Origin of the sequence: Shouchella xiaoxiensis, assembly GCF_016907895.1 — a bacterium.
Lineage (GTDB): Bacteria > Bacillota > Bacilli > Bacillales > Bacillaceae_D > Shouchella > Shouchella xiaoxiensis.
On the sequence record NZ_JAFBCV010000001.1, the window covers coordinates 171,894 to 284,597 of the forward strand.

The following is a 112,704-nucleotide window of genomic DNA, read 5'->3' on the forward strand; positions in this document are numbered from 1 at the left end:
TTTCTTAATGAATGGGAGAATAAAAAGTCCAAAAACGGTGCTCTTATTTTGTGTTAGTCTGTTTGTTTCATTATTAATGGTTCTATTAGATCCAATTGCGATGGCAACAAATGAGTTTGTTACAATGCCGATGATTTTGCTTATTGTTGTTGGTGCAGTCTTATCGGTTATCCTTGCATGTATTGTGTTAAATGCTAAAGAGAGTAGTACGATTCTCGCATTATTAGGTTTCCTTCTCACAATCGGAAATGCCTCAATTATTGCTTTCTTTATCTACTTCGGCGCGAATTTTGCATAACTATGGTAAGGTTTCCTCTACTATCCAGAAGAGCGAACCTTTTTTTATTAAAGCATTTGAAACATGACAGACGTCGCAAACGTAACTGAAGAAAGGAGGGAGAGAAGGATGAAACCGTTTGTCGTATTTATTCTAGCCTTTTGCTTGTTGTATCCCGTAGCGATGATCGCATCTGGCTGGTTACTAACCGTTTTACATGTTCCGAATCTAGAACAATCTGCAGGACAGGGGATTGTTACAGAACAGTATTATCTAATTCCGTTTATTCTCATCGTACTATGTGCGAGTCTTGCTTATTTCGTCTCACGGGTGTTTTTTGCGCGAAAAGAAGCAAGTCGATGAAGGGGTGAGGAGGGGTGCTGGAATTTTTTAATCAACAGACTGTTATCATCCTCTATTTATTTGTTATCTTATATGTGAATGTCGGTTATTTAAAGGATTATCGATAAATTCAAGCGGATTTAAAGGACGCATCAAGCGAGGATACATTGTTTAATACAGAAGGGTGGATAATTACGCTATTATTAATCGGTTTCACAGCGATGAGAAGCTGGATTATTTATTATATTGCCTATCAGTCAACAGATGCACGTATTCTTTTTCTGATGATGCTCGTTTTTATCGTTATTGATTGTTACCATGTCCTGTTTAATTCTCGTGTCGAGAGGCTTGGGAAGACGCGAATTCCTCTCATGCGAAATGTTATTGATACGAATTTTATCGTGGGGTTTTTATTTTATCTTATCTTTATAAACTAGAAAGAATAGGGTGCTGGGATGATCATTAAGCAAATTGCTTGCGACGTAATGGAAGCAAAAAAAGAGCTCTTTTCATCTGGGCAGCGAAAATGGAACGCGCTCGAACAGGTAGACGGGTTTATTGGGCAGTTCGGTGGCTGGAGTGATAAGGAGAAAAATCTAGCTCATTTGTTTTCTTTTTGGGAGAACGAAGCAGCTTATCAATCCTTTATGAAAAGCGAACACGATCGGATAGCTGATTTTGCAAAGCAATCGGAGAGTATAACGGCGATTGATGTTACGATAGTTAAGAACATTTATAACATTAAATCTGTGATTGGTTTTAAGAAAGCAGATGTAGGAGCTACATACATACGCTTTACAAACCCTGTTGTGAAGGAGTGCCGCGCTACACATTTTGAACAAATGCAGGCAGATGTATGGAATACGGGAATGGCACAGCAACAAGGAATGAAAGCAGGTTCTTTTGCCAAAAGCGCATCGGTCACCGGTTCCTATCTAATTTTAACGCAGTGGGACAGCAAAGCAGCTCATCACGATTACACGATGAGTAAACTCAATTTTCTAAAAGAAGCAAGTAACGTTAACGTCGATGTTTCAGCGATTGGTGGAGACGTTTTTACAGTAGAACCATCTTGGTGCTTGTCAAAATGGAAAAGAAAAGATGAAGCTTTTGCAGATCATTCATTTAGGAAAAGTAACATTTGAGCTGAAAGAGTCGCATCGGTTTGATTGGCTGATCCCTATGGGCGAGGTCTTTACCGTATTCGATCAGCAAGATTCAGGCAATCTGAGCTTTGGCGTTGAAAGAGATGGAGTCAGGACATTCGTCAAATATGCTGGCGCAAAACCAACAGAATTCACTGGGAAACCAGAGAAGGCAGTGGCACAACTAAAGCAGACAGCGCTTATTTATGAGGAGTTACAGCACCCCAATCTCATTCGTATGCTTGATCATTTTCAAACGGAGCAAGGCTACGTGCTTGTTTTTGAATGGTTTGATGGGGAGTGTCTGCACTCGCATTGGTCATTCTCTCCACCGCTTAAGTATACGGATCCTAAATCGCCAACCTATCGCTATAAGCAGCTTCCAATTGAGCAACGGCTGACATCCTTTGATGCGATCGTCGAATTTTGTCAACATGTGGAGAGAAATAATTATGTTGCGGTCGATATTTATGATGGAAGTATTTTATATGATTTTTCAAACGATCGAACAAAAATTTGCGATATTGATTACTTCCAGAAGAAACCTTTTGTGAACACGATGGGTCGGTTATGGGGCTCCAGCCGATTTATGGCACCAGAAGAGTTTGAGTTAGGGGCAGCAATTGATGGACGAACGAATGTCTACAATCTTGGCGCCACCGCATTCGCGCTACTAGGTGGGGAAACGGATCGTTCCTTTTCCAAATGGGCAGCAGGAGAGGCGTTGTATCAAGTGGCGATGAAGGCCGTTCAAGCAGGTCGTATGGAGCGATATGAATCCATTGCTGAGTTTCAACAAGCTTGGAAGGAAGCGGCGGGTTAAGTTTTTACTACACCGTAAAAAAAGGAAACGAATACTCGTTTCCTTTTCGACGTTCTAGCCAATTGTGTCTTCCATACTTCCATCAACAACCTCAATATCATCAGGGGCTTGGAATTGGGATAGATCCGGCTCGATGTTTAATTCATATTCAACGACGGTGTTCATGCCGCCACCTTCTGTTTGGAATTCACCATCTTGGCTCTCGGATTCAGAGTTTAACGTGCTTTGAATTTCAAAGAATGTTTCTGTATCAAACCAAAGCTCCGTTACCTCGCCATCTTCTTCAACGGAGATGTGATAGGTTTGAAACCCATTAATTTCTTCTTCTCCAAGAAATTCAACTTCGCCATTTTCAAGCATTTGTTCATATGGATAAGCGTACTCAGAGAACGAGAAGTCGCTGATGTCTGGACCTTCATATCGAATCGCTTCCGTATCGCCTTCATCATAAGAAATAAGGTAATTGGGGTCTTCTGCGTCAGTAAAAGAAATCGTTGTACCCATATTTTGCTCTTCTGGGTCTTGACCTTCTTCATTTACAATGGACGTGATAGAGTTTTCATTTCTCTGATAAAAATCGCCATCTTGAATCACTTGTAGCTGTGTTTCGGTGATGTTCATTTCAATTTCAGCATCACCAGCTTCTTCATCATCCGGCATGCTGATGTTTTGATCAAGCGTACCTTCGCGAACAACGTACAAACTAGTAACATCATCATAAAGGGCAATCGCCTCGTTTAAAACATCTTCACCCGTCATTGAGTTTTCGCCATTCGTATCGCTTTCATTTTCTTCAGTTGCGTTCTCTTCTGTAGCTGTTTCTTGATCATTGCTGTCCGCGTCTCCGTTGGCATCGTCTGAACCGCATGCTGTGAGAAGAACGGTAGAACTAAGAATAGAAGTAAATAAAATCTTTTTCATGTTGGAATCCCTCGCAATCTGTGATTACTTCTTGTCTTCCCGCTCATTAAAATTGTAAACGATTAGGATGAAAGTTATATAATTCAAAAAAAGGGAATGGAAATGCTAGAGCTAATTTAGAGGGGATGTAGTTTGATCTTTACTTAGTAGAAGCTTTCACAAATAAAAGATCTCTTGTGAAATTTATCGTTTATCGATAAAATGTTAAGAGAGTCTTTTTAAAACGTGGAGGTGTTTTTATGACAAGAAAAAGAATGATTGTAGCATTAATTCCTATCCTCGGTATTCTGATCGTAGCCGCTATTTTTTTCTACCCAGCTTATCCGTTTTTAACGTCATCAACTGACTTAAGCGAAGAGTCTATTGGACCATTCCATTTAAATGAACAGCTTGACGAGGCTGAGTTTGCTTCTTTTGGAAACTATAAAAAGAGTGATCAGCAAGGTGGTTACGGCTACTTAGTAGAAGGAAGCCATTATGTGAAAACGAATGAGTCAGGTGAAATCGTATCCATCTCAATAGGCCGAGGGTTTTCGACTAGCTCTGGAATTGAAATCGATGATCCAGTTGAAAAAGTGATTGATGTCTATGGCGATCACTATTACACGTACCGTGAGATGGGATTAGGTGATGCGATTGTATACATTGATCGTGACAATGCACGGGAGCTCACGGTGTGGACCATGGATGACCATGTAACGGGTGTTTGGTTGAATGAGAGATAACGCGGAATAATTCTCTCAACGGCTTTTTTAGCCACTTTTATAATTTACAATCGTGGGTTTAGGGATGACCAACGAATAGGAGTTTGCTTAATCAAGGATAGATATGTAGAATTAATAGTGAGAGATTACGAGAAAGACCGTTACTTCAAGTTTAAGTTGTAAAACCTTGGAGGTGGAGATGTGAATGGATTAAGTGATAATGAGAAGCAGCACATGATTGAAGTCATGATGGCAAGGAGAAAAGAATTAGGTATTACTAGGGCAGAATTGGCTTTGAAGACAGGTATAAGCCAACAGCATATTCGAAAGCTTGAAAAGAAGATTAATACGGCTTATATGAATGATTATTTAATGATGGCTGATGTTGTAGCACTGGAAATAATGAAAAGAGATCTAAAATTAAATGATTGAAGCTGTCATAAGAAGGAAGGCTGTTTCAGTATAGACCTTCTTGTTTTACGCAATGAATAAATAATTACCGAAAAAAATCTCAAAACTCAAGATTGTTTGAGTTTTGAGATATGAAAGAAATTATTCTCATCCGTAGTCTGTTTTACTTTTTGTTTCAAGGATTGAATTGTCATTTAAATCTGCATGCATTTCCGTTGAGATCGGTGTCACAGCTAACAAAGTAATCGCAATAAGTGCAAACAAATACTTCTTCATCCTTGACCATCTCCAATCGTTTCTGGTTTTAGTTTACATACTTCAGACAATTTTACATTTTGGAGCGTACTTATTCTGATAGGAATCTAATAATAGGTGCAATAATTCGTCAGTTCTGAAACAATAAATATTGATTTATTATACGTAGCCAGTTTTACTTCTAGTTTCAATAGATGGTTCATCACTTCCACTTAAATCAAATGAGATCGGTGTCGCTGTTAATAAAGTAATCGTTATTAAAGCAATCAAGTATTTCTTCATTCTTGACCATCTCCAATCGTCTCAGGATTTAATTTTGCTTGATAAGCAATTTTTAAATATTTTATTACCTTTTCATTATCGCCTTTTTTATCGAATATTTCAATTAATTCTTCAGCAAGTTCACAAACTTCAAAGAATAAACGCGCTTCATATAACTCATCAATTGCCTCATCCACCATACTGAAGTTGTTTTCTATGTATAATCCTTCAATATATTTGCATCTTGTTTTGAACTCAAAGTCGTCAAAATATTGGACGCTTGCTTTTGCTTTCCTAAAAGTTATATTTGCTTCTTCATTGATATTAAGTTTAAATTGTGCATGAGATAGCTCAGTTAGTGTACACATCCCATAATATGAATTACGATGCTCATCAATCTCTAGAGACTCATAGAAATAGGTTGTAGCTGATTTATAATCAGCCTGGGCAAATTTACTTAAACCAATAGCTCTTAGTATTACGCCCGTCATTAGCGAGTGTGTGCTCTCATTTAAGCACTCTTGTAAAATTCGTTCACCCTTCTCATATTGCCTTAATTCTACATAGATAGCACCAATAACTTGTTTATTGTTAACAGCATTATTAATAACTCCTAAACGTCTAAATGCTGTTTCTGCCTGCTCAAGATAGGATAAAGCAAGTAAATATTGATCAATACGGTAGTATGCATAACCCATGTAACCTAAAAAATCTGCCTCTTCCGCATCATCTTTAACATGTTCTAATAATCTCTCGGCTTTGCGGAACATTTTTATAGAAGTCCTAAATTTTTGATTGTTAAACTCATCTTGACCACTGACAAAGTAGTAGAGATACTTTAAGTAATGATCCAATTCAGTCTCAACAAATTTAAACTGGTCTTCCAGGGGTTCAGTTTTGCTACTCTTATCAAGAATGTTATTGTGCCTATATTCTACCAAAGAGTAATAAGCTAACATTTTGTCGTCTTCTTCCATTCTTTTTAGCATTTGCTGTACTTCGTTCTTCAGAAGCGTAGCTTCCTTATAAGAATTTGATAAGATGCAACTATACCACTGGACTATCTTTGCTCCAACTTCTGATGAAGAGAATTTGTCATTCAAAAAATCACCCACCTTGCATCTATTTTTTACCAACCAGGATAACTTTACCATATTTACAAAAGAATATGTCGAATTTTTTGTATTTCCCAACATTTAGAAAGATATTGGGAAAATTTTAAAATGAAACTAATGCATTATATGTTACTTTTTAATCAACAAATGGAGGACCGAACATGTTCAAGTCAAATTCCCTTATCCCAGAACTATCAGTCGCAAATCTAAGCAAGAGCCTGAATTTCTATCTCAACCTTCTTTCATTTAACATCGAGTACGAACGAAAGGAAGACCTATTTGCGATGGTCTCGCTGCAAGGCTCTCAGCTGATGCTTGAACAAATAAACGGGCACTGGCAAACGGCAGAGTTGGCGTATCCATTCGGCCGAGGAATTAATTTTCAGATGGCGGTTGACTCTATTGAGGAGATTTATCGAACTCTACTATTAAATAAATATCCGATAAAGGTAGAAATACAGGAGAACTGGTATCGGGCTGGTGAACGTTCCATCGGACAGAAAGAATTTTTAGTGATGGACCCTGATGGCTATTTATTAAGATTTGTGCAACCGCTAGGAGAAAAGGAAGAGGTTTATTTAAATGACTAAAGCGCCTTTTGTTGTAGCCCAACGCCCAATTGTGGAACGGTATACGGAGGCTCTGCTCAGGATGAATCGCTGTGAGTTATTAATTCCGCTGCTTTCTAGCAATTGTTAACTAGAAAGCAGCTAGAATCTAGAATTGAATCGTATGCAAGGCATTCGCCGCCTTCTGGGCAAACTGAATGGGCGGCTCAACCGCTTGAAAATGAACGTAGAGCAAATTTGGCTCAGAAAAAATCCAGTGATTGTGGATGGCACTAATGAGGATGCCTTGTTGCATTAGCGCTTGCGTAAACGGATGCAGTTCCTTTTCTGTTACGACAAATTCACCTAGGTTAAGTGCATTGCCTTGGGCATCAATCGATTCAAACGTAATGCCCGCATGAATGGCACCCTTTGTCGGGCGTCCTTGAATTGTTGCCGTTAGCTGTCGTGGAATGCTAATCGAGCAGACGCCATGCATGATGGACGCTGTTCCATTAACGATTTGTGCGCACTGCTCACATAATGATCTACTGTTCACCTAAATCACCTCATGTATGGCTTCTTAGTGATAGCATACTGAGAGAGAGGGATTTGGGTGACTGTTGTTAAATTTACGTATAGATAGGGAGCCTTTACTATGAATATCCGTTATCCAATTGGTCCATTTCAACTTGAAGGTGAGCCCTCCACGAAAACAGTCGAAAAGTGGATTGGTGAAATCGAAAAGCTGCCAGCTCAACTTGAAGAAGCAGTAAGAGGGTTAAACGATGAGCAACTTGATACAGCGTATCGAAACGAGGGCTGGACGGTGCGTCAAGTGGTCCATCACCTTGCCGACAGCCATTTGAATAGCTATACGCGCTTTAAGTTAGCGCTAACGGAAACCAATCCGCTTATTAAACCATACGAAGAAGGAGAATGGGCTCAGCTTCCTGATTCCACTATGCCGGTGGATGTCTCTTTACGATTAATTGCGTCGTTACATAGCAGATGGGTGTATCTCTTACGAAGCATGAAGCAGGAGGATTTTGAGCGTCGTTTTCAACATCCGGAGTCAGGAGAGGTTACATTAAAAGAAAATGTCGGTATCTATGCTTGGCACGGGCGCCATCACTTGGCGCATATTACGTCTCTTTGTTCCCGTGAAGGCTGGTAATTGAAAAGGCTTGCTTCTCTCTAGAGAGAAGCAAGCCTGTTTTTATTCACCAATAATCGCTTCGTAAACGGAATCAATCGTTTGCGTATTGGCTTGATAGCCATTGTAGAGCCAGCTGCTCGTGCCTGAGCGGTTGTAAATATGACCTTGCTCAACCGCTGGGATGTTCGACCAGATCGATTCGTTTTCTAGGTTTTCAATTGTTTCCGGATCACTGTCAATTAAAAATAAGTAGTCCGCATCGAGTTCAGCGATTGCTTCAAGCGAAACGGGATTCCAGTGAGCGCCCGTATTTTCAGGTAGCTCGGCAATCAGATTTGCTGGCGTCAGCTCTAAATCTTCAAACAAAACCGCACCGCTTGCTACATCAGGTGCAACAACGAAAAACTTTCCACCAATAACCCAGAGCGCAGCAACTTTGCTGTCTCCAATCTCTTCATTTAATTGATTCTTTATTTCGGCAACATGGGCATCATATTCGTTAATAGCAGCTTCTGCTTCTGTATCTTTACCGAGTACTTCTCCCATTAGTGTTAATGTTGCCCGCCAATCATCTTTTGTTTCGTTATCAATGACGTACGTTGGGGCAATTTTGCTGTATTGATCATAGCTTCCGCTCGCCATGGAATCTTCACCAGAAGCGAAGACAAGGTCAGGTTCAGCTTCCATTAACGCTTCAAGTGGTAAATTAAAATCAATGGGTTCAATGCCTGCTAATTGCTCTTCCAAATAAACTTGCGTGCTTGAACGTTCCAAAACAGACCACTGCCGCACCGGCGTAATGCCGAGCGTTACAAGTGGATCTTCTAAGTAAGACGCAACAATACGAGAAGGATCTTCGGGTATCGTTACCTCGTTCCCGGCTTGATCGGTTACTGTAACGGGACCTGAGTCAGCGGGTTCTTCTCCTTCAGTTGTAGACGGATCGTCAGAACAGGCTGATAACAGGGCGAGTCCCATTGTCGAGAGCAGTATGTATTTTTTCATCTTAATCTCCTTAAGTGAGGTATAGATTTATAATATTGATAATGATTTTCATTGTCAATACAATTTTAGTGTAAAAAACCAGAGTTGTATCGATTAATCGATACTAGCTCTGGCACAATTAAACGTATTTACTTGAATAGTTCACCAAGAGGGAGTTCCTGTTTTTTCGGCGTGTGGCGCTTCTTTAGGTCGTTTTTCAATGACTAGCACGCTGTCGTAAAAGCTCATTGACCACGTGGAAGTAGTAAACGAGTTAACGCCTAATTGGGCATCGCGGGAGTACCACGCATTTAGCTGATCAATTAATGTCTTTGAGTATTCAATGAAGCTATTTGGTTCCTTGTAGCCGCCACCAAACTCAGCTTCGTAGCTCGTATGCATGTCTTCAATTAAATAGACTCCTTGTTCTGATAAGAGAGGAAACATTTCCTCGTAGGAAATTTTCTGCTGGTGCATATGGTGTCCGCCATCATCGATAATGATATCAAATGTTGGCAGGGCGGATTTCTGTGTGCGCCAAAAAATTCGATCACCCTGATCTCCAATGAGAATGGAAACTTGTTCTTCCTCAAACGATTTACATCGAGGATCAATATCAATGCCAACAATCGTCGCTTTATCGCCGAAATACTGCTTCCACATTTGCAGCGAACCACCGTGCGACACGCCGATCTCTAAAATATTGACCTCCTGCCCAACAAATCGTTCAAAATGGCGTTCATAAATCGCGAAATAGTGCATCCATTTATGAATTAGCCGACCGTTATTTGTTTCAAAGTAATGCTGCAATGTATCCAACTGCTCACGTCCTCTCATCAATGGATCCCCATTTTTTCATCTTACGCTTAACCGTGCACGTCTAATGCCAGAAAAAAACGAAAGAGCCTTTGTTTTAAAGAGATCAATGCGCTAAACTAGAAAGAAAAGGGTGCGTGACTCGTGAAAAAAGTAAATATGGAATTCATTGAATCCTTCTTGAGCGAAAAACTAAATCCCTCGTTTATTGTCTTGTTTGGGTCAATGGCGAATGAAACAAGCCGGCCGGACAGTGATATTGATTTGGCTTTTTATCCAAACGAAAAACACGCAGCTACGTCAGCCTATGAGCTCTTTTTAATCGCGCAAGAGCTTGCCGATCATCTGAAACGTGAGGTAGATCTCATCAATATTCGTACCGCTTCGACCGTATTTCAAGCGCAAATTTACGGTACAGGAATCTTGCTTCATGCTCAAAACAAAGCCTTTTATCAACAACAGCGCATGACTGCGTTAAGTATGTACGCCAGACTAAATGAAGAGCGGAAACCGGTATTGGATAAGATTAAAGAAAGTGGGTCGATTTATGAATCGTGATGTCGTTTTGAATAAAATAGAAACAATTGAACGGTGCGTGAAACGTGTTAACGAAGTGTATCAAGACTAGCACAGGGTAAGAACAGGACAGGACTAAATTGGTTTCTGCTTTCTTTGTTAGTAGGTCCAGTGGCGACTTTCATTTTATTATTTGTAGAAAAAAGAGAACAATAGGGAGAAGGAGCTAAACGTTGAAAAGTCAGGTGACAATCTTTGTTTCTATCATTCTTTTAAGCGTTATCATGCTGGTACCAACCGCAGTAGCAAGTTCGGCATTTGTTATTTCTGAGGAAGAAGCGAGGAGTTACCAGTATTCTGTTGAAAAGCAGCAAGATACATATTTATGGACGATTGGATTTGAAGACAAGGAATCTATCCTCGTTGAAGATCAATCGAATACGAACAACCTCAACGCTTTTCGAATAGCTGTTGGAGAGATTGACATAAATCAAACCTCCCTCATCATCTCGGTTGTTTACTTACTATTTATTGCTAGTCTTACACTGTTTTTATTTTTAAAAAACAAACAGGTTCTTAAAAAAAGCATCATTTTTATCGTGATTTTTTCGGGAATTGGATTGTACGACACTGTGGAAAATGTTTTGGACTTACAAAGAGCATTAAAAGTTGCCAATTATTATTATGTGTTGTTAACGGGAGAGGGGAGTTGATTGAATGATCGAGGTTTTGGGGAAAAAGATTAATTTAACAAGACTTGCTTCGGTATTTCTAATCGTTGTTGGTTTATTAGTTGTTATCTTACAGCTAGGGTACCGTATTTTTCAAGGTACGCCGTTCTTCAATGAGAATTCCGTTATTGGAATGGCTGTTTTTATATGTGGATGTTATTTTCTTTATCAGGACAGGAAGGAATTCTTATCGTAATTTCTTAAGGTCGGTTTGTCTGAACAAGTCCTCTTATATGGAACAAAACCACTGCCGCACTCGGCAGTGGTTTTTTATAGCTCCTATTTCTCTAAACAAAACAAAATTCCTACTGTTAGCACTGATAAGATAATGGCAAGCATAAGACTTTTTCCTTTTCCACGGTTCATAAAAGAATGGAAAGCAAGGTAACTTAAGGTTCCAACAATAAAGGGTGGAGACAGAAAATAACCGGCCATGAAGGCCTGATCCCAGAAAGAGATTCCGAGAAAGGCACCATTAGTCATAAGCAAAAGAGCTGAGTAAATCGTTCCAACCAGAATCGACATAGCTATAGCAATAAGGAGGTAGCCAATGGTTTTAAAAAAGTTATAAAAAATGGATTGATAAAGAAGCATTTGTTGTCACCTCATGTTTTTCTTCGATCGAATAATAAGCTAATCAAGTTCGTAACCGTGCCGCAAAACGCTGCGCTGATGAGAGAAAAGAGGATCACGCCGATTACGGCCCCAATCGTAAGAGGAGCCATTAACTGAAAGGAAAAAAACAACAACGTTAAAACAAAAAAGATGACGTAATCAATCTTTCTGATTTTGTGCATGATAATCTCCTTTGCGATACATTCGTTTTTAATGCTACTACTTTTACTATAAGTCTGTTTTTTGTAAAAACAATCATTTATAAAGAAAACTTTAGAATTGATTATCGCACGTTTCGACAAAGCTAAAGAGCTTGGAAAACTTGTCAGTGTGTATCCTCAGTGACAAACCGAATAATACGAATAGTAATGAAACCTTTCTAGATAAGAAACGTAGAAGACGAAAACAAGATGGGGGCTACTAAATTGGAGCGTCAAGTAACGCCGGATACATTTATTGAGCTTTTGACTGACGGGGAATTTGAACTGATATACACGGAAACACATGCATCATTTAAGCAGATTGTTTCGTTGGAGAAGTTTAGCGAATTAGGTAGGGGGCTTAATGAACAGGTAAATAGCTATCAGTTTTTTCAATCAAATAGGAGCTTGCGGGGAATTACTCAATTTGTTTGGCTTGATGATCGTAAAGAAATGGCGGTTAGCGTGTCGTTTGATGATAAGGGTCAGATTGCCAGCCTTTATGTTAAGCGCTATTCGAACCTTGAAGATCTGGAAGAGAACAAGACGAAAAATGTCTATCAAATGCCGATTAATAGCGAGTGGTATGTGTTTTGGGGTGGAACGAATGAGTTTATTAATCACCACTATGAACTGGAAAATCAACGATATGCCTTTGATTTAGTTAAAGTTCGGAACAGAAGCTCGTTTAGAAACAAAGGACTACAAAACAAAGAGTATTATGCGTTTGATCAAGACGTTGTCGCTCCGCTTGACGGCAAAGTAGTCCAAATACATAACGGCAAGAAGGATAACATCCCAGGCGTTTTTAAAGGGAAGGACCTGTTAGGGAATTACATGGTTATTGAGCATGCAAATCAGGAATATAGCTTAATTGCCCACATTAAGCGCGACTCGTTTGTCGTGCGTGAGGGAGATGCTGTTGCGCAAGGACAGAACCTTGCTACATGCGGGAATAGCGGTAACTCATCTGAGCCGCACATCCATTTCCAAGTGATGACTTCAGCACAGTTTAAGTTTACCCGGTCACTCCGGGTTCAATTCGAATTTGAGGAACCACAAAAAGGCGATTTTGTTAGTCATAATCAGAAAGTGATACGCGATGAATGGGAGGAACGGGTTGATCAAGTGGAAAGCACGTCTTCTGTTCTTGACCTTTTCTTGGTTATTCGTAAAGCTGTGGCACAGCTATTAAGTTCTTAATTCATGTGTGACTGAAACAATTCCCGGGTACAGAATGAAGTAGATACTTCTTTCGTCTTTACTGAAAATGTCATTAACTGGACAAGCTAGTGGAGACGAAAATGGAAAGGGAGAATGTCACGATGAAGAAACAACAAATGGAAAAAATGCGTAACGGCAAAGGGTTTATTGCAGCCCTTGATCAGAGTGGAGGCAGCACGCCTAAAGCGTTGGCAGATTACGGTGTAACGAAAGAGGCTTATACAACGGATGCAGAAATGTTTGATTTAGTTCATGAGATGCGGACGCGGATTATCAAAGCGCCAGCGTTTCATTCGGATAAAATTCTTGGCGCGATCCTGTTTGAGCAAACAATGGACCGGAAAATTGACGGTGAGTATACGAGCGACTATCTTGCAAATCAGAAGGGGATTGTTCCGTTTCTAAAAGTCGATAAAGGCTTGGTCGATGAGAAAAACGGCGTGCAGCTAATGAAGCCCATTGATGATTTGGATGAAACGTTAAAGCGGGCGACTGAACGAAACGTTTTTGGGACAAAGATGCGCTCAGTCATCAAAAAGGCAAACAAAGACGGGATTCAGCAAGTGGTCGAGCAGCAGTTTGAAATTGGCAAGCGGATTATTGCCGCTGGTCTTGTACCAATTATCGAGCCTGAAGTGGATATTCATAGCGCCGATAAAGAAGCATCAGAAGAAATTCTAAAGAAAGAGCTGTTAACTCAGTTAAATCTACTTCGGGATGATGAGAGCGTCTTATTAAAGCTGACGATTCCAAGCAATCCAGGTCTCTATCAAGAGCTTGTAGATCATGAGCGGGTGGTCCGAGTTGTCGTTCTTTCTGGTGGTTATTCTCGCGATGAAGCGAACCGCAAATTGAAGGACAATAAAGGCTTAATTGCCAGCTTTTCAAGAGCATTAAGCCAAGATTTAAATGCCAAGCAGACAGAAGATGAATTTAATCAATCGCTTGAAACAGCCATTGACGGTATCTATGATGCATCAGTAAACAAAACACCGTAACAAAGTCACACCTCTCGTGCTACAATCCGCGAGAGGTTTTTGTCTTACCAATATGATAAGGTAAATGTACATTCAATTTCTTTTGGTGGTGTTTGCGATGGCAAGTTTAGAAGATTTTCAGAAACTCGACATGCGGGTTGGAGAAATTATTAGAGCAGAGGATTTTCCAAAGGCAAGAAAACCAGCTTATCAACTATGGGTTGATTTTGGGGAAGAGTTAGGTGTGAAACAAAGCAGCGCTCAAATAACCGATTGTTATCAGCTTGAGCAGCTTGTGGGTCAACAAGTTCTGGCAGTCGTTAACTTCCCGCCGATGAAAATTGCTGGCTTTACATCAGAAGTGCTCGTCATGGGTACGTACTCGGAACAAGGCGTTGTTTTAATTCAACCAGAACAAAATGTGAAGAACGGCGATCGATTAGGCTAACTGGGGTTCATTTCCCAGCTGGACGCTCATACTTATGTTACCCTGATAAGAGAGGTGATTAACATGAAAGCGAAATCAAAGGCGTTACTGGTGATTGGTTTAGGCTTTTTAGTTGGCGCTTTAGGCTATTACTTGTTTTTGTACGTCTTTATTCCAAACTTAATGGGACCTTCACATTAAAGAAGGAGGGGATGCATGATGAAATCAAATACGCCTTTCTGGGTTGGCATTAGTTCCGTATTATTAAGTGGACTGATATTTCTGTTTGTTTTGATTTATTATCCAACTGGTAATGAAAGCTCTTGGGGTGGAATGGGCTTTTTGGTGGCCGTTGCTTTTTTCGCGATCATCGGGCTGATTTTTTTGATTGTTGGATTTGTGTATAGGTTGATGAGTAGGAGTAGCTGATTAATTAGAAAACAATCATTTGGAAACGGAGTTAGACGAATGATACATGATTTGACTATATACAGTGTTCCATATAGATCCATTCTCAACAAAGGTAAGACGGTTGAAGTGAGGTTAAATGATGACTTAGTCAACAAGATTCGATTAGGAGACCAGATAAGATTCTTACTAGAAGATGATGAAGAAGAATCTTTTCTATGTTCTGTTACGAAACTGGAATCTTACAAAAGCTTCTCAGAAATGTATCTCGCGATCGATTTTCGCTTGTTAGACAGCGAAGGCTGGACATTAGAAGAAATGTTAACGGCAACTTACAAGTTCTATTCACTTGAAGAAGAAATGAGTTTCGGAGCGCTGGCAATCGGGATCGAGCTCGTTGAATCAATGGAGAGAACAAGATAGCCAAAACAAAAAGCAAATAGCGCACCCTTTTAAAGGAGCCTATTTGCTATATTCTTATTGACCAACCAAATGATACGTAACGACTTCCTGTGTCGTATCATTCCGTAATTTCACTTCCCATGCATGAAAATCAAGGGCTGCGAGCTGGATGGCATTTTCGAATACAATTTGATCTGCTTCTGTTACGATTTCTTCATCCATTGTGTATTGAACGGAAGCGACACCGTTTTGAATCGATGCACCAAGCACTTCAATGCCCTCGACCATCGCTGAGGAGTAGAAGGCATCTTCTTGCTCAACAGTCTTCATCGTTTCTAACGTCTCTTCAAAAGAAAAAGGTTCTTCCCTTTCATTCGTGACTGGTTCTTCCAAATCACCCCCTGATAAAAACAATGTTTGCTCTAGCTCTTCGTCATAGAGTGTATAATAACCGCGTGATAATCCTCTTTCTTCACCAACATCAAAAGGTTCATTAACAGAGCGCTCGCCCACATTAATATCGATTTCCCCATCCGGATTAAAGAATGAAATTTCTTCAATTCCATATAAATCACTAATGCCAAACAACGAGTCGTAAAACATCATCATTTCGGCAGATGTTAGCGAAAGCTCATTCCCATCTTCATTAAAATAGATGTGGAGTTCAGGCCACTCAAGCGAGATGTCTGCATAAGAATCAAGGATATTCTGCTCAGAAGGATCACCATCAATCAAGGACATCTCAATATTCTCTTCATGCGAATGCTGTTGATCTGCATCCCGTGTAAATGAAAACGCTGTTAAAAATTCGATCGTGTCGCCCATATCGGCTTCAACAAGATGTGTGTCAATTAGATAACTTGATTGTACTTGAGTCCCACTGTACGGATTTGAGTTTTCACCATTTTCTTCATCTGTCGAATCATCACCACTTGAAACGTCATCGTCCGTTTCCTCATCGCTGCTAGTCTCATCGTCATTCGCTTCGTTTTCATCCTCTAGCTGACTTTCATCTGCTGGACCTGTTTGTCCGTTTGCTGTTTCCGGAGCCTCCGTCATCTCGTCCTGCCCATTTTGACAGCCAACGAACAGAAATGAGGCAGATAGAAGACCAGCAGCCGTCACTGTTTTCCTCATTTTGTCATCCTCCCTTTTTATTCCATACCCGAGTGAGCAAAACTTAAAAGCATTTTTTCTTTTGGTAAAAGGGTTTAGATGTGTAATTAGGCTTAACAAAGGGTAAAAGTCATTCAAATTAGCAACTATAGGAGGTTAGTAAAGATGAACAAAGCAGATAAGATTATTAGGTTAATTGGTCAAATTTTGATGAGCTTGTTAGTTGGCTACTTTATAATCATTATGTTTGGTGACAATATACTTGCTGCAGTCATTTTACTCCTGCCAGTCATAATCTTGCTGCAGATTAAAATACTTGTTCAATTAAAAAATAACGAAAAAAATAAATGAGTGCAGATGCTGAACGATTAAAAAGTTTACGTTAGAATAGGGAGAGGCTCGAAATTTAGTGTGTTATTCTAAGGAAATTGAGAGAACTAAAAGCAGCTATACGAAAGTTAAACCGGAAAAAGCTCTTTCCTTTTTGAGCAATAATTTAATTGAAAGCAGGTGCTTCGGTGCGAGCAAGAATTGTAAAGCCAAGACCGGTTTATTTAAAAGGTGGAGATAAAGCCGTCTTATTACTTCACTCCTTTACCAGTCACACTCGGGATATGAAGCCGTTAGCGAAATTCTTGAACGAGAAGGGCTACACTTGTTACTGCCCGGTTTACAAGGGGCATGGACTTCCTCCTGAAGAATTGTTTGGCACCGGTCCAGAAGACTGGTGGGAAAGTGTATCAGAAGGATACCTCCATTTGAAAGAGGAGGGGCATGAATCGATTGCGGTTGTGGGGGTGTCGTTGGGTGGAATTTTCGCCTTACGCGTCGCACAAGAGTTTGAGGTTAACGGTGTTGTGACAATGTCCGTACCTCATAAGCGTGACCTTGCTGCTTTAAAAAATCGCGTCTTTAAATTTGCGAAAGCCTATAAACAATATGAGAGCAAAACAGAACAAGAAATCAAAGCTGAATTAAAAGACCTTGAAAAACAGCCATTTGATGGGTTAGAAGCGTTTGTAGAAAGCATCAATAAGGTAATGGAAGGGCTCTCAACTATCCATGTGCCGATGAAAATCATGTACGGAGAACTTGATGAAACGCTCTACAAAGACAGTGCGGAGTACATCTTTGATCGTGTGGCGACTGATCAGAAGAGCGTGAACAACTATCCTCAATCAAAGCACTTAATGACGCTTGGAAAAGATCAAGAGCAGATTCAAGCCGATATCGAGTCATTCTTGAGTACGTTGCAGTGGTAAATGAAGTACAGTAATGATTTTTGGTAAAGATAGATGGAGGGTTTATGGAAATAGTTATTGTATATGGCTTTATGTTATTGTTTATATTCTCACTGAGTCTGTTAATTCTTCTCCCAGCCTATTTAGTCTTGAGAAAAAAGAAAAAACGAACCATATTTTATTTATTTTTAATTCCGATTGCGATGGTACTTGTGTCACCGTCATTTAGCAATAAAGGCCAAGAAATAGGTGCAGTACACTTGGAACAACAAATCGAGGAACACGGTCATAACGTCCATCTCCTAAATCGGAATAGTGGTGAGGGATTTATGTATAGTGTCGTAGGTATATTCGTACTCTTTATGAGTCTACCAGTAACACTTGCCGCTGGCTTTTATAGCTTTTTAAGATACCGAAAAAAAGATGAACCGATTTCTTCTCTCTAAACAAATGCTGCTAAGCACGTTTCGCTTTCCATAAAAAACCCAGCATTCTTCTTGCCTTCAAAAATGTAGAAAAAAGCGATTGTCTTAAAAATAGTACATAACGCCCGTTTTTGTGTTTATGCAAAATAACAGGTTTCATTCTTTGTGAGCGTGCTATCCACAAGAGTATAGTTCACAAAAAATGAGGAGGAAGTTATGATGAAGAAGAAATTATTAGCGGTAGTTCCTGCGGTTGCGTTACTAGCTGCACCTTTTCCGAATCAAGTAACAGACGCAGCCTCTACCAGTGAACAGGTTCAAGAATCAATCAAGACGATCCCGGCAGATTTTGATGCGTTGCTCAACTGGGCGCCAGAAGAACAGCCAACTGTGACACAAGGAAGCCAGAGTTACGAAGTTGAGTTTATCCAGACGATGTTGGTACACTTTGGCTATGAAACAGATGTAGATGGTGTATTTGGAGCAGATACAGCGAAACAGCTTAAAGCGCTTCAAGGAGAAAAAGGATTAACGCAGGACGCCGTAGTTGGTACAGAGACATGGACGGTACTGCTAGAAGAATACAAAGCGAAATCCTTCCAACCAGAACGAGCGATCTTATACGCTGAACATGTTTTAGCTAATGATGATCTGCTATTTAGCAGTGATGGCATGTTGCATGAAGATGAATCTGGTAAGACGTTTTATTCATTAAAAGCGCAAAGCAAAGAGTTACTTGAAGGCGGAGGTAGCGGCACGGTCGGCTTTTACAATGTGTATTACGATGGCGAAGTCGAAGAATCGAGTCCGCTGTAGGGTGTGAAATACGAAAGGGGTTGTCAATGTTTTTTTCTTGTTGTAAAATATAATTGACAAAATAAAAAACCTGATTAAAGGTTAGCGGCCTCAATCAGGTGAAAAAAGTATCAGAGTTAAGTGTTTTGGTATTACTCGTACACTAATAACCCTTCAGCTTCGAGGCTCAGAGGGTTATTAGTCGTTATTTAGAAGTGTTATGATCATAATTATAACAGTAATTAATGAGAGGATAGACGCAACTGCACCAATTACTACGTTTATTATTAGGGTTAACACTTCATAAGTAGACATTAGCAACACCTCCTTTCCAGGAGAGTGCCACTTAACCTCTGAGCCTATTTTTACTTACCTACTATTCTACCTTAAATTTAAAAACTAGCATATATTCAATTCAAATAAGTTAAGTTCTTTTATCAGCATAAAGATAATTAATTTAATAGTCTACTAGTTATGGGGAGCTTCAATTCACAGAACGTTGAATTTGCAATTAGAATTAATTTAATAAGTATGAAGGAGTCCAGAGATGGGCTTCTTTTTCATGCGAAATTCTTTGGCATTAAAAAAAGCCCCTGCTAAAAAGCAGGGGCAAAAAGGATACAATGAGACTCCCGTGGGGTCATACGGGGGTCTAATCACCTTTCCAGCAAGGGGGAAGGTGAGATAAGAATAACAAAGACCTGTGGGAGATTCAATCGATGTGACGAAAAGTATAAGAAACCTTTACAAACGTAACCTCCGCTCATTCGCTCTGGTCTTCTTTCTCACTCATAAAAACGGGAAACAGAGACATAAAAGCGGTAGCGAATACTGTTTGTGCGACAATCGATGCTAAAGAATCGTCATTTGGAAATAAGTAAAATCGAGCGAGCAACGAGACCGAGAAAAAAACATATAAATTCAGTAATCGTTTTCGTGTATACATATCACGATACGTATAAGCCAAGCAAAATCGCCCCCTCTCATACTAGTAGATTATCAACATTCTTTGAGGGAATAAATCGGTTTCATTGAAATTGATGCTTCTTACCTACACGTTGGAAAATGACAAAACGACCACCCAATTAGGGTGGTCGTTTCTAAGTCGTTTAGTTAGTTTCTCCTGCAAGCATCTGCTTGGCGGCTTTTTCCATTTCCTTTAAGCCGGAAACCTCTGCGTATTCGGCAACGGTAAGTGCGCTCGTTGCATAGAGTTCACTAATGTGTTCAGCCATTCGTGGCCATGTCTGTCCGCCTGCCTGTTCGTATGCGTCAATTAACTTGGTCAGGCCGTCTTCTCCAAAGAGCAAGTAATGAGACATGAAATCAACGCCGACATCTCCGACACCAACTTCAGTCCAGTCAATTAGCCCTGTGACAGAATGATCGCGTGTGGTAATGATATGACCGGGGTGTAAATCACCATGTGTCACGCCGACATGAGTAGGCCAGTAAGACTCGTCACCAAGCCATGTTTGCCAACGTTCCCAGAGTTTAGCGTTAATCGCATAACGCTCTTTAACTCGATCCATGCGCTTTTTCATCGTTGTTCGCAGCTCATAGGGGGTAAGAAAACCCACGCCAATGTCTTTGAATGGCTTTGGATCTAGCGCATGCAGTTCGGCAAGCACTTTTCCAAGAGAGCGGTGGTAGCTATCGGGCGCATTGTTTTCATCGAACGTCCAGACATACCCTTGCTGCTCCAAATCAATTGTGGCCGCGGGAGCCCCACCGAGCTCTTTATAGGCAATTAGATCATCTGAGAAAATTGTCCAATCAGGAACTTCAAAGCTTGCCTGTTTTTTTATGAAATCTAATGCCTGTTTTTCTTGTGTAGCGTGTCGCATTGATTCGGATCTACGTGGGACGCGTAAAATCCAGTTAGAGCCGTTGCTGTCGCTTCCGTGTGCAACTTGAAAATCAACGCCTGATTCATTAACAGTCAGTGACGTTTCATCCAGTTTTAATCCATGCTTTTGCGCAAGTTCAATAAATGTTTTTTTCATTTCTCTATTCCTCCGGTTTTAATCAATTGTCGTAACATTGTTTCCCCGGTAGCGTAAGCAGTTCTCTTTAAAAACAAAAAGGCAGATTACGTTCTGCCTTTCTTCACGTAGAAGATTGTTAAAAATGTGCAGACTACTCCCGTTTACTCTGTTTCAAAAAAACAGAGCGGTTGAACAATGACATTATTTCTGAATCAATGTTTCTTGGCGTAATCTAATTGAGTGCGTCATTTAGAACAATCCTCCTTTCCATAAGCTCCACTTACCATACAAGGTTCTTAAAAGAAAATCAAGAGAATCAGACAGTGACCACATTTTCATTCAGATCTGCGATAAAATGGCGGGTGTGAGGTGCATGAAGATGATGAGCTAGAAAATAATACGTTAAATCTGCTGCTTATTCTCAGATCTCATTTCAAGAAAATCGCTCTGATTTTATGATAGATAATCAGAAAATGACCATTGCAACTATTAGTTGCTGAATAGTTGGTGGCATGCAACCACTAAAAACAATAAAGTATTAAGCATAATGAAAAAAGGAGTGTTGTATGTTGTCAGTAGGTTCTACGATTAGCAGCAAAAGAAAATCCTTCAAGTTATCTCAAGAATATGTAGCTGAACAACTGGGGACTAGCCGACAAGCAGTATCGAAATGGGAAACGAATCAATCAAAACCTTCAACAAGTAATCTCCTAAAATTAGCTGATTTATTTGAATGTGATGTTAAGGAAATCGTATCTCCCGAAAATTATATAAATGAAGAAAAGAACGCAGAAAAGCAAATGGAGCAAAATCAAAAAGATATAAAAATGCAACTGTCAGCTGTCTTTGGACGAATCCTTATGTTAATAAGCTTTTTAGGTTATATTGGGGCTTTTTCTGATCCGTCCTCCTATCAACTTCCAGAATGGTATTTAACCGTTTGGTGGGGCGCATTATGTTTGATTGGTGCAACATTAACATTTATCGCATCAAGGGATTATTTCAATAGAAAATCAGGCTCAAAAAATGTTATTTGGTTTGATTTAATATATGTTTTTTCTTATTTCTTATATGGGATATTGCCTTTCGAAACAAACATAAACGGACTTGCTATAATGGTTTATGCGATTGTGATTTTGAGTATCAAAAATAGTATATTCTTTATACCTATATGGAGGAAATCAACGTAAATGATTCTGCTTATCAAATCATAAATTGACGCGAAAGGGTGAATTAAAATAGATTTTTCGTTTATAGCATTTTTTATGGTGATTATTGTAATGAGGTTTGTCTTAGAATCCATTGTTTTTAAAAATAAACCAGAAGCTCACCTAATAGCTTCTGGTTCATTTTTAGCAGTAATTATAGTAATAACAATTCAGTTCGCCCGATCAACTGTCAATATTTTCTATCCATTTGATGGTCTTTCTGTTGGTATCTTGTTATTGATTGCCATCATATACGGATGGGGAGGCTTTCAAATCTATTCACGTTATAGTAAATGGATAAAAGAAAGTAAGCAATAGACTACTTTTTGCTTTTTTTATCAAATGATTTCTGTATTTTCTTGCCGTATTTTTTTATTGCGGGGTCGAAGTGAATTTTGAATTTATCAAGAATTTGTTGAATTAATTCGTTATCAATTTCTTTGTTATTATCATAACGACTATCAACAATTTTATATAATGCTTCTGCAGCATCTTGTACGATAAACTCATTCTTTTTAGATGCAAGTTTATTAAGTTGATTTAGAAACCAATTCGTATCACTATCCGTGTTGCTGAAATGAAGAACAGCGAAACCAATCTTACCTATATTGTTGCCTGAGAATACTTTTTCGCCTTCTTTGTAGGTAAATTCAGTTTGATCGTCTTCAAAAGCTATATTTTCTATGTATGTGCTCTCTTCATCTCTGTATAATTGTTCAATGAATGAATCAAACGAAACGGCTATACGTTCCTCAACTTCTAATTCAACATCTATAAAAATAACAGCTGGGTTTTCTTTTACGGCTCTATAATCCAACCCGACCCATCTTTCACCGTCGCCACTCACTAAAACTATCCCTTTAGGCAATCCCCATTCATTTGAATAATAGCCTGTTTGTAAAACACCTTCACTTTTCTTACTACTTACGCCAAACAGATAATCAACATCTAAATGTTCCTCTTCATGTGAGAATGGGTATTTGTTCCTTAATAGATAGCCGCCGTTTTTATCTGTTAATAAATTGATATAAGATAGGGGCAATTTCACTTGAAAATAATCTTCAACATAACTGACTGATGATTCCATTAGAGGGTCAAGCTCATATTCATCTAAAACACGTGTATCCCAAATTCTTTTACTCATAAAAAGAGCCCTCCTAGCAAGATTATTCTTACTGTTAGTATTATAGCAAAAATATTTTCGCTATCGAAAAACAATCTCTTCATTTATCGTAGGATCTATTCAACTAGATACATGCAGAAAAAACTGGTTTGAATAAAGCGAATAGATATTACATCTTTTTTTAGATTTCTTTGTACCATGTATGCCAAGGGTTTAGCACAGGTGTTAAAAGGTATTGTTGGAACGGAAATAGTTAGTTGATCGAATGAACCGATTGATGTTGGAAACGCTTGATGAAGTGTTACCTGAATGAACTGTTTTTAAGTCATTTTATCCACTTTGTGCTGGTTGTTTTAATTGAAGATAGCAATGAATTTCGTTGATTGGAAAGGAAGACGGTGACGCCTGCGGAAAAAGGGGCGTGGTGAGACAAGCAGAACGAAGACTGCGATGGCTCAGCCGTTCCTCCGCGGCAAGCTTCCGTCTGAATTGGAGATCAACAACTGCCGCTGGGGCATTCATCTTGTGAACCATCGTTATCTACAACATTCTAGGTTCAATTAGAATGTGAGAGGAAACAGAGCCTCTCATGCTCTTGCCTCGCGTCTTCCTAGATGTTATACATGGAATGGGGGTGTCGTATGTTTAAGTTAGTAAGACCACTCGTTTTAATAATAATTGTGTGGTACATCATCGAGCGTTTTATTTTAGATGATGTTGGGTGGAGCGAACCCGTCTTATTTCTGTTTATGGCCGTTTTGTTTTGCTTTTTAGCGATTGCCGTCATCAGAGACAATCCTTCACGTCAGGATAAAATAAATGTGGTCGTCATTATAGTGCTATTTGTTATACCAGGTTTTTATTTTGGGGTAGCAAGTTTAATAAATTTAACGTAGACAATGCTTCACTTGCTTTAAGTTTGGGAAGTCGTGCTACTTCAAGCGGCCGTATTGGATTAACTCGGTTCGGCAAATAACGCGACTGGAAACAGTGGAGCAAGAGTAGAGCCAGAGTGTTCTTAAGATTCACTGGTTTACATGGATGTTTCCCGGGAAATGGTTGAACAAGGAAACCATTTAGGGAGTTGATCAATTGAGTTCAGAAACTACGTCTGCAAACAAAGATTTCTGGTGGCGAATAGAGGTTTTAGCATGGGTGCCTTTCTTCGTGAGTTTGATTCTTTACGTTATATTGCATCTTCATTACGGGTCTGAGAGCTTTTTTATGACATACGGCAGCTGGATTTTTCATCTTACGTTTATGTTGGCTTTGGTTTTTAAAGCGATAAAGTGTTATCATCTTGGATTAAAGAGGTCCTATGTTTATTGGGGGCTCATAGGGCTCGTAATTGCCAATGCGGTAAGAGTGAACAGCGGGTTTTAATACTTAAACAGAAAGAACGTGACAGCATTGAACTTAATTACAGTAACGCATGTCATGAAACAAGAAGAGTCACTAACAATTTTGAAAGATTTGAATTTTGTTATTGAGGAAAAAGCACAGATTGGCATTAAGATGACGAACAAAGAAAGCATCACCTTATTCAAGCTTCTAGCAGGAGAGACGACGCCTTCAAGCGGAAAGATCGAGAAATCAGTGGACCATGTCCAGCTGGATCTTTCAAGAGATGGGCTTTATGAGGACTTGGCGGTTTCTTCTTATTTAACATTCTTCGCCAAAATTTCAGCTGCAAAAAAGTCACTTGAGGAGCTTTTGGCCGTTTTCTCGTTACTGGATGTACGCGCGACGAAAATTCGAGACTTGTCCCTTGATCAGAAAAAACGGGTCAGTTTATTACGGATGTCTTTGGCGGAGCCACAGCTGATGTTGATTCAAAGTCCTTTAAGCAATTTATCGAATGAAGGGATACAGCTTTATTTAAAAGCGGTGAATCATCTTCAAGCGCAAGGCGTTTCAATTTTGTTTACGTCGCATTATTTAGAGGAGCTTGCTTTACTAAGCAACGTCATTTATCGCTACGACCAGTTTGTCGGATTAGAGAAAGTCGATATTGCACAAGATAAGTCTGAGACTGAAGATACCTCGGCGAATTTTCAACCGCAGAATGTCTATAAAGTCGCGAGCAAAACAGCTGACAAAACGATTTTCTTTAGTCCGGATGAAATTGATTACATAGAAAGTCTTAATAGCGTTAGTACGATTCGGATTGGCAATGAGTATTTTCCGACAGATTTAACGATGAATGAGCTGGAAAAAAGGCTGAGTCATTTTGGTTTTTTTCGCTGCCACCGTTCGTACTTAGTCAATTTGCAGCGCGTGTCTGAACTGATTAGCTACTCGAAAAACAGCTATACGCTTATTTTGAAAGGGCAAGCAAACAACAAATTGCCGCTGTCGCGAAATCGGTTAGAAGAAATGAAAACATTATTGGAGTTCTAAGGTACCGTTGAGGGTGAAATGGCATCATTTCAGCCTTTTTTTCGTTCAATTCGGCGTTTTCCCGTTACTGTTCAACGAATTTTAACGTCAAATCCGCGCTTTTTCGATAACGTTAAGAGTAACAAAGCAACCAATTAATCGAAGGGGTGACGACGAATGAGAAAACGAGTGATTGAAGTGAACCAGCTATCGAAGTCGTTTAAAAAACAGCACGCTTTAAAGAACATTCAGTTCCATGTGAGCGAGGGAGAAATCTTTGGATTTTTAGGTCCTTCAGGATCAGGGAAAACAACAACAATAAAGATTCTGACTGGCCAACTGGCACAGACTTCTGGGCAAGCTTTTGTGCTCGGAAATCCAGTTGAGAAAATTGATGAAAGCATCTATGAGGATGTTGGTATTGTAACGGATAACAGTGGCTTGTATGAGCGTCTGTCGGTTTACAATAATTTAACGGCATTTGCCAAGTTATTAAAAGTGAAGAAAAGCCGAATTGATGTGCTGTTGAAAGAAATGGGATTGTATGAACATAAGAACAAGCTGGCAAATCAGCTGTCAAAAGGAATGAAGCAGCGCTTAGTGCTGGCGCGGTCAATGCTTCATGAGCCGAAAGTGCTTTTTCTCGATGAACCGACGAGTGGGCTTGATCCCGTCACGACAGAAGCGATTCACTCATTGTTAATGGAGCTAAAAGCGAACGGAACGACAATCTTTTTAACGACGCACAATATGGATGAAGCAACAAAGCTTTGTGATCACGTTGCGCTGCTTAATGACGGATTAATCGTCGAGAATGATTCCCCTAAAGCGTTAACGCTTAAATACAACAAAGAGAAGCGCTACAGCGTCCTGTTGTCGAATGAGGTTGAGCATGTGCTGCCTCATTCGCCGGACACGGTTGAACAAATTAACCAATGGCTGAAAAACGATGAGATTTTAACGATTCACTCATGTGAACCGGATTTAGAAGCCGTATTCTTAGAAGTGACAGGGAGGGAACTGATATGAATGTATCACTGCGAAAAATCAATGCGATTCTTCAATTGAAAATAAAGCTAATCGTCGGAAACTTATCCATTTTGTTTGCGCCTATCTTTTCAATTCTGTTCGTAGTCGTCATGAAACAGTTAATGCCAAATGTTGACGTGGGCGAAGGGGGAGTTCCGTTTTCAACGGATACATTTTTGCTCAGTTTTGGTTTAATCTTTAATATTGCAATTTCAGGTATTTCAATGAGCAGTTCACCAATTGCCGAAGAAAAAGAAAAGAATACGTTACGGGTGTTGATGACGTCGTCGGTAAATGGTCTGGAATATTTTATCGGCACGATGATTCCAACCTTCGTCATTCTAGTAACGGTGAATATGGTTTTAGTTCCGATAAGTGGGCTATCTTTCAGTGAGGTACCCCTCGGCAGCTACTTTGTTGTTACAACAGTGGCCAGCTTAATTAGCATCGTTATCGGCTATATAATCGGGATTTACGCGAAAAACCAAGCGCAGGCGTCGTTAGTGAGTACGCCCATTCTGCTTTTGCTTACCGCAACGCCTGTTTTACGCATTTTTAATGAAGATTTAGCCAACATTTTAAATTACACGTATGGAGGGGTGCTGGCCAATTTAGCGGAATCCTTGTCTTCCGATGGCGCCTACCAATGGAATCTGCATGATAGCGCCGTATTGCTTGTTTGGTTTCTTGGGGCACTTGGTATCTTTGTGTATGCCTATAAGAAAAATGGCATTGATCAAGGATGATGTAAAGAAGAAGGACTGCCCTCGGCAGTCCTTCTTTTTATCCGGTGTATACTTCTCCTTTTGCGTAGCGGATGTCTCGGCTTTCCGTTTTTGCCAAGGCAAATGCCAGCGTGACGGGACCGACGCGACCAATAAACATGAGGACCATAATTATAATCTTTCCAATCGAGCTCAGCTCAGCCGTTATGCCCATTGATAGGCCAACCGTACCAAAGGCAGAAACAGCTTCAAACAGCGTTTCAACAAAAGGCGTACTCTCCGTAATCGTGAGGAGAAAAAAGCAGCCGCCGACCGAGAGGGCACTTATAGCCGTAATCGCAAGAGAACGATGAATAATCGTGCTTGAGATGGTTTCTTTAAAAACAACGGCTTCTTTTCGACCGCGTAGGTACGTGATCATCGCAATCAGAATAACGAGAAAGGTTGTTAGCTTAATCCCGCTTCCTGTTGATGCACTGCCTGCGCCGATAAACATTAGCACCATTGTTAACGTGATGCTGCCATCGGTCATCGCCCCGTAATCAAGTGTGTTAAACCCGGCTGTTCGTGGCGTGACTGCTTGGAAATAAGCAGCCCATACCTTCTCCATGCCAGATAGAGCCCCAAGAGTGTTGGGGTTGGCGTATTCAAGCGCAAAAATGAGTGCCATGGCGAGAAGATTTAGCGCCAGCGTACCAATCAACATCAGTTTCGTGTGTAGCTGCAGACGTCTGAATGACTTCTTATGGAACAGGTCGGCAAGCACAACAAACCCGATCCCACCTGAGATAAAGAGCAGCGTAATCGTAAGGTTGACGAGCGGGTCGCCAACATAGCCTGTTAAGCTGTCTGACCATAAGGAAAATCCGGCATTGTTGAAAGCAGAAATCGAATGAAATGCGCTTGTAAACAAGCCATCTTTCCAGCCATATTCCGGGACCCAGCGAAAAGCAAGAAACCCGAAAGCGATAAGCTCAACCGAAAAAGCAAAGATGAGGATGAGCTTTACTAAAGGAACCATTCCTCCTAAAGAGGTTTGGTTAAAAGATTCTTGAATTAAAATCCGACTGATAAGACCAATTCTCTTTCCTAGCAGCAAGGCAATCATAACGGCAAACGTCATTAAGCCAAGACCGCCAATTTGCATCAAGATCATAATAATGGTCTGACCAATGAGTGTAAAGTGCGTGCCTGTGTCAACGACAACTAGACCAGTAACGGTCGTGGCCGACGTTGCTGTGAAAAAAGCATCAACCCAGGAAAGACTGTTGTTTCCCTTAAGCGAGAAGGGGGCTTTTAATAAAAGCGCCCCCATTGTAATGACAGCTAAAAATCCCGCTGCAAGCAGCTGTGGTGGATTGGCCTGCCATAGTTTGCTTCGGCTTATCATAGTTCCGCCTCGCTGAAACGCTGAATGTCTTTATCTAAACCAATGATGATTAACAGATCACCGCTGTTAATTGTGTCAGTTGGCATAGGAGTGAAATTAATCGAATCAGCTGACTGAACAGCTACGAGATTTAAGTGATAGCGTTTTTTTAATGACAGCATTTCAATTGTCTTGTTGGTCAATTGCTCCGTCGCGATAAACTCAACGATGCTGTATTTATTTGACAATGAGATAAAATCAACGAAGGATTCTGAAAGCATATTCTGAGCAATACGGACCCCCATATTCGTTTCTGGCTGAACAACATGGTCAACGCCGAGTTTCTCTAGTAATTGTCGGTGCTGTGGTGTGCTTGCTTTTGCCCATAGCTTAGGGACACCAAGATCTTTCAAATTGATTGCCGTTAAAATGCTCGCTTCAATATCCGATCCCATCGCAACAACACCAAAGTCAAATTGATTCACATCAAGCTTTTGAAGAACATGGCTATCTGTTGGGTCCAAGCATATGACGGTGAAGGGAGCATCTTTGAAATGATCAATTTGTTTCTCATCAATATCTACAGCAACGACTCCATGTCCTTGTCTTGCAAGCTCATTGCAAATGCTCTCCCAAAAATTATTGAGGCCAATGACAATACACTGCTTTTTTTGATTGCGCATGTTTTTACCTAACTCCTCGTAGAAAATCGATTTGGTTTCCATAAATGGTGTTCGGCAAGATATAGCTATCAAATTACTCTTGTATTTTTAAGAAGTCAACGCTTTTTTTTAGAAGTATATACTCCTAATTTTGGAGAAAAAAAGTTCCTTCATATTTAATAACTCCACTTACTGGACCCGTTATTTTTTAGTGATTGACAAGGCGTTAATACAGGACTAAGATCATCGTAAAACTGGATCTGAAGAAGGGGTATATGTGAAACGCATTCCGAAGTTAATTAAGTTTCCGGAGTCACTTGTTGAAAAAATAAAAAAGTATCAAGAGGAACGCAAAATTAAAACGTTCTCGAAAGCATTGTATCTATTAATTGAGAGGGGATTAAATCGGAAAAACGATTCATATAAATAAAGTAGTACAGCATCTTCTATGAGAAAGAGGTTGAACCATGCTTGCAGCGTCTACACGTAAACGTATTTTAATCGCAATCGTTTTACTCGTTCTTCTCATTCTTGCCTATTTTATTTTGCCTGTCTCGTTGCCATTAATTCTGTCGTTCTTCTTTGCGCTAGCGCTTGTGCCGTTGGTTCACGTTGTGATGCGCTTTTTAAAAGTGAGTAGGGCCATTGCCGTAACGCTTGTTTTTAGTGGGTTTATGTTCGTTCTTGCTTTTGTTGTTTACATTCTCACGGTTGTTTTAATTGCTCGGGGACTAGAATTTTATGAAAATGTGCCAACATACATTGCCCAGCTAAATGAAGGTTGGCTCCAGCTTGTCCTTTCCTATGAAGCGTTTTTCTCAAATGTACCGGGGGATATTGTGAACGCTATCAATAATCAAATGATGATCTCATTAAATAGTCTGCGGGCAAGCGTAAGTGAGCTTGATTTAATTGCTTATATCACAGCGGCCGTCTCAAGCATTCCTGGATACTTCATTTCCTTCCTTGTATTCTTAATTGCCTTGTTTTTATTTATGCTGGAGATGCCAAAGATCCAATCAATAACAACGTCTTACATGAAGGAAGAGACGCGAGAGAAAGTGGAGTTTATGGCGAAGCGTTTTGTGAACGTCATCGTTGGTTTCTTAAAAGCCCAGTTCATTGTTAGTATTCCTATCTTTATAGTATCTTATATCGCACTCTTATTTATTACGCCTGAAGTTGCTTTGACGATGGCTGTCGTTATCTGGATTATCGATTTAATTCCATTAATCGGTTCAATTGTTGTCTTAACGCCTTGGGCTCTCTATCTCTTTCTTGTCGGCGATTCAAGCACGGCCGTACAGCTGCTCATTCTAGCTGCCGTATTACTCGTTATTCGCAGAACGGTGGAGCCTAAAGTCATGGGCGTGCAAATTGGTCTATCCCCGCTCGCAACATTAATTGCGATGTATCTCGGGGTTAGCTTTATGGGATTTATCGGCTTTCTTGTCGGTCCGTTAATTCTAATTGCCTTCAAATCGGCGAAGGAAGCAGGAATGATTAAATTAAATGTAAAAATATAAGCGTTTTAGCTGTTTCTATGCATAAAGCAACCCTATTTAAATACCGAAATAAAGGCAAAATCTAGAGCGTTTTGATTTCCAATTCAGGCGGAAGCTTGCCGCGGAGGATCGGCTGAGCCCCTTTTTCCGCTGGCGTCACCGCCTTCCTTTTCAATCAAAAATAGAGCCGTCTAGTTCGGGAATTGAAAGGAGGCGGTTTTGTTGAGCGTAATCCAAACCGATAATAATCAGGAGAACTATGTCTCCCAACATCTCTTCTAAAGTCGAAAAAAACAGGTCCCCCTATCATCTGGGAAACCTGTTTTTACGTCTAATCTTGGTGGTTTTCTTTCATCTTAAGTGGAAGGTGGTAGTGGTCACAGTTCTCCCAGTCGAGATAATCTTTTAGCATCCGGTATGACTGATCGAAGAAATTGACGATCTTAGTAGAGGTTTCTCCTTTCACATCTTCAAGTTCCAAAATAAACTCCATCAATGTCTCATCAAAATAACTGCCGTCTGGAAATGGTGGCGCACACTCGAAAGTAATTGTCGGAAATGGATAACCGAGAACAAAGAAGGTCGGTCCGCTGAAGTTGTCGTCGCCAAACCAGAAGCCGAACTCAATCATCGGCTCATCAAACGCAGCGCGCTCAATTACTTTCGAATCGTCTGGAAAAGGTTGATGTTCATTGTATACAAGGGCACAAGAAACATCGAACGTTCCCCAAAACAGGCCAGGCTTGATTTTTCTCGATCTGAGGGGAGCAAGAAATGTCGTTTCGACGGAATGCGCCAATTTGAAATAGGACAGCACCTTTTTTGAACGATCTGCATCATAGTGATGGTGTTCTGTATCTTCTTCAAACGGAGTAGTCGTATCCATTTCTTGCGGTCTCGTGTTAATCGGTATGTCTATGCCAACTTCTTGTAAATGTTTTTGTAACAAGTGGTAGTATTCTTTAATTGTCACACCATCTTTGAGTGGAATTGTCAACATTCTTTCTGTTGTAACAATCTCAATCTGGTGGTGAATGAGATTAATGGATAAAGAGAATGACTCACCTTTATGAGTAAGCAACCCAGTTGAAACACCTTGAACGGTAATGTCGAGGATAATGTGCTCCCATTGAGGTTCTTGATGCGCCAAGGCGACTTTGTACTTTCCTAACATCTGCGTTAATAAGTGCAAGGTGCGTTTTTCGTTTTCCCATTCTTTGTATAACATTCATATACCTCCATTTTTTCACTCATTTACTTAGTTATTCTTTTAACAACGGAAAAACAGAAATGACTTGATCTGTTTCATTCACAAGGTGAAGTTCTTCTACTTGAAAGTCTAGAGCAGCTAGCTGAAGAACTTGCTCAAAATCGATTCGTTCTTGTTCCGTTGGGTCTGCCTCAGAATGAATCTGGTAGCGAACAATTGCTTGATCACCCTCAATCCTTGCTTCTTCAATTTCTATACCGTCGTAAATACCAGAATAGTAAGGCACTTCCTCAGCTTCAATCGTTGCCATTGTTTCGATTGTCTCCTCGAAAGAAAACAATTCATCTCCTTCACCGTAAATCGATTCTTCTGTAACAATCCCACTTACGTACGTGCTCTCGCCACGCTTTGAGCTGTCTAATGAAACGACATAATAACCACGGTTCGGTTCTGGCTCAATTGCAATCGGTTCTTCCCAAATACTCTCAGCAAAAGTAAGTCCTCTTTCCCCATCTTGATTAAAGAGATTTACTTCACTGATTCCGTATTTGAAACCAAGCTCATGCAGCACCTCCCAGAACTGATTCGATTCTGTCGAAGCCATACTCAAGACATCCTCTTCATCAAAGTAGAGGTTAGCGACCGTTCCTTCGACCGCAAAATCAGTCATGTTCGAGAAATGCTGTCGTTGTGATAGATCACTTTCAGTAAGTGATTCAAACAAAAGCTGTTCGCGTGTCATCTCATCAGTTGTGCGCAGGAAGTAGAGTTGTAGCGGCAGTTCTTCGGATCGCTCTAGATGAATGATGTATTCCCCCGTAACCTGTTCTTCACTGTACTCAGACGGATCATCTTCTTCTCCAGCTCCGTTTTCATTATCGGTGTCTTCAGTTTCATTGTTGTCAAGATCATCTGTTGATTCGTCATCCTCTTCATTTTCAACAGGTTCTGTCATGTTCGTGCCTGCCTCTTCATTGGAGCTTGAATCAACCGAAGTGTTCGATGCATCGTCATCACTGCAAGCGGCAAGAGAAAAAGTTAAGCTGCTAAGCAGCACAACGGTCGTCATTTTTTTCAAAAGAACCCCTCCAAAATAAACCAGTTTTAGAGAACTGTTCCCGAGCAAGGGAAAATGAAACGCCTAATCTAAGATTTAGAGTTAGGATAAAGTCATTAAACGTAAACGTTTGACTGCAGCTATCATTGAGATCAACAGGCTAATTCTCTTTGAACAATTCGTTGTATGACATTTATAATAAAATGAAAAAGAGGTGGGAATGCGATGTTCGACATTGTTCAAGAACCTAAAGGGGAAATTTACTCCGAGCTGTTAGACGTTTTATTCGAGGTCTCGGATCGTTTTGAATTGATTTTGCGAAACGATATGCTGGGAAAGAACAAGAAGAAAGCGATCGATTCATATGAATTGATCTTAGCGAAGTTAGCGCCGTACCTTATTGAAATGAACGAAAAGTCAGAGTGGGCAAGCAATCGGTTAGTAGGAGGAGCAACGGCATTCGTCTACGAATACAAAGCGACGGAAGAAGCAAAGCTTGTGATCAAACAGCTGTCTGATTCTCTATATCAGTGGATCATGCCCAAGTTGCCGGAGGATTTATCTTTTTATAAAAATGGAAGAGTTGTAATCGCGGTGTCATCACATGAGGAGTTCGCCACATTATTTCCTGATCATACGCATAACGCTGAGCGAACGCTGAGAAAGCTCAATCATATCGAAGGGTTATTGTTGGAGAGATGAGAAGAGTAAAGTTCTGTGCTCATATGAAGGAGTGAGTCTCATAAGCAAAGGAGATAAAAATTCTTAGTGGCATGAGGGTAAAACAAATACTGGGGTATTGGCTAAATTGACTAGCTTATTATTAAGTACAGTTAAGGCAGTATGAAAAACAGAAGAGGTCTAAATTCCTTATTCAGTCTTTTCTTAATAGAACAATTCCGATATTTCCGATACAATTGGAACAGACATCCAATTGTTCGGCAAAGGTGTGAGCAACTTGAAAAGAGGCGTACTGATTTCTATTTTAATCATCTGCATCATTGTCGGAGGTTTCTTTGTGATACGTGCGATGAATCAAGCAGAAGATGTCGCCTTGAGCGATGATTTTACGAGTCGATTTCTTGATACAACTGTAGAAACGGATCAAGGTTTTCATTACTTTGAATCGGGAAATGGGAAGTTTTCGATGTGGTTGCCTGAGAATTTTAAAATAAATGACCGAGGCGCACAATATGTCTCCAAAGAACAGTATGAATCATTCATTGCAAACTCAAATACAAATGATCATTTGAGACAATCGATAGTTGTTTTCTATGAAGGAGAAAGGTCTGCCGAGGATATTGAATTTGCTTTAAACGATCTTCTCGAAGATTCAAGTTATGAAAATGAGTATCAAGAGGACACGAATGAAACGATGGTTTTTTACCATGGCTCTTCATACACTGAAGTGGAAGGGACAGATGTAACGAATGGCAGCCCAAATGCAAATACACCTAACTCCTATTTTGCACTTGTAACGAATACCACGAAAGAACGCTACTTTACAATCCGTTTTAATGGTGTATGCGAGAAGGGTGAAGACTGTAGTGAACCATACAAAGAGATGGAAAAAACGTTTTCTACTATACTGAAAAGCATAAAATTTGAGTAGGTGAGCGAGTCGTCTTGAAAAGTAACCTTTTTAATATACAGAGTGAGAAAACACTCCAACAATAGTTTATGAACAAAGCAGGCTTTCCTTATAGATATTCGTTTAGCGAAGGTGTGAGCAACTTGAAAAAAGGCGTACTGATTTTTGTTTTTATAATCTGTTTTATTGTCGGCGGTTTTTTTGTTACACGAGCAATGAATCAAGCAGAAGATGTCGCCTTGAGCGATGATTTTACAAGCAGTTTTATTAATGAAGATGTAGAAACGGATGAAGGCTTTCATTACTTTGAGTCGGGAAATAGGAAGTTTTCGATGTGGTTTCCTGAGGGGTATTATGTTGGAAATAATCATGCTCAATATTCCAGCAAGCCTCATAGCGAGATTATTAATCTTTTTGAAGAAAGCGAAAATGAAAATGGTTATAAAGGAGTTTTTCAAATTAGCTATAGAGACAACATATCTAATGAAAGAGCCCAATTACGGTTAGAACGTTTGTTAGAAGATTTTAGTTATGATAACCAATATGAAACGATTGATAATGAGAGCGCTATTATTTATTATGGAGCATCTAATTATGAGCTTGTGGGCAGGCAAGGTAAAAAAACAGATCCATCTTTAAGTTTCACTAATCGCTTCTTTGCTTTGATACAAGCAAAAAATAGTGATGAAATAATCGCACTTAATTATCGATTATCATGTCCTGAATCAATGGGATGCAGCTATGATGATAACAGTGAGAGGATATTTTTTGAAAAGTTTATAGAAAATATTCATTTTACTGAGTAGAAGAATTGATAGAAAATGAATCTCATTCTTGTCTTTTTGTAATAGAACAATTGTATCGCAAAGGTGTGAGCAACTTGAAAAAAGGCGTACTGATTTCTGTTTTAATCATCTGCATCATTGTCGGAAGTTTCTTTGTAATACGAGCGATGAATCAAGCAGAAGATGTCGCCTTGAGCGATGATTTTACAAGTCGTTTTATTGATGAAGATGTAGAAACGGATGAGGGTTTTCATTACTTTGAGTCGGGAAATGATAAGTTTTCGATGTGGTTTCCTGAGGGGTATATCTTAGAAGGCAAGCCGTCTTATGTGAGCAAAGAAAGTTACGAAACAATAAACCTTTTTAAAAAGGCTGACGATGATGAACAGAAGTTAATTAAAATGACCTATTATAAGGGGGGAGATCTAGGACAGGTAGATGGTAATTTGTCTCTTTTAATTAGTGATTATGGATTTAATGATCATTATGAAGTGAGCAATACAGACGAGACACACATCTATTCTGGCAAATCGTATGTAGAATTAATAGAAAATCGAGCTAAGCCTAAAGAGCCAACTGACGACACACCTGCTAACCAGTATTTTGCTTTAATAAAAAATCAGCAGACAGACCAACATGTAACCGTTAGTTATGAGATTCATTGTTCGGTCGATTGTTCTAGCAATGTTTTGATGGAAAGGAGTTTTTTTGATTCCGTTGTAAGAAGTATTCGATTTCAAGATTAGCTTTAGGTTTATTTAATATAAAGGATAAAGTAGGAATAATTTTTCAATTTTAGGGTATAGGCTTAACTGAAAAACATATTAAAGAATGGTCAAACCACGATGATAAGCAATTGGGCTTCATGCTAAAGTCCACTTTTTTTGATTCAGTCTTTTCTTAATAGAACAATTTCATTATTTCCTATACAATTGGCATAGACATCCAATTGTTTGGCAAAGGTGTGATCAAATTGAAAAAAGGTATACTGATTTCTATTTTAACGATCTGTTTCATTGTAGGAGGTTTTTTTGTGACAAGAGCTATGAATCAATCTGACGATGTCGCTTTAAGCGATGAATTCACAAGTAGTTTTATTGATGAAGATGTTGAAACGGATGAAGGTTTTCATCACTTTGAATCGGGAAATGGGAAGTTTTCGATGTGGTTTCCTAGTCATTTTTATGTAGAAGAAGAAGCTCCTTTCTACGTTTCAAAAGAGCACTATGAATTATATAACTTATTCAATCGTTCATCCAAAGAGGGAGAACTGAATAAATCAATTACAGTACGCTATTTAACAGATGTAGATGAAGAACAAGCTCAACTTAGGTTTGAAAATATTTTAGAAGAGATGGGTTTCAATGGTATTTATGATGATGATGATGAGATAAATTCAAACGGAATACTTAAGGGTAAATCTACAGTTACTATGGAGAATAAAGAAACAATTATTAGCGACCCTCTTGAAAATCCTGCTAATCGATACTTTGCTGTTATCAAAAGTAACCAATCTGATGAATTACTAGAAGTAACTTATCGAATTGATTGTTCGGAAGATAGTTCTTGTACAATAGACTCAAATGAAGAAGAGAGTTTCTTCAATAATCTGGTTAGAAATATTGTTTTTAGAAAGTAGGTGTGAATGGATTGTCTTCTCTTGATAATCATATACGTAATGAGCTTACAAAGTTGCAATATGATGATGGATTCAATATTGATACAGTCGTGAATGCTTTAAGAAACCACGATATTAATGACATAGCAGAAGAAGATATTAAGATTTACACGAGTAACGGAGAGGGTATTTCAAAGAAAATCGGAAATGACTCAGGTTTCGATGGGGCAGCGATCCAGATTGACACCGCTGATGGGACAGAAATATATTATATAGCAAGAGGCACTGAGATGGACTTAGATTCTCCTGAAGACATTGTATATGATGGTGTAGGTGTTGCTACAGGAGTAGCTGATGATCAATTAGTGGACGCTGAGCTGTTTTATGAAGCCGTGGAAAATAGTGTGAAAACTAATCTGAATGAAGAAGAAATAAACAATATTGAGCGATATGGAGATGGACATTCACTCGGAGGTCATTTGATCATTAGTCTCGCTCTTCAGAAAAAAAATTTTCAAGATGTGAGAGGTCAAAATGATGCTCCAGTAAATTTAAAGCAGCTGATCTTTTTTGACGAAGATTTTTTTAATTATCTATCGATAGAGGTTTCAATTGACGACGTTACAAACATCCCACCCGAAGATCTTGAACTTCTCGCTCGTGATTTCTACGCAGATGAAGCAAAAGTAATTTCCCACACGCGCGTTCGTGGTGAACCTCTTTATGCCCAAACAATTCCCAATACATTGTATATCGGAAACGACATCTACTATATTGGGGATTCGAATTCTCCAGAGTTTCCTAATGTATTTGATTCGTCAACGACAGGCCCTGGTTTTTTTGATCCATTGAGGGGCAGTTTGGGAATCTTTTTTGATCTCGGAATAGGGATTAAAACGAAAGCTGATTCGTATATGTATGATGCTCATATTGGTCGCGTTATGGGATTAATTGGTGCGATGGGTGAAGAGATGACGGTTGCGGAGATTACGGAGATAATTGAAACGGCCCAGAGCAATCCTTATGCGGCAATCCAATTAATTCCCGATGACGAACTGGCGCGTTTAGTTAGTACGCTTGGAATGAGTCATCTTATGGAAGGGCTTATGGTATTAAGTAATACAGCAGTATGGGAGAAAGCGCGCGATATTGTTGTACATATGGACCAAATGGACTTGCATAGTATTCAATCTCTCATCGATTTATACAACGATCCGAATGTTCAAAAGGTGACGTATCGCCTTGAACCGGGTACAACCAATCATATTCGCCTTGATATTGCAACGCTTTTTGGGGGAATGCGCGCTCTTGAGGGGGCACTTGAAGAAAAAAGAGAGGCCCTTGGGAAACTTTATCAATACCGGCAATTTGAGATGCACGAACGGTTCTTTGAGGAACGTGAGCGTATTGAATCGATGATGAGCGATAAAGAATCTAACTGGCAGGCTTTTTTGAGTGAAGTAGGCTTTAACTGGAACAAAGACACGATTCATAAGCCTGTCGGGGTGACATTTAGAAAAGAATTTGACCCCATTCATCCTGCTGCTGTTGAAAATGTTGACTGGATTATTGAAACATACGAGCATGAAATTACAGAGTTGGAATCGATGCTTTCCGATTATAAAGAAACGATGCATGTCCTCTTTGAAACAGATGAGGAATTGGCAGCCTTAATTCGATAAGGAGGTGAGAATTCTTGTTTGACTGGTTAAATCCAAATGTGGGTAATTACCGATTTCGTTTTGATGAAGAAGTGTTTGAAAGCGAAGCTCGCGCGAAAATAGAGCAAATTCAAGATCAGATGACAACTGGCACAGCTCAAATGAAATACGCAAATACGCTCCTAGCTGACCAAGAAGGTGAGTTTGTGGAGGCCTTGCTCGAACGGCTTAACAAGCTTGCGGCTGCTGAAGAAACAAAAGCACTTTTTATTCAGAATGCAAACATGCTTCATGCAAGAGGGATCGCCGATACCCTTTCAGACAACGCGAAACAAAAATATGATGTGCACACAGAATTGGATCAAGAAGCACTCACTCGCTCTTTGGAGAATATTTCAAAATCTAATATATGGTAATGATTAAGCGGCAGTAGAAAATAAATGCCGCTTTTTTGGTTTGTGAAAGATGGTGAATTGTTTTCTTTTAAAACAATTTGACAGGTTAATGGGCTTCATACTATTGGCTCTAGCGAAGGTGTGATTAACTTGAAAAAAGGCATACTCATTTCTATTTTTATGTTTTGTTTCATTGTCGGGAGTTTCTTTGTGATACGAGCGATGAATCAAGCAGACGATGTCGCCTTGAGCGATGAATTCACAAGTCGTTTTATTGATGAAGATATAGAAACGGATGAAGGTTTCCATTACTTCGCGTCAGGAAATGGAAAATTTTCAATGTGGTTTCCGGAGAAATACCAGTTAAATGATGAGCAAGGTTTATACATATCAAAGAGTAATTATGAAGCGCTATTTGCGTTTCAAGACCCTGGAGAAGACATTCCTTATGTTAAATCTATCCATGTTACCTACTATGATAGAAATAAAAACTATGCGGAAATCATGTGGGAGAAGATGTTAAATGAATTCAGCTACGAATCTCATTATGAAGAGGATGAACAAGACAATAAGACGATTTATCGAGGAGTCTCATCAACTTCATTAGATGGATCAAACTTAATTATTTCAGATCCAGAAAATAATCCTGACAATTTCTATTTTGCTTTAATCATAAATAATGATGCAGATGAATTTGTAACAATACGGTACTCCTTGACCTGTCCTGAGGGAACTGAGTGTTATGCTCATTCTCAGGAAGAAGCCTTATTCTTCAATACCTTTATTAAAAATGTTCACTTTACGAACTAGTGAGGTTAAAGGATGACGATTTAATTACAACTATATATTCAGAGGGACGGAGCTTGATAGATTAATCGGATACAATGTGAGTTGAAAACCGATTGTATCGCAAAGGTGTGAGCAACTTGAAAAAAGGCGTACTTATTTCTATTATAACGATCTGTTTCATTGTCGGTGGATTTTTAGTGATACGAGTGATGACTCAAGCAGAAGATATCGCCTTAAGCGATGATTTTACAAGCAGTTTTATTAATGAAGATGTTGAAACGGATGAGGGTTTTCATTACTTTGAGTCGGGAAATGGGAAGTTTTCGATGTGGTTTCCTAATCATTTCTATTTAGAAGATGAAGCTCCATTCTACGTTTCAAAAGACCACTATGCATTATACAACTTATTCGATCGTACATCTAAAGAGGAAGGACTTAACAAATCGATTACAGTCCGTTACTTAACGGATGTAGATAAAGAACAAGCTCAACTGAGATTTGAAAATGTATTAGAGGACATGGGCTTTGAAGGTTATTATGAGGAGGAAGAGTCAAAATCTAAGGTAATACTTCAAGGGAAATCTTTAGTCACGATGGAGAATAAGAAAACAGTTATTAGCGACCCTCTTGAAAATCCTGCTAATCGATACTTTGCAGTAATCAAAAGTAACCAATCGGATCAAATGCTAGAACTAACTTATCGAATTGATTGTTACGAGGATAGTTCATGTTCGATAGAATCAAGCGAAGAAGATGTTTTCTTCAATACTGTGATTGAAAACATTGTTTTTAATGAGTAGGAGCAATGGCAAAGGTGTGAGCAACTTGAAAAAAGGCATACTGATTTCTATTTTAATAATCTTGTTCATTGTCGGAGGTTTCTTTGTGATACGAGCAATGAATCAAGCAGAAGATGTCGCCTTAAGCGATGAATTCACAAGTCGTTTTCTTGATGAAGATGTAGAAACGCATAAAGGTTTTCATTACTTTGAGTCGGGAAATGGGAAGTTTTCGATGTGGTTTCCAGAGGGGTATTATGTGGAGGAAGATCCTTCAATCTATATAAGTAAGCCTCATTATGAAGCGATGCAGTTTTTTGAGAAGGAAACTTCTACTGATACAAGAGGAGCGTTACAGCTTAGGTATCAAAAAGAAGATTCACAACGTTCTATTGATCATGCGTTTAATCGATTGCTAGATGGTCTTGCTTTTGACAATCAATATGAAACAGAGGAAATAGACAATCGAATTATTCATTATGGTGCTTCATACCAAGACATGGTAGAAAAACAAGTAGAGACATCTAATCCTAATGACATCCTAGGTGCAAATCGTTATTTTGCGTTTATACAGGATCAGGAGGGTACGCAATACATTTTGATAAATTATCGTTTAAACTGCTCGAATCGTTCCAAGTGTAACATCGATGATGAAGCAGAAGCGGAATTCTTTCAAACAATCTATCGTAATATAACTTTTGCAGAAGGCTAATGCTCTTGAAAAGCGGGCTTTAATTGGAAGCCTATGAAATTGGAATAGACATCCACTTGTATTGAAAAGGTGTGAACAACTTGAAAAAAGGCATACTCATTTCTATCTTAATAATCTGTTTCATTATCGGAGGTTTCTTTTTAACACGAGCGATGAATCAAGCAGACGATATCGCCTTAAGCGATAATTTCACAAGTGGTTTTATTGATGAAAATATAGAAACGGATGAAGGTTTTCATTACTTTGAGTCGGGAAATGGGAAGTTTTCGATGTGGTTTCCAGGGGGGTATTATTTATCGGCAGACCCTGCCCAGTTTGAAAGCAAGGAAACGTATGAAATGTTAAACTTGTATCAAGAAGCAACTGGTGATTCTACTCTCGACCGACATATACAGATTGAATACTTTGGGGAGATGGATCAAGAAAAAGCGGACCTTACTTTAAGTAGAATATTGGAAAATTTTAGTTATAAAAATTCTTATGAAGTAAAAGACAGTAATGATCTTACTATTTCTTATGGAGAAGTTCACGTTGAACTAAATGGCAAAGATACGGTCCTAAAAGAGCCCAAAACCAATCCGGCAAATCGATACTTTGCCCTAATAGAAACAAAGAATTCGAAACACGTTGTAGCCGTTACATATATGCTCTTCTGTAAGGAGAGCTCATCGTGTGAGATAAATTCGAAAGAAGAGCAAAACTTTTTCAGGCAACTGTCTGAAAGTATCGAGTATAAGTAGGTGAGCCCTGTGTCAGTATGACCTAATCATATTCGAACTCTGGAGGAGAACAAAAAAGTGTATCGGGTGTTGCACCCGATACACGATCTTTCTTTAGTAAAAAAACGGTGGGAAAAAGTACGGGTAAAAGCCTATGCCCCCAAAGCCTCCAAATGGGAAAAAACGTGGTCGATACCGGCGGTACCAGCGACCACCAAATTGGCGGGATTCTTCTTGGTGGATGTTTTCACCAACCAACAGCATAATGCCATCTTCTCGAACTTCTGTTAAAATCCCGTCTATAGACTGGCCATCTGTCATGTTTAATTCAACATGGTGATCGATCATTTGCTGACACTGGTCTTTTAACATTCCTTGTGTATGCTGCTGGTTTGATTGATTCATTTGAGGGAAGTGTCCGTTGTTAGTTTGTTGCATCTGCATCTGCTGATAGTCGTTTGCTTGGTGTGACGTATATCCATTAAAGCTATTTGCTGTTTCGTGTGAATTTCGATTCACTTGATTAGGATTATACTGATATTGAGGGGGGAAACCATTAAAATTCATATACCGTTCACTCCTTTTTCTAAGACCAGTGTATTCACCTAGAGCTTGGCAGGTACTTAGCCTATGAACTTTATTAAAAATGATGGATCGTTACTTAAATTCATTTTGCGAAAGGGTATGATGGAGAACAGGAAGCTATAATGCGATATGAACCGTTTTAGTGAACTTAGCTCCGTACTTCATTGAAATGAACGAAATCTAGAAGCAGAAAACGAGAAAGCTCCATCAATCTTATTAAATAAGGAGGCAGTAATGGAAGAGATCTTACAAGCGGTAGCGAGTCACATAAACAAAAGAGACAAACCAATGATCATCGGCATTTCAGGACATGGCGCTTCAGGTAAGACTACTTTTGCGCGTAATCTAATAAAGCTTCTGGATCATAGCAATCTAAATTATATTAATACAGATCCGTATATCATCGGGTCCCAGCTTAGGAAGCATACAACCATTTATTATACATATAACGAGCAAAACCATGGGGACAAAATGACGGGCTGCCACCCAGATGCTCATAATTGGCAGGTGCTTGAACGAGATTTGCAAATGGTTAGAGATCAACTTGATTTTTACTCGTTGACGTTTGATTCGAGCGAAAAAAAGATCATCTCTGCAAAGAACGCTATAACAAATGTAGAAGGGATGACGGTTGCTTTTACCGATCCTCACCTATATGATCGAATGATTTATTTGTATACAAATGAAGAGACTGAGCTTAACAGAAGAAGTGTACGAGATGTTTCTGAGCGAGGAACGGACATCAATTATTTGAGAGAATCACATAGAGAACGTCGAATTCAATATGAACTTTTTATGCATCCGTCCAGTCAAAACTTTGACATTGTTATCAATAATTGGGATGGGGGATATTCGGTTGAGAAGATGTCGGATAACAAGCCGAAGTGGTAATGAATGGTGCAGAAGAAACATAATTTACGATCCATTCGCCATTCACTAATTGAACATAAGTGCTTGAAAAACCTATAAGTTTTCTTACCACTTAGTAAAGATGCAGAATCTCTCCTTTTTAGTTTTTGGTGTCGTTACCTATAAACTTTTAAGGGAGATTCTGCTTTTTTCAATGTCAAGCACAGCTTACTAGGGAGGACTTAATGTAAAACAAACAAATCAAACACTTGCTAATAACGCCCCACCAATTGCTCCCGTTAACACAATAACCCAGGGAGGTAGCTTCCAGAAAACAAGCATGCTGAATAAAACCGCAGCAAAGGCAAAATCAATTGGAGCTAGGATGGCGCTTGTCCAAATTGGTTGGTAAAACGCTGCAATTAATAGACCGACAACAGCGGCGTTTACTCCAAGTAAAGCGCCATTCAGCTTACGGTTTTGGCGTAGCGCATTCCAAAATGGAAGGGCACCAAGAATCAAAAGGAAGGCAGGTAAAAAGATGGCAACAGTCGCTAGAATTCCTCCTGTCCATCCATTCATAACGGCACCTAAATAAGCAGCAAATGTAAATAACGGCCCGGGTACGGCTTGGGCAACGCCATAACCAGCTAAAAAGGCTTCTTCACTGACAAGACCTGTAGGGACAAACTCTCTTTCAAGCAAGGGCAATACAACATGACCACCACCAAAAACAAGCGAACCTGAGCGATAAAAACCATCAAAGGCGGCAATCCAAGCAAACGAAGTAACTTCTCTTAAAATAGGTAAAAGAATAAGTAAACCAAAAAAGATCGTAAGGCAGATGACGCCAAACCGACGTGAAATTGGAATGACGATGCTTGATTGATTATCCTCTTTTTTTTCTTTGAAAATGAGATAACCAAGAAAGGCTGCTAGTAAAATAACGCCGACTTGGATAAAGGCCGTCTGCCACATTAAGGTTGCAACAAGCGCGGCTAAAGCAATGGTTTTTCGCTTTAGGTCAGGTGTTAAGTTCTTTGCCATACCAAGAATGGCGTGGGCAACAATGACGACTGCTACTATTTTTAAGCCGTGAATCCAGCCAGCATCGGCTACGTCGAACGATTGCAGCATCAAGGCGAAAACGATTAGGACAAGAACGGAGGGCAGGGTGAAACCGATAAATGAAACTATTCCTCCTAAAACACCGGCCCGTATTACGCCGATACCAAAGCCGACTTGGCTGCTTGCAGGTCCAGGTAGAAACTGGCATAAGGCGACAAGGTCAGCATAGCTTTTCTCATCGATCCACTTTCTTCTGCGTACATACTCTTGGTGAAAATAACCCAAATGAGCGATTGGTCCGCCAAAAGAAGTGAGGCCTAATCTAGTTGAGATGAGCAGTACCTCAATGAGTGTACGGAATGTGACTCGGGGCTGTTTTTTATCTGTCATACATCGGCTCCTTTCGTTAACATCTCATGCTCACTTTCCCGTTTTCTTAAAACGCTCCATTCGTGCGCCAATTTCATCGCGAACACGTTGAAACACGGTCCATTTTTCAGCATCCGTACCTGTCGCTTTGGCAGGGTCATCGAAGCCCCAATGTTCACGATTAACATGGGGTGGTGTAGCTGGGCACTTATCAGCAGCATCGCCACATAAGGTTACAACCAAATCAGCGTTGTTTAAAAGTGTCTGGTCAATTAGATCCGATGTCTGATTGCCAATCGAAATGCCCACCTCATTCATGGCTTGAACCGCCTTTGGATTTAAGCCGTGCGCTTCAATGCCTGCACTATACACAGTCCAATCTTCAGCTAGATAGTGTTTTGCCCAGGCTTCTGCCATTTGGCTTCGGCAGGAATTTCCGGTACATAAAAAATAAATCGTTTTCTTCATCAGTCGTCATCTCCTTTAATAAATGATTAGTAACCATAGATACAATCCAAACAACGTCATAAATAAAACGGGTAGCGTAATAATGATGCCGGTTTTAAAGTACGTGCCCCATGAAATCTTGACGCCTTTTTTTGAGAGCACATGGAGCCAGAGCAGCGTTGCAAGGGAACCGATTGGCGTAATCTTTGGTCCTAAGTCTGCCCCAATAACGTTGGCATAGATAAGCGCTTCTCTTGTGAGCCCGGCCGTGTCTGTTTCAGCGATCGCTAAGGCGTTTATTAATACCGTCGGCAAGTTATTCATTACAGAAGACAGAATCGCAGCAATAAAGCCCATGCCCATCGTCGCTGCGAACAGACCGTAATCGGCTATGTGAAAGATGGCATCTGCGAGTACGTCCGTTAAGCCAACGTTTCGTAATCCATAAACAACGACGTACATCCCGACTGAGAAAAAGACAATGTTCCACGGTGCTCCTTTTAAGACCGTCTTTGTTTCTACTGCGGGGCTTGTGCGAGAAATGAGTAAGAACAAAAGGGCAATAATTCCTGCTACAAGGGAAACCGGAATGCCAACAAATTCGCTGACAAGGTAGCCGACAAGCAGAAAGGCTAATACAACCCAAGAAAGACGAAACATTTTTCGATCTTTTATCGCAGATTCTGGTTCAATGAGCTGGGCGTAATCATAGCGTTTCGGGATGCTTTTACGGAAATAAAGCAGGAGAACGACGATGCTTGCGATCAACGCAAACAAGTTTGGCACAATCATTCTCGTCGCATATTCGACAAACCCAATTCCGAAGAAATCAGCCGAGACGATGTTGACGAGGTTGCTGACAATTAAGGGCAGCGATGTCGTATCCGCGATAAAGCCGCTTGCAATTATAAACGGAAAGACCATTTTTTCCGTAAAGTTTAATGAACGAACCATCGCGAGGACGATCGGCGTTAAGATTAAGGCTGCTCCGTCATTTGCAAAGAATGCTGCAACAATTGAACCGAGTAAGCAGACATAAATAAACATTAGAACCGAATTCCCTTTTGCGATCCGCGCCATATGCAGCGCTGACCATTCAAAAAAACCAATCTCATCGAGAATAAGGGAAATAATAATGATTGCAATAAAAGTGAGGGTCGCGTTCCACACGATCCCGGTAACATCGAGAACATCAGTCAAGCTCACTACGCCGAGGAGTAACGCTAGAATCGCGCCAGCGCAAGCCGACCAGCCAATATCTAAATTCTTCGGCTGCCAAATGACAAGCGTTAGCGTCAACAAAAATAGCAGTGAAGCTATAAGTACATCTGTCATGGCCAACCCCCGCTTAACAACGTGCTAGACCTTCTTTTTCTAATGCCTGTAAATAGCGCGCGTCCTGATCATCACTATGATCCAAGAGCTCACGGATAATCGAGTAATAGCGAGCGTTTCTATTTAACGAAAAATAGCGCCACTGTTCTCTTTTTTCTTCAATGAGTAAATCAAAATCTTTCAGCTTGCGTAAGTGTTGACTAACCGCAGGCTGACTTATATGTAGCATTTCAACAAGTTCACAAACACAGTACGTTTTTTGATCAACGAGCTTTAGCAGCAGGAAGCGCGTTGGATCAGCTACTAGTTTTAAACAAGCCGTCAGCTGCTCGATGCTATGTTTTTCTTTTTCCAAAAGAATCACCTCTCCAGAAAGGATTATATAAGCATTTATTAATATAAGTCAATCGTAATATACATTTTGACAAATTCATCTAGTTGACAACATACCTATAGGGGTATATGATGTGAGCATAAGTGAAGCGAATGAGGTGAAAAAATGGATTATACCGATCAAATGAAAAATCGTTTAAAGCGGATTGAAGGACAGATTCGTGGCGTGTTAAAAATGATGGAAGAAGGCGAAGATTGCCGCGATGTTGTCTCGCAGCTATCTGCTTCACGCACGGCGATTGACCGGACGATGGGCGTCATCGTTAGTGAAAACCTTGTCGAGTGTGTTCAAAAAGCAATAGAAAATGGCGAAGATACTCAGGAATACGTGGATCAAGCCGTGAATTTACTTGTAAAAAGTCGCTAGGATAGGCTAAAAAGTCTATCTTAGCAAAAAAATTTAATCATTTATAATACCCATAGAGGTATATGTATATTTGGAGGCGGAGAAAATGAGCGAAACAAAATCAACGAATATTATTCTTTTCAGTGGAGATTACGACAAGGCAATGGCGGCGTACATTATTGCGAATGGGGCAGCTGCCTATGACCATAAAGTGACGATCTTCCATACGTTTTGGGGACTAAACGCATTACGAAAAGACGAGCCAATCAAAGCGAATAAAACCTTGCTTGAAAAGATGTTTGGAAAAATGATGCCTCGTGGAGCGGAGAAAATGGGGTTATCGAATATGCACTTTGCCGGAATGGGTCCGAAGCTAATAAAAAAAGTGATGAAAAAGCATAACGCGATGCCGCTCGGTGACTTAATCAATATGGCCGAAGAACAAGAGATTAATTTGGTCGCTTGTACGATGACGATGGATTTACTCGGCTTACAAAAGGCGGAGTTACGCGAAAGCAGTCAATATGCGGGCGTCGCTGCGTATTTAGGAGAAGCGGAGGACGGAAACGTCAATCTATTTATCTAAAAAACGAAGAAGGAATGGTGAAGATGGACTCAATTAAACATGATTACCTCGTTGATGCAAAAGGGCTTGCCTGCCCGATGCCAATTATCCGTACAAAAAAAGCGATGAACGAGTTGGAAGCAGGAGCGGTTGTGCAGGTTCAAGCAACGGATCAAGGCTCAACGGCAGATTTAAAAGCATGGGCAAACAAAGCCGGGCACGACTATCTTGGCACCGTAGAAGATGGGGCTACGCTTAAGCATTTTTTACGAGTGGCAGGTATTAAACCAGTGGAAACTCACTCTTTTCCTCATGTCGTTGATAATGAAGGTTTGCAGAACGCATTGGAAAACAACCGACCAATGACGATCGTTGATGTGCGAGAAAAAGCAGAGTATGACGAGTACCACATTCCAGAAGCGGTATCGATGCCGCTCGGTGAATTAGAAGAGCGAATGAATGAACTTGACCTAGAAACTCCTGTATATGTTGTGTGTCGGACGGGGAATCGAAGTGATCTAGCGGCACAAACTTTTGCTAAGAACGGTTTTAATCAGGTGACGAATGTGATTCCAGGTATGAGTGAGTGGAACAAGAAAGGAGAAAGGTAAGATGAGTTTAACCCCAATGACCGCGCAAGAATTAGCAAAAAAAGTGATCGAAAAAGAAAATTTGTTTATTTTAGATGTGCGAAATGAAGCCGCTTTTGAAGACTGGAAAGTGGAAGGAGCACACTTTGAGTATTTGAACATTCCTTATTTTGATCTACTTGATGGCGTTGAAGACATCCTGGCTCAACTTCCAACAGACAAAGAAATTCTCGTTGTTTGTGCCAAAGAAAATTCCTCGATTATGATTGGCGAGATGCTCGCTGATGTTGGAGTAAATGCCTCTTATCTAAGTGGTGGAATGAAAGCATGGAGTGAGCATTTGGAGCCGATTAAAGTAGCCGACCTTGATAACGGCGGCGAACTGTATCAATTTGTTCGTCTTGGCAAAGGGTGTCTTTCTTATATGGTCATATCAGGTCGTGATGCGGTTGTAATTGATTCAGCAAGAATGACCGAACCGTATTTGACGCTTGCAAAAGAAAAAGGCGTGTCGATTACTCATGTGCTAGACACTCACTTACATGCGGATCATATCTCTGGTGGACGAACAATTGCTGAGCAGACAGGCGCTCATTACTGGCTTCCGGCAAAAGATGCAGAGTATGTAACGTTCAGCTACAAGCCAATTGAAGACGGAGCACAGATTCAAGTAGGCGCATCACAAATTGAGATTCAGGCTCTTTACACACCGGGACATACGATTGGCTCAACCTCTTTTATCGTTGATGATGCCTATTTGTTAACAGGGGATATTCTCTTTATTGATTCGATTGGCCGACCAGATTTAGCGGGAAAAGCGGAAGATTGGGTCGCTGACTTAAGGCATTCCCTTTACCAGATATACAAAGACATATCGGCCGACTTGCTTGTATTACCAGCACACTTTATGCTAGTTGATGAGTTAAATGAGGACGGAAGCGTGGCGAAAAAGCTAGGTGTGTTATTGAAGAAAAATCACGGACTGAATGTGGACGATGAGCAAACATTTCGCTCAATGGTGACGGACCATTTGCCACCTCAGCCGAATGCCTATCAAGACATCCGTCAAACCAATTTAGGGAAAAAAGACCCTTCAAAAGAAGAACAAAGAGAGATGGAAATCGGACCAAATCGTTGTGCAGTTCGCTAAACAATCTTATTTAAAAAGGAGATCATCATAATGAATGTAAACAAGGTGTTAGATGCAAAAGGAATGGCATGTCCAATGCCCATTGTGAAAACAAAAAAGGAAATGAACACGCTGAATGTTGGGGATATTTTAGAAGTACAGGCAACGGATCAAGGCGCTTTAAAGGATTTTGAAGCGTGGGCGAAATCGACTGGTCATGACTTGCTTCAAACAAAAGAAGAGGATGGCGTTCTCATTTTCCACATCCAAAAAGGGGAATAATGAGCGATGAGGAGGGAGGCACAACGCGGCCTCTTTTTTTATCAACAAGGAGACAGATATGGACATTTTGTTTATCATCACGATATTTTTCATAGGTTTTTTCGGATCGTTTCTATCGGGCATGGTTGGAGTCGGTGGCTCCATTATTAAGTACCCGATGCTGCTGTTCATCCCCCCGATGCTCGGGTTCACGGCTTTCAGCGCCCATGAAGTTGCTGGAATTAGTGCGATTCAGGTATTTTTCGCGACAATTGCCGGGGTATGGGCGTATCGCGGGACAGGGTATCTCCATCGAACGCTAATCATCTACATGGGTAGCAGCATTTTAGTCGGCAGCTTTATCGGTGCGTTTGCCTCAACGGTCTTTTCTGGAAATGCGGTCAATCTCGTATATGCGATTTTGGCGACGATTGCGGTTGTCCTCATGTTTCTACCAAAAAAACAACTGCCCGATCAACCGGCAAATCAAATTTCCTTTCATCGCGGGCTTGCTGCTAGTTTATCCTTTATCGTTGGGATTGCCTCTGGAATTGTCGGTGCAGCCGGCTCGTTTTTACTCGTTCCCATTATGCTGACGGTATTAAAATTACCAACGCGAGTGACGATTGCGACTTCTTTAGCCGTTACGTTTATTTCCTCAATTGGTTCAACCGTTGGAAAAGTGGCGACCGATCAAGTGCTGTATGGTCCAGCAATCGTAATGATCATTGCCAGCATAATCGCGTCTCCCATTGGAGCCAAGCTTGGTCAGAAAATGAACACGACGGTATTGAAGGGGATTCTGGCAGCACTGATTTTAGGGTCGGCGATTCAAATATGGGTAACGTTGTTTACTTAGGAGACAATCTGACCGTAGCGGGGGTAAAAGAAGCGCATTTGCTGAGCCAGAGTCGCAGAGCAAGAGGGAAGATTGTGTTGAGTTTTGATGAAGCGAAGTAAATGACATGGTACTCTCAGAAAGACGACCTAATCAAGTGGTTGTCTTTTTTTGTTTGGAATAAAACTTTGAGCATTTTTAGCGAAAATAACCGATTATTTCCCAAAAAATAGGGTAAAAGGAAGTAGTAGACTCTATTTCTGGAACTTTTCGGGAGGTAATGGTATGAAAGCTTTCGCAAAGACAACATCAGCTGTTCTTGTAAGTGTAGCAATGTTAGCGGCATGTGGAAATGATGAAGAAACGCAAATAGGAACGGAAAACGATGAAACGGAGAACGTATCTGAACCTGAGACAGAAAACGAAGAAACAAATAATGTAACTGAAACGGGTACCGACGCAAGTGAAGATGATGAAGCGGAGTCAGAGAATGATGAGACTAGCGATAACGAAAACGAGGGAGACAATGATCAATCGAATGAAAGCGATAACGAAGGTTCAGGCGAAGAAGTATTTGAACCGGTAGAAGCAGGAGAAGAGCATGAGGCTGCGGCAACGAAGGAAGACCATTACCTCCAGGCCGGTATGGTTTCGGGTGGGGAGATAACGGACGGGAAATCAGTCGGAAATATCGACCACGGAATACATGATGAGTATGAGCGGCTTGTGTTTGATATTTATGAGGGCTCTTATCAAGAATTGGAGGGACCAGCAGAGATTCCCAATCATTTTGAAGTGACGAAAGAAGCCTATCCCTACCGCTTTGTTTACACGTTAAGAGGAATTCGCGGGCAGCCAGAAGAGTTACCAGATCTATCAAACATGGCATTATTCTCACATATGGAAATCATTCCTTACTATGATGATGCTGCGATCCAGTTAACCGCGTATGTACAAGATTCGGTTGAATTTGAAGTATTTGAGATGCATGACCCGGCAAAAATTGTGACCGATGTTCGTTTAGTCGAAAGAGAAAAAGAGCATGCCCCAGTGTATTCCGTTCGCACTGCTTCACTCTCATCTGAAGATAATTTTGAAATCATTCAACAACCAACAGCAGAATTTCAAGAGAGAGGTGCCGATCACGTAAGAACATTGTTCTCAGCAGATAATACGCTTTTTGTGGAAGAAGGGTATTATGCGACGCTTGAAGAGGCTGAAGTGCGAAAAGCAGAGCTAGAGGATGACCTGGATTTTGAGCTCCACATCGAAGAACGAGGAATGTTTGATGAGCCTGAGAATATTGCCGGAAGCATGAATGAATAGCTAGAAAAAAAGAGTGGGCAAACACCCACTCTTTTTTCGTTACAACCGATTGCCAATCGTGACGCCGCCATCAACTACAATTTCCGTGCCTGTACAATAGGAGCTATCGTCTGAGGCAAGGAATGCGATCGCCTTTGCGACATCGCTTGGATAACCAGGGCGAGCAAGCGGAATGCGCTCAGCCAGATTGTCTTGATCATACAGCCCTTGAGCCATTTCTGTTTCAATTAAGCCCGGATGAACCATGTTTACGCGAATTCCGTCTCTACCAAGTTCCACAGCCGTTGCTTTCGAAAGCGTAGCGACGGCTGCTTTGGTGGATGCGTAGACGGAAGAATGAGTAATCGGTGAAAAGGACGAGATCGAGACATTGTTAATAATCGAACCCTGCTTGAGCGGGATCATTTGTTTTGCGGCGGCCTGCATGCCTAAAAATACACTGAGCTGATTGACTTGGATAAGATTAAGGTATTCTTCCGCAGTCGTTTCGATAAACGGTTTTTTTAGAAAAACTCCGGCATTATTCACGAGTACATCAAGCTTATTAAAATTCTGCATAATGATCGTCATCGCCGCGTCCCACTCATCAGCTTGTGTAACGTCTAGCTGACAGGCAGTCGCCTGTTCCCCAATCTCTTCGACCACGGTCTGTGCGTCCGAAAAATGTCGTGCTGCGACAATAATCGTTGCGCCTTCTGATGCCAAGTGCTTGGCAATCATTTTTCCTTGACCACGATTCGCGCCGGTTACGAGAATCACTTTTCCACTTAATTTTTTCATAAATCCTCCAGTATTTCGTTTAAAAACGATTCGTAATGTGAAGCTAGCTTTCTACCCATCTTGATAGTATCTCTTTTTTTCATTCATTAAAACCATTCTCGCATAGAAAAGAGCCATCACAAGCATGGTGAGGGAGAGGGTCACAATCGTACCCCGTAAGGATAGGAGGTCAGCGAGTAATCCAACGGCTAGTATTGCGATGATTTGAAGGACGCTCTGAACCAAATCGTAAATACTCGTCACTCGGCCCATCATCTCAACTTGAACATTATTTTGGTAAAACGTTGTGATTCCGGCATTTAAATAGACGTTAAAGAACCCTATAATGACAAAGCCGACGACGATTGAAGCAAACGACCACGAAAACGCATAGATGACATAGCCAACGGACATAGAGATTAATCCTGTAACAACCATCGCTCGAATCGATAATTTGTTAGCGAACAAAGAAAGTAAGAGTGCGCCTACGACGGAGCCAATCCCCGTTATACTGACGAGCAAGGTGTATTCTAATTCCGTTAAGCCAACAATCTGTTGCGTAAAGACAACTTCCTGGACATCCATCGCAAACGTAAAAATCATCACAACGATAAATCCGGTATAGATAAACGTGACATAGCGATGTTTTTGCATAAAGCGAAGCACGATCGAAAAGTCTGATTTCACTTGAGCGAGCGTCAGTTTCGGTATCGTTGATTTTTCAACAGGGTCATTTGGCAAGAAAAGAAGTAGACCTGCAGAGAGGATGAAAAACAAGCCATTGATCCATAACGTTGTGGAAACGGATGTAACGGTAATCAAGGCGCCGCCAATGGCTGGACCAATGATGAACGCGCCAGATGTGGCAAAAGCACGAATCGAATTAAAGCGCTTACGTAATTCTTTCGGAATAAGCATCGTGATGTAGGTCATTGATGCTGGGTTAAAAAAAGCTTTAGCCACACTAATGACGATCAACACGCTGAAAATCAAGATTAAGCTCTCGCTAAACGCCAATAGCACGATTGAAAAAGCCCTGATCAAATACGTCGCAATGATGATTCTTCGCTTGTTTCGATAATCAATAAAGCTGCCTGTCCAAAACTTCGCAAAGAGATTCGTCAACGGACCAATTAACCACATCAGCGCAACCGCAGTAGCAGAACCGGTTAACTGGTAAATGAGAAGGTTAATCGCAACTAAGTAAATAAAATCGCCAACATTGGCAACTCCAACGGATAGGAGGAGGATGGCAGGGTGACGCCATTTCTTGTTCATTCGTTCACCTACTTGTCTGCGTATGTATGAGTAAATTATCCCATACTTTCTCATAGTGGGAGAAACGTAATTTTTACACTTTTGCGAACATTGGTGATGGATTCTATAAAGATAGCAACTTTAACTAGCTTGAATTTACAAGAGTGGTATTTTACGATTAGGAGGAAGCTTTAATGGGGAGTGGTCGTTTGTGAGTGAAACGTTTTACAAAAGATTGTTTTTGACGATTATTGTTGTAATTGGCTTGCTTCAGTTTTTTTCATTACCGTCGAGCTTAAATTATGTATTGTTAGCGTTTGCTCTATTTTGTGGCATGATGCATATACGTCTTCGATTCGATGAGTCTAGGTAAATTGATAAAAGAAAGGTGATAAAAAATGCGAATAGCGGCAATTTACGATATTCACGGGAATAACGATGCCCTGGAAGCAGTTGTAGAAGAAATCGACAAGTTGGGTGTCGATAAGGTCGTTGTAGGCGGGGATCTAGCATGGGGTCCTCAGCCGCGACAAGTAATGGATAAACTATATGCAAAAAAAGAGGATTGGCTATTTATTAGGGGGAACAGTGACCGGGAAATATTTGAACAATACCGAGATGCGACTTCTAGCGATGATATGGTTGGAAAACTAAATCAATGGTGCATCGATCAGCTCACAATAGAACAGCTTCAATGGTTAGGTTCATTGCCGTTTTCTTATACAGAAAACAATCGTCTATTCGTTCATGGATCGCCAAGAAGCGATACAGAATCAATTCGTGTGGATACATGGGACAAGGACGTAATGGAAATGGTAAAGAACACCCCACAATCCATTGTTATTTGCGGACATACACATAGACAATTTAAAAGAAAGATTGGCAGAACACAAGTGATAAATGCAGGGAGCGTCGGTCTACAAAGCAGGGCAAACGGAGCTTGTTGGCTTCTGATCGATTCTGATGAATACAAATTACAGGTGACGAGGTATGACGTCGATCAAGCAGCAAGGGCAATCTTAGCGAGCAGCGCACCCTATAAAGAGGACTTTGCCGAGCATATTCGAAATCCACCTGACGAAGGACCTTAACAATGGTTAAACAAAAAATGAATTAAAGAGGGGAACGATTTGATTGGAAATAAGCAAAGCAACAGAAATGGAATTACCACATATTTTAGAACATTCGAGACAGGCAATTTATGAAGGGACACTCGGTGACGTCATGCCGAGTGATGACAAGGTAAAAGCTCTTATTAGCCCACTATTAGAAAGAGGTTGTTACTATTTACTCGCTAAGGAGGATGAAACGATACTAGGGTGGGTATTGATCGGCAAAACAACAGATTCCTTTACAGATCAAGATCATGGATTTATTTATGAGCTATATGTACTGGAAGCATTTAGAGGGAAGGGCATTGCCAAGCAACTAATGCAGACGGCTGTTCAAAAATTTAAAGAAGCTAATTACAAGCAAATTCGATTAAGTGCTTACGTTGAAAACCAAGCAATCAACTTATATAAAAAACTTGGTTTTAAAGAAAGAACTGTGACGATGAGTTTAAACTTATAGTTGGATTTATTAATTATTCTAAAAGGATATCTTTTAAAAAAGAACTGTAAAATTCCCTCTTTACTTTATTCAGAAAAATACCTATAATAAAAAAACGAAACAAGCGACGATGAGAAGAGTACTTGCGCACAAGCATAACAGAGAACTCCTGATGGTGGGAATGGAGGATGTAATGGCGTGAGGAAACAAGTCTCTGAGCTGTACAAAGGATCTTTCTGCGGAAGGTGATGGTGTACCGGGTTCTCCCGTTATCGAGATAGAGTATAACCACATGTATGTGTGGCGTACTTGAAAAGGTTGTTGTAGCGATACAGCAACAAACTGGGGTGGCACCGCGAAACTTCTAATCCGAAGTCTCGCCCCCAAGGTTTAGAACCTTGGGGGTGAGACTTTTTTTCGTTGTTCAAAAAATCGGTTAGGAGTGGTGCTACATGAATTGGAAAGCCCCGGTGCTTTTGCTTGTTGGTGTTGGTATTTCAAATATTGGTGCGTGGGTTTACCTCCTCGCCTTAAATTTAACGGTGTTAACAATGACTGGTTCGCCTTTTGCCGTTTCGGTTTTATATATGCTCATTCCGGTTGCAACACTCGTTACAAATATGTGGGCGGGATCCTTTATTGATCGGTTAAATAAACGAACGCTTATGATAACGTTGGATATCATGCGAGCGTGCTTGATCTTCTGTTTACCGTTTATCGATTCACTGTTTTTGATTTATGCCCTTGTTTTATTGATTAATATGGGCAGTTCGATGTTTGAATCAACATCGATTGTCTATATGACGAAACTAATTCCGAAAGAAAACAGGCAGCGCTTTAACTCATTGCGTAATTTCATTCAGTCCAGTGGATTTATCCTCGGACCGTCTATCGCGGGTGTTCTCTTTATTGTCAGTTCACCAAATATGGCGATCTTCGTAAATGCAGTTGCCTTACTATTATCAGCATTTGTCATTATGCTGCTGCCAAATCTTGACCTTAAAGACGAAGAAGCTGTCTATGAAAGAGTAACGTTTGCGGTTGTAAAGAAAGATTGGAAGCTGGTACTCGCTTTTGGACGTAAACATACCCATGTGACGTGGGTCTATCTGTTATTTGGCGGGTTTGTTGTCTTTCTAGCAGGAATTGACTCAATCGAGGCGGCTTTTGCGACAAAAGTGCTTCTTTTCTCAGAAAGTACGTATGGCTTTCTTGTCGGAATTGCAGGACTCGGAATGGTTGTAAGCTCTCTCTTGAACGCTTGGTTTGCAAAGGTGCTAAAAATCAATTTGTTAATCGGTGTTGGCGCAATCATCACGCCAATCGGCTACTTGGTTTTTGCCTTCTCCCATTCATTTCTAACTGCTTCAATTGGCGTATTTATCGTGACGTTTGCAATTACGTTTGCCCATGTCGGTTTTCTCACGTTTTATCAAAATCACATTCCTGTATCGATCATGGGTCGATTTACGAATCTGATTGGTATGGTTGAAGCAGGACTGACGATCGTCATGGTTGCGTTGATCGGTGTTTTTGCCGAATGGATTGCGATTCGTCCCGTGTATATCTTTAGTTCGATTGTGTTTCTCCTGCTCGGTTGCTACATTTACACGGTTGTGATGAGTAAGGAGAAGGAAGGGTTTTATAAGGATGAGGTGTCTGAAATCTAAGGGTTGCTTTTACAAAAGGTGATCAACATCAATCATCGTACTTTTGAAATGCGACGACTAAATGATGCGATGTACAAATTGTATTTAGAGGAGAATGTTCATGACTAAAATCGTTGTTAAAGAATTATCAGTGGAGACTTTTTATAAATGCATTGAACTAAATTTAGCAGAAGATCAAGTGGATCGAATTGCTCCTAACGTCTATTCCATTGCTGAGTCTAAAGTAAATCCTTTTCTAACACCGTACGCTATACACTTAGGAGACAAAGTGATCGGCTTTGTGATGACGGAGAATGATCCAAACGAGATTGAAGAGCGGAAGTATTGGATTCCAAGGTTCATGATTGATGTCGCCTATCAAAGAAAGGGCTACGGGAATGAGGCAATGAAACAATTCATTGAATCGTATAAAAAGAACGAGGATTGTTGTTACATTGGTCTATCAACAGAGCCAGATAACGATTCAGCACTTCAGTTCTATACGTCACTTGGATTCGTAAACACAGGCGAAATGCTGGAGGAAAGCGAAGTGATTTTATTATTGGAAGTGAAACGTGAACCCTCGTAAATGGTTAGTTAGACAATGGTCTTAGTAATTTTTGCTTTTTAAACTAGATAAATGGAGTCTTCCACACCCGCTAGACGGTGTAAAAAAGTAAAAGTAAAGAAGCAGCACCCTTAGGCGTGGTAAGATGATCTTATCGTTTTCTAGGGGTGTTTCTATGCGTACATTCTGGTCAATTACTTCCGTTATCATTCTTATAGTAGGGTTTGCTAATAATTTCTCTATTTGGCTATTGCTATTTGTGGGCATAACAGGTTTTTTGGCAAGCCTTAAAGCTTCGGAGTATATAAGGTGGTTTGTGTTAGGAGCTAATGGACTATTTTTATTATGGGTAGCATTCTCGGTATTATTAATTTTATTCTTTTTAATACCCTAATAACAGCGTGTGCGAGCTTAATAGCCCTATGCGCTGTTTTTAAATAATCTTTTGTTTTTTAAAAGTGTCCTTCTCTTTTCTAGTTGTAACACAATTTCTTTGAGGAGGAACATATATGATAGAAAAATTCAGTTTTGCACCTGACGTTAAGTATATTTTCGAGTTCGAGGAAGCTGTGCATGAGGAGACCTTCTATTCGAACGCACTTGATGATCAACGCTATGTTTTATCTTTTGAGCTGGGATTATATTTGCCAACGGATTATTTTGGAAAGAAGACTGGCAATCCTTACAGTGAAGTATATGCCGAGGTACTTGGAATATCTGAGAAGGTAGTAGTAGATGGGGAAACTGTGACCCAAATTATCTTCTATTTACCTGACATTGAGCAACGTATTTATGCTAACTACAGAGTGAATCGAGGAGGATTTACGAGAATTCAATTTCCAAGACAGCTTTAATTTTTTTGACCTGTTAAAAGCAGGTCTTTTTTATATTAAAAGCTTCGCTGCATAGGAGAAACCATATGAAGATGATTAAGCCAGAAAGAGATTGTTTTAGATGAATATTCGCCAAGCCAGTTTACAAGACATGGGATAAAATGCTGCTGTAATGCACATATCGGGCACGTGTAAATCTTCTCTCTATTTTTTGATGGATGTGAAGTTGTTTCGCAAACCATTGAATTTTTAGATTAATTATGAAAAAATTGTAAAAACAAACTTGTAGTAGATTGGGATCTAAACATGGTCAGACGTCTTTTGAAATTGATAGAGTCTGAGAAAAAGAGGTGCGGGAAGTTAGCCACTCTTATTCAAAAGGAGGGTCTTTTGTTGAATGGGAATACGTCACCGTGGAACTATCTTGATGTAACGGAAGCAGATTTTTTCTTGAACCATAGGTATGAAAGCTTGTTAGACGTGCATCACTTTTTAAATGATGTTGTGGCATTTGGCTGGGTTCCTGGTTTAAATATAGTCGTTGCAAAAGAGGGGCAAATTGTTTATCAAGGCTCGTACGGAAAGGTTGGAGTAGGCGAAACGTTTAAAAAACCAAATTCGATTAAAACGGTATATGATCTTGCTTCTCTGACAAAAGTGATTGCTACGTGGCCTGCATTAATGAAGCTGATTGCTGATGGTGAGATTAGATTAGACGCGTGTGTGAACGATTATTTATCTGAAACAACGCATAATGAGGTCGGGCAAGTTACGATAAAGCAATTAGTAACGCATACTGCAGGTTTACAAGCTGAAACGTATTTAAAGCAATATGGAACAAAGACTTCAGCGATTCTAGCTGGAATTTTGAATGATAGCTTACAGTATCGACCAGGTAAAAAAGTTGTTTACAGTAATAGAGGGTTTATTATTCTTGCTATAATTATTGAGAGAGTAAGTGGAATGAGGATAGACCACTTTGTAAAAGAAAACATCTGGAGTCAGTTAGATATGAACAGTACATTCTTTCGACCACTAGAGCATGTCCCATTAAATACAATTGCGCCAACGGAGTATCTAAAAGAAGCGAACGCGTATCGACATGGTGAAGTTCATGATGAGAATGCGCTCCTTCTCAAAGAAATAACGGGGCACGCTGATGCTTTTTCCACTATTAATGACCTTGCGAAGTTTAGCGCAATGGTTATGGCCACCGGTGAATACCAAGGAAAAAGAGTACTAGACGATACATTAGTAAGTAGGTCCCTACAAATACAAACGGGAAAACGAGCAAACCCAAGAGGTTACGCGTGGGACTATTTTAACCACCCCGGTTTTCCTCATCCTTCAATTGGACATTTAGGGTTTACAGGGACAAGCATGTTGATAAACCCTCACTTAAATGCCTTTGTTATTCTATTAACCAATCGAATCCACCCAAGCCGTAGCAACACGCATATTAGAAGCATAAGAGATTATGTCCATCATAAAGTTTGGCAGGGGTTAGTGTAAGGTACGAAAATTATGGAGACGGGAGGTTGATTTTCGTACGAAAAAAATTTTAGAATGGTAAAAAAATCTGTCCAACTAAATGTCGCCTATCCATCAATCTTCGTCCATTGATCAATTAAAATAACAAATTTCGTAATACGTTATATGCTTAATAGCCCTAAGCGTTGACTTTATGATAAGCTTTCCGCAAGAGGTGGAGAGATGAAGGTTTTATCAAGTAGAACATGGCCGGTGTTTGCATTTATAGGGATAGTAGTATTGATTACCAGTTTCTTTACTGAATCAATTTGGTTAGATATAGCATTCAATTTATCCGTTGTGATAACATTCACCTTTGTAGCCATTGAGATGTTCTATGAAGATCAAAAGAGTAGAAGGTGGCAGGTTATAATTATCGGTTTTTGCGTGCTGGTGTTTCTAATTGATACAATACTGGAATTAATATCGCTGTTTTAAACATCTGCTGAAGAGGAGGTCTTTTTTTAATCAAATCCTCGAAGTGTAAAAGCGAGTATGAAGAAATTTGATGGATAACAAACAAAAAGAGGACTATCTTACGAGGCAGTTCTCTTTTTGTTTGTTCCTACAATACGATGATTAAAAAAACAAGAGCAAAAAGCTCGGTCACTGCTATTATCCTAAACAGTTTATATCTTTTAGATGATACGGTTAGTACTAGAACGCTAATTACAGTTAATAAAAAGAAAATAATGAATAGCCAGGTTAAGGTTGAAAATAATACGCCTAAAATTATCAAAGGAAGAAGAATCAGTGAGCAGATCAAAAATTTATCTATTTTGGGGTAGAGTGTGTTGGACCATTCTTCGGCTAAAGCGATGGTGTTCTCTTTATTCGATTCAAGTTCAGCATACTTCATTCCAATTTGAGCTAATTCCCTTTGTTTATCACTTTTGAGCTTATATCCATCTAATTGGCGATTTACTGTTATTTCTTTAAGATTGTTAACGGATTCTTCTAACCCGCGAAAGGAATTTGATGCTTTCTCGCTCTGATTCTTCTCAACATAGTGCTTGTAACCAGAAAGTCCAGCCATTACCCCTATTCGAGATAGTACTAAAAGTACGGTTAATGCGAGTTTCTTAATCATTGTGTAGCCCCTTTCGTGAGTTGGATTAATTAAGTTTAACATGTTGCTAATTAGGTGGCTTTAATAAAATTAGATAAGGGGATAGGGGTGTATGTAAGATGGAATCAGCTCAGACTGTAATCTTCATAAATTTCCAATTTTTTGTTTACATAGCTTGTAACTTTTATTATCGTTACTTTATACGAACCCAGTAGGAGGAAATCCATGGTTACCATACTTTTTTTAGTGCTTATTTTCATTGGTGTTTTTTGTGTCTTCGATGCGATTCGCAAGTTAAACGATAATATTCTAGAACAGACAAAAGAAATAAAGGCGTTAAGAGAAGAAGTAACGCGGATGAAAGATTAGTCGTTTTAATAGAATACATGTAAATAGATAAGAGTTCCTTAGAAAGTGTGGGCATCAATGATGGAAACAAACGTATTAATTGTTGAGGATGATGAAGAAATTGGTCAGCTGCTCAGCTTAATTGTGACAAGAGCAGGGATGAAAGTGACGCGAGCTTACTCTGGTACGGAGGCATTGCTGCAAGTGCAAACCAATTCGTTTGATTTGGTTCTGCTTGATTTGATGCTGCCGGGAGTAAGTGGTGAGTCATTTATTAGCCGAGTTCGGAAGGAAATTCAGATTCCGATCATTGTGCTTTCGGCCAAGATTCATTTTGAAGACAAAGTGGTTGTCTTAAAAATGGGGGCGGATGATTACATAACGAAGCCTTTTCACCAAGAAGAAGTCCTTGCACGAATGGAAGTACAATTACGTAAGCGAGCAAATCATCGGTCTGAGAGAGTAGCGTTGGAATGGCGCAAGCTAAAAGTAATGGTTGAGCAACGAGCTGTGGAGTTAGACGGGCAGTCGTTAACACTGACGAACGCTGAATTTGATTTGCTCTGCTTATTAATGAGGAAGCCGAATTATGCTTTTTCAAAGCGGGAAATTTATGAAGCGATTTGGAAGGGCACATACGTTGGAGATGACAATACGGTTAGTGTTCATATTTCCAATTTACGAAAAAAGCTAGCGAACATCACGAATGATGATTACATAAAAACGGTTTGGGGCGTAGGGTTTATGCTCATCTAACATTCTTTATGAATTCTTTATCTTTTGTTTAAAGCTTCTTAAAGCGCGTTTTTTTAAACTAAAGTCAGACGAATTTCTTAAAGGAGCGAACAAGATGGAACCCATTATTCAAACCTATCAATTACAAAAAACATTTGGCGGAGAGCAAGCGTTAAAACCGCTTGATTTCAGCTTACAAAAAGGGGAGATCTGTGCCCTAATCGGAAAAAACGGGGCAGGAAAATCGACGTTTTTTAAAATTCTTTCCGGTCAAATCGTTGCAACAGCGGGAGAAGTGCATCTATTTGGTAAGTCTGGCGATGCAGTAGCTAGCCAAAAAAGTCGCCTTGGCTTCATGGTTGAATCGCCACAGTTTTTTCCTGATTTCACCGCAGCTCAAAACATGGAATACTTTCGAATTCAAAGAGGCGTTGTCGAGAAGGCTCGTGTTACCGAGGTTCTAAAGCTGGTTGGCCTTAGCCACCATCGGAAAAAGAAGTTTCATGAGTACTCAATGGGAATGAAGCAGAGACTTGGCATTGCGCTCTGCTTGTTGTCGGGGCCAGATTGTCTCGTTTTAGATGAGCCTATTAATGGGCTTGACGCTGAAGGCATTAAGGAAGTTCGCCAGCTACTGCTTGAATTAAATCAACGTAAACAAATGACGATCCTCGTATCGAGTCATCTATTAGCTGAATTGCAGTTGATTGCGTCACGATTTGTCTTTATTAAAGACGGAACGGTGGTTGAAGATGTAAGCAAAGCGGAATTGGAAGATAAGAGTAAAAAACAACTCATCCTGCATGTCGATCTGCCAGCTAAAGCAGTCCAGCTGTTAGAGCGACAGTATGAAGGCGTAGACTACTTGCTCTTGCCAAACAAAGGCCTGAAGCTGTTTAATTACTTAGATTTTGCTAGTGAAATCAATCGATTATTGGTCGAGAACGGTATCGAGGTAAGAGAGATCCAATATGAATCTCTAAACCTAGAGGACTACTTTTTAGGGCTAGTGGAGGATGACGTCTATGCTTAACTATCTGAAGAGCGAACAATACCGATTATTGCGCAAGAAAGCGACGTATATCCTCCCCTTTATTTGCTTCCTATTAATTACCGCGGCCGCGGTTGTATTGATCCTTTCAGATCAACAAATGGTCGAATTCCCTTATGCGACCAATCAGTTCTTTTATGCAAATGTCATCGGTGGGATCATTCTTATTTTAATTGTGGCGTTCCTCTTTAACTTGTTGCTAACGGGGAATAGGGAGTTAGCCGTGCTGAAGCAAACGGTCTCTTTCGGAATCGGACGAACAGCGATCTTTTATGCAAAACTGCTTGTCACGTTAGGCTATTTCTTGCTTGTTTGTGCACTCGGTTTAACCCTAGTAATTGCTTTAGCGGAAGGCTTATTCGCGCAAGGTGAATCACTGATTCAGCCGTTTCTTGTAGCTAGTGCCAATATGCTGCCGCTCGTGTTAAGTGGGTTTATAGCGGTTCATAGCTTGAGAATGATTCAAGTTGGCGAAGTTTATGTTATCGTTCTTGTTCTGGTTGTGTATCGTCTTTCAGGCGATCTAATAAGAGCGGTTTCGAACCTCATACCAGGGTTAGATGGTGTGTACCAATACGCACCGAGCACGTTGTTAAACGATAATTTGACGCAATTCGGAAATCAATCCGCTCAACTTGATTTCCGCGTTTGGCTAACCGGCCTCGTCCTTGCCGCTTTATTTTTAGCGATAGGGCATCTAAAATTCTTGAAACAGCCGATTGAATAAAAGGAAGGGGGTTGTGACTTTGAATGATTGGTTTCTAGTTGGTGGTGCGGTCGTTTTGCTTGTCATAATTTTAGTGGTTTCCATTAAACTGTTGCTGCTGCGCTTGGAAATGAAGAGCATAAGCAAGCAAGTAGACACGATTGTCAAACAGTTTGGTACGAACCAGCTCGTTCAAACGAAAACCCACAGCAACCTTTCTGCACCATTAATTACGAATATCAATCAGCTGATTCAGCTGTATAAGCAAGACCAACAAGAAAAGACGCTCCAAGAAAAAGAGCTTAGACAAGAAATGACGAATATCTCACACGATCTGAGAACGCCTTTAACGTCGCTTAAAGGTTTCTCAGAATTGTTATTAGACTCAAATCTATCCGAATCCGAAAAGATTGAGTACGTGTCGATCATCCTTAAGAAAATTGACCAGCTAACGCTAATCAGTGAATCGTTTTATGAGCTATCGCAACTTGATTCAGCCGATGTCCAAGCACAGATTGAACCCCTGTCGGTTGATCAAATCATGATGGAGGCGCTCGTTCTTTATCACGATCAATTTGAAAAAAGTGCCTTAACGATTGAAGTTGACGAACTGTATGATTGGACAATAAAGGCCGATCGTCACATGACAATTCGCATACTCTCGAACGTACTTGCCAACGCCCTAACGTATGCAACCAGTTATTTAACGATCACCTTAAGGAACGAAGACGAGCACGCCATCATTCGCATCGCTAATGATGTTGATTCCTTCGACCAAAACAAACTTGATCGGATCTTCGAACGTTCCTTTCGCCTTGAGCCAAGCCGCACCAACGGACGGCTTGGATTAGGTCTGCATATCGTGCAGAAGCTCGTGGGAAAGCAAGGAGGAAAGGTGAAAGCGGATGTGCAAGAGGGGGAGTTTTCGATTGAGGTTTGGTTGAGGAAGTAAATCTGTTTGAGACGGGGGATTTGAATATGAACTATCGAAAGAGTTATCTAGTAAGAACTTGCCTATTGTACCTAATTTGTTCTCTCCTCTTTTTTACACTTGAATTCAGCGCACCCGATTGGTCTTATTTCTTTACAGTAAGTGCACTTTATTGGCTCGTCGTTTTTGCAGATTATCAGCGGAAGTTTCGGAGGGGAAAAGACAGAAATTTTAAGGAGAAAAAGAGGTTGGGCAGAGCTTAGTTTTAAATGGAAAAAAGCCTGTATCAAGGGAAAGATACAGGCTCTTAAATTTTAATTTTGGTAATTAGATTAATTCACCATTGTAGGCTCGATAATATCTTTTCTGCGATACACGCTTAGAATAAGACCTAACAGAGCAGAGTAAACGAGCAACATGCTTCCTCCGTAACTAATAAAAGGCAAGGGTACATCCATGATTGGGACTACTCCAAACCCCATTAGGATGTTCCAACAAGCTGGAACAATAAATAATGCTGACCCTCCAATTGCTAGTAATCTGCCAAATAAATCCTTTGTTTTAAATGCATTTAACGAAATTCGTAAAATAAATACAAAGAGCAGTAGGCAAAGAGAAACACCGAATACCCAGCCAAGAGAATGAACGAGAAATGGGAACACAAAATCTGTATGTGCTTCTGGAAGCACAAGGTCATTGAAAAGTCCGGTGCCAAACCAGCCAGCCTCTGAAAGAATACCTTCTAATGGAAAGAATGTATCAGAGCGAGTAGTTCTAAGGAGAATTAAACTAATGAAAAGGATACCTATAAGCAAATGACCGACGGCGACTTTAATGGCAAATTGTTTATGACCAAATGAAAATACGTACATCGCTAATACGCATAAAACGTAGATAATACTAAACATAATTTGTGGAACCATGATGTAGAGTAGGGCTGGAGTCCAAAATAGGAATAAGAACATTCCTTGTTTTTTCCATCCCTTAAACTCATGGAATTTTGTAAGAAGGCCGGCCCACGCAATAAAAAATAAGAATAAGGATATAGCTGGACCATCAATTGTCATACTCCCGACAGAAAGCCATTTTTTTGCTCCGTTAAGCTCAATGCCAAACAAGAAAGTTGCGAAAAATAGGAGTAAGCCACCTCCATAAAAATACATCCACAAGTTTTTTAGTTTTCTATAATCAAAGAAACGAAATCCTACGAGAACAATGATAGCTAGGACGAGCCAGACTAGTTGTTTATTCGTAAAAGCATGATGAACATCGCCAATAAGTGGCAGAAAACTAATCCCTGCAAAAATGATAAATAAACCAATTAGGAGCCAATCAATTCTCGGTTTATGAAGGTGATTCATGTTTCGTCCAACAGTTGAGGGATCTCCCATTTCCTGCATGGCCTTTTTATCCGCATCCTTCACAGATAATCCTCTGTCTTGAAGGGATTGGCTCAGCTCTTCCATATGATTGCCAAGCTCTTTTTTGATCATGCTGTGGGCTTCCTTGGATTTCACTTTTGAGGTCACTTTACTTAAATAGTCTTCAAATCTAGAAGAACTCATAAAGAAGCCTCCTCAAGTAAATGTTTCAGTGATGCCTGTTGTTTAAGATCACTCTGTTCGTAAGCAGCTACGTATTTTTTCCCTTTTGTTGTTAAAGAATAATATTTTTTGTCTTCAATCCATTCTGAAGCAATCAATTTTTTATGTTCAAGTAGGTGTAAGAGAATATAAAGCTGTCCTTCATTGTTTTTGAAGCGAAGCTCATTTTTTTGAAGGAGTAGGGTCGAAATATCGTACCCATGCTTAGCTTCGTGTTGCAGTAAATCAAAGATATTCTTAAGGATTTCTACTTTCCAATAATGAAGTTCTAGATGTGCTTGTTTCTTCTGGATTGTTTCCTTGACCGCATTTTTTCGCTCTTCGGAAAAAGATAGACCGCCAAAATCTTTTTTGAGAGAATTCTTTAAGTTAGAGAATGGGTCACCCATTGCTATACCTCCTTTTTCATCTTATGCTTTAGTAATTCTCTGGCATGTTTTACTCTCGTTTTTAACGTATTCGTATTTACACCTGTAATTTTGCTAATTTGTGCGAATGTAAGTTCTTCATAATAATGTAAGAAAACAACTTCCCTGTACTTCACCGGTAATTCCATAACAGCACTCGATAAACGATCCGCTACATTTTTTGAGATAACTTCCTCATCCACCTGTTTTGATTTGGATGGAATATAATCCAAGATTTTCTTACCAAAATTGATTTTGCGGTAATGCCAGCTCCGCAAGTAATCCTTACAATGATTAACGGCAATTCGATAGAGCCACGTTTTTATCGACGAATGATGATTAAACTGAACTAGTTTTTCATAGCACTTAATAAAGATCTCTTGCGTTAAATCCTCAGCTGTCGTTCGATTCTTTACATACGAAAAAACTAGATGCAATACATCATCGCTGTATGTATCCATTAATTGTCCGATCGCTTCTTCCGTATTTTCTATGTTATTTAAATCAATTGCTATTTCTTTAAGTTCGGCCATTCACGTTTCACCCCTTTCACCATTTTAGACGAAGCAAGGAATGTTTTGGTTTGGAAAAATTTTTTTGTATGGGAATTGAACAATAAAGAACCTGTAACTATTCAAGTGGAACAAGTAGGTCGTTTATTCTTTTAGTAAATCAAACAAAAATAAATAGGTGAATGATATAATTAGGCTTATCTTTCTAATCGGAGGATCGAACTATGAAACTTGTTAGACTTATTCTAGGAATTATTGTTGTATCTTTATCAAGTTATGCTCTACTAACAGGCGTAACAGAAGCGCTCATCCCCTATGTGCTTTTTTTCTTAGGTGCGATGCTTTTCGTTAGTGGGATGATTGAATTTCGTAAGAAAAGTAAGACTATGGCAATTTTACTTTTCTTTGTAACGGGTTTTAATTTTATTGTTTTGTTTACGATTCTACTATCTTAACTAAGCTTTCCTTAAAAACAGGGAAGCTTTTTTTGTTGCTTAATCATTATTTAAGCGAAAAAGTATGAAGGAACAATGGGCTGTTAAACAGAAGAGAAGGAATAGTGGTGCAGGAAGATGTAAACGAGGGTTGCTTTTGAAAGCATGAAGAGAAAGGACTGAGTAAAGTTGATCAAAGTTAATGTCGCGTATGCCCTCATTCATAAAGAAGATGAAGGTAAAATCCTGATGGTTTATAACAAGGATCGAGGCTGGTCGTTGCCTGGAGGAAGAGGAAACGTTGGAACAAGCACTCGTTCGAGAAGTGAAAGAAGAAACCAGTTTAACCGTTAAAGCTGATGGCATAGTCGCTGTAAACGAAGCAAAATCTAAAGAGAAGGGTGTTCACACACTATTTATAACGTTTAAAGCAGTGGTTGTTGAAGGGAAGATTGCAATCAATGATAGAGAAGAAGAAATTCAAGAAATAGAATGGGTCGACATAAAAAGAGCGAATGAATACATGCCATATCACTTGAACGGGGTTGAGCGCTTGCTACAAATGGGGATTCCTTATATATATCAAGATTAATTACAGGCTAATTTATATTGCGAAAATAGGTAAATATTATATAAAATATAAGCAATGTATTGAAAAAGGAGAATTAGAATGGCAACTTCCTAAAACGTAGTAAAAATAAAAATTCACCCAATAAAACGGGAGAAGTGTGTCTTTTTAAACGTTTTAGGACGTACGACTGGTCTTGTTTACGTGCGTCCTCATTAATAGGAGGATGATGATGATGAAGCCTTTACATGGGAAAATCGCTATAGTTACTGGAGCAAGTCGCGCTCAAGGAATAGGTGCTGCTATTTGTTTGGCCCTTGCAGAAGCAGGTGTAGATATATTCTTTACGCATTGGTCTAGTTTTGATGAAGTTGAGGGAAACGGGAAAGAGGTTCATTTTCCAGATGTACTGTGTGAACAGATAAAAAGTCTTGGTGTGCGGGCAAACCAAATGCCGTTAGACTTAAGCCTAGAAGAAGCTCCAATAATGCTGTTGGAAGCTGTTGAACAATCTCTTGGGACAGCGTCTATTCTAGTTAATAACGCAACTTATGAATCTCCAACAAATTTTCGCGATTTGAATGCTGAAATGTTAACAAAGCATTATAAAGTAAACAATTTGGGAACATTGATGCTATCAGTTGAATTTGCGAAGAAATATGAAAAAAGCTTTAAAGATAAAAAGGCTGGGCGAATTATCAATCTGGTTTCAGGTGGACCTGACCCTAATAACCTAGCTTATATTGCTACAAAAGGTATGATTATTGCGGCCACAGAGCCTTTATCCGTTGCGCTTGCACCTATCGGAATCACGGTGAACTCCATTAATCCCGGACCGACGGACTCAGGCTGGATGAATGATGAGATTAAGAACCACTTACTACCTCAGTTTCCTTCTGGTCGAATAGGAAAGCCCGAAGATGTCGCAAAAACAATTTCATTTCTATCTAGCGACGACTCTTATTGGTTAACGGGACAAACCATTCGGAGCGAGGGTGGTTTTTTAGGCAAGTAGAAGGTAAAAAGGGTTGCTGATAGTTAGCAATCCTTTTTACCGCTTCTATTCCATTCTCCACTCCTCAGCTAACATCCCATAAACCGCAACATCCACAAAATGGTCATGATTCCACTCGCCAGCTCGGATGGTTCCTTCATGAATGAACCCGAGATTCTCTGGAACACGTCTGCTTTTGTGATTACCAACGGCAGCGCGAATTTCTACTTTGTTTAACTTTAATTCGTCCATGCCATAGTCCGTTAATGCTTTCGTCGCTTTCGTCATGATGCCATTCCCTTGAAAGTCTTCACCTAGCCAGTAGCCGATGTATGCGGTCTTTATTGAAATATCAATGCTAGTGAACCCGACCATGCCTACAATTTCTCCATTAAATAGAATGACGGTACTAATCATTTTCTTGTCTTTATAGCCTTCAATTCGTCTGCGAATGAAATTTCTTGTATCTTCAACGCTGTGGGTGGAGTAAACCCACGGTAACCACTCTTTTAAATAGTCTCTGTGATCGTCAGTTAATGTAAAAACGCGGTCAGCGTCACTCATTTCAATTAACCGAATAGACAGGTTCTCATCTATTTGCTTGATAAACATTGTGGTCCTCCTTTTTGTATTACTACCATCTTATCAAAAAATCCTAGATCGCTGGTTATTATCTATAGCTTGTTTGAAGCAGGAATAAGGTTATGACACGGGGGGAATAAAAAAGAGGATATCAGAGTGTTTTGGCTTTCACCTTGTCGTAACAGGAGGTTCCAATGTTTCTTATTCTTGTAAGAGTGGTTGTTTTTCTAGCGGTATTTGTTGCCATGTTTTCTGTGATTCGGTGGGCTTATCATGCTTTTTCGCTATTCTCTGGAGTGGCAGACATCCTATTTATCATTTTGATCCTGCCTATCATCATTGTTACTTCTTCGATCGTGTCGGGTAAGGTGAAAATTTGACGTTACCAAAGCATGTGAGAACATTTTGCTTTCTCATTCGAGTTCAGCTATAATTCTACCTACAAATCTAAGGAGGGGTTATTAAATGCTTATTCATTTCCGTGCATTGAACAACTAATTGAATCGTTCATTGGCTCTGACTTTTTCAGGGTGAAGCGGGATAAATCTGTCCATTTATAAATCTCTTAACGTTTATGGAGGAGTATGGCGATTACAGCCATGCTTCTTTGAATTTGTCGGATATCCACGCCTTATCTAAAAAGGTAAGAGACACTGTTTGATTCATTTTTATCCTAAAAAAGATGAGGAGTGTCTTTATGAAAACGAGTAAAACAAGAGTATGGTTCATCACAGGTGCTAGTAGCGGCTTAGGACGAGAGTTTACGAAAACAGCCCTTGAATCAGGAGACAAGGTTGTTGGCGTTGCGCGAACGACAGAGAGCTTGAATGAGCTTGAAGAACAATATCAGGATACGTTTAAGTCGTTCAAACTGGATATTACCGATAGGGAAGCGGTTTTTACTGTGATTGATCAAGCAGTAAGCCATTTTGGAAACCTTGATGTAGTAGTGAACAATGCAGGCAATATGATTATGGGAATGGTCGAGGAGTTCACTGAAGCAGAAATAAGGCAGCAAATAGACACCAATTTCTATGGCTCTGTTTGGGTTAGTCAAGCTGTTCTACCCTATTTGCGAAAACAAAAATCTGGTCATATTGTGCAAATTTCTAGCATCGGTGGCGTACTTGCGGGGCCGCTGACGGGAATGTATAGCGCCAGTAAATTTGCGTTAGAAGGCTTTAGTGAAGCACTGGCACAAGAAGCTTCTCATTTTGGCATCGATGTCTCAATCGTGGAGCCGGGCGGGTATTGGACGAATCTTTATACGCAAATGCAGTTTGCGGATGTAAAGGAAGAATATCGTCCTGTCCGAGAGTTTTTGGCAAGCCAAGAATACGAAAGCAGAGACAGCCACCCTAAGGAAGCGGCTAAAGCGCTAATGAGACTCGTTAACGCTGAAAACCCACCTTTACGATTGCTGTTAGGGAGTCAAATCTTTGATGCGGCGATTGACCATGAAACGAGGAAAATAGCAACATGGAGAGAATGGGAAAGCGTAAGCCGAGCGGCAGAGAACGCCATTCCGAATCCTGAAGAGTAGATAAGTGTAGAAGTAGCAGGGACAAAAGGATGTGAACAAAATGAACAGACGATGATCCAATTTGGATTAATCGTCTGTTCGTTTTTCTTCTAAATAAATGTTAGGAGAAAAGGAGGCTCCAATGAAACAGCACGAGTCTGAACTGGTCTGTATTCCTACGAAAAACGCTGAGGACACGCCCGCGAAAAGCGGAGGATGCTCCTATAACGTATTTGTATCAGTGTCCAACCTCTCTAGGTGCTAATTCATTATCTGATTGCTCTTCCATATTGTTTTGGTGGTGTAACTTCTTTAGTAATTTCTTTAATCGCATGCATGGCCCAATACGGATCATTTAACATTCCACGTGCAACTGCGACTAAATCAGCATCCATATTCGATAAAACAGATTCGGCAACTTGTGGATTTTCTAATCGACCTACTGCAATTACAGGAACATGTAACTGTTCCTTAAACGCTTTTGCGAAAGGGACTTGGTAAGCCGGCGTATTGAGTGGTTTCTTTTTACCGGGTAACCCTTCGCCGCCTGTTGAAATATGGAACATATCTACTCCCGCTGCTTGAAACGACTTTGCCATTTCTAGTGAATGATCGAGATCATAGCCCCCATCAATATATTCAATAGCTGAAAGGCGCATTAAGAGCGGCATATTTTTCGGCATGACCGATTTAACTGCTTTAATGACCTCTACACCGAACTTAGATAACTCGCCATACTCGTCAGAGCGGTTATTAATACTTGGAGACATAAATTGATGCAGCAAATATCCGTGGGCTCCGTGTAATTCAATCGTATCAAAACCCGCTTTTACCGCTCTTTCAGCCGCCTCCTTAAAGTTCAAAATCATTCGTTTTACTTCGCTTGTCTCTAAGGCTCTCGGCGGAGTTAATTTGCCATTCTTCGTCTCTTCAGGAATAACATCAGTAGGAATATTCGAAGCGCTGACGGGTTGAGTAGCATCCTCTGCTTTTCGACCAGCGTGGGCAATCTGTATCCCGATTTTCGTATCATACTTATGAACTTCGTTAATAATCCGTTGATACGCTGGAATTTGCGCATCTGTCCACAGTCCTAAATCTTGATCGGTAATTCGTCCATCTGGTTCGACGCCAGTCATCTCCATAATGATTAATCCAGCACCACCAACAGCTCTAGAAACATAGTGAACAAAGTGCCAATCGTTCGGTATACCATCCTCTTTGTCAACAGAATACTGACACATTGGCGGCATAACAACACGATTTTTTAAATCTAGTCCTTTAATTGAATAAGGTGTTTGTATAATAGACATCAAATCCACTCCCAATCATTTATTTGTTTGCGCACGCAAATATTTTCCCTTGAAATTTGATTATAAACAGATTTCTCATGAATGCAAGACTTTTATATCGTAGTGGCACAATTGTCTACAATTTATCAATATAGTATGCTAAAGAGGGATAAAAGAATTGAGGTTAGTCATATGGCAGATCAAAGCAAGATTCACGTTATGGATGCGTGGATCAATTATTCAAAGTTCTACACCAGAATATCAAAAGCAATGAACTATTTATTACTGGAACAACACCAGTTGGGACTAAATGACTTTTACTTTCTCTATTTTCTTAGTGAAGCAAAAAATAACGAATTACAGCAATCGGAATTACAAAGCTTAGTTCAGCTAAGTCCGAGTGCCCTGTCAAGAATGGTCACAAGGCTGCTCGATTACAAAGGGTTAACAATCATTAAAAAAAAGGCGCTAGCTCACGATAAAAGAGGCTATGCCATTCAGCTAACGGAGACCGGTGAAGACTTAGTAAAGCAGCTGCTGGCCGCTTTAGAAACGAAGCTTGAAACATCATTAAAGGCAAGTGATATGAAGCATATTTATTCTTTGAGTACGGAGTAAGTTGATAGTGGAAAGGGTTTCCTGAAAGTAGGGAAATCCCTTTTTTTATGGAATTGGATAGAAAATTATGGTTTTTAATTGGGTTTAACAGGCTATAGGTAACTAGAAGCCATAGTTGAAAGGGATAGCATAAATCTATAATGAATGAGGTGAATCATATGAACACTAAGACACTTAATGTGGTAAAGAACGTATTGATTGTTGTTGCTCTAATGTTATTAGTTTCTTCGCTTGCACTTTTAATTTTAAGAGATAGTGGAACGAATCAGTTTGGATCAACGCCAATTCTCCTTACTATAGCAAGCTCTCCACTCATTATTGTGGTTGCTCTCCTAAGGCAAACGCTAAAAAAGAGAAACGAATCGCTTTAGTTGCGCTTTCCTTAAGGGGAAAGCTTTTTTGTTTCGTGGAAAAGAGACGTTCTTTGAATGGTGTAAAAAACTTTTTAACTGTCTTTCGAAGGATTAAACCATTTTTATTTAAATAGATTCGTTAAATCCCTTGCAGGAAAAATTAGGGTTTTATATCATGTAGGTAGGGTATGTGTAAATGATCAGAAAATTGCAGAGATGTTGAAGAAAAACCCTTGTCGATGGGAGAAAGGGAGACAACTAGTGAAGAAATGGCTAACCATAAGTGTATTATGTAGCGCTTTATTGATAGGAGGATGCAATATGACTAATGAAGGAGAAAACCCGCAACAACCAAATGGAGAAGATAATGGGAACAACGAAGAACCTGTTGAACAAGATTTAGGTAAAGCGGCAGAAGATGAGTTCACAAGCAAGTTCCTTGTGTCTACGGAAGAAGAGGAAGAAGGCTTTTACCGGATGCGTGGGGAGTTAGGCGGGTTTGAGATGTTGATGCCGAAAGATGCGGTAATGGGAGAGATGTTCCATAAAGTAGAGAATAATGCAGTTGAGGAAGTGGAATATTCTCAACCAGATGAAGAGAATAATAGAAGATTATCGGTTTTCACTGTATATATTAGCAGATATCCACAAGATCAAAAAGATAATTATCTAGAATCCTTTAAGCAAGAGATTGGTTTTACGGGTGAGTTTGATTTAAAAGAAACAGATTCTAACGAAATTTATAAAGGGAAGTTAACAAATGAAGAAATAGATGATAAGCCTTTTCATGTGTTCTTTGCTTATACTTTTTCTAAAGATGGTAATGAAGCAATTTCTTTACGATATAGTATTGCTTGTATAGATGAAAACCAATGTGAATTACAACTTAATAATGAAGAAAAATACTTTAACCAGCTAGTTGAGTCAATTAATTTTACAGATAAAGGGTAGATAGGAGTAACCAAATGGGCGAATCAGCTTTTAAATTAAAAGAGTTGCAGATGAGACTAATTAATTTGGAATATAATTTTTCAGATGAAAATTATAATGAGGAAAAAATTATAGATAAAATAGAACGTATTTACCTCGAAGAAACTGGTGAACCATTAAATGCAACTATTCAGATTAAGCATATGGTACCAAGTGGAGAAACCTCTGAATATCCTAGTGATGCCAAAGGTACTGCCATACTATTAAACTATGATAATGAAAATGAAAATGCCGATGAAATGTTACTTATTTCTAGGGGGACTGTTTCGTTTGAGGATTGGATAGATAACACTTTTAGTATTGGTGTTGGAACTGGTGGTGGTCAATATGCACGAGATACATATGCATTTCTAAATACAGCTAGGGAAGAATGGGATGTAAAAGAGGTTCCAATATATGGGTTAGGACATTCTAAAGCTCATAACACGCTAACTCAAATGCAATTAAGGACTAATGTTTTTGAAGAAGTTAACACCTATAACGGAGCACAATCTAATGCTCTTCAACAAATAACTGGAGATTATGTTTTTAATCAAGCCGTTATAACTGAGTTCGGTTTAGAGAATAAGGACTCCAATGCAATCCGCTCCATCCCACCAGAAGACCTCGAAGCCTTTGCAAAAGACTATTACAAGGACAAAGGCACTAACATTCATCAAGACCGCTCCAAAAGTGATTTTCTCTATGCGCTTGATGTAATGCCGGCCATGTTTGTGGTTGGAAATGTTCAGGAGCATCAAACGGATCATGTCAATGATGGGTTTGTGGGAGCGATGGAATCGATACCAAAAGAAGATTTGCAATTATTAGGCGACTTCCTTGCCCCTTATGGGGAGGTTTATGCAGAAGATGGATTTGGTGGCGTGCTTCAAGTGGCGATCCAAGATGCCGTGGAGTTTTATCTTGAAAATCCTGAAGTGGAACCGATGGATTTTGATGCCATTAAAAGTTCAATGGGCGGACTGGTTGAAGGATTAGGCGAGGCTGGCTACCTGTCTGAGGAGGATGCACAATTACTGAAACTTGAAGTGCAAATGCTTTTAGGTAGTGTTGAGTCGATCTATACGCGAGTTTACGAAGGGGAAGGCTTGAGTTTAAAGAGAGGTCTCGATGATGCTGCGTATGCGTATTTGTCTTACAACTATTTATTGGAACCACGTTTTAAAAACATAAGTGAGTTACTTGACGGGATTGGCGAAGCTGCCTATGAACATCATAGCTTAGAAGCACTGATGAATGAAATAGCCGTAGGGAAATCATATCAAGGAGGAGAGATGTATCTTGAAACGGGTGGAGGACCAGGTGGACAAGGGCAGATTACGTTAAACCTTTCCCAAACCCTTGAGGCATATGCGGCGATAACGAGCGTCTTAGACGAGCAAGATACGTTGTTGGAAACGTATTTGGCGATGATGGAAGGAAATTATATCGATTATTACGAAAATAAAAAGAAACAACTAGGTACGAAAATGTCAAACATCGAAAGCAACTACCAATCTTATCGCCATTTATTACCTACAGAGTACAGTGGTTTAATTACAAATTTGAAATTTGATGAATTTTTTAAGCCGCTTGTTGGTGCACCGATGGAAGGGATGGTGATGTTAGTGAAACTGAACCGGGAACGAATTGAAACGACAGCGGAAGAAATGCGCAAGGCTTTAGAAGAAATCTTTGATGTCGAACACAATGTGGCGGGCATGTTTAAACACTTATCTGGGTAGTCTTTTCATGATAAATTGAACAAGTACCTAACCGTAGGGGAAGAAAATCACTTGCTTTTTTGGCATGGCAGGTGGAATTAATTTGATCAGAGAGATGGATCGATGGAGGGGAAATAATGGACACATTTGGTTATAAAGGCACTTATAAGCTGCAAGAAGAAATAGCGTATGATTATAAACGAAATCGAATCGTAAACCATGTGCAGGAGATGATGGAAGGACTTGGTGAGTTAAAACAAAAAGTGACAGCGGTGCTTGATTCAAGTGAAGGAGAGATCATACTAGCAACAGTAGAGGAAGTCGAGTCGAACACTTTAGAAAGTCAGGAACGACTTCAACTTGTGGTGGACGAGTTCATCAAGTTTCATACGAAGTTTGATGAACAAGCCAACGAGATGAAAACGCAGCCTTTCACGATTACGTATATGGAAGTGCCCAAGGATTAGTATAGCCGAAGGATAAATTGGATTTAACATTCGAATGTTTATAGCCCTGCTGCTACCGGTTGCACATTAAACAAGGCAAGGGGATGACAATTATGAGTTATGAGATGGAATTGAACAAGTTGTACGAAGAATTAGCACAACGTTTGAATGAGATAATCCCAAATGAATGGAATGAAATTTTTTTTAATGGGGAAGTGACGAGTCAAGAAGGGGCAGTATACTTCTTTTTTAAAACGAAACTTCATAAGGATGAGCCCGTGTTTTCTCACTATATTCCTAAAATCTATCATGTTGATAAGAAACAATACTATAGAGAGCTTCAAGAGATCATTGTAGTAACAAAGAAATTAAGACAGATTTTTATAGATAATGACCAAGAACCTTGGTTTTCTGTGACGTTTCTACTTAAGGAAGATGGCAGATTAAATGTACACTTTGATTATATAAATTGGGCAGTTAGCGATTATGGACCAAGCTCTAGAATAAAGTACTTTGAATATAAATACGTTAAAAGAAAGACTGATTCAAAAGATAATATCGAATTAATGGAATCAATGAAGGAGTATGAGGCGGAAAACAAACTCAAATAATTGAAATTGAAATTTTATGATTTTTCAATAAAAATTTTGGGAACTAGGAGCAGGTTATAATGCTGTGGACACGGTAAATAAATATGAAGAAGGCAAGTCTGAGATAGAGCGGTCATTAACTCAAGCTGAGGTAGAAGGTATTGCAAATATTCTAGCGATGGAGGTAAAATTTTAGAACAATCTAGATTCGCTCAAGGGGATTACTTGCTTATATAGATCGTGCACATGTTGAAGGAGAAGTTGAAGATCTAGTTGTACGAAAATCAGGAGGAAACCAATGAAGTATAAAAAAACCATTCTAGTTCTTAGCTTAATTATTTCTCTAGTTATAGTACTGCTCCTCTTAAATTATGTAAACGAGAAGGAAAAAATTGAAGAAAGTCAGAAAGCCCAGTATCTTAGTATGCAAGAAGGTGCAGCTTCAATGTTTGGTTTGGAGATTAAGGATGAAGACGATGAAGGTTACTTTATTATGTCTGCGACTAAGGAGACTGAGATAATATTAGATCGATGGAAAGCAGTTTCCGATGCTTTTCCTTCGATTGAGTACCCAACTGAAGAATTAGGAGAAGAAGATTGGGTAGGTGTTGTAGATGTATATTTAAGGAACCAATTTCAAATGCAAGAAGAAACTAAAAAAGTCATTAAAGAATTAGATCTAGAGGATGCAAGTGTATCTGGAATAGATTACTATATATCCTACCAAAGTCAACCCTCTGAACATGCAACACTGTTTCGAGAGTTATTAGAAGAACATTACTTGAAGTAGAAGGGTTACATTTGTATGTCTCTTTTAATGAAAAATCATCATTAACTTATGGTCAGATGTAAAATGAAATGCAGCACCTTAAACGGCTAAAGCCTTAATGAATCTTATTAATCCTAAAACCCAATTTTATGATTGTTATTAGGAGTCAAATTTTTGATGCGGCGATTGATTATGAAACGAAGAAAATAGCAACATAGAGAATGGGAAAGCAGAGAATTCGATTCCGAATCCTAAGGAACAGTTTTAGAAATGCAATTTTATATCCTAAAGAGAGCTTACCCACTTTATGGGGAGCTCTCTTTAGTCATGAATGAACTAATCATTGTAGAAAAGGCTAAAAATAAGTTTAGTTAAACAGATGTCTTTAAATAAAAGATGATGAATTTTCTGCTTTTAAGTGGTAATGTTTGAATAAAAAAAACCAATAAAATGTTAAACTTAGGTTACTAGGCATACGTAGGCTGAAAACAAAGATCATAGAAAAGGGCTGTGATAACATGGGTTTTCGATTTAGGAAAAGTGTGAAGATCGCTCCAGGTGTTCGGTTAAATGTGGGAAAGAAGTCAGTGGGAGTTAGTATGGGGGGAAAAGGATTTAGACATTCAATAAATAGTAGTGGCAGAAGAACAACTACCGTTGGTGTGCCTGGAACTGGGGTCTCTTATTCTCATTCGCATTCATCCAGTAAGAAATCGAGAAATAAAACAAAACCAATGAACACTACAAATAATTATACTGGTGGAAACGGTAATAGTTCTTCAAAACAAGTTTATGATTATACGCAGACTCCTGCTTATATAGTCGAAAAGTATGAAGAAAGAGTCCTTGCTTTATCTCAATTGCATTTAAATTTGATTAAACCTATAGATTGGAATGCTAGAGCCAAACAACAGCCGCCTTTTAAAATTGGTGAAATGGGTCAAAATGAAGCAGCAGCTAGTCAAGTACTTAAAGAGTATAAACCATCTTTTTTTGCAAAAATTTTCAAGAAAGATAAGGCTAAATTAAACAACTTGCAAGAGCAAGTCAGTGAAGCGAGCAAAAAGGATAAAAAAATCTATGCTGAATGGTTAGAGATGGTTCAGCAAGCACAAATGTTTGCGAGTGCTACACCAGATTTATACTTAGAACTTCTAAGACAAACGGATTTCTTCAAAATAGAGAGTGAGCTTGGAGTTAAGATTAGGTTAGAGTTAAAAGAGGATGAGATACTCATTGATCTTGTCATAAACGATACGCTTATACCAGATGAGGTAACGAGTCTATCAAAAACGGGCCGTTTATCTACAAAAGCACAGACTAAAACAAACTATTATAGTTTATATCAACAGCATATATGTTCAATTATTTTAAAAGTAGTCAAGGACTGTTTTAATACGTTAGCTAGCATAAAAGAGATTTCTATAAACGTTATAGAAGAAAAAGTTGATCCAACAGATGGACATCATAAAGTATTTCTTTTAATACAAGCAGCATTTGCAAAAGAAGAATTAGAGAATCTAAATTTCGAAAGGTTAGAGCCAGTAGCAGCTATTGAGGGATTTGAACCAAAGTGGAAATTCTTGAAGACAAAAGGTTATCAACCGCTTGCTGTCAATTAAGGAGGAATATGTCTGTGGAAAAATGGGCGAAGATTATTCTTACTGAATCACAATACAATAAAAGGAGGCTTAAGGATGATATTCGAAACAGACAGGTGTTTGTTAACGTCTTTTCAGAAATCGGATGTTATTGATGTCAGGCAGTTATATGTCAATCAGGAAGTAAGAGAGTTTCTTGGTGGGATACGGAATGATGACTCAATTGAAGCGAGTGTAGTCGGCATGCTTCATCCAAAGGCAGATTGTTATTATTGGGTTGTTAGAGAGAAGCAGACAGATTCTTTCATTGGGCTAGTCTCGCTTGATCCACACCACGAAGGCGTTGAGCTTGAACTATCCTATCAATTTTTACCAGAGTGGTGGGGAAAAGGGTATGCAAAAGAAGTACTTCGAGAAATTATTGCTTATGCCCTAACGGATTTACATGTCGCGAAAGTCATTGCGGAAACACAGACTGCAAATAAGTCCTCTTGTAAACTGTTAGAGAAATTAGGCATGAAAGAGGAAAGAACTCTCGTTAGGTTTGGCAAGGAGCAGGTGATTTATTTGATTAGGTCCTCTTAAAAATCTAGGGAAGCTTGGTAAGAAGGTTTATTTCTCACTGATGATTAAAGCAAGATAGTCCCACCAAAAAATTGGACCACCTTGCTCTATGAAAGCTTTATCGAGAAATTTCTAAGCTTGAACTTTCTTGCCCATAAACAGATTTACATCTTCAATCTTTGGCAGTTTCCGTAAAACGGAGCTGCTTAGCCAATAAAGACTAAAAACAATCATGGAAACGCCACAAATCAAAACAGGGATATGTGGTGCAAATAGGTCCCCGAGAAATCCTCCGAGCAGCGCGCCAACTGGCATTCCAAGCGCAGCTGCGCTAGTCATGAGGGTGATAACTCTACCAATAAAAGCTGTTTCGACTTGACTTTGAATTGATGAAAAAACAAGAATGTTTAATACTCCAATGGAAATGGCTCCAATGCTGAACAAAACTATGGAGAAGACGAGTGGAAGAATCGCTGTACCAATCCACATCACTCCTGTACCGAAAAAAACAAAAATAATTAGTTTTCCGAAATTAACGTGTTTTAATTTGGATGTGAGGAGTGTACCAATTAGTATGCCGATAGACATGGCTGCTAAATAGAAGCCATAGGTTGCTTCAACGCCATTTCCTTTTGATAGTGTGAATGCTGGCATGTTCGTTGTCATAATAACCATAGCAAGGTTTATAAAAACGATTGAAAAAATCATTTTTGGTATTAGTGAATTTCCAATATACGTGAATCCAGCTTTGAGATCAAATATATAAGACTGGACTGCGGCGCTTATAGTTTTTGATGAATCTTTTGCCAGATCTGGTTGTGGGAAGTTGAAAAACGAATAGAAAATCGTGACTAAAATGAGACAGACAGCTGTAATAGAAATCGCAGGAACCGTTCCTGTAAACGTAATGAGAATACCTGCTCCTGCGATAAAAGCAATGTCCATCGCTTCACGAATCGTTTGCATGAAGGCATTAGCGGATAAGACATTTTCTTTACCAACGATGATTGGGAGGATGGTTGACTCAATTGGGTACGTAAATTGCGTGAATAGCGCTACTATGAATAACAAGCCAATGACGTACCAAACATGTAAGCCAACCGTGTTATGTAGTAGAGGAATCGTAAATAAGATAAGCGCTTTAATAAGATTGCTGTAAACCAATCCGTTTTTGTATTTGAAATAGTTTGCGAGTGGAGCAATCATAAAAGATAGAACACCCGCAGACGTAATCGCAAAGACAGCAAAGCCGGAATACAAGACGCTACCACTCAGGTTCAAAACCAATAACATTCCCGCTATCAGGTAAATACCACTTCCTAATCCATTGATGAAGACTCCAGTCATTAAAAGAATGAAGTTTCTTTCAAACATAAACGGTTGAATTTTTAGCTTCATCTTAATCCTCCTCAGTCGTTTTCTTAATGAGATACTCAATCGAGTAGGGCATTTGTTTCGCTTCATCTTTCTCTTTAAAAGACAAGTGACCATACTTAAAGAACAACTCTGATAATTCTTGGTTTAACTGTTCGACAAGTTTTTTAGATAAGTAGACATCCGTCTGTTTGCCATCATAAAGGGTAGGGTCTTTTACCGCTTCGGTATTTTTATATGTCATCGCCCTTGCTCTGTAGTATTTCTCGACAATTCCCTTATCTGTATCAATCTTTTCTACGATTAACAGATCGTGCTTTAAGAGCTGTTGGATGTGATAGTAAACCGTACCGGGGTTTTTCCCGAGTAGATCAGCCATTTGTTTCGGGGTCATCGGCTGTTCAAAAAACAGAGCAACCATTCTGGACCGTAAAGGGTGAGACAATACTTTCTGTTGATCCCAGTTAATATTCATTGCTTTGTTTCTGTCTTGTTTTGAATGATCCATGTTTGGTCACTCTCCTCTAGTGATTTGGATTTGCAAATACATTTGTGTTTATAATACTATTTGGATTTCCAAATGTAAAGTGTATTATTCGTTATTAGTGAAATTATTTGAAAAAAAGAGGATTCATGATTAGTGATGGATTGGATGCAAGGTGTTTGAGTTGTAAAAATGAAGTGTCAATGGTTTCGGTAGGCTGAGTAAGAAGTAGCACAAATCGTTGTTTTTGAAGCTGGGGGGCTTTGTAAAAATAATCTAGTGATTTACGCTGAGATTATTTTCTGTATAGTTGATAGAGTAGTAGACTTGTAATCCTTTCTCCTATTTTTGGGAGGGAGGTGTTTAATTAATCCTTTACCCAAACGACAACTGAAGGAGACTAATCTATGAAAATCGAACAAACCCTCTACCAAGCAGCGACCGATTTAGTCGAAAAGCGCTACCAGTCTGGCTGGGGAGGGGCGGCAGCGATGGCGACGGAAGATGGTCAGATTTTAACGAGCATTGCGCCAGATGTGATCAACGCCTCGACGGAATTATGTATGGAGACCGGGGCGATTCTTGAAGCGCATAAGTATGGGACGAAAGTGACACATACCATCTGTGTTGCCCGCGAAGACGAGAATGCCCCATATGTTGTTTTAACCCCATGTGGTGTGTGCCAAGAGCGGCTGTTTTACTGGGGAGAAGATGTAAAAGCGGCGGTGACGAATACGGCTGGGAAGCTAGATTTTAAAACGTTAAAAGAGATTCAGCCGTATCATTGGTACAAGGCGTATGAAGGGTAGTTACTTAATCATTTCTTCGGAAAAGTATTAGATTAAATACGTTTATGCGCATACTGTGTTTGACAAAATATCTTTACATAGCCCTCAGTAGAGTGGCGAAATAAATACTAAAAACGGTTAGGTCATGAAAGGATGGCTTGTGACCTAACCGTGAGACGTATTCATTCTACATTGTTTAATAACTCAATACTTCGACTCATACCTCCGATACGTTCTTCCTCTCCATAACGTTAGTAACGCAATAACCAACCCAACAGCAGAAAACGAAAGAATGACCATTTGAATATCAAACCCTCTTGCAACGAGGAAGGTGACGCTGGCATAGGCAAGCGGATCAAACCCATTCATTGCTAAAAACACAATACTCATGACGCGACCCATAATGCGCGGGTCGGTGTCTTCTTGTGCAGACGTAAAGAAGGGAATCGCAACAAAGGTCATTGTGAAACCGATCAAGAACGCCAACCCGGTTAGAATCGTTAAGTTCGGAATCTGACTGAAGGCAAGCGCCACAACCAAAGTAGCAATCAAGCCAAGCAGCGAAACGAGGCCGCGCCGCTTTATTTTTACGATGCCGATGATGGCTGTACTAATCAGCATGCCAATTCCTAAGCCAGCTTCAATGTAGCTTAAGTTGATCGGCGTACCGCCATACGTTTCCACTAAGATTGGAATGGCGATGGAAATTGCCCCAAAGCCAAAGAAGTTTAGCGTAATTAAAATCAAAATCCCTGTCAGTAAAAACTTGCTGGCCTTCACGTACGAAAACCCTTCGACTAAATCTTTAAAAGGTGTCTGCTTAACCGTATTATCAACGGGACCTTCTTTTAAGAAGGGAGGAAACATGAAGAAGGCAGACAGGAGAACGACGATTGCCGCGGTAAAATATCCAGTCGTGACCCCACCAAATTCCATTACGCTACCTGCGATGATTGGACCGACAATAAAGCCAAGCTGTCCTAATCCTTGAATCATCGCATTCGCTTGTTTGATTTGTGATTTTGGCACTAGCTTCGGAATTAATGATGTTCCAGCAGGTCCAGAAAAGGCATCCAATGTTCCAAAAATAAAGCCGAGAATGAGCAGGTAGCCAAAGGTCAGCTGGTTGGATTGACTTAGAAAAAAGATCGCGACAAGGAGAATGCCTTGAATAAAGCTGGTGCTGAACATGATCGTTGTTTTTTTGTATTTATCGGCGATGACCACACCAAATGCCATCATCAACACGCGTGGTACCGACACTGCAATTAGAATAATGCCGAGCGAGCTGGCCGAGCCGAGTTCAGAAATAACAAACCAGGTTGTTGTCATAAAGAACATGCTGAAGCCAATAATCGCCAGAAAGCTGGCGAGAAAAAGAAAGATAAAAGCGCGGTTTTTTAAAATGGGTTTTTCCATTTAGAACGTCCTTTCTATTGTTGGATAAATCCTATCTTAGATTGTGACGTTACGTCGTAGGCAAGAGGTTTTTTTAGAAAAGTTTTGTTTTACGTTTTTATAGACAGGATTATCCTTCCAAATGGAGAAAAATCTATGGAGGCTTGTCAAAAAGGAGGAAGACAATGAATCAACTAGTACGAGTGGGTACAACGTATATCCCGGTGACCAATGTCACGAACGCAGCGGAGTGGTATAGAACCAATTTAAGCGCAGAATTAACGTATCAAGACGAGGCTAAGGCGATTTTGAATCTTGCTAATCAGAGTATCTTTTTGATTAAGGCAGCTAAAGATCAATCTGCCAATTTCAAAACTGCGACTGGATTTGAGCAATTTTCGCTAACATTTGAAGTGGATGGACTAGAAGCGCTACAGGCGTTGCGCAAGGAGTTTGTTGGCAAAGGAATTCAGGTCGGTGAAGTGGAAGATCGCGGCCATGCGGGCAGAAACTTTGTGTTCATTGATTTAGACGGGAATAAATTTGATGTCTGGAGCGAATTAAGCCCAGTGTTTAAAGGGATTTTAACGAAAGTAAACTAAATGCTTTTCATTTAGCTAGACGCACTTATAAAGGGTGTGTCTTTTTCCGTGTGTAAAGATATCTTTACAATTAGGTGAGGATGGTGTAGAGTGAGTGTAAAGATATCTTTACCTTTTGAGGTGAGCAATGAAGGTTATTAATCATATTCGAGAAATTCGACAGCAGCAAGGCATTACGCAAGTTAAGATGGCGGAAGATTTGCAAATAACAAGACAGACGATTAATGCGATTGAAAAAAACAAGTATAATCCAAGTCTTGAATTGGCATTAAAGCTAGTCCGCTATTTTGATGTGCCGATTGAGCAATTGTTTTATTTAGAAGACGATCAATAAGGAGGAAATGGTATGAGTCGCAAAACGTTATCACTATTAATTTGGGTAACGATCGTTCTATCTATGATCGGGGGTGGTACATGGGGGATGTATCTGGCTTACGGTGAATTTAGATTGGACGTCATCGTGCCCATTATCGTCGGAACAGGAATAGGTGTTGCATCCACTATCTTTCTTTCAAAACAGCATAAGAGAAAGCATGGCAATGTTCCGGAGGTGGATGAGCGAACCATTAAAATCATGACAAAATACATCGTTGTTGCTTTTTATGTCTTGTTAATGATTCTCGGAATCGGCTTGATAAGCTTGTATGCTGCAGGTGTTCATACAGTGGAAACAGGGTGGTTGATTGTCGCTCTGATGGCTGTTTATATCGTTCTTGGTTTAGGTGCGATGGTGGTAAAGAGGGTTTAAGGGTGAAGTCTATTTTGAGCAAATCTATGTCAGAAATTCATTATAATTTTGAGTAATGAACACGTTTAAATATGTATTAAAATGAATTTCCCTTAAGTTTGTGTCGGCAAGTTCATAAAAAGTCACTCTTTGCAAAAAGGAGTGGAATCCCTTGTTTTTTAGTAATTTCAAAATGAGGCTTATCTGACTTCGCTTTTTTGATGAGAGTACGTTTGAAGCTGAATCAGGTAAAGGATTTTCAATAATTGTTCGTATGATACCTAATAGTAGGTCGGTGCATTCGAGTCCTAACTCAGTTTTCTTTGGTGCATATCTACTTGATATAATTTTAAAATTTTCGCCTCTGTAGAGAGCTTGAATATTTAATTGCCGTGTTAATGTATTTTTTAAATCAATGGCAGGAGTTTTATATTCTTCTGCTTCTTCAATCACAATTTCAGCAGTTAATGATGTTATTTTTCCATAATTACGTAATAATCCATAAATAATTCTCTCGGGTAATTTCATATAAATCGTTGAATTTCCCAATGACCCATCTACATCTTTATAATAGATAGATTTCTTTTCAATGATTGATTGATCATAATTAATGAGATTAAATTTAAAATAGTCGAAGTGTTTATCCAATATTTCAACTACATATTCAATTCTCTTCCTTGTGACAGAATGTCCTTTATAATCAGTCCAGTGAATACCTTTGTTGATAAGCGGTTCTAAATGGCTTAATTCGGTTAAACTGAGAATAGTATCGGGAATTAATAATGCACCCATTAAATGCGGTTTGTTGTTATTTTTTCCACTCTCATCAAAAAAAATTTTGACATGTGACATTCATCATCCTCTTTACAATTTTGACATTATCCTGCATAATTTAGATAATAGAAACTTATAGTAAAGTATAACTCGTTGCTCCAGAATTTGCGACGCGTTTTAGAAAAAAAGTGTCTCAAGGAACCTTTTTCCTTGCGACACTTTTTTCGTTATCTTAAGCATTGGGCTAATGATTTGTAACTTTTTTAAACGTATACATCTGTTACTTAATACGATAGAATCCCGATAACTTCTCATCTTCTTCCAAACCACTCAAATAAATAAAATAAGGCAGCTGCCAAGCCTGCGTTTTAAGCGCCTGTTTGCTCGTCGGCTTGTCCCATACCGGATAAACGCGCATAGCCATCTTTCCTTTTGTTGTGTCCGAGCGGAGAATATGTTGCTTCAGCAACAATGCTTTTGGAAATACAAACTGTCCAAACTCGGTCTTATTTTTAAACGTTGTGATGACAAGCAAATCAGGAGAGGCTTCAGCTGAGAAAGGCTGATTCTGGTTATGCTCATCTTTTTCCCAAAACGCCACAAACTGACCGAGCTTCGTTGGCGTTTTATGAGCAACTCTGAAACGCACGCTTTTTGACGAGAGTAGGAACATACCGGCTCCGTATTTTGCATTTTTGCTTTTCTTCAAGGATGTTTGAAACGGTGAGTCCATTTGGCTGATAAACTTGTTTGGTTACAAACGTTAACGCGGTCTGAAAATCGTTCATTTATGTACACCTCGGAGGATTGCTATAATAAAAAGTAAATGACAATAAGGAGAAAACCATGCACAAAGAAAATGTGAGAATTGTTGAATTAAACCAAGATAACTGGTACGACTGTTGTGAATTAGTTGTGACACCAGAGCAAGAGCCATTTATAGAATCAAATGCTTTGTCAATTGCTCAATCAAAGTATGAACCATCGTTAAAACCTTATGGAATCTACTTGGACAATCAAGCCATTGGGTTTCTCATGTTTAATTCGGTTAAGGAAGAACTTGATGGGTACTGGATTTATCGTATCATGATTGATAAAAATTACCAAGGGAAGGGGCTAGGCAAGGCGGCTACAACACTCATGATTGAAGAGATGACCGAACGGCTGAATGCCAAAAAGATCGTTGTCGGCTATCATCCTGAAAACGCCGGAGCGCATCACTTGTATAAGAGCTTAGGTTTTGTTGATCAAGGGGATCGATTTGGTAAGGAAATGGCTGTCGTGAAAGTGGTAAAAAAGTAATCATAACCTGAAAAGAGCTTTTACATATAAAAAGAGCCTGTGACAAACCGTTGTGTTCTTCTTAATACATCCACGCTTTCCGTGGGCACGGTCTCAGCCTTTTTCGTGAAAATACCGCCACAACAAAGTCTTCATACTCGTGCTGTCCTATAGGAGTCGCGGGTTCTCTTTATGTTAATGTAGATGAAAAACGAACAGACGATCACTGATCGTCTATTCATTCTGTTTATAGCCTTGTGTCACTGCCTCTTATTGTTGTTGATTGGAAAGGAAGGCGGTGACGCCAGCGGAAGAAGGGGCGTGGTGAGACAAGCAGGACGAAGACTGCGAAGGCTCAGCCGTTCCTCCGCGGCAAGCTTCCGCCTGAAATGGAAATCGACCGCTCTACCTTTTGATTAACGCTTTTTTTTAGCTACTACATAAGCCAATCGATTGGCTTATCAGCCCGCTCTTGAACAGCGTTCATAAACAGGCTTGCATGATACCCATCGCAGACGGCATGGTGCACTTGCAGCGATAAAGGCAGAAGAAGCGCTTCTTCTTTCATTTCAAATTTTCCTGCTGTAATGATTGGAAGGAGATGGTTTTTATTGGTGTTTATGTTTAAATTAAATCCTGTAAACGATGTCCACGGAATCATTGAGATGGAGACTGTATTTTCCGGTATCGGTTTCTTTGGAAACAATGTTTCTGAGCTACCATATTGCGCCACATCTGCCTGATAGTTACGATGAAATTGACGAAAATCAGTGGAGCTATCTGTCCAAATCGCTGAGAATGTTTCAGAAGTTTGATTAAATAGCGTATACATCGGGTTAAGCTTTTTCCAAATTCCTAAATCTCCGTCCTGATTAAAGCTTGTTCGAAAAACAGAATTCGAATTGACAACCTCTGTCAGTAGAAAAATAAGCGCAGGATAGAGTTTAATCCCGTGCTGATCAAGCGCCTGTTTCAACTTTGTTAGATCAATCTCTGTAGTGATGCTAAACGATGTCTGTTGCTGATAATAATGTTCAAACGTTTCTTTTCGTTTCCAGTTTGCTAAATCTATTTTTTCGAATGTCATTTGATAGCCTCCTAATGGTATTGGAATGGATGGTTAGGAGGCTATTTTGTCTGCTTTTTTCATTGCGATCATTCCTTTTTCAACGGTTAGACGGATTCTACCAAATTTCAGGTCAATCCTCAATCTATAAATAAAAAGGAACAGCTTCCACTGTTCCTTTTTGCATTATTTCGCACACCAGAGCTCAATCTCAATTTTTAATTCTGGCAGGCCGAGTGCGCTAATATAGGCGACCGTCATTGACGGGTAGTCAGCAGGGAAAAGCGCGTCCCACTTGGCGTCAAGATGGTCCCAATCAAGTTCTTCGGTTGCCCAAATATTCACTTTTACCACGTTCTCTTCGGTCAAGCCTTCTGCTTCGAGAATGCTTTTTAGATTCACAAACGTATTGGTGACTTGATCGTTTAAGGCATCGGGAATCTCACTGTTTGCGTCTGTCCCGATTTGTCCGGACGTGACGATCCATTCTGCTCCTTGTGGAACGCGGGTGATGTGGCTATAGTTCCCGACTGGTTTGGACATTGTTGCTGGGTTTGTACGTTGAATCTTTTTCATTCAAAGACCTCACTCACTTTGAGATTTACTGCTTTTTCTTATAAGTAGACAGACTTCACCAATCTACTTTTTTTAAAAGAAAACAGCAGTGGAGTATCCGTATCCTAGTGATAAGAATGGCAATAGTTTCTTTTTCATTAGTCGGATACGCTCCTCTCGAGTGGGTGTTTGTTAGTTTAAAATCATAGCTCGCCTGTCTTCAACTGTGAGACGTCATTTCTTTACCTGTATTCTACCACACGGTTGCTGAACATTATTTATTACTATTATTAATGATACTTATTCTATATATTAATTTAACTAATTAGATGAAATCGGTTATGCTCTTTTAGGAGGGATGACCATGACAGACAACAACAGGAAACAGACAACATTCTTTCTTCTAGGTGTGTTACTTACTTTTCTTATTGCTCTGGTAGCCGGCTGGCTAGCCAAAGTACCTTATTTAGACGTTGTCGGACAGTTGGTTTTAGCAATCATTATCGGGATTATTTGGAATCATACCATTGGTTTAAAGGATCCTTATCGCACGGGTGTTTCTTTTTCAAGTAAAAAATTGCTGCGGCTTGGGATTATATTACTCGGGCTTCGTTTAAACTTAACCGACATTTACGATGCAGGTATCACTGTTTTTTTGTACGCGGCATTGTTACTCGGGATAACGCTCGTTACCGTATATGGATTAGCAAGATTGTTTAAGGTCGATAAAACGCTCAGCCTTTTAACCGCATGTGGCACGGCTATTTGCGGAGCGGCGGCAATTGTGGCAATCGCCCCGCTTTTAAAAGCAAAAGATCATCAAGTCGCGGTAAGTGTGGCGGTTATTGCCGTATTGGGAACGCTATTTACGTTAATCTATACATTTGTCTATCCAATTCTACCGTTAAGTGATTATCAGTATGGCATATTTGCAGGTGGAACCTTGCATGAAATTGCCCATGCGATTGCTGCGTCCACCGCTGGGGGAACGGAAGCGGAAGATATTGCGGTTGTTGTGAAATTGACTAGGGTAGCTTTACTCGTACCAGTTGCACTATTGATTGGTATCGTCATGAATAAGCAAGCAGCTAATGCCCAAGCAAGCAACTCGTTTTCACTAAAAACACTGCCTATTCCGTGGTTTATTCTCGGGTTTCTCATGATGAGTGCCGTCAATACGTCAGGCATCTTGCCAACTGAATTCGTTGAACAATTGATTACCGTTTCTTATCTTCTACTAGCGATGGCAATGGCTGGTTTAGGCTTAAACGTGGAGCTGAAGGCATTTAAACAGCTCGGAATGACTGTTTTTTACGCAGGGTTAATCGGATCAATTAGTTTGGTTGCTTTAGGGCTGCTCTTCATTTATTTATTGAATTTGGGATAATTCAATCATTGATTCATAAATTAGTATCTACTACTAATGATTAGTGCTAATATAAGTGAATAGTGAAAAAGGGAGATGGTCTTAAGATGCAATCAAAGGCACAGATAACAGCAATTGGCTCATATGTACCTACTGGGACGTTAACGAATCATGATTTGGAAAAAATGGTTGAAACAAATGATGAGTGGATTGTGCAGCGAACCGGCATTAAAGAGCGACGAATTGTTGAGCCTGGCCAATATACAAGTGACTTAGCCTATCAAGCAGCGATCGATTTAAAAACCCGTTATAACAAAGACTTAGCGGATGTAGACATGATTATCGTCTGTACATTAACACCTGATTACAAAACCCCAAGCGTCGCTTCCGTTATTCAGGACAGGCTTGGCATCAATCATGCTGGTGCGATTGATTTAAATGCAGCCTGTGCTGGCTTTACGTACGGGCTTCACGTGGCGAATGGTTTAATTACGGCAGGTCTGAACAAGAAAATTCTTGTAGTCGGGGCGGAAACGTTATCAAAAGTAACCGATATGGAAGACCGGACCACCTGCATCTTGTTTGGAGATGGAGCAGGTGCGGCACTTATTGAATTGAACGAGGAAAACCCAAGCTTCCTTTCGTTTCATCTTGGCTCAGAAGGCAAGGGAGGCAAGCATCTGTACAGCACGAATCTGTCGGATCAGATGGCTGAAAAAGAGTTGGTCAACAGTGGAAACCTTGTTCAGAACGGGCGTGAAGTGTATAAGTGGGCGGTCTCTTCCGTTCCAAAAGGAATGAAACAGGTGATGGATAATGCTCAGATTCCATTAAGCGACGTCAATTGGTTTATTCCTCATAGCGCAAATTTGAGAATGATTGAATCGATTTGCACGAAAAGTGATCTTCCGATTGAAAAAACATTGTATAGCCTTGTTCATTATGGCAATACGTCGTCGGCAACGATTCCTCTAGCGCTTGATCTGGGCATTAAAGCGAACAAGGTAAAAAAAGATGATTTAATTTTACTCTATGGCTTTGGCGGGGGACTCGCCCAAGCCGGTCTGTTAATTAAGTGGGGAATTGATCCTGCATAAGTGAATCATTGGGCTTCTTCGATTAGGAGAAGCTCTTTTAATGTGTCTGAATCTGCTTTTGATAAAAGAAAAGCTTCATTGACCGAATCAGATTGATGAATGGCATGTGTAAACAGGATCGACTGGTCATCTAAGAGATAGAGCTGATAAGCATTGAACGTGACGGATTCTTTTAGGCTATTGTGCATGAGGGTTATAGGTTCGATTTCAGTAGGGCGGTTAGTAATCGGTACTTCCTCTCCTTGCTTCATAATCTGTTGAACGGTTTCAATGGTTTCGACTGATGTAATCGGTTCGTCAAAATTTGTTTGAAATTCATTATCGTCGTCAGCGTAACCAACTCGTATTTCTTGATCATGAGAGCAGGCTGTACATAGAAAAAGTAGAAAAAAGAGGGGAATAAAGGGCTTTTTAATAAAAATAATCCTTAATAATCAATTTAAAACCATTCTAGATTATACTATACCATAAAATTCCTTTTATTTAATTCTAATTCTCTAGATGTTTCATTTTAAAAAATTTTATTAGAACTGTTACGTAAAAATTAGAACTAATATGCTAAAAAAGATGTAAAATACCTATTGACTTTTTTGGAAATATAACCGGTTATATTTTGATAAGTGCTTGATCTTTTGAAAAATAATCGTATAGTTAAGTTTAAGAGGAAGAGATTGGAAGCTTCACTCCAGTTTTGTAACCGCTTACTATTTGGAGAAAGGAGGAAAAAAATGATGCAGACCATGTATGACCGATTTACACGGAGGCAGTTTGAAGAATCGTTTCATCAAAATGTTGTCTCATTGTGGCAGGCGCTTTATTATCAAAGTCTACTTCGCGAGACGAATCGTTTTGAGTGGCAGAATCAAGATGCTTGTCAGCTGTCGGGCTTGTCAAAAGATGCTTTTTTTAGAGCGAGACGTCAATTAATAACGCTTGGATTTTTGCATGTGGTATCGCAATCAGGCAGTTCCCTTGCCGTGTATACATTGCTTTCTGAGGAACATGCTGTGGACGAACCGAAGCAAGAAGATGCTGTTTTACCTGAGCGAAAAGCTCAGCTAAACCGGAAGAGACAGGAAGCTCAAATGCTTGCGACTGCGCGGAAAGTAGACAGACAAGCTAAGGGGAAACCCAATCAGAAAATGCAGATGCATACGCAGGTAAAACCCGTGGACGAGCCACAGGCACACCCACAGTTTGAGTTAAAAATCGCTGATAGTAGATCTAAGTCTTTAAAGAACTTAAAAAAGAACTTAGTTAAGAGTCAGCGAACAGCAACAACAAACGCGCTTCGCTTCGATGAGATAAGCGAATATTTCGACTTGTTAAACCCGAATGAAATGATGAAAACATGGCTAACAGAATGGTTTAAGCGTAACGGTACAGCAGGGGTCGATTTATTAATTCAAGCGCTTGAAGAAACGAAAGAGGCAGAGCGCCCAAGCTGGCGCTATACGAAAACGCTCCTGTTTAACTGGGAGAAAAGCGGGTTTTCCAGTTTGGAGGATGTCATTGCCTCTGATGACGCTCGATTGGAAAAGCAATTTGAAGCGAAAAAAAGACCGAAGCAAGCAAATAAGCGAAGGAGTGTTAACCATGAAAGAGCTACGCGATCTATTCGAGAAGAATATCCATCGGCAGATTTCTGATGAGAATGAGGTTCGGCGCTTTTTATGTGAGGGTTGTGAACAAGAGGTGATTGTCTATAAGATGATGCTTTTCTTCGGAACGGAAAAAGGGAAAATGAAAGAAATGAATCGGGGCTGTAAGTGTGAAGACTTAAGGCTTGGAAGAGAAGCACGACAGGCGCAAATCAAAATGAAGCAAAAGCACCAGATGAAGTGGTTTGAGCAATTCAGCCTTGTAAACGTCGATTTACTTGATGCTCGCTTTGATAATTATCAACCTACTACGGATAAGCAGGAAGAGGCCCACTCGATTTGTCAGTCCTATGTGGATGAATTTACGAAAACGAGCGGAAATCTCATTTTAAGTGGACCGGTGACTGGAATTGGCAAGAGTCATTTAAGCTATTCGATCGTCAAGGCCTTAAGCAGTAAAGGATACAAGACGCTGTTTCTTTCTGTTCCAAAGCTACTAGCAGCAATTCGCGCAACGTATAAACCAAACAGTGAACAAAGCGAGTACGACATCATTCAGCGGCTGGTTGAAGTCGATTGCCTCTGTATGGATGACCTTGGAGCGGAATACAGTAAGAAGGACGCGGACGGCTGGGTCGCCTCAAAGCTGTTTGAAATTGTTGATGCGAGACTAGGAAAACCAACGATTTATACGACAAACTTAAGTGCAGACGAACTAGTTGATCGTGTTGGACGACGGAATTTTTCACGCATCCTCTACAAAACAACGTCGATTAAAATGGACGGACAAGATTACCGCGAGTGGGTTAAGGCGTTGGATCGTTTTTCAACGTAACAAGAGACGATCTGTATAAGGAGATAGAATAAGGAGAGTGCGCTTTACGTGAATCACTTACTTGTTTCTCCATTTATATTGCTCCTGTTACTAACTACAATCTTTTTGCTGATGAGGAAAAGCCTCAGTCTTTTCAAGTATGAACGTCAAGAAGGCTTTATTTAAAGCCTTCTTTTAGCTCCCTCACTTACTTATCATTCATGACCTTCACGTATTTAACAGATATAAGAAGCATTATTTGTTTTATAAGCATTAAAAGGGTTCTCTTTGGCAGTGGATTTATGATGTAACGAAATGTTTTTAAGGGACTGGTATAGTTGAAGTTTACCTTGTTTTCAATTACCTTTATTTGGCTCAATAAATAAATATATGTTTTAATTAGCTGGATATGGGAACTCACTCTCTGTAGATACATAAAAAAAGGGGAGTGGATATTTATGAGAAAAGTCATGTTAACAGGATTATTAAGTACAGCAGTATTACTAGGTGCGTGTTCAGATGGGGAAGACGAGAACACAAATGGAGATAATGGAAACACTAACAATGAACAAGAAGAAACCAATGATAACGGAGATAATAATGCAAGTAATGAAGAAGATGATTTAACGGCTGAAGAGATAATGGAAGAAGTTATAGCGCTATACAATGGACTTGAAGGTTTATATGTTGAAGCTGAAGGTTCTGGTGATGTATCGTTTGAAATGCCAGAAGATGAAGAAGAGATAGGTGACGCGGAAATGGATTTGAACACGTCTAGCAAAGAATGGAACTTCATGCAGGATGGTATGATCTATAATCGCAGTGAAGTCATGATTGCTATTGGTGTAGAAGAAGAGGGTGGTGAAACGGCTGAGGAGGAGACCACAACAATTAGTTTTACCGACATTGATGACCCGAATTATGCAATTACGTATGAAGAGGGTGATGAAGAAGCTGTTCGTTATGAGGACGAAATAACGCAAGACTTTACGTTTTCAATGATGGCCGAGCCTTATCAAGATGTGTTAGACAATGGGTCTTTAACGCTGGTCGGTGAAGAAGAAATAAATGGCTATCAAACCTATAATGTTGAAGCGGAACAAGATGGTGAAACGATGTCGTTTTGGATTGATCAAGAAACGTTCTTTCCTATAAAAGAAACAATGAAAGAATCGAATGAAGGAGAAACGGTTGAAGGTTCCGTCGAGGCGGAAGATACTGTTATTGATTTTGAATTAAATCCAACGTTTGATGAATCGGCCTTTGTTGCTCCAGATGACCTTACAGTAGAAGATGGAGAACTTGCGGATACGATACAATAAAGCATATAAAATCGTTCTCGAACCTGAGAACGATTTTTTTGTTTCTAATCATTCTAAGAGTTTCTTAGAAAATACGCCAAATCAAAAAATTTCGGGTGTGTTAACGCTTCTTGTTATTTTGTTCTTTTACCGTGTGATAAGCCATCATTCCTAAAGAGAATAAGACAACAACTGCTAAAACAAGTAACCATATAGAAAGATGATCCATTGGAATTCCTCCTCACAATATGCTTATTTTTATAAGAGAAAAAGATTGTATTCCTTCAGAGGAAATACAATCTTTTCGTTGTTTGACGTTACTAAGCTGAACTGGATGACTGAACACTTTGTATATACCCCTTAAAATAAGTTTTTAACCAGTAAGACGAAAAAAAAAAAGCTACACCCAGTTAAAGGTATAGATTAAACCAATATCATATTAATTAGATTGTCTGATGCTACCAACAACATAGACAACGATTATAATAAAGAGAAACGGTAGTAACGTGAATAATATAGTTACAATGTTTAAATGACCAGTCAACAAGAATATAATAGGTAATGAGATAGCAAGCACCGAAAAAGCCCCGACAATTAAAAATTTTATAAAATCAATCATAAAGATCACCCTTTCAATTTATTTAGGTGCCACGATGAACTGAACTATATAACAAAAAGATCAAGGATGAGATCCTTGATCTTTTTGTTATACTCTTCGGCGTCCGGAAACAAGTTGAATAATAAGAACAACTAATGCAACAACTAATAAAATATGTACAAGATTTCCGCCAACCTCACCAATAAATCCAAGTAACCATAATACTAAAATAACAACAAGTGCAGTCCAGAGCATTTTTTAGCCCTCCTTTGATTGATGTACTAAGAATACCCCTTTACAGAAAAACGAAACAAAATTGGTTTTAACTATACCTTAAGGACATTTGAACTCCTACTAAATAGGAGTAGTGAATTCATTTATATGTTTTGCTAACGAAAAGGAATTGAATTCTAAATAAGAGCTTCTTTCACTTAATCATGCAATATAAATATCACTAGATGCTCTAAGTCAATCACTTAGAGCTTTTTTGCTGTCTTTTTTTTGTGGATGAATAATCCAGCAACTCTGCGCAGAAAGTAACAGTAATAAAGAAGGTGAGAGATGATGAAGACTTTAGACCAAGTAAAACAAACGCTTGTAGAGAAATTACATGATCCCGCTGACCTGATGACTCGCTCATTTGCATACCAAGGACAGGAAGGTTTCATTATCTATCTCAATACATTAGTTGATGAGCAATGGCTTGAAGATACGTTTTTTGATCCATTATTAAATGATGAAATGCTTGTAGAACCGCTAATTAAAAAACTAGCGGCGGTAGATCTTGAAGAGCTTCCAACCATTGATGCCTGCATTCCTTTATTTTGGAAAGGGCGATACGTCATTGTTTATGATAAGAAGCCAATACAACTTATCGCAGTGAAGACGCCAGTTTATTTGAATCGGTCTATTGAAGAGCCAATCAATGATCGAGCATTACGTGGAGCTCATGACGGTTTTGTAGAAAGTCTAACAACGAATTTAAGCCTAGTCAGGCGTCATGGCTTATTAGAAAGTTTAACTATAAAAAAAATAGAAGTCGGCGGTTCGTTAAAACAAGAAGTCGCGCTTGTTTATGTAGAAGGTCAGGTTGATAAAGTTATTTTACAGAAAGTGACTAAGAGGCTCAGTAATATAAAGGAAGAACTAATCAGCTCCCCAGGAACAATAAATGAGTTGCTACAAGATTCAAAGCGCTCTTTTTTTCCGCAAATCCTTTATACGGAACGACCAGATTCGGTTGTTGGCAATATCGCCGAAGGACGAATTGCTTTATTAATTGAAGGAAATCCGACGGCACTGATATTACCTGTTTCTTTCTTTAGCTTCTTGCAGGCAGTGGATGATTACAATGTACACTTTGTGCTTGGGAGCTTTATCCGCCTGATTCGAACAATGGCGCTGGTGATTTCGATTTTACTACCGTCGCTGTACATATCCCTTGTTGCTTTTCATTTCGAGATCATCCCACAGCCATTGGTTATTTCGGTCAAAAGTTCCTTGCAAAACATTCCTTACCCACCGCTAATTGAAGCGCTCATAATGGAGTTTACGATTGAGTTAATTCGCGAGGCCGGGTTGCGCTTGCCAGCACCGATTGGGCAAACGATTGGGATTGTTGGCGGTCTGGTAATTGGCGAGGCTGTTGTGAACGCGGGGCTTGTTTCAAACATCATGATTATCGTGGTTGCCGTAACGGCGATTTCTTCCTTTGTAATACCGAGTCCTGAAATGAGTGCGGTTATTCGCTTAACGCGTTTTCCGTTAATGGTTGCGGCTGCGACCTTTGGACTGATCGGCGTGATCTTATCGTTTTTTGTGATTCTGATGCATTTAATTAAGCTCGAGTCATTTGGCACACCTTATATGACGCCAATTGCTCCATTTAAACGAGCTGGCTTAAAGGATACGATTGTTCGCTTTCCACTTTGGATGATTCAGCGCCATACATCAATGGCTTCAACTAAACCAACAAAGAGTCCAACAAAATAAAGGAGGATAAGTAGATGAAGACACAGCCTGTACTGGGAAGAACGCAGCTTTTTTGGTTTTTTATGCATGCTCAAATTGGGGTAGGCCTCTTTTCGTTACCTGCGAATATTTATGAACACGCTCAAACCGACGGCTGGATTTCTCTTCTCGTTGCCGGCGTGATCGTACAGCTTGTCTTTTTTTGCTTCTACATTCTCCATAAGCGCTTTCCTAATGAAACGCTGTTTGGTATTTGCCAGAAAGCATCTGGGAAAGTGGTTGGAAAGCTGTTGATCTTTTTGCTCGTTGTTTATTTCATTGCGATTGCGACGCTTGTATTAAAAGGCTTTACGCAATTGATTGCCATCTGGATTTTAAACAAGACGCCGGAAACGGTCTTTGTGCTGTTATTTGTGTCTGCTTGTTTGCCAATGCTATTTTCCACGCTTAAGCAGATGGGGCGGATGCTTGTTGTATCAGCACCGATCGTGCTATTAATTCCTGTTATTGCAGCCTATGCGTTTGTATATGGCGATTATTTAAATTTACTGCCAGTTGCTGTCACCCATGCGACAGGAATTATGCGCGGTGTGTTTGCTTCCATGTTTGCGATTAACGGCTTTATCGTATTTTCCGTTGTTCTGCCATACGTCAAAGGGACGGAGAAAGAGAAGTTAAAAGTCATTTCGGCTGCGCATTGGACGGTAACGGCGATTTACATTATTGTCCTACTGACATCCTTTATTACCTTTAGCCACGGAGAAATGAAGCTTCTGCCTGAACCGTATTTATATATGATTAAATCATTCTCTCTGACCATTATTGAACGTCTTGATTTAATTTTTCTGTCCATCTGGTCGCTTAGCATTATTACAACCTACGTTATTTTTGTGTACTGCGGCAGTATTGGCATCCTTACTCTATTTAACAGTACACGCTACCGCCTTGTTGTTCTGCTCGTTGTGTTACTTACAGTTTTACTTGAGCTCTTTCCATTATCGGTATACGAATTTAGCGATTGGGTTGGCTATATTAATCGTCCAAGCGCATACCTTACTTTTCTGTTACCCGTTTTACTCGTCATCTTCTCGACTCGTTTTAAAAAGCGAAGGGGGATTCAAGCATGAGAAAAGCAGTCATCATGATCCTCGCACTTATTGCCTTAAGTGGATGCTGGGACCAGCGACTTGTGAAAGATATTAATTTAATCTACTCGCAAGCACTTGATCAAACCGATGACCAGCTCATCGAAACAACAATTGTGACAATAGGTGGATCTCAAGACGAGAGTGGATCACGACTCGGAAGTTCACAAGAGCCGGCAATTATTTCTGCCGTGGGCAATACGCCGCGGGATAGCCGCATGAATTTGGACCGGAAAGTATCGGGAGAATTGTTTGCATCGAAAAACCGAGTCACTTTATTGAGTGAAGAACTCGCCCAGCAAAACATCTATCCACTGCTCGATGTCCATTTCCGCTCGCCAATCTCAACAACAAACGCCCGGATTGCCGTCGTGAAAGATGTTGCAAAAAAGGCGCTTGATGTTCGCACGGCTGAAACACCGCTTATAAGTGATTACCTCGGTGATCTGTTAAATGGCTTGGAAGAAGCAGAAGTAATTCCGAAAGCATCAATGGAAAAGGTCTTAAGCGCGATTTTTGATGATGGTACGGATTTTGTTCTGCCATATTTACACGCGGTTGATCATAAGAACATTACACTCGACGGCGTCGCATTATTTAATAAAGACCATATGAGCGGAATCATTAATGCCGACCAGACGTTACGGTTAATGCTGATGGACAGCGATAAATTTAAGCCGAGCCGTTTTAATTTTCGCGTTCGTGATAACGAAGAGCAGCGGATTAACAACTATGTGACGACCGATGTAGAAGAGAAAAACAGAATATTAACCGTTAAGAAGGAAAACGGCTCATTTAAAGCCAAGTTTCACTTAGACTTAGCTTTTAACGTTGTTGAGTACCCGAAGGACACGCTTTATATTGAAGAGAATGTGATTGAATTGAATAAGCGAATCCAAGAGCGCTTGCAAATGGAGTGTGAGGAGGTTATTCGCCTATTGCAAGAAGCCAACTGTGATTACTACGGAATAGGAAAACGCGTCCGTGCTCATCATTACGAAGACTGGAAAGAGCTCGACTGGAAGCAGGAGTACCCAAATATGCCGATTGAGGTGGAGATTAAGACAGAGGTTCTTTATCATGGGATTGTGAATTAGAAAAGGGAACCAAGAGTCGTTACGACTACGACTCTTGGTTTATTCGAGGTTCATATCGTCGGTTAAAAATGAAATAACCTGAGAATCCTAAGATCGTTAATACGCTAGGAACCCTTTCCGCCCAAGCCGGTAAGCCAACAAGTGAGATACTTGTTCCGGCAAACGTGTTAAGGGCTGTTGCCAGCCAGATAAAGATTATGGCAATGCCATTTACATAGAGGATGACTTCAAATAACTCTTTTAATTTTGGGTAAGCGAGCTTGCGGCTGTCTTGAATCAGCTTTCTCTCCAATTGAGGGTCACCTCGTAAAAAATCGTCAATCGTAATGTTAAACAAATCGCTTAATTGGATAATGGTTTCAATTGTGGGCAAACTTTTTCCAGTTTCCCATTTGGAAATAGCCTGTCTCGTTACATGAACTTGGTCAGCTAGCTCCTGTTGCGACCAGTTGAACTTTTCTCGCTCGTATTTTATTCGATCTTGAAAACGCAAACGATTCACTCCTTCCTGCTCTCCATTATCACCTCTATAAGCTGACAAAGATAGCGATTACTGGATGCATGATGAGCAACAGTTGGTTGCAGTGATTATTGGAAATATAGATTGAATAATGTAAAAATAAAATTTCCCGGGTAATATGGCCGGGAAATTGACGGCTAAAGGCGGATTAATGGTGCAACATGTCGATAGTTGTTGAGACTCTATGAGGTATAGCAATAAAAGACATCTTTTGAAATGGTTTAATCAGACTACTACAATTTTTTGCTGTGAGAATAAAATTAATAGGTGGTAATTTTTTTTGACTGTGCAGAAGTCTTAAATACGAACGCCAATAGCAAACGGCCATTCTCAAAAGACGTTTTTATCATAGAAGACAAATAAAAATGCCACTTCGGAAAAATGAATACGCAACCAATTGATTGCTTATACTTGTGCGCAACTAATTGGTTGCGTATAATAAGCGCTATGAGTGATAAAAAAGATGCGATTTTTAAGGCGCTCGCCGATTCCACACGACGACTGATGCTTGATGAATTGGCTGAACGCAGGGAGTTAACGTTATATGAACTCACGGCTCGACTAATTATGAAATACAACCTCGCCATTTCTCGTCAGGCAATAGCAAAACACCTTGCACTACTTGAAGAAGCGGGCCTTGTCGAGACGGAGAAGAAAGGAAAGTACCGCGTCATTGTATTTAGAAGGGAACCGCTGCACAGTTTACTAAATAGCTGGCTTGATGAGTAGCCACAGTTCCTAAAGGAGGAAGAAAACAGATGAAGATTATTGTGACGAGCCTGTTTGTTCAGGATCAGTAAAAAGCACTTGAGTTTTATACGGAAAAGCTAGGATTTATCAAGAAAGAGGATATGCCTGCTGGTGAATATCGCTGGATTACGGTGGTCTCACCCCATAACGATAATGGAATTGATTTGCTGCTAGAACCGGATGCTCACCAGGCAGCAAAGGACTATCAGAAAGCCATTTTTTCTGATGGTATCCCAGCAACGATGTTTGGCGTTAGCAGTGTTGAAGACGAGTACAATCGCCTGACAAACCTAGGTGTTAGCTTCACGATGAAACCAACAAAAATGGGCGAAATGACCATCGCTGTTTTTGACGATACATGCGGCAATTTAATCCAACTAATTGAACGGTAGAGACACTCCTTGATGGAGTGTTTTTTTTTTGCGCAAAAAAAGAAGATCTTGTCGAAAAAAAAGCTTGTCAAAAAATAGAATTACAATATATTATAAGTTTGTTACAAATATAACTAAATTGTGACAAATATTTCAAAGAAAGCAGGGTTGAAGATGAGGCGAAAGGCACAGAAGTGGTTTATTTGGTTACTCGCTGTACTGATTGTTGTTGGTGGTATGCCTTTGCAGGCAATTGCAGAACAGACTGGATCTGGCAGTCAACCAGCGGAATCCGAGCAACACGATGAAGCAGACCATGTAGAAGAAACGCATGATGAAGAGGAAGAAGACGGAGACGGCGATTCGCTTTATGAAGATGTCGAACCCGATTTTGCGGTACAAGAAAATGAAGTTGATAAGATTTCAGAATTGGAAGATAATGATGACCCTGGGTCACAAGAAGAGCTCGTAGACGAACGAACAGAGAATACGAAACTTTTCTTAAATGATGATGGTTCCTATACGCAGGAAGTGTATTTTGAACCGATTCATACACTTGATGATGGCACAGAAGAATGGCAAGACATATCAAGTGAGCTTGAGAAGGTTTCGTCTGAAGAAATAACGACGGAAAACACAAACCTCGCCTCAAGCTTCAAACCTGCAATGGAAAACGGAGAGTACGCTACGTACACGCAAGACGATCATACACTGACGTTTTCGCTCCTCTCAGCAACAGATCGAGAGGGAGAAACGATTGCAGTTACAGATCAACCTGCCTCTTTTAATGAAAATGAATTAACCTACCAAGCGATTTTTCCTAATATTGATTTACGTCATTTTACATTTGATCAGAGCACAAAAGAAGATCTAGTTTTACACGAATACAATGGAATTCATACATTCACATACAACCTTAAAACCGATTTAACGGCAGTTGAGAACGAAGATGGCTCAATTACGTTTACAAATGACGCCGCTGAAGATGTTTTCCATTTGCCAAAACCGTATATGGCCGATTCCAATTACGATGATGCCAAAGGAGAAACGGCAGAATCTCAAGATGTTAGCTATGTGCTTACGGAGATTGATGAAGGTTATGAAATTATGGTGGAAGCCGATGAGCAGTGGCTCGCGGATGAGTCGCGGGTCTATCCGGTTTATATCGATCCGACAACATCTGTCAATGTGAGCTCTGACGCCTTTGTCATGAGCGCTTATCCAACGGCAAACTACAGCTCAACAAGTAGCAAATGGGATGCTTCGCAAAATGCCCATGTACTAAAGGTTGGTAAGTACGATAATACAACGGGGACGACATACGGTTATTTAAAGCAAAGCATTGATGCAGTAAAAAATATGACCGTTACAAAAGCGACCTTTAATGTGCACGTCATTCACCATTACTACGGCAACAGTCCAAATGGTTTGTGGCTGGACACGGTGAACAGTGACTGGACCCCGAGTTCACTGAATTGGAATAACAAGCCTGGTTCAACGAATATTGCTAAAGTTGACGTTGGCAGAAACAAGCCAGCTAGCTTTGATGTAACAAGCACGGTTAAAGCATGGATGGACGGTTCTAAAAAGAACTACGGCTTTAAGTTGCATACGAACGGAAATGGGATGGAGTACTGGAAAAAAGTCATCTCCACGTCCAATTCAACAAACAAGCCACATATGAGCATTACGTACACGATTCCAGCACCAGCGACACCGACGTCAAAAACATTTACAACAGGGGATGGAGCAGGGCATGTTAACGTAAGTTGGAAGAAGGTTCCGGGAGCAACAGGCTACAAAGTCTGGGTTTATAACGGGAAAGATTACCAAGCATTTACCGTTGGTGATGTTGCAACATGGACGACAGAAAATAAGAAGATCTGGCCGACGGCAGGGGATATTGCAGCTGGTAAATTCGCGCTTTACACAAATGGAAAAGGGGCAGAGCTAGCAGTCGATCCTTCTCCAGTTTATAAAAACTCTGGCGGTAGTTATCCTACTAGTAAAAACTACTGGTTTAGAGTGAGTGCGATTTATGCACAGGGTGAAAGTGCAATGTCTGATGCAACAAAACCGACGATTCCAAACTTGAAAAAACCAGATAAACCAACAACAAAAAGCTTCAGCAGCGGTGACGGTACAGGCTATATCGATTTAAACTGGCCGGCAATTAGCGGAGCGACAGGGTACAAGCTCTACCTGTACAACGGAACGAGCCATGAAATGCTCGATGTAGGGAACGTCACGTCCTATAGCACAAAAGGAAAGAAGATCTGGCCGACGGCTGCCGAAATAAAAGCCGGAAAATTTAAGCTGCACTTAACCGATAACGCAGGGGCTGAACTGCCTGTTGATCCATCTCCTGTGTATAAGAATTCAGGCGGAAACTATCCAAATGCAACCGATTTTAATTTTAAAATTCAGGCCTACAATGCTCATGGGGAAACCGTCCGCTCAGCAAGCGTACTTCCATATATTCCCGATTTAGAGAAGCCGAAAGCACCAAACGGCGTTGCCTATACGAACATTAAATCCGAGAATACCGGCTACATCATGCTTGACTGGGACGAGATGGAGAATGCCTCAGGCTATAAAGTGTGGATGTCAAACGGCAAAACGTTCACAAGCTTTGACGCCGGCGATAATACCCATTGGACGACGCAAGGTAAAGGTATTTGGCCAACTGCTGCCGATATTGATGGTGGTAAATCTGCACTCTATACGAATGGCAAAGGAACGGAACTTGCGATTGACCCGTCTCCTGTCTACAAGAATGCAGGTGGAAACACAACGGCGAAAAATTATTTCTTCAAAATAACAGCTTATAACGAGGATGGAGAAACGATTCAGTCTCCTGAATTCAAACCATCGATCGGGCAGCCGACCGAACTGTTCGGCGAAGAAGACTACTGGTCAATATTATCCGTACCGTATGGAAAAGTGAATGCAGCGACAGGAAATCTGATGGTCTCTGAAGAGGATCTGTCGATTAGCGGACGCGGACCAGGACTTGGATTCTCCCGCACATACAACAGCTTGGCACGAACAACGGGAATGTTTGGCTATGGCTGGCACGCTGACAGTGAAATGACGCTGAAGCTGTCGGGCAATCAAGCGCTGTTTGTTGATGATGACAGCACGCTTCACGTTTTTACGAAGCAGAGTGATGGCTCGTACAAGCCGCCAACCGGTGTGTATCTTGAGCTTGAAGATAAGAACAACGAGCTCATTTTAACAACAAAAGACCAGACCAAAGCGCATTTTTCAAAGACAACTGGAAAACTTGGAAAACTCGTTGATGGTCACAACAATACAACGACGTATACGTATGAAACAAATCGTCTAAAAACAATCAAAGATGCATCTGGCCGTACGGTCACATTTATTTACAACGGTGATGGAACGGTCAAAGAAGTACAGGCACCAGCATCTCGCAAGCTGCTATATGGCTATGAAAACGGGCGCTTAGTTAGCTACACCGATTTTGATGGAGCCGTCACAAAGTATGAGTATGCAACGGACGGAAAGCTAACGGCCGTCTATGAGCCGACACATACGGAAGCGAATCCTGTTTCTAATCGTTTTCTCTATAACGGCGACATGCTGAAAGAAGCGATTAATCCGCGCAATGAATCATACAAGCTGACGTATGATTTAGCGAAACGAACGCTTTTATTTACACAGCCAAACAACCGCAAGCTCTCTTACACGTACAATGCCGCTGGAAACCCAATTCAGTACATTGAAGATGTGGACGGGCTAAAGCTGACAACGAACTATAAGTATGCCGGCAATAATTTAACCGAGACAACCGACCCGAATGACATTGCGTCGGGCAAGCCAACGGAGTCATTCCAGTACGATAAAGACGGAAATGTCATTAAAGCCGTTGATGATTATGGAACGGAAACCTATACGTACAACGACAATCATGACGTCACTTCAATGATTGATACAGAAGGCGATGAAGTAACGATTGCCTACGATGGGCTTGATCCTGTATCGGAAACCGATCAAAGCGGAAAAACCGCTTCTGCCTCTAAATATGCAGCGAACGGAAACCTTACGGAAGAAAGCCATGAGCTTGCAACGGCAGCAAATATACTCGCAAACAGCCGCTTTGAAGATGGGACGAATAGCTGGACACGAATGGATAGAAATTCAAATGGCACCTATGCTGTTGATCGTCAGTCCACTGGCAAACTAGCTGGTCCAAACTCACTGAAGCTGACAATTCAATCCGATGCAGCCGATCATGTTTATCAAGCCGCAACCCAAGTTGTAGATGCTGCGCCAGATGTGTCGTACACCTTAAGTTCACTTGTGAAAACCGATACCATCAACGCTAGAGCGTTCTTAAACGTCGAAGCGCTTGATGCGGCAGGGAAACGAATTCAGTGGATTGACAATCGCCACAGTCATGTTGTTGGTAAGCAGAACTGGGCAGAGCGCCAGCTTTCCTTTGTTACACCGGCGAATACGGCGAAAATCCGGGTTTACTTAGAAATTGAAAAAATAAAGCCGACCGCAAGCGGGTCAGCCTGGTTTGATCAAGTTCAGCTGGAACGGGCCGAAGTATCATCAAGCTTTAACCCAATCGCAAACTCTAGCTTCCAAAACAACCTGACTGGATGGAGTGGTTCTGGCGGGTCCGTTGACAGCAACGGCTTTGACGATAAAAAATCAATCAAAATCGTCAAAACAGCGAGCCAAGCAGTCAGTGAATACAAGCAAACAATTACGCTTAACAAAGCCGCTACTGAACAAGCGATTGATCTAACGTTCACAGGTTTATCAAAAGCTGACAATGTTAAATCAACAAACTATGGCCTTAAAGCTAAAGTTCACTACACAGATGGCACAACCGCCGACTTCGGGCCAGCGACGTTCCCAGAAGGTACAAACGACTGGAACCGGACCGCACTGAAGCTTGGTAAAAGCAAGCCAGTCACGAAAATTGATGTCTCGTTCTTTATTCAAGGAAGTGGCACAGCCTGGTTTGATGATATGCGCATACTTGAAGGCAATGTTGTCAAAAAGCAGACGTTTGACAGTCAAGGAAACTATGTAAACAAAGTCGAGGACGAGCTTGGTTTTACGACGTCTAGCGTGTTTGATGCATACGGCAATGAGACCGAATCAATTGATGCACTCGGTAAGAAAAAAACGTTCACCTATGATCTAGCCAATCAGCTAAAGCAACTAAAGCTTGATAACGGCACCAGCATCTCCTATACACATGATAAGAACGGCAACATGCTGTCAAAATCAATTGCACCAACAAATGGGCAGGCGCAAGTTTTCAGCTATGAGTACGATACAGCCGGCAAGCTGATGAAAACGGTTGGTCCTTTCCAAGACGTGGTCAGCAACCAGTACGACGCCAACAGCAACGTCATTAAAACAACGATGCCAAACGGTCACACAACAGAAATGACTTATGACGGCACAGACCGAATGGCCACGAAGAGTTACAACGGTCAAATCGCTTACCGCTTTACGTACGACAAAAACGGCAATGAATTAACCGTAAAAGACGAAAAGGCAAACCAAACAAAGACACGTACGTTTGACAAAAAAGATCGGATGGTTACGCTCGCCGAACGAACAGGCAAGCAGGAATGGACGTATTCCACCACGTCCGATAAGTTAAACACATTCATTTTCACACACGGCTCGTTTAAACAAACGAATACGTATGAGTACAACAAAAAAGATCAAAACGTCCGAATGAAAGATGGCGACGGCACGTACCATTTTGATTACGACGAGAAGGGCAACGTTAAAACATTCATCTCCGGCAACGGTACGGGCGCATCATTTACCTACGACCCGCGCGGACTTGTAACGGCTTTAACCGTTGGTTCAGACGCAGGTGCGCCATTCTTAGAGGAATTCATGACCTACGACGCGAATGGAAACCGTACGTCAATCAAAGACAGCAGCGGCAAAGCGATCACCTACACATACGGCACGCTTGACCAGCTCATGAGCGAAACGCTGCGCGACGGCACGAAGAACGAATTCACCTACGACGGCTTCGGCAACCGCACATCCGTCAAAACAACGAAAAACGGACAAACAACAGAGACAAAAGCAAGCTACAATCTGTATAATCAGCTTACAAGCGTCGGCAACGAATCGCTCACCTACGACAAAAACGGCAACCGCCTAACGGACGGCGCCTACAGCTATACTTGGGATGCCGCCGACCAGATTACGGCGATCACCAAAAAAGGCGAAACGGCTCCGATTGCCACTTACTCGTACGATGAAGACGGACGACGCATCCAAAAAGCAGTCGGAACAAGCGTCACGAACTACTTTTACGACGGAGATAGCTTAAACGTTCTTTACGAAACGAACGGCTCTAACGCCGTCACGAAATCGTACACGTACTCCGACTCAGGCCAGCTCGTCTCAATGAAAAAAGGCAGCACGAAGTACTATTATCACTACAATGCCCATGGCGACATTATCGGCATTAGTGACAAAGACGGCAATCGACTCGCAACCTATGAATACGACGCCTGGGGCAACCCGCTCAAAGTCGAAGAAACCACAGCGGTCAAAGACAACTCGTACCGCTACGCCGGGTACCAGTATGACCACGAAACCGGCATGTACTACCTAATGGCCCGCTACTACGAGCCAAAGCACGGAGCGTTCTTATCGATTGATCCCGACCCAGGTGATGAAGACGATATTATTACGCAGAATGGCTATACGTACGCGAATAATAACCCGGTGATGTTGGTTGACCCGGATGGACATTGGGTCTGGCTTGCAGTAAACGCAGGATTTGCCGCATATGACGGCTATAAAGCGTATAAGGCAGGCAAGGGCTGGAAAGGCGCTGCTTGGGCAGCTGCATCGAACTTCGGACCAGGTAAAGTGTTTAAGGGTGCGAAGAAGGCGCTGGGGTTTGCGAAGAAAGTTCATGGGAATAGTAAGAAGTCGATGAAAAACCATCATGGTTATAAGATTATAGACAAAAAGACTGGGCAGATAGCTAAGATTGGAATTAGTGGTAGCAAGCTAAATAAGAATGGCAGTTCGAGGAGAGCAAATACTCAATTAAGGGATTTTAACAAATCGGCTGGATATAACCGATATAAGGCTGTGGTTATAAAAAAGAATTTGAAAGGTAGAGAAAGGGCATCAAGGTGGGAACAGGGAAGATCTGATTCTGTATTCTTAGCCGGTGGGCGCATGAAATTTCATTCAAAACCTAAACAATCAAGATACCGATAGTATATTTAAGAGTGAACAAACTGTAAAAAAGGGAGGACGTTCCTCCCTTTAACCAAAAAAATTTATTATTGGGAGTAATTTATGATCTTAAAAAGTATTGGAATGTATGATAAGGAATTGAGGATAAAAGATCCATTGAAAAATCTAAATTTTATTACTCGGTGTATAACAGATCTATTTGAAGAATGTTTAGGTACATTTAAAACAAATAATTGTAGACAATTAAACTTTATCCTAGGTGAGTACAGTCATAGTAGAATAGATGAAGAGAATAATGGATTTTATGAAGTAGAAGTCCCATTTAATAAAGAAGTTTTCTTGGAATTAAGCGAAGTTGAGCAGAAAAAAATACTGGCTAAAACTCTAATAGAATCAATGCTGTTTGTAAGCGAATTAAAAAACTGGGATAGTTTTATGATAAAACAAGCATATTTGAAAATGAAGGAAAGAAATTTTAAAAATGAATTTTATGTATTTAAGAATAAGAGAAATATGGATCAAAGTTTATTAGCAAGTGTTTTCTGCGAGTATGAGCTGTATGCATTTTTTATATGGATAGAGATTAGAAAGAATGATAAAAATAAAACATTGATAAAAAGAGAATTGATTCATAAAACTTTGCCAATTGAATACGAGTTTAGCAGATTAATGAAGGAATTAAAATGGATAAATAATAATGAAATAGCTTTATATATCGATTCACATAAAGAAAATTATCAAAGTATTATTATTAGGTAATTAATAAGTTACTAAATAACTTAAATTAGAACTTTTGAACTTTGCATGGATGAAAATGTCCTTATAAAGTATAAAAGCATGATTTAAACAAAAAGCGAAGAAGTATCATTTACTTTAACAAGAAAATTTGATAATTCTATTCCTAGCTTAGATGATGAAAGACTTGAATTGCTTTCTAAAGATTTTTATTGCTCTGTCGCTAAGAAAATTGATGTTAACGAATTAATCTTTGTGATTAACAAGCCATTAAGCTGCACGTAAAAAGCTGGTATTCATGAAAGAGAAGCAGATTAAACAGTTCGAAGAAGCATTGGCTCAGAAGCTGTACAAGCTGGATACAGAAAAACATGCACGAGCAATTGGTGAAGCTGCTTACATTGATGAAGAAACGTTTATCTCACCTGATTTCTTCCTGTATGCGAGGTGTCTTGTAGTTGTGCAAGGCAAAGAATTCTATGAATATGTGGTGTAACACCCGGAAGCAATGCCAAAAGATAATGAGTTTGAAGACTTGCTGACTTTAGCGACCGAAGCTTTTGAAGAAAAGACGAATGAGGCTTGGGATTACGTACCGTCCAAAGATTATGAAACGTTCTCGAATGAGCGGGGGTGGAGCTAAAGTTCTGTAATCAACTCATCAATGCAAGTATAGCGAAAAGAGCCATATAGATAGCTTGCTATGGCCCTATGAAAGTTTACTAAAATGAAAAAAATGAAAGCAGGAACCCCTATGAACCAACAATGTCCATCATGCCAGGCACCTTTTACAGTTGAAGCATTGTCTGACTCAAACGTGCCTTTCGTTTTTACATGTGCTCACTGCAAGTCCCGCATCTATGAAATGAAAGCAACGGCATTGTTACTTATCCCAACAGTCGGTTTTGTTGCGCTTATGATTTTCTTGAGTGAGTATGTACGAGGCATCCTTTCGCCAAGCATCCCTTTTTTAGAGAACGTGCCGACGGGAATTGTCGCTCTTGTATTCCTGTTTCCACTTTATTATTTCGGTCAAAAAGCATTATCAAATTTTCTTTATAAAAGAGGCACGTTTTTTGCGAAAAAGCGAGCGGCTTAAATATTGGTACAGAAAGCCTGCATGGAAATGCAGGCTTTTTCTAGGTGAGTGAGGAATTCAAAGTGAGCTTAACGTTCGTTTTAATTCTACTACTTCAAACAAGATCGCAAAGATTGCTGCTTACTAAAAGAGTGGGAGTGTGGATCGTGAATATATGGACTGAATGTCAAAAACATAAATATACGAGTAATCTTCTTGTATCTGGAAATAGATTGTTTACAGAGGAAGAGTTTCTTTGGTTTCTAGACAGGGCTGAGCAAATCATAAATCCTATCATCAGTGACTATACCATTTACATCATTGCTTACGTAGAAATTGATCATCCAACAAAAATTCAGTTAAAGAAAACAATTTGGTCATTACTGGGAGAAGATTTGGAGGAGTTTATTGATAGTAAGGGGGAGAGTCATTCTGTCATGATCAATAATACGCTCTATTTAAGCGGTGTATGTACCTTTAAAAACTTTGCTTTGATTGATCATATGGATTTTATTTTTAGCAATGTCTCGACTTACACATTGCTATGTTCTAAGAAATCTTTACGTGAAATTAATTGGGAGCTGAAAATCCGGAAAGAGGTTCAGCTATCCAATGATGATGTAAGCATACATGCAGGTACTTATGAAGATGAGTACGATTTAAAGGTAAGCGTCAAAAATGATAGGTTAAACAAATTTAAAAGATACATTAACGAAACTGACTCAGAGAAAATTGTAAACTTATTGAGAGACTATCAATTTTATCAAACAGGTGATGCGCTTTCTTTGCCTTATAATCGAGAGATCGATTCTATTTCTAATTGGTTGTTTTTAAAAGAGGATAAACAGTATAAATATGTTAGTAATATGGCTTCCGAGAACTATGACTGTTGCCGTTTCAAAAAAGACAGAATTTTAGATGAGTGGGAATTCATGGGTCATCTAGAATCTTTTTTATCCAAACGTTCATTTTAACAATAAAGAATTGCGAGGGGAAAAAATGAAAACATATTCAAAAATGGTCGTCGGTTTTCACAGTGAAAAATTTAACAGCTACGGAGCGGTAGATGAGTGGCTTTACTATGCGCAAAGAAAGGAAAGCAAAGTAGGCTTACAACCAATGCCAAGTGACACCCATTTCTTCATAGCGCTAAATGAGCAAAGAACTCGCTCAGAGATGGGCGTCGTGAAGCAGAT

The 112,704-nt window shown here is 40.0% G+C and carries 133 protein-coding genes and 3 pseudogenes (1 of these 136 cut by a window edge); 96 read left to right on the forward strand and 40 right to left on the reverse strand.

Annotated features, from left to right (window positions below; all coding sequences use genetic code 11):
• Positions 1-7: 7 nt before the first annotated feature.
• From JOC54_RS00830 to JOC54_RS00850, 5 genes are all read left to right on the forward strand, one after another.
• The gene (locus JOC54_RS00830; RefSeq protein ID WP_204463683.1) at positions 8-298 is read left to right on the forward strand and encodes a hypothetical protein; all 291 of its coding nucleotides are present in this window, start codon (positions 8-10) and stop codon (positions 296-298) included.
• Between the two features lie 108 nt (positions 299-406).
• Complete coding sequence (locus JOC54_RS00835) at positions 407-640, forward strand: hypothetical protein (protein ID WP_204463685.1); 234 nt, start codon at positions 407-409, stop codon at positions 638-640.
• Between the two features lie 146 nt (positions 641-786).
• The gene (locus JOC54_RS00840; protein ID WP_204463688.1) at positions 787-1,056 is read left to right on the forward strand and encodes a hypothetical protein; all 270 of its coding nucleotides are present in this window, start codon (positions 787-789) and stop codon (positions 1,054-1,056) included.
• Positions 1,057-1,074: 18 nt separating this feature from the next.
• On the forward strand, positions 1,075-1,764 hold the full coding sequence (locus JOC54_RS00845) for a YdbC family protein (protein WP_204463690.1): 690 nt from the start codon (positions 1,075-1,077) through the stop codon (positions 1,762-1,764).
• The gene (locus JOC54_RS00850; protein ID WP_204463692.1) at positions 1,721-2,587 is read left to right on the forward strand and encodes a protein kinase domain-containing protein; all 867 of its coding nucleotides are present in this window, start codon (positions 1,721-1,723) and stop codon (positions 2,585-2,587) included. The genes JOC54_RS00845 and JOC54_RS00850 overlap by 44 nt, the downstream gene beginning before the upstream one ends.
• Before the next feature lie 54 nt (positions 2,588-2,641).
• Here JOC54_RS00850 and JOC54_RS00855 read toward each other — a convergent pair whose 3' ends face one another.
• Positions 2,642-3,508: a DUF4412 domain-containing protein gene (locus tag JOC54_RS00855; RefSeq protein ID WP_204463694.1), complete on the reverse strand. Its 867-nt coding sequence runs from the start codon at positions 3,506-3,508 to the stop codon at positions 2,642-2,644.
• A gap of 239 nt (positions 3,509-3,747) precedes the next feature.
• Here JOC54_RS00855 and JOC54_RS00860 point away from each other — a divergent pair, with 239 nt between their 5' ends.
• Complete coding sequence (locus JOC54_RS00860; protein ID WP_204463696.1) at positions 3,748-4,233, forward strand: hypothetical protein; 486 nt, start codon at positions 3,748-3,750, stop codon at positions 4,231-4,233.
• A 180-nt stretch (positions 4,234-4,413) separates the two neighbouring features.
• A complete protein-coding gene (locus JOC54_RS00865) occupies positions 4,414-4,644 on the forward strand; it encodes a helix-turn-helix domain-containing protein (protein WP_035417275.1) in 231 nt (76 codons plus the stop codon).
• 126 nt (positions 4,645-4,770) lie between these two features.
• Here the strand turns inward: JOC54_RS00865 and JOC54_RS23065 are convergent, their stop codons facing one another.
• The 3 genes from JOC54_RS23065 to JOC54_RS00870 all read right to left on the reverse strand — a co-directional run bounded on the left by JOC54_RS23065 (position 4,771) and on the right by JOC54_RS00870 (position 6,242).
• Positions 4,771-4,899, reverse strand: a complete 129-nt coding sequence (locus JOC54_RS23065; RefSeq protein WP_275582658.1) for a hypothetical protein — start codon at positions 4,897-4,899, stop codon at positions 4,771-4,773.
• Positions 4,900-5,037: 138 nt separating this feature from the next.
• Positions 5,038-5,160 (reverse strand): hypothetical protein, encoded by a 123-nt coding sequence (locus tag JOC54_RS23070; RefSeq protein ID WP_275582659.1) that lies wholly within the window; start codon positions 5,158-5,160, stop codon positions 5,038-5,040.
• Complete coding sequence (locus JOC54_RS00870) at positions 5,157-6,242, reverse strand: response regulator aspartate phosphatase (RefSeq protein ID WP_204463697.1); 1,086 nt, start codon at positions 6,240-6,242, stop codon at positions 5,157-5,159. The genes JOC54_RS23070 and JOC54_RS00870 overlap by 4 nt, the downstream gene beginning before the upstream one ends.
• A gap of 173 nt (positions 6,243-6,415) precedes the next feature.
• Between JOC54_RS00870 and JOC54_RS00875 the strand changes: the two genes are divergently transcribed.
• Positions 6,416-6,844 (forward strand): bleomycin resistance protein, encoded by a 429-nt coding sequence (locus tag JOC54_RS00875; protein ID WP_204463698.1) that lies wholly within the window; start codon positions 6,416-6,418, stop codon positions 6,842-6,844.
• 127 nt (positions 6,845-6,971) lie between these two features.
• Here JOC54_RS00875 and JOC54_RS00880 read toward each other — a convergent pair whose 3' ends face one another.
• The gene (locus JOC54_RS00880; RefSeq protein WP_204463699.1) at positions 6,972-7,361 is read right to left on the reverse strand and encodes a DUF1259 domain-containing protein; all 390 of its coding nucleotides are present in this window, start codon (positions 7,359-7,361) and stop codon (positions 6,972-6,974) included.
• Positions 7,362-7,460: 99 nt separating this feature from the next.
• On the opposite strand from JOC54_RS00880, the gene JOC54_RS00885 reads away from it, so the two are divergent.
• Entirely contained in the window at positions 7,461-7,979 is a 519-nt protein-coding gene (locus JOC54_RS00885; RefSeq protein WP_204463705.1) for a YfiT family bacillithiol transferase, read from the forward strand.
• A 42-nt stretch (positions 7,980-8,021) separates the two neighbouring features.
• Here JOC54_RS00885 and JOC54_RS00890 read toward each other — a convergent pair whose 3' ends face one another.
• Together JOC54_RS00890 and JOC54_RS00895 are read right to left on the reverse strand one after the other, a co-directional pair.
• On the reverse strand, positions 8,022-8,966 hold the full coding sequence (locus tag JOC54_RS00890; RefSeq protein ID WP_204463707.1) for an ABC transporter substrate-binding protein: 945 nt from the start codon (positions 8,964-8,966) through the stop codon (positions 8,022-8,024).
• 141 nt (positions 8,967-9,107) lie between these two features.
• Positions 9,108-9,782, reverse strand: a complete 675-nt coding sequence (locus tag JOC54_RS00895) for a class I SAM-dependent methyltransferase (RefSeq protein WP_204463709.1) — start codon at positions 9,780-9,782, stop codon at positions 9,108-9,110.
• A gap of 123 nt (positions 9,783-9,905) precedes the next feature.
• Between JOC54_RS00895 and mntA the strand changes: the two genes are divergently transcribed.
• The 3 genes from mntA to JOC54_RS00910 all read left to right on the forward strand — a co-directional run bounded on the left by mntA (position 9,906) and on the right by JOC54_RS00910 (position 11,204).
• Complete coding sequence (gene mntA / locus JOC54_RS00900; RefSeq protein ID WP_367617744.1) at positions 9,906-10,319, forward strand: type VII toxin-antitoxin system MntA family adenylyltransferase antitoxin; 414 nt, start codon at positions 9,906-9,908, stop codon at positions 10,317-10,319.
• A gap of 191 nt (positions 10,320-10,510) precedes the next feature.
• The gene (locus JOC54_RS00905; protein WP_204463711.1) at positions 10,511-10,990 is read left to right on the forward strand and encodes a hypothetical protein; all 480 of its coding nucleotides are present in this window, start codon (positions 10,511-10,513) and stop codon (positions 10,988-10,990) included.
• 4 nt (positions 10,991-10,994) lie between these two features.
• Positions 10,995-11,204, forward strand: coding sequence for a hypothetical protein (locus JOC54_RS00910; RefSeq protein ID WP_204463713.1), 210 nt, complete (start codon positions 10,995-10,997; stop codon positions 11,202-11,204).
• An 83-nt stretch (positions 11,205-11,287) separates the two neighbouring features.
• On the opposite strand, the gene JOC54_RS00915 is transcribed toward JOC54_RS00910, so the two are convergent.
• Positions 11,288-11,602 (reverse strand): hypothetical protein, encoded by a 315-nt coding sequence (locus JOC54_RS00915; protein WP_204463715.1) that lies wholly within the window; start codon positions 11,600-11,602, stop codon positions 11,288-11,290.
• A gap of 11 nt (positions 11,603-11,613) precedes the next feature.
• The gene (locus JOC54_RS00920) at positions 11,614-11,805 is read right to left on the reverse strand and encodes a hypothetical protein (protein ID WP_204463717.1); all 192 of its coding nucleotides are present in this window, start codon (positions 11,803-11,805) and stop codon (positions 11,614-11,616) included.
• Between the two features lie 243 nt (positions 11,806-12,048).
• On the opposite strand from JOC54_RS00920, the gene JOC54_RS00925 reads away from it, so the two are divergent.
• The 5 genes from JOC54_RS00925 (at position 12,049) to JOC54_RS00945 (ending at position 15,282) form a co-directional block, all read left to right on the forward strand.
• The gene (locus JOC54_RS00925; protein WP_204463719.1) at positions 12,049-13,026 is read left to right on the forward strand and encodes a M23 family metallopeptidase; all 978 of its coding nucleotides are present in this window, start codon (positions 12,049-12,051) and stop codon (positions 13,024-13,026) included.
• A gap of 122 nt (positions 13,027-13,148) precedes the next feature.
• The gene (locus JOC54_RS00930) at positions 13,149-14,045 is read left to right on the forward strand and encodes a fructose bisphosphate aldolase (RefSeq protein WP_204463721.1); all 897 of its coding nucleotides are present in this window, start codon (positions 13,149-13,151) and stop codon (positions 14,043-14,045) included.
• Positions 14,046-14,142: 97 nt separating this feature from the next.
• Entirely contained in the window at positions 14,143-14,472 is a 330-nt protein-coding gene (locus tag JOC54_RS00935) for a tRNA-binding protein (RefSeq protein WP_204463723.1), read from the forward strand.
• A 195-nt stretch (positions 14,473-14,667) separates the two neighbouring features.
• Complete coding sequence (locus JOC54_RS00940) at positions 14,668-14,880, forward strand: hypothetical protein (RefSeq protein ID WP_054793445.1); 213 nt, start codon at positions 14,668-14,670, stop codon at positions 14,878-14,880.
• Positions 14,881-14,919: 39 nt separating this feature from the next.
• Complete coding sequence (locus JOC54_RS00945; protein ID WP_204463725.1) at positions 14,920-15,282, forward strand: ASCH domain-containing protein; 363 nt, start codon at positions 14,920-14,922, stop codon at positions 15,280-15,282.
• A gap of 54 nt (positions 15,283-15,336) precedes the next feature.
• Here the strand turns inward: JOC54_RS00945 and JOC54_RS00950 are convergent, their stop codons facing one another.
• A complete protein-coding gene (locus JOC54_RS00950; RefSeq protein WP_204463726.1) occupies positions 15,337-16,398 on the reverse strand; it encodes a hypothetical protein in 1,062 nt (353 codons plus the stop codon).
• Positions 16,399-16,542: 144 nt separating this feature from the next.
• On the opposite strand from JOC54_RS00950, the gene JOC54_RS00955 reads away from it, so the two are divergent.
• The 4 genes from JOC54_RS00955 (at position 16,543) to JOC54_RS00970 (ending at position 18,859) form a co-directional block, all read left to right on the forward strand.
• Positions 16,543-16,728, forward strand: coding sequence for a hypothetical protein (locus JOC54_RS00955; protein ID WP_054793448.1), 186 nt, complete (start codon positions 16,543-16,545; stop codon positions 16,726-16,728).
• Between the two features lie 167 nt (positions 16,729-16,895).
• Positions 16,896-17,639: an alpha/beta hydrolase gene (locus JOC54_RS00960; RefSeq protein ID WP_367617745.1), complete on the forward strand. Its 744-nt coding sequence runs from the start codon at positions 16,896-16,898 to the stop codon at positions 17,637-17,639.
• A gap of 44 nt (positions 17,640-17,683) precedes the next feature.
• A complete protein-coding gene (locus tag JOC54_RS00965) occupies positions 17,684-18,064 on the forward strand; it encodes a hypothetical protein (protein WP_204463728.1) in 381 nt (126 codons plus the stop codon).
• Between the two features lie 198 nt (positions 18,065-18,262).
• Positions 18,263-18,859 carry a peptidoglycan-binding domain-containing protein gene (locus tag JOC54_RS00970; RefSeq protein ID WP_035417449.1) on the forward strand — a complete coding sequence of 199 codons (597 nt, stop codon included), beginning with the start codon at positions 18,263-18,265 and terminating at the stop codon, positions 18,857-18,859.
• Between the two features lie 742 nt (positions 18,860-19,601).
• Here the strand turns inward: JOC54_RS00970 and JOC54_RS00975 are convergent.
• Positions 19,602-19,805, reverse strand: a complete 204-nt coding sequence (locus JOC54_RS00975) for a hypothetical protein (protein ID WP_204463730.1) — start codon at positions 19,803-19,805, stop codon at positions 19,602-19,604.
• Between the two features lie 142 nt (positions 19,806-19,947).
• Complete coding sequence (locus JOC54_RS00980) at positions 19,948-20,844, reverse strand: macrolide 2'-phosphotransferase (protein WP_204463732.1); 897 nt, start codon at positions 20,842-20,844, stop codon at positions 19,948-19,950.
• A 548-nt stretch (positions 20,845-21,392) separates the two neighbouring features.
• Here JOC54_RS00980 and JOC54_RS00985 point away from each other — a divergent pair.
• Together JOC54_RS00985 and JOC54_RS00990 are read left to right on the forward strand one after the other, a co-directional pair.
• The gene (locus tag JOC54_RS00985) at positions 21,393-22,016 is read left to right on the forward strand and encodes a helix-turn-helix domain-containing protein (protein WP_239586518.1); all 624 of its coding nucleotides are present in this window, start codon (positions 21,393-21,395) and stop codon (positions 22,014-22,016) included.
• Positions 22,017-22,106: 90 nt separating this feature from the next.
• On the forward strand, positions 22,107-22,352 hold the full coding sequence (locus JOC54_RS00990; RefSeq protein WP_204463735.1) for a hypothetical protein: 246 nt from the start codon (positions 22,107-22,109) through the stop codon (positions 22,350-22,352).
• Position 22,353: 1 nt separating this feature from the next.
• Here JOC54_RS00990 and JOC54_RS00995 read toward each other — a convergent pair whose 3' ends face one another.
• Complete coding sequence (locus JOC54_RS00995) at positions 22,354-23,178, reverse strand: SMI1/KNR4 family protein (protein ID WP_204463737.1); 825 nt, start codon at positions 23,176-23,178, stop codon at positions 22,354-22,356.
• A gap of 620 nt (positions 23,179-23,798) precedes the next feature.
• Here JOC54_RS00995 and JOC54_RS01000 point away from each other — a divergent pair.
• The 4 genes from JOC54_RS01000 (at position 23,799) to JOC54_RS01015 (ending at position 27,311) form a co-directional block, all read left to right on the forward strand.
• Entirely contained in the window at positions 23,799-24,053 is a 255-nt protein-coding gene (locus JOC54_RS01000; RefSeq protein ID WP_204463739.1) for a hypothetical protein, read from the forward strand.
• Positions 24,054-24,558: 505 nt separating this feature from the next.
• On the forward strand, positions 24,559-25,557 hold the full coding sequence (locus tag JOC54_RS01005) for a LytTR family transcriptional regulator DNA-binding domain-containing protein (protein ID WP_367617746.1): 999 nt from the start codon (positions 24,559-24,561) through the stop codon (positions 25,555-25,557).
• A 156-nt stretch (positions 25,558-25,713) separates the two neighbouring features.
• Positions 25,714-26,565, forward strand: coding sequence for an ABC transporter ATP-binding protein (locus tag JOC54_RS01010; RefSeq protein ID WP_204463741.1), 852 nt, complete (start codon positions 25,714-25,716; stop codon positions 26,563-26,565).
• Positions 26,562-27,311 (forward strand): ABC transporter permease, encoded by a 750-nt coding sequence (locus JOC54_RS01015; RefSeq protein WP_204463742.1) that lies wholly within the window; start codon positions 26,562-26,564, stop codon positions 27,309-27,311. The genes JOC54_RS01010 and JOC54_RS01015 overlap by 4 nt, the downstream gene beginning before the upstream one ends.
• 37 nt (positions 27,312-27,348) lie before the next feature.
• Here the strand turns inward: JOC54_RS01015 and JOC54_RS01020 are convergent, their stop codons facing one another.
• Both JOC54_RS01020 and JOC54_RS01025 read right to left on the reverse strand, forming a co-directional pair.
• Entirely contained in the window at positions 27,349-28,680 is a 1,332-nt protein-coding gene (locus tag JOC54_RS01020) for a TrkH family potassium uptake protein (RefSeq protein WP_204463743.1), read from the reverse strand.
• The gene (locus JOC54_RS01025; RefSeq protein ID WP_204463745.1) at positions 28,677-29,342 is read right to left on the reverse strand and encodes a potassium channel family protein; all 666 of its coding nucleotides are present in this window, start codon (positions 29,340-29,342) and stop codon (positions 28,677-28,679) included. Before JOC54_RS01025 ends, JOC54_RS01020 begins: the two co-directional genes overlap by 4 nt.
• Positions 29,343-29,598: 256 nt before the next feature.
• Here JOC54_RS01025 and JOC54_RS01030 point away from each other — a divergent pair, with 256 nt between their 5' ends.
• Positions 29,599-29,751, forward strand: a complete 153-nt coding sequence (locus tag JOC54_RS01030) for a hypothetical protein (RefSeq protein ID WP_204463748.1) — start codon at positions 29,599-29,601, stop codon at positions 29,749-29,751.
• Positions 29,752-29,788: 37 nt separating this feature from the next.
• On the forward strand, positions 29,789-30,847 hold the full coding sequence (gene ytvI, locus JOC54_RS01035; RefSeq protein WP_204463750.1) for a sporulation integral membrane protein YtvI: 1,059 nt from the start codon (positions 29,789-29,791) through the stop codon (positions 30,845-30,847).
• A gap of 310 nt (positions 30,848-31,157) precedes the next feature.
• On the opposite strand, the gene JOC54_RS01040 is transcribed toward ytvI, so the two are convergent.
• Together JOC54_RS01040 and JOC54_RS01045 are read right to left on the reverse strand one after the other, a co-directional pair.
• Positions 31,158-32,054: a DUF5996 family protein gene (locus JOC54_RS01040; protein ID WP_204463752.1), complete on the reverse strand. Its 897-nt coding sequence runs from the start codon at positions 32,052-32,054 to the stop codon at positions 31,158-31,160.
• Between the two features lie 34 nt (positions 32,055-32,088).
• A complete protein-coding gene (locus JOC54_RS01045) occupies positions 32,089-33,114 on the reverse strand; it encodes a hypothetical protein (protein WP_204463753.1) in 1,026 nt (341 codons plus the stop codon).
• A gap of 204 nt (positions 33,115-33,318) precedes the next feature.
• On the opposite strand from JOC54_RS01045, the gene JOC54_RS01050 reads away from it, so the two are divergent.
• The 11 genes from JOC54_RS01050 to JOC54_RS01100 all read left to right on the forward strand — a co-directional run bounded on the left by JOC54_RS01050 (position 33,319) and on the right by JOC54_RS01100 (position 42,163).
• Positions 33,319-33,795 (forward strand): stage III sporulation protein AH, encoded by a 477-nt coding sequence (locus tag JOC54_RS01050; protein ID WP_204463755.1) that lies wholly within the window; start codon positions 33,319-33,321, stop codon positions 33,793-33,795.
• Positions 33,796-34,051: 256 nt separating this feature from the next.
• Entirely contained in the window at positions 34,052-34,705 is a 654-nt protein-coding gene (locus tag JOC54_RS01055) for a YvcA-related protein (protein ID WP_204463757.1), read from the forward strand.
• 122 nt (positions 34,706-34,827) lie between these two features.
• Positions 34,828-35,490, forward strand: coding sequence for a YvcA-related protein (locus JOC54_RS01060; RefSeq protein WP_204463759.1), 663 nt, complete (start codon positions 34,828-34,830; stop codon positions 35,488-35,490).
• 74 nt (positions 35,491-35,564) lie between these two features.
• On the forward strand, positions 35,565-36,215 hold the full coding sequence (locus tag JOC54_RS01065; RefSeq protein ID WP_204463761.1) for a YvcA-related protein: 651 nt from the start codon (positions 35,565-35,567) through the stop codon (positions 36,213-36,215).
• A gap of 287 nt (positions 36,216-36,502) precedes the next feature.
• Positions 36,503-37,108 (forward strand): YvcA-related protein, encoded by a 606-nt coding sequence (locus JOC54_RS01070; protein WP_204463762.1) that lies wholly within the window; start codon positions 36,503-36,505, stop codon positions 37,106-37,108.
• Between the two features lie 11 nt (positions 37,109-37,119).
• Complete coding sequence (locus JOC54_RS01075; protein ID WP_204463763.1) at positions 37,120-38,769, forward strand: DUF6792 domain-containing protein; 1,650 nt, start codon at positions 37,120-37,122, stop codon at positions 38,767-38,769.
• A gap of 14 nt (positions 38,770-38,783) precedes the next feature.
• Entirely contained in the window at positions 38,784-39,164 is a 381-nt protein-coding gene (locus tag JOC54_RS01080) for a hypothetical protein (protein ID WP_204463764.1), read from the forward strand.
• 129 nt (positions 39,165-39,293) lie between these two features.
• Positions 39,294-39,953, forward strand: a complete 660-nt coding sequence (locus JOC54_RS01085) for a YvcA-related protein (RefSeq protein WP_204463765.1) — start codon at positions 39,294-39,296, stop codon at positions 39,951-39,953.
• Between the two features lie 116 nt (positions 39,954-40,069).
• Positions 40,070-40,732 (forward strand): YvcA-related protein, encoded by a 663-nt coding sequence (locus JOC54_RS01090; protein WP_204463767.1) that lies wholly within the window; start codon positions 40,070-40,072, stop codon positions 40,730-40,732.
• A 25-nt stretch (positions 40,733-40,757) separates the two neighbouring features.
• Positions 40,758-41,423 (forward strand): YvcA-related protein, encoded by a 666-nt coding sequence (locus JOC54_RS01095; RefSeq protein WP_204463769.1) that lies wholly within the window; start codon positions 40,758-40,760, stop codon positions 41,421-41,423.
• 80 nt (positions 41,424-41,503) lie between these two features.
• Entirely contained in the window at positions 41,504-42,163 is a 660-nt protein-coding gene (locus tag JOC54_RS01100; protein ID WP_204463770.1) for a YvcA-related protein, read from the forward strand.
• 93 nt (positions 42,164-42,256) lie between these two features.
• Here the strand turns inward: JOC54_RS01100 and JOC54_RS01105 are convergent, their stop codons facing one another.
• Entirely contained in the window at positions 42,257-42,709 is a 453-nt protein-coding gene (locus JOC54_RS01105; RefSeq protein WP_204463771.1) for a hypothetical protein, read from the reverse strand.
• A 252-nt stretch (positions 42,710-42,961) separates the two neighbouring features.
• Between JOC54_RS01105 and JOC54_RS01110 the strand changes: the two genes are divergently transcribed.
• Positions 42,962-43,618: a uridine kinase family protein gene (locus tag JOC54_RS01110; RefSeq protein ID WP_204463772.1), complete on the forward strand. Its 657-nt coding sequence runs from the start codon at positions 42,962-42,964 to the stop codon at positions 43,616-43,618.
• Between the two features lie 219 nt (positions 43,619-43,837).
• On the opposite strand, the gene JOC54_RS01115 is transcribed toward JOC54_RS01110, so the two are convergent.
• From JOC54_RS01115 to JOC54_RS01130, 4 genes are read right to left on the reverse strand one after another with little or no spacing between them, the layout of a single operon-like run.
• The gene (locus JOC54_RS01115; protein ID WP_204463774.1) at positions 43,838-45,034 is read right to left on the reverse strand and encodes a chromate transporter; all 1,197 of its coding nucleotides are present in this window, start codon (positions 45,032-45,034) and stop codon (positions 43,838-43,840) included.
• Between the two features lie 30 nt (positions 45,035-45,064).
• A complete protein-coding gene (gene arsC, locus JOC54_RS01120) occupies positions 45,065-45,484 on the reverse strand; it encodes an arsenate reductase (thioredoxin) (RefSeq protein WP_204464427.1) in 420 nt (139 codons plus the stop codon).
• Between the two features lie 12 nt (positions 45,485-45,496).
• The gene (locus JOC54_RS01125; RefSeq protein ID WP_204463777.1) at positions 45,497-46,795 is read right to left on the reverse strand and encodes an arsenic transporter; all 1,299 of its coding nucleotides are present in this window, start codon (positions 46,793-46,795) and stop codon (positions 45,497-45,499) included.
• 13 nt (positions 46,796-46,808) lie between these two features.
• Complete coding sequence (locus tag JOC54_RS01130; protein ID WP_239586520.1) at positions 46,809-47,150, reverse strand: ArsR/SmtB family transcription factor; 342 nt, start codon at positions 47,148-47,150, stop codon at positions 46,809-46,811.
• A 144-nt stretch (positions 47,151-47,294) separates the two neighbouring features.
• On the opposite strand from JOC54_RS01130, the gene JOC54_RS01135 reads away from it, so the two are divergent.
• The 7 genes from JOC54_RS01135 (at position 47,295) to JOC54_RS01165 (ending at position 52,243) form a co-directional block, all read left to right on the forward strand.
• Complete coding sequence (locus tag JOC54_RS01135; protein WP_204463779.1) at positions 47,295-47,555, forward strand: metal-sensitive transcriptional regulator; 261 nt, start codon at positions 47,295-47,297, stop codon at positions 47,553-47,555.
• A gap of 85 nt (positions 47,556-47,640) precedes the next feature.
• Positions 47,641-48,120 (forward strand): DsrE/DsrF/DrsH-like family protein, encoded by a 480-nt coding sequence (locus JOC54_RS01140; protein ID WP_204463781.1) that lies wholly within the window; start codon positions 47,641-47,643, stop codon positions 48,118-48,120.
• A gap of 23 nt (positions 48,121-48,143) precedes the next feature.
• A complete protein-coding gene (locus JOC54_RS01145; protein WP_204463783.1) occupies positions 48,144-48,710 on the forward strand; it encodes a sulfurtransferase TusA family protein in 567 nt (188 codons plus the stop codon).
• A gap of 1 nt (position 48,711) precedes the next feature.
• The gene (locus JOC54_RS01150; RefSeq protein WP_204463785.1) at positions 48,712-49,839 is read left to right on the forward strand and encodes an MBL fold metallo-hydrolase; all 1,128 of its coding nucleotides are present in this window, start codon (positions 48,712-48,714) and stop codon (positions 49,837-49,839) included.
• A gap of 30 nt (positions 49,840-49,869) precedes the next feature.
• Positions 49,870-50,100, forward strand: a complete 231-nt coding sequence (locus JOC54_RS01155) for a sulfurtransferase TusA family protein (protein WP_204463786.1) — start codon at positions 49,870-49,872, stop codon at positions 50,098-50,100.
• A gap of 58 nt (positions 50,101-50,158) precedes the next feature.
• Positions 50,159-50,938, forward strand: coding sequence for a sulfite exporter TauE/SafE family protein (locus tag JOC54_RS01160; RefSeq protein ID WP_204463787.1), 780 nt, complete (start codon positions 50,159-50,161; stop codon positions 50,936-50,938).
• 264 nt (positions 50,939-51,202) lie between these two features.
• Complete coding sequence (locus JOC54_RS01165; protein WP_204463788.1) at positions 51,203-52,243, forward strand: hypothetical protein; 1,041 nt, start codon at positions 51,203-51,205, stop codon at positions 52,241-52,243.
• A gap of 39 nt (positions 52,244-52,282) precedes the next feature.
• On the opposite strand, the gene JOC54_RS01170 is transcribed toward JOC54_RS01165, so the two are convergent.
• Complete coding sequence (locus JOC54_RS01170) at positions 52,283-53,023, reverse strand: SDR family NAD(P)-dependent oxidoreductase (protein WP_204463789.1); 741 nt, start codon at positions 53,021-53,023, stop codon at positions 52,283-52,285.
• A gap of 51 nt (positions 53,024-53,074) precedes the next feature.
• Positions 53,075-54,280 carry an MFS transporter gene (locus JOC54_RS01175; protein WP_204463790.1) on the reverse strand — a complete coding sequence of 402 codons (1,206 nt, stop codon included), beginning with the start codon at positions 54,278-54,280 and terminating at the stop codon, positions 53,075-53,077.
• Between the two features lie 190 nt (positions 54,281-54,470).
• On the opposite strand from JOC54_RS01175, the gene JOC54_RS01180 reads away from it, so the two are divergent.
• From JOC54_RS01180 to JOC54_RS01210, 7 genes are all read left to right on the forward strand, one after another.
• Positions 54,471-54,632, forward strand: coding sequence for a hypothetical protein (locus JOC54_RS01180; RefSeq protein ID WP_204463791.1), 162 nt, complete (start codon positions 54,471-54,473; stop codon positions 54,630-54,632).
• A gap of 25 nt (positions 54,633-54,657) precedes the next feature.
• The gene (locus JOC54_RS01185) at positions 54,658-55,350 is read left to right on the forward strand and encodes a metallophosphoesterase family protein (protein ID WP_204463793.1); all 693 of its coding nucleotides are present in this window, start codon (positions 54,658-54,660) and stop codon (positions 55,348-55,350) included.
• A gap of 43 nt (positions 55,351-55,393) precedes the next feature.
• Entirely contained in the window at positions 55,394-55,831 is a 438-nt protein-coding gene (locus JOC54_RS01190; protein WP_204463794.1) for a GNAT family N-acetyltransferase, read from the forward strand.
• 431 nt (positions 55,832-56,262) lie between these two features.
• Complete coding sequence (locus JOC54_RS01195) at positions 56,263-57,480, forward strand: MFS transporter (protein ID WP_204463795.1); 1,218 nt, start codon at positions 56,263-56,265, stop codon at positions 57,478-57,480.
• 100 nt (positions 57,481-57,580) lie between these two features.
• Positions 57,581-58,048 carry a GNAT family N-acetyltransferase gene (locus JOC54_RS01200; protein WP_204463796.1) on the forward strand — a complete coding sequence of 156 codons (468 nt, stop codon included), beginning with the start codon at positions 57,581-57,583 and terminating at the stop codon, positions 58,046-58,048.
• Between the two features lie 488 nt (positions 58,049-58,536).
• The gene (locus JOC54_RS01205) at positions 58,537-58,881 is read left to right on the forward strand and encodes a hypothetical protein (protein ID WP_204463797.1); all 345 of its coding nucleotides are present in this window, start codon (positions 58,537-58,539) and stop codon (positions 58,879-58,881) included.
• A gap of 372 nt (positions 58,882-59,253) precedes the next feature.
• Positions 59,254-60,372: a serine hydrolase domain-containing protein gene (locus JOC54_RS01210; protein ID WP_204463798.1), complete on the forward strand. Its 1,119-nt coding sequence runs from the start codon at positions 59,254-59,256 to the stop codon at positions 60,370-60,372.
• A 583-nt stretch (positions 60,373-60,955) separates the two neighbouring features.
• On the opposite strand, the gene JOC54_RS01215 is transcribed toward JOC54_RS01210, so the two are convergent.
• Positions 60,956-61,480, reverse strand: a complete 525-nt coding sequence (locus JOC54_RS01215) for a hypothetical protein (protein WP_204463799.1) — start codon at positions 61,478-61,480, stop codon at positions 60,956-60,958.
• A gap of 204 nt (positions 61,481-61,684) precedes the next feature.
• On the opposite strand from JOC54_RS01215, the gene JOC54_RS01220 reads away from it, so the two are divergent.
• The 5 genes from JOC54_RS01220 (at position 61,685) to JOC54_RS01240 (ending at position 65,251) form a co-directional block, all read left to right on the forward strand.
• On the forward strand, positions 61,685-61,828 hold the full coding sequence (locus JOC54_RS01220) for a hypothetical protein (RefSeq protein WP_204463800.1): 144 nt from the start codon (positions 61,685-61,687) through the stop codon (positions 61,826-61,828).
• Between the two features lie 57 nt (positions 61,829-61,885).
• On the forward strand, positions 61,886-62,563 hold the full coding sequence (locus JOC54_RS01225) for a response regulator transcription factor (RefSeq protein ID WP_239586521.1): 678 nt from the start codon (positions 61,886-61,888) through the stop codon (positions 62,561-62,563).
• Between the two features lie 94 nt (positions 62,564-62,657).
• The gene (locus JOC54_RS01230; protein ID WP_204463801.1) at positions 62,658-63,575 is read left to right on the forward strand and encodes an ATP-binding cassette domain-containing protein; all 918 of its coding nucleotides are present in this window, start codon (positions 62,658-62,660) and stop codon (positions 63,573-63,575) included.
• Positions 63,568-64,320: an ABC transporter permease gene (locus tag JOC54_RS01235; RefSeq protein WP_204463802.1), complete on the forward strand. Its 753-nt coding sequence runs from the start codon at positions 63,568-63,570 to the stop codon at positions 64,318-64,320. Before JOC54_RS01230 ends, JOC54_RS01235 begins: the two co-directional genes overlap by 8 nt.
• Before the next feature lie 19 nt (positions 64,321-64,339).
• A complete protein-coding gene (locus tag JOC54_RS01240) occupies positions 64,340-65,251 on the forward strand; it encodes a sensor histidine kinase (RefSeq protein ID WP_239586522.1) in 912 nt (303 codons plus the stop codon).
• A gap of 311 nt (positions 65,252-65,562) precedes the next feature.
• Here JOC54_RS01240 and JOC54_RS01245 read toward each other — a convergent pair whose 3' ends face one another.
• Genes JOC54_RS01245 through JOC54_RS01255 form a run of 3 tightly spaced genes read right to left on the reverse strand, consistent with a single transcriptional unit; the run spans position 65,563 to position 67,774 of the window.
• The gene (locus JOC54_RS01245; protein WP_204463803.1) at positions 65,563-66,795 is read right to left on the reverse strand and encodes an FtsW/RodA/SpoVE family cell cycle protein; all 1,233 of its coding nucleotides are present in this window, start codon (positions 66,793-66,795) and stop codon (positions 65,563-65,565) included.
• A complete protein-coding gene (locus JOC54_RS01250) occupies positions 66,792-67,223 on the reverse strand; it encodes a PadR family transcriptional regulator (protein ID WP_204463804.1) in 432 nt (143 codons plus the stop codon). The genes JOC54_RS01245 and JOC54_RS01250 overlap by 4 nt, the downstream gene beginning before the upstream one ends.
• Before the next feature lie 2 nt (positions 67,224-67,225).
• Complete coding sequence (locus tag JOC54_RS01255; RefSeq protein ID WP_204463806.1) at positions 67,226-67,774, reverse strand: sigma-70 family RNA polymerase sigma factor; 549 nt, start codon at positions 67,772-67,774, stop codon at positions 67,226-67,228.
• A 203-nt stretch (positions 67,775-67,977) separates the two neighbouring features.
• Here JOC54_RS01255 and JOC54_RS01260 point away from each other — a divergent pair, with 203 nt between their 5' ends.
• The 3 genes and pseudogenes from JOC54_RS01260 (at position 67,978) to JOC54_RS01270 (ending at position 69,770) form a co-directional block, all read left to right on the forward strand.
• Positions 67,978-68,208: a DUF3953 domain-containing protein gene (locus JOC54_RS01260; RefSeq protein WP_204463807.1), complete on the forward strand. Its 231-nt coding sequence runs from the start codon at positions 67,978-67,980 to the stop codon at positions 68,206-68,208.
• Positions 68,209-68,376: 168 nt separating this feature from the next.
• Positions 68,377-68,779, forward strand: a pseudogene (locus JOC54_RS01265) (NUDIX hydrolase).
• A gap of 211 nt (positions 68,780-68,990) precedes the next feature.
• Complete coding sequence (locus JOC54_RS01270) at positions 68,991-69,770, forward strand: SDR family oxidoreductase (RefSeq protein ID WP_204464434.1); 780 nt, start codon at positions 68,991-68,993, stop codon at positions 69,768-69,770.
• Positions 69,771-69,815: 45 nt separating this feature from the next.
• On the opposite strand, the gene JOC54_RS01275 is transcribed toward JOC54_RS01270, so the two are convergent.
• Entirely contained in the window at positions 69,816-70,361 is a 546-nt protein-coding gene (locus JOC54_RS01275) for a GNAT family N-acetyltransferase (RefSeq protein WP_204463809.1), read from the reverse strand.
• A 164-nt stretch (positions 70,362-70,525) separates the two neighbouring features.
• Here JOC54_RS01275 and JOC54_RS01280 point away from each other — a divergent pair, with 164 nt between their 5' ends.
• Positions 70,526-70,711 (forward strand): hypothetical protein, encoded by a 186-nt coding sequence (locus tag JOC54_RS01280; RefSeq protein ID WP_054795093.1) that lies wholly within the window; start codon positions 70,526-70,528, stop codon positions 70,709-70,711.
• A 317-nt stretch (positions 70,712-71,028) separates the two neighbouring features.
• A complete protein-coding gene (locus JOC54_RS01285; protein ID WP_204463811.1) occupies positions 71,029-71,874 on the forward strand; it encodes an SDR family NAD(P)-dependent oxidoreductase in 846 nt (281 codons plus the stop codon).
• Between the two features lie 248 nt (positions 71,875-72,122).
• Here JOC54_RS01285 and JOC54_RS01290 read toward each other — a convergent pair whose 3' ends face one another.
• The gene (locus tag JOC54_RS01290; protein ID WP_204463813.1) at positions 72,123-73,166 is read right to left on the reverse strand and encodes an NADH:flavin oxidoreductase/NADH oxidase; all 1,044 of its coding nucleotides are present in this window, start codon (positions 73,164-73,166) and stop codon (positions 72,123-72,125) included.
• Positions 73,167-73,337: 171 nt separating this feature from the next.
• Between JOC54_RS01290 and JOC54_RS01295 the strand changes: the two genes are divergently transcribed.
• The 9 genes from JOC54_RS01295 to JOC54_RS01335 all read left to right on the forward strand — a co-directional run bounded on the left by JOC54_RS01295 (position 73,338) and on the right by JOC54_RS01335 (position 80,800).
• Entirely contained in the window at positions 73,338-73,763 is a 426-nt protein-coding gene (locus JOC54_RS01295) for a MarR family winged helix-turn-helix transcriptional regulator (RefSeq protein WP_204463815.1), read from the forward strand.
• Between the two features lie 158 nt (positions 73,764-73,921).
• Positions 73,922-74,134 (forward strand): hypothetical protein, encoded by a 213-nt coding sequence (locus JOC54_RS01300; RefSeq protein ID WP_204463817.1) that lies wholly within the window; start codon positions 73,922-73,924, stop codon positions 74,132-74,134.
• Between the two features lie 303 nt (positions 74,135-74,437).
• Positions 74,438-75,067, forward strand: coding sequence for a YvcA-related protein (locus JOC54_RS01305; protein ID WP_204463819.1), 630 nt, complete (start codon positions 74,438-74,440; stop codon positions 75,065-75,067).
• Positions 75,068-75,081: 14 nt separating this feature from the next.
• Positions 75,082-76,830 (forward strand): DUF6792 domain-containing protein, encoded by a 1,749-nt coding sequence (locus JOC54_RS01310; RefSeq protein ID WP_204463821.1) that lies wholly within the window; start codon positions 75,082-75,084, stop codon positions 76,828-76,830.
• Positions 76,831-76,946: 116 nt separating this feature from the next.
• The gene (locus JOC54_RS01315; RefSeq protein ID WP_054792377.1) at positions 76,947-77,276 is read left to right on the forward strand and encodes a hypothetical protein; all 330 of its coding nucleotides are present in this window, start codon (positions 76,947-76,949) and stop codon (positions 77,274-77,276) included.
• 92 nt (positions 77,277-77,368) lie between these two features.
• Positions 77,369-77,866, forward strand: a complete 498-nt coding sequence (locus JOC54_RS01320; RefSeq protein WP_204463823.1) for an immunity protein YezG family protein — start codon at positions 77,369-77,371, stop codon at positions 77,864-77,866.
• 277 nt (positions 77,867-78,143) lie between these two features.
• Positions 78,144-78,635, forward strand: a complete 492-nt coding sequence (locus tag JOC54_RS01325) for a hypothetical protein (RefSeq protein ID WP_204463825.1) — start codon at positions 78,144-78,146, stop codon at positions 78,633-78,635.
• 551 nt (positions 78,636-79,186) lie between these two features.
• Entirely contained in the window at positions 79,187-80,236 is a 1,050-nt protein-coding gene (locus tag JOC54_RS01330) for a DUF4236 domain-containing protein (protein WP_437183500.1), read from the forward strand.
• Between the two features lie 75 nt (positions 80,237-80,311).
• On the forward strand, positions 80,312-80,800 hold the full coding sequence (locus tag JOC54_RS01335; RefSeq protein WP_239586523.1) for a GNAT family N-acetyltransferase: 489 nt from the start codon (positions 80,312-80,314) through the stop codon (positions 80,798-80,800).
• 111 nt (positions 80,801-80,911) lie between these two features.
• Here JOC54_RS01335 and JOC54_RS01340 read toward each other — a convergent pair whose 3' ends face one another.
• Together JOC54_RS01340 and JOC54_RS01345 are read right to left on the reverse strand one after the other, a co-directional pair.
• Complete coding sequence (locus tag JOC54_RS01340) at positions 80,912-82,177, reverse strand: MFS transporter (RefSeq protein ID WP_204463828.1); 1,266 nt, start codon at positions 82,175-82,177, stop codon at positions 80,912-80,914.
• 1 nt (position 82,178) lies between these two features.
• The gene (locus JOC54_RS01345) at positions 82,179-82,661 is read right to left on the reverse strand and encodes an ArsR/SmtB family transcription factor (RefSeq protein WP_204463829.1); all 483 of its coding nucleotides are present in this window, start codon (positions 82,659-82,661) and stop codon (positions 82,179-82,181) included.
• A gap of 383 nt (positions 82,662-83,044) precedes the next feature.
• Here JOC54_RS01345 and JOC54_RS01350 point away from each other — a divergent pair, with 383 nt between their 5' ends.
• Positions 83,045-83,446, forward strand: coding sequence for a cytidine deaminase (locus tag JOC54_RS01350; RefSeq protein ID WP_204463830.1), 402 nt, complete (start codon positions 83,045-83,047; stop codon positions 83,444-83,446).
• A gap of 183 nt (positions 83,447-83,629) precedes the next feature.
• Here the strand turns inward: JOC54_RS01350 and JOC54_RS01355 are convergent, their stop codons facing one another.
• The gene (locus JOC54_RS01355) at positions 83,630-84,844 is read right to left on the reverse strand and encodes an MFS transporter (RefSeq protein ID WP_204463831.1); all 1,215 of its coding nucleotides are present in this window, start codon (positions 84,842-84,844) and stop codon (positions 83,630-83,632) included.
• A 164-nt stretch (positions 84,845-85,008) separates the two neighbouring features.
• Here JOC54_RS01355 and JOC54_RS01360 point away from each other — a divergent pair, with 164 nt between their 5' ends.
• The 3 genes from JOC54_RS01360 to JOC54_RS01370 all read left to right on the forward strand — a co-directional run bounded on the left by JOC54_RS01360 (position 85,009) and on the right by JOC54_RS01370 (position 86,173).
• A complete protein-coding gene (locus JOC54_RS01360) occupies positions 85,009-85,425 on the forward strand; it encodes a VOC family protein (RefSeq protein ID WP_204463832.1) in 417 nt (138 codons plus the stop codon).
• A 127-nt stretch (positions 85,426-85,552) separates the two neighbouring features.
• Positions 85,553-85,759, forward strand: coding sequence for a helix-turn-helix transcriptional regulator (locus tag JOC54_RS01365; RefSeq protein WP_204463833.1), 207 nt, complete (start codon positions 85,553-85,555; stop codon positions 85,757-85,759).
• A gap of 12 nt (positions 85,760-85,771) precedes the next feature.
• Positions 85,772-86,173 (forward strand): hypothetical protein, encoded by a 402-nt coding sequence (locus JOC54_RS01370; RefSeq protein ID WP_204463835.1) that lies wholly within the window; start codon positions 85,772-85,774, stop codon positions 86,171-86,173.
• Between the two features lie 24 nt (positions 86,174-86,197).
• Here JOC54_RS01370 and JOC54_RS01375 read toward each other — a convergent pair whose 3' ends face one another.
• Together JOC54_RS01375 and JOC54_RS01380 are read right to left on the reverse strand one after the other, a co-directional pair.
• Positions 86,198-87,004, reverse strand: a complete 807-nt coding sequence (locus JOC54_RS01375; RefSeq protein ID WP_204463837.1) for a DUF3800 domain-containing protein — start codon at positions 87,002-87,004, stop codon at positions 86,198-86,200.
• Positions 87,005-87,206: 202 nt separating this feature from the next.
• Positions 87,207-87,714: pseudogene (locus tag JOC54_RS01380) on the reverse strand (MepB family protein).
• Between the two features lie 58 nt (positions 87,715-87,772).
• On the opposite strand from JOC54_RS01380, the gene JOC54_RS01385 reads away from it, so the two are divergent.
• Entirely contained in the window at positions 87,773-88,228 is a 456-nt protein-coding gene (locus JOC54_RS01385; RefSeq protein ID WP_204463838.1) for a GNAT family N-acetyltransferase, read from the forward strand.
• Positions 88,229-88,643: 415 nt separating this feature from the next.
• Here JOC54_RS01385 and catA read toward each other — a convergent pair whose 3' ends face one another.
• Positions 88,644-89,294 (reverse strand): type A chloramphenicol O-acetyltransferase, encoded by a 651-nt coding sequence (catA, locus tag JOC54_RS01390; protein ID WP_204463839.1) that lies wholly within the window; start codon positions 89,292-89,294, stop codon positions 88,644-88,646.
• Between the two features lie 165 nt (positions 89,295-89,459).
• A complete protein-coding gene (locus JOC54_RS01395) occupies positions 89,460-89,849 on the reverse strand; it encodes a RidA family protein (protein ID WP_204463840.1) in 390 nt (129 codons plus the stop codon).
• A gap of 343 nt (positions 89,850-90,192) precedes the next feature.
• Between JOC54_RS01395 and JOC54_RS01400 the strand changes: the two genes are divergently transcribed.
• Positions 90,193-91,215 carry a YeiH family protein gene (locus tag JOC54_RS01400; protein ID WP_239586524.1) on the forward strand — a complete coding sequence of 341 codons (1,023 nt, stop codon included), beginning with the start codon at positions 90,193-90,195 and terminating at the stop codon, positions 91,213-91,215.
• A gap of 86 nt (positions 91,216-91,301) precedes the next feature.
• Positions 91,302-92,291 carry a ketoacyl-ACP synthase III gene (locus tag JOC54_RS01405; RefSeq protein ID WP_204463842.1) on the forward strand — a complete coding sequence of 330 codons (990 nt, stop codon included), beginning with the start codon at positions 91,302-91,304 and terminating at the stop codon, positions 92,289-92,291.
• A 5-nt stretch (positions 92,292-92,296) separates the two neighbouring features.
• Here JOC54_RS01405 and JOC54_RS01410 read toward each other — a convergent pair whose 3' ends face one another.
• The gene (locus JOC54_RS01410; protein WP_204463845.1) at positions 92,297-92,542 is read right to left on the reverse strand and encodes a hypothetical protein; all 246 of its coding nucleotides are present in this window, start codon (positions 92,540-92,542) and stop codon (positions 92,297-92,299) included.
• 477 nt (positions 92,543-93,019) lie between these two features.
• Between JOC54_RS01410 and JOC54_RS01415 the strand changes: the two genes are divergently transcribed.
• From JOC54_RS01415 to JOC54_RS01425, 3 genes are all read left to right on the forward strand, one after another.
• The gene (locus JOC54_RS01415; RefSeq protein ID WP_204463847.1) at positions 93,020-93,940 is read left to right on the forward strand and encodes a DnaD domain protein; all 921 of its coding nucleotides are present in this window, start codon (positions 93,020-93,022) and stop codon (positions 93,938-93,940) included.
• Entirely contained in the window at positions 93,888-94,727 is an 840-nt protein-coding gene (locus tag JOC54_RS01420; protein ID WP_204463849.1) for an ATP-binding protein, read from the forward strand. Before JOC54_RS01415 ends, JOC54_RS01420 begins: the two co-directional genes overlap by 53 nt.
• A 437-nt stretch (positions 94,728-95,164) precedes the next feature.
• On the forward strand, positions 95,165-96,028 hold the full coding sequence (locus JOC54_RS01425; protein ID WP_204463852.1) for a hypothetical protein: 864 nt from the start codon (positions 95,165-95,167) through the stop codon (positions 96,026-96,028).
• Between the two features lie 685 nt (positions 96,029-96,713).
• Here the strand turns inward: JOC54_RS01425 and JOC54_RS01430 are convergent.
• A complete protein-coding gene (locus tag JOC54_RS01430; protein ID WP_204463861.1) occupies positions 96,714-96,860 on the reverse strand; it encodes a lmo0937 family membrane protein in 147 nt (48 codons plus the stop codon).
• A 306-nt stretch (positions 96,861-97,166) separates the two neighbouring features.
• Here JOC54_RS01430 and JOC54_RS01435 point away from each other — a divergent pair, with 306 nt between their 5' ends.
• The 3 genes from JOC54_RS01435 to JOC54_RS01445 are packed head-to-tail and all read left to right on the forward strand — an operon-like array spanning position 97,167 to position 100,818.
• Positions 97,167-98,597 carry a spore germination protein gene (locus tag JOC54_RS01435; protein ID WP_204463862.1) on the forward strand — a complete coding sequence of 477 codons (1,431 nt, stop codon included), beginning with the start codon at positions 97,167-97,169 and terminating at the stop codon, positions 98,595-98,597.
• Positions 98,598-98,611: 14 nt separating this feature from the next.
• A complete protein-coding gene (locus tag JOC54_RS01440; protein ID WP_204463863.1) occupies positions 98,612-99,703 on the forward strand; it encodes a GerAB/ArcD/ProY family transporter in 1,092 nt (363 codons plus the stop codon).
• Positions 99,700-100,818 carry a Ger(x)C family spore germination protein gene (locus JOC54_RS01445; RefSeq protein ID WP_204463864.1) on the forward strand — a complete coding sequence of 373 codons (1,119 nt, stop codon included), beginning with the start codon at positions 99,700-99,702 and terminating at the stop codon, positions 100,816-100,818. Before JOC54_RS01440 ends, JOC54_RS01445 begins: the two co-directional genes overlap by 4 nt.
• Before the next feature lie 25 nt (positions 100,819-100,843).
• Here JOC54_RS01445 and JOC54_RS01450 read toward each other — a convergent pair whose 3' ends face one another.
• Positions 100,844-101,311 (reverse strand): helix-turn-helix transcriptional regulator, encoded by a 468-nt coding sequence (locus tag JOC54_RS01450; protein ID WP_204463865.1) that lies wholly within the window; start codon positions 101,309-101,311, stop codon positions 100,844-100,846.
• Between the two features lie 474 nt (positions 101,312-101,785).
• On the opposite strand from JOC54_RS01450, the gene JOC54_RS01455 reads away from it, so the two are divergent.
• The 9 genes and pseudogenes from JOC54_RS01455 to JOC54_RS01490 form a co-directional block, all read left to right on the forward strand.
• On the forward strand, positions 101,786-102,067 hold the full coding sequence (locus JOC54_RS01455; protein WP_204463866.1) for an ArsR/SmtB family transcription factor: 282 nt from the start codon (positions 101,786-101,788) through the stop codon (positions 102,065-102,067).
• A 29-nt stretch (positions 102,068-102,096) separates the two neighbouring features.
• Positions 102,097-102,480: pseudogene (locus JOC54_RS01460) on the forward strand (VOC family protein).
• A gap of 153 nt (positions 102,481-102,633) precedes the next feature.
• A complete protein-coding gene (locus JOC54_RS01465; RefSeq protein ID WP_204463868.1) occupies positions 102,634-109,716 on the forward strand; it encodes a DNRLRE domain-containing protein in 7,083 nt (2,360 codons plus the stop codon).
• Positions 109,717-109,797: 81 nt separating this feature from the next.
• On the forward strand, positions 109,798-110,454 hold the full coding sequence (locus JOC54_RS01470; protein WP_204463869.1) for a hypothetical protein: 657 nt from the start codon (positions 109,798-109,800) through the stop codon (positions 110,452-110,454).
• Between the two features lie 265 nt (positions 110,455-110,719).
• Positions 110,720-110,926, forward strand: coding sequence for a DUF4240 domain-containing protein (locus tag JOC54_RS01475; RefSeq protein WP_275582674.1), 207 nt, complete (start codon positions 110,720-110,722; stop codon positions 110,924-110,926).
• A 12-nt stretch (positions 110,927-110,938) separates the two neighbouring features.
• A complete protein-coding gene (locus JOC54_RS23075; RefSeq protein ID WP_275582661.1) occupies positions 110,939-111,073 on the forward strand; it encodes a hypothetical protein in 135 nt (44 codons plus the stop codon).
• Between the two features lie 111 nt (positions 111,074-111,184).
• Positions 111,185-111,529, forward strand: a complete 345-nt coding sequence (locus JOC54_RS01480) for a YcnL family membrane protein (RefSeq protein WP_204463871.1) — start codon at positions 111,185-111,187, stop codon at positions 111,527-111,529.
• 146 nt (positions 111,530-111,675) lie between these two features.
• Entirely contained in the window at positions 111,676-112,482 is an 807-nt protein-coding gene (locus tag JOC54_RS01485) for a hypothetical protein (RefSeq protein WP_204463872.1), read from the forward strand.
• A gap of 25 nt (positions 112,483-112,507) precedes the next feature.
• Positions 112,508-112,704 carry the 5' end (the start) of a hypothetical protein gene (locus tag JOC54_RS01490; RefSeq protein ID WP_204463873.1) on the forward strand. The gene runs 271 nt beyond the window's last position, so 197 of the gene's 468 nt are visible here — the first part of the coding sequence; the start codon lies at positions 112,508-112,510; its stop codon lies off the right edge, out of view.

What these genes read in the sequence shown, in the direction of transcription:
- JOC54_RS00830 (WP_204463683.1), top strand. Translation starts at nt 8, where the DNA reads ATGAATGGGAGAATAAAAAGTCCAAAAACGGTGCTCTTATTTTGTGTT.
- JOC54_RS00835 (WP_204463685.1), top strand. Translation starts at nt 407, where the DNA reads ATGAAACCGTTTGTCGTATTTATTCTAGCCTTTTGCTTGTTGTATCCC.
- JOC54_RS00845 (WP_204463690.1), top strand. Translation starts at nt 1,075, where the DNA reads ATGATCATTAAGCAAATTGCTTGCGACGTAATGGAAGCAAAAAAAGAG.
- JOC54_RS00850 (WP_204463692.1), top strand. Translation starts at nt 1,721, where the DNA reads ATGAAGCTTTTGCAGATCATTCATTTAGGAAAAGTAACATTTGAGCTG.
- JOC54_RS00855 (WP_204463694.1), bottom strand. Translation starts at nt 3,508, where the DNA reads ATGAAAAAGATTTTATTTACTTCTATTCTTAGTTCTACCGTTCTTCTC.
- JOC54_RS00860 (WP_204463696.1), top strand. Translation starts at nt 3,748, where the DNA reads ATGACAAGAAAAAGAATGATTGTAGCATTAATTCCTATCCTCGGTATT.
- JOC54_RS23065 (WP_275582658.1), bottom strand. Translation starts at nt 4,899, where the DNA reads ATGAAGAAGTATTTGTTTGCACTTATTGCGATTACTTTGTTAGCTGTG.
- JOC54_RS23070 (WP_275582659.1), bottom strand. Translation starts at nt 5,160, where the DNA reads ATGAAGAAATACTTGATTGCTTTAATAACGATTACTTTATTAACAGCG.
- JOC54_RS00875 (WP_204463698.1), top strand. Translation starts at nt 6,416, where the DNA reads ATGTTCAAGTCAAATTCCCTTATCCCAGAACTATCAGTCGCAAATCTA.
- JOC54_RS00885 (WP_204463705.1), top strand. Translation starts at nt 7,461, where the DNA reads ATGAATATCCGTTATCCAATTGGTCCATTTCAACTTGAAGGTGAGCCC.
- JOC54_RS00890 (WP_204463707.1), bottom strand. Translation starts at nt 8,966, where the DNA reads ATGAAAAAATACATACTGCTCTCGACAATGGGACTCGCCCTGTTATCA.
- JOC54_RS00895 (WP_204463709.1), bottom strand. Translation starts at nt 9,782, where the DNA reads ATGAGAGGACGTGAGCAGTTGGATACATTGCAGCATTACTTTGAAACA.
- JOC54_RS00910 (WP_204463713.1), top strand. Translation starts at nt 10,995, where the DNA reads ATGATCGAGGTTTTGGGGAAAAAGATTAATTTAACAAGACTTGCTTCG.
- JOC54_RS00915 (WP_204463715.1), bottom strand. Translation starts at nt 11,602, where the DNA reads ATGCTTCTTTATCAATCCATTTTTTATAACTTTTTTAAAACCATTGGC.
- JOC54_RS00920 (WP_204463717.1), bottom strand. Translation starts at nt 11,805, where the DNA reads ATGCACAAAATCAGAAAGATTGATTACGTCATCTTTTTTGTTTTAACG.
- JOC54_RS00930 (WP_204463721.1), top strand. Translation starts at nt 13,149, where the DNA reads ATGAAGAAACAACAAATGGAAAAAATGCGTAACGGCAAAGGGTTTATT.
- JOC54_RS00935 (WP_204463723.1), top strand. Translation starts at nt 14,143, where the DNA reads ATGGCAAGTTTAGAAGATTTTCAGAAACTCGACATGCGGGTTGGAGAA.
- JOC54_RS00940 (WP_054793445.1), top strand. Translation starts at nt 14,668, where the DNA reads ATGATGAAATCAAATACGCCTTTCTGGGTTGGCATTAGTTCCGTATTA.
- JOC54_RS00945 (WP_204463725.1), top strand. Translation starts at nt 14,920, where the DNA reads ATGATACATGATTTGACTATATACAGTGTTCCATATAGATCCATTCTC.
- JOC54_RS00950 (WP_204463726.1), bottom strand. Translation starts at nt 16,398, where the DNA reads ATGAGGAAAACAGTGACGGCTGCTGGTCTTCTATCTGCCTCATTTCTG.
- JOC54_RS00955 (WP_054793448.1), top strand. Translation starts at nt 16,543, where the DNA reads ATGAACAAAGCAGATAAGATTATTAGGTTAATTGGTCAAATTTTGATG.
- JOC54_RS00965 (WP_204463728.1), top strand. Translation starts at nt 17,684, where the DNA reads ATGGAAATAGTTATTGTATATGGCTTTATGTTATTGTTTATATTCTCA.
- JOC54_RS00970 (WP_035417449.1), top strand. Translation starts at nt 18,263, where the DNA reads ATGAAGAAGAAATTATTAGCGGTAGTTCCTGCGGTTGCGTTACTAGCT.
- JOC54_RS00980 (WP_204463732.1), bottom strand. Translation starts at nt 20,844, where the DNA reads ATGAAAAAAACATTTATTGAACTTGCGCAAAAGCATGGATTAAAACTG.
- JOC54_RS00985 (WP_239586518.1), top strand. Translation starts at nt 21,393, where the DNA reads ATGTTGTCAGTAGGTTCTACGATTAGCAGCAAAAGAAAATCCTTCAAG.
- JOC54_RS00990 (WP_204463735.1), top strand. Translation starts at nt 22,107, where the DNA reads ATGAGGTTTGTCTTAGAATCCATTGTTTTTAAAAATAAACCAGAAGCT.
- JOC54_RS00995 (WP_204463737.1), bottom strand. Translation starts at nt 23,178, where the DNA reads ATGAGTAAAAGAATTTGGGATACACGTGTTTTAGATGAATATGAGCTT.
- JOC54_RS01000 (WP_204463739.1), top strand. Translation starts at nt 23,799, where the DNA reads ATGTTTAAGTTAGTAAGACCACTCGTTTTAATAATAATTGTGTGGTAC.
- JOC54_RS01010 (WP_204463741.1), top strand. Translation starts at nt 25,714, where the DNA reads ATGAGAAAACGAGTGATTGAAGTGAACCAGCTATCGAAGTCGTTTAAA.
- JOC54_RS01015 (WP_204463742.1), top strand. Translation starts at nt 26,562, where the DNA reads ATGAATGTATCACTGCGAAAAATCAATGCGATTCTTCAATTGAAAATA.
- JOC54_RS01020 (WP_204463743.1), bottom strand. Translation starts at nt 28,680, where the DNA reads ATGATAAGCCGAAGCAAACTATGGCAGGCCAATCCACCACAGCTGCTT.
- JOC54_RS01025 (WP_204463745.1), bottom strand. Translation starts at nt 29,342, where the DNA reads ATGCGCAATCAAAAAAAGCAGTGTATTGTCATTGGCCTCAATAATTTT.
- ytvI (WP_204463750.1), top strand. Translation starts at nt 29,789, where the DNA reads ATGCTTGCAGCGTCTACACGTAAACGTATTTTAATCGCAATCGTTTTA.
- JOC54_RS01040 (WP_204463752.1), bottom strand. Translation starts at nt 32,054, where the DNA reads ATGTTATACAAAGAATGGGAAAACGAAAAACGCACCTTGCACTTATTA.
- JOC54_RS01050 (WP_204463755.1), top strand. Translation starts at nt 33,319, where the DNA reads ATGTTCGACATTGTTCAAGAACCTAAAGGGGAAATTTACTCCGAGCTG.
- JOC54_RS01105 (WP_204463771.1), bottom strand. Translation starts at nt 42,709, where the DNA reads ATGAATTTTAATGGTTTCCCCCCTCAATATCAGTATAATCCTAATCAA.
- JOC54_RS01110 (WP_204463772.1), top strand. Translation starts at nt 42,962, where the DNA reads ATGGAAGAGATCTTACAAGCGGTAGCGAGTCACATAAACAAAAGAGAC.
- JOC54_RS01115 (WP_204463774.1), bottom strand. Translation starts at nt 45,034, where the DNA reads ATGACAGATAAAAAACAGCCCCGAGTCACATTCCGTACACTCATTGAG.
- JOC54_RS01125 (WP_204463777.1), bottom strand. Translation starts at nt 46,795, where the DNA reads ATGACAGATGTACTTATAGCTTCACTGCTATTTTTGTTGACGCTAACG.
- JOC54_RS01135 (WP_204463779.1), top strand. Translation starts at nt 47,295, where the DNA reads ATGGATTATACCGATCAAATGAAAAATCGTTTAAAGCGGATTGAAGGA.
- JOC54_RS01140 (WP_204463781.1), top strand. Translation starts at nt 47,641, where the DNA reads ATGAGCGAAACAAAATCAACGAATATTATTCTTTTCAGTGGAGATTAC.
- JOC54_RS01145 (WP_204463783.1), top strand. Translation starts at nt 48,144, where the DNA reads ATGGACTCAATTAAACATGATTACCTCGTTGATGCAAAAGGGCTTGCC.
- JOC54_RS01150 (WP_204463785.1), top strand. Translation starts at nt 48,712, where the DNA reads ATGAGTTTAACCCCAATGACCGCGCAAGAATTAGCAAAAAAAGTGATC.
- JOC54_RS01155 (WP_204463786.1), top strand. Translation starts at nt 49,870, where the DNA reads ATGAATGTAAACAAGGTGTTAGATGCAAAAGGAATGGCATGTCCAATG.
- JOC54_RS01160 (WP_204463787.1), top strand. Translation starts at nt 50,159, where the DNA reads ATGGACATTTTGTTTATCATCACGATATTTTTCATAGGTTTTTTCGGA.
- JOC54_RS01165 (WP_204463788.1), top strand. Translation starts at nt 51,203, where the DNA reads ATGAAAGCTTTCGCAAAGACAACATCAGCTGTTCTTGTAAGTGTAGCA.
- JOC54_RS01170 (WP_204463789.1), bottom strand. Translation starts at nt 53,023, where the DNA reads ATGAAAAAATTAAGTGGAAAAGTGATTCTCGTAACCGGCGCGAATCGT.
- JOC54_RS01175 (WP_204463790.1), bottom strand. Translation starts at nt 54,280, where the DNA reads ATGAACAAGAAATGGCGTCACCCTGCCATCCTCCTCCTATCCGTTGGA.
- JOC54_RS01185 (WP_204463793.1), top strand. Translation starts at nt 54,658, where the DNA reads ATGCGAATAGCGGCAATTTACGATATTCACGGGAATAACGATGCCCTG.
- JOC54_RS01195 (WP_204463795.1), top strand. Translation starts at nt 56,263, where the DNA reads ATGAATTGGAAAGCCCCGGTGCTTTTGCTTGTTGGTGTTGGTATTTCA.
- JOC54_RS01200 (WP_204463796.1), top strand. Translation starts at nt 57,581, where the DNA reads ATGACTAAAATCGTTGTTAAAGAATTATCAGTGGAGACTTTTTATAAA.
- JOC54_RS01205 (WP_204463797.1), top strand. Translation starts at nt 58,537, where the DNA reads ATGATAGAAAAATTCAGTTTTGCACCTGACGTTAAGTATATTTTCGAG.
- JOC54_RS01215 (WP_204463799.1), bottom strand. Translation starts at nt 61,480, where the DNA reads ATGATTAAGAAACTCGCATTAACCGTACTTTTAGTACTATCTCGAATA.
- JOC54_RS01220 (WP_204463800.1), top strand. Translation starts at nt 61,685, where the DNA reads ATGGTTACCATACTTTTTTTAGTGCTTATTTTCATTGGTGTTTTTTGT.
- JOC54_RS01225 (WP_239586521.1), top strand. Translation starts at nt 61,886, where the DNA reads ATGATGGAAACAAACGTATTAATTGTTGAGGATGATGAAGAAATTGGT.
- JOC54_RS01230 (WP_204463801.1), top strand. Translation starts at nt 62,658, where the DNA reads ATGGAACCCATTATTCAAACCTATCAATTACAAAAAACATTTGGCGGA.
- JOC54_RS01235 (WP_204463802.1), top strand. Translation starts at nt 63,568, where the DNA reads ATGCTTAACTATCTGAAGAGCGAACAATACCGATTATTGCGCAAGAAA.
- JOC54_RS01245 (WP_204463803.1), bottom strand. Translation starts at nt 66,795, where the DNA reads ATGAGTTCTTCTAGATTTGAAGACTATTTAAGTAAAGTGACCTCAAAA.
- JOC54_RS01250 (WP_204463804.1), bottom strand. Translation starts at nt 67,223, where the DNA reads ATGGGTGACCCATTCTCTAACTTAAAGAATTCTCTCAAAAAAGATTTT.
- JOC54_RS01255 (WP_204463806.1), bottom strand. Translation starts at nt 67,774, where the DNA reads ATGGCCGAACTTAAAGAAATAGCAATTGATTTAAATAACATAGAAAAT.
- JOC54_RS01260 (WP_204463807.1), top strand. Translation starts at nt 67,978, where the DNA reads ATGAAACTTGTTAGACTTATTCTAGGAATTATTGTTGTATCTTTATCA.
- JOC54_RS01270 (WP_204464434.1), top strand. Translation starts at nt 68,991, where the DNA reads ATGAAGCCTTTACATGGGAAAATCGCTATAGTTACTGGAGCAAGTCGC.
- JOC54_RS01275 (WP_204463809.1), bottom strand. Translation starts at nt 70,361, where the DNA reads ATGTTTATCAAGCAAATAGATGAGAACCTGTCTATTCGGTTAATTGAA.
- JOC54_RS01280 (WP_054795093.1), top strand. Translation starts at nt 70,526, where the DNA reads ATGTTTCTTATTCTTGTAAGAGTGGTTGTTTTTCTAGCGGTATTTGTT.
- JOC54_RS01285 (WP_204463811.1), top strand. Translation starts at nt 71,029, where the DNA reads ATGAAAACGAGTAAAACAAGAGTATGGTTCATCACAGGTGCTAGTAGC.
- JOC54_RS01290 (WP_204463813.1), bottom strand. Translation starts at nt 73,166, where the DNA reads ATGTCTATTATACAAACACCTTATTCAATTAAAGGACTAGATTTAAAA.
- JOC54_RS01295 (WP_204463815.1), top strand. Translation starts at nt 73,338, where the DNA reads ATGGCAGATCAAAGCAAGATTCACGTTATGGATGCGTGGATCAATTAT.
- JOC54_RS01300 (WP_204463817.1), top strand. Translation starts at nt 73,922, where the DNA reads ATGAACACTAAGACACTTAATGTGGTAAAGAACGTATTGATTGTTGTT.
- JOC54_RS01305 (WP_204463819.1), top strand. Translation starts at nt 74,438, where the DNA reads ATGACTAATGAAGGAGAAAACCCGCAACAACCAAATGGAGAAGATAAT.
- JOC54_RS01310 (WP_204463821.1), top strand. Translation starts at nt 75,082, where the DNA reads ATGGGCGAATCAGCTTTTAAATTAAAAGAGTTGCAGATGAGACTAATT.
- JOC54_RS01315 (WP_054792377.1), top strand. Translation starts at nt 76,947, where the DNA reads ATGGACACATTTGGTTATAAAGGCACTTATAAGCTGCAAGAAGAAATA.
- JOC54_RS01320 (WP_204463823.1), top strand. Translation starts at nt 77,369, where the DNA reads ATGAGTTATGAGATGGAATTGAACAAGTTGTACGAAGAATTAGCACAA.
- JOC54_RS01325 (WP_204463825.1), top strand. Translation starts at nt 78,144, where the DNA reads ATGAAGTATAAAAAAACCATTCTAGTTCTTAGCTTAATTATTTCTCTA.
- JOC54_RS01335 (WP_239586523.1), top strand. Translation starts at nt 80,312, where the DNA reads ATGATATTCGAAACAGACAGGTGTTTGTTAACGTCTTTTCAGAAATCG.
- JOC54_RS01340 (WP_204463828.1), bottom strand. Translation starts at nt 82,177, where the DNA reads ATGAAGCTAAAAATTCAACCGTTTATGTTTGAAAGAAACTTCATTCTT.
- JOC54_RS01345 (WP_204463829.1), bottom strand. Translation starts at nt 82,661, where the DNA reads ATGGATCATTCAAAACAAGACAGAAACAAAGCAATGAATATTAACTGG.
- JOC54_RS01350 (WP_204463830.1), top strand. Translation starts at nt 83,045, where the DNA reads ATGAAAATCGAACAAACCCTCTACCAAGCAGCGACCGATTTAGTCGAA.
- JOC54_RS01355 (WP_204463831.1), bottom strand. Translation starts at nt 84,844, where the DNA reads ATGGAAAAACCCATTTTAAAAAACCGCGCTTTTATCTTTCTTTTTCTC.
- JOC54_RS01360 (WP_204463832.1), top strand. Translation starts at nt 85,009, where the DNA reads ATGAATCAACTAGTACGAGTGGGTACAACGTATATCCCGGTGACCAAT.
- JOC54_RS01365 (WP_204463833.1), top strand. Translation starts at nt 85,553, where the DNA reads ATGAAGGTTATTAATCATATTCGAGAAATTCGACAGCAGCAAGGCATT.
- JOC54_RS01370 (WP_204463835.1), top strand. Translation starts at nt 85,772, where the DNA reads ATGAGTCGCAAAACGTTATCACTATTAATTTGGGTAACGATCGTTCTA.
- JOC54_RS01375 (WP_204463837.1), bottom strand. Translation starts at nt 87,004, where the DNA reads ATGTCACATGTCAAAATTTTTTTTGATGAGAGTGGAAAAAATAACAAC.
- JOC54_RS01385 (WP_204463838.1), top strand. Translation starts at nt 87,773, where the DNA reads ATGCACAAAGAAAATGTGAGAATTGTTGAATTAAACCAAGATAACTGG.
- catA (WP_204463839.1), bottom strand. Translation starts at nt 89,294, where the DNA reads ATGACATTCGAAAAAATAGATTTAGCAAACTGGAAACGAAAAGAAACG.
- JOC54_RS01395 (WP_204463840.1), bottom strand. Translation starts at nt 89,849, where the DNA reads ATGAAAAAGATTCAACGTACAAACCCAGCAACAATGTCCAAACCAGTC.
- JOC54_RS01400 (WP_239586524.1), top strand. Translation starts at nt 90,193, where the DNA reads ATGACAGACAACAACAGGAAACAGACAACATTCTTTCTTCTAGGTGTG.
- JOC54_RS01405 (WP_204463842.1), top strand. Translation starts at nt 91,302, where the DNA reads ATGCAATCAAAGGCACAGATAACAGCAATTGGCTCATATGTACCTACT.
- JOC54_RS01410 (WP_204463845.1), bottom strand. Translation starts at nt 92,542, where the DNA reads ATGAAGCAAGGAGAGGAAGTACCGATTACTAACCGCCCTACTGAAATC.
- JOC54_RS01415 (WP_204463847.1), top strand. Translation starts at nt 93,020, where the DNA reads ATGATGCAGACCATGTATGACCGATTTACACGGAGGCAGTTTGAAGAA.
- JOC54_RS01420 (WP_204463849.1), top strand. Translation starts at nt 93,888, where the DNA reads ATGAAAGAGCTACGCGATCTATTCGAGAAGAATATCCATCGGCAGATT.
- JOC54_RS01425 (WP_204463852.1), top strand. Translation starts at nt 95,165, where the DNA reads ATGAGAAAAGTCATGTTAACAGGATTATTAAGTACAGCAGTATTACTA.
- JOC54_RS01430 (WP_204463861.1), bottom strand. Translation starts at nt 96,860, where the DNA reads ATGCTCTGGACTGCACTTGTTGTTATTTTAGTATTATGGTTACTTGGA.
- JOC54_RS01435 (WP_204463862.1), top strand. Translation starts at nt 97,167, where the DNA reads ATGATGAAGACTTTAGACCAAGTAAAACAAACGCTTGTAGAGAAATTA.
- JOC54_RS01440 (WP_204463863.1), top strand. Translation starts at nt 98,612, where the DNA reads ATGAAGACACAGCCTGTACTGGGAAGAACGCAGCTTTTTTGGTTTTTT.
- JOC54_RS01445 (WP_204463864.1), top strand. Translation starts at nt 99,700, where the DNA reads ATGAGAAAAGCAGTCATCATGATCCTCGCACTTATTGCCTTAAGTGGA.
- JOC54_RS01455 (WP_204463866.1), top strand. Translation starts at nt 101,786, where the DNA reads ATGAGTGATAAAAAAGATGCGATTTTTAAGGCGCTCGCCGATTCCACA.
- JOC54_RS01465 (WP_204463868.1), top strand. Translation starts at nt 102,634, where the DNA reads ATGAGGCGAAAGGCACAGAAGTGGTTTATTTGGTTACTCGCTGTACTG.
- JOC54_RS01470 (WP_204463869.1), top strand. Translation starts at nt 109,798, where the DNA reads ATGATCTTAAAAAGTATTGGAATGTATGATAAGGAATTGAGGATAAAA.
- JOC54_RS23075 (WP_275582661.1), top strand. Translation starts at nt 110,939, where the DNA reads ATGCCAAAAGATAATGAGTTTGAAGACTTGCTGACTTTAGCGACCGAA.
- JOC54_RS01480 (WP_204463871.1), top strand. Translation starts at nt 111,185, where the DNA reads ATGAACCAACAATGTCCATCATGCCAGGCACCTTTTACAGTTGAAGCA.